Source organism: Phormidium tenue FACHB-1052 (genome assembly GCF_014696675.1).
Lineage (GTDB): Bacteria > Cyanobacteriota > Cyanobacteriia > Phormidesmidales > Phormidesmidaceae > Nodosilinea > Nodosilinea tenuis_A.
Genome location: NZ_JACJQN010000002.1, coordinates 1 through 113,075, shown reverse-complemented (window position 1 = coordinate 113,075; position 113,075 = coordinate 1). Strand labels below are relative to the sequence as shown.

The 113,075-nt window shown below is 55.3% G+C and carries 101 protein-coding genes, 1 tRNA gene and 1 pseudogene (1 of these 103 running past the window's edge); 51 read left to right on the top strand and 52 right to left on the bottom strand.

The genetic code is table 11. The features are described 5' to 3' along the window. Together H6G07_RS04360 and H6G07_RS04355 are read left to right on the top strand one after the other, a co-directional pair. A protein-coding gene (locus tag H6G07_RS04360) for an efflux RND transporter periplasmic adaptor subunit (RefSeq protein WP_073607381.1) crosses the window boundary here: on the top strand, positions 1–1,169 show its 3' portion. The gene continues 130 nt to the left of window position 1, outside the view; only the last 1,169 of its 1,299 coding nucleotides appear in the window; the start codon falls outside the window, past its left edge; the stop codon is at positions 1,167–1,169. A 108-nt stretch (positions 1,170–1,277) separates the two neighbouring features. Continuing rightward, positions 1,278–4,400, top strand: coding sequence for an efflux RND transporter permease subunit (locus tag H6G07_RS04355; protein WP_073607382.1), 3,123 nt, complete (start codon positions 1,278–1,280; stop codon positions 4,398–4,400). 299 nt (positions 4,401–4,699) lie between these two features. On the opposite strand, the gene H6G07_RS04350 is transcribed toward H6G07_RS04355, so the two are convergent. After that, positions 4,700–7,315, bottom strand: a complete 2,616-nt coding sequence (locus H6G07_RS04350) for a DEAD/DEAH box helicase family protein (protein WP_084172909.1) — start codon at positions 7,313–7,315, stop codon at positions 4,700–4,702. A gap of 582 nt (positions 7,316–7,897) precedes the next feature. Between H6G07_RS04350 and H6G07_RS04345 the strand changes: the two genes are divergently transcribed. Beyond that, positions 7,898–9,361, top strand: a complete 1,464-nt coding sequence (locus H6G07_RS04345; protein WP_073607384.1) for a multicopper oxidase family protein — start codon at positions 7,898–7,900, stop codon at positions 9,359–9,361. Positions 9,362–9,475: 114 nt separating this feature from the next. On the opposite strand, the gene H6G07_RS04340 is transcribed toward H6G07_RS04345, so the two are convergent. Next, positions 9,476–10,147 carry a DUF305 domain-containing protein gene (locus tag H6G07_RS04340; RefSeq protein WP_073607385.1) on the bottom strand — a complete coding sequence of 224 codons (672 nt, stop codon included), beginning with the start codon at positions 10,145–10,147 and terminating at the stop codon, positions 9,476–9,478. Positions 10,148–10,359: 212 nt separating this feature from the next. On the opposite strand from H6G07_RS04340, the gene H6G07_RS04335 reads away from it, so the two are divergent. The 10 genes from H6G07_RS04335 (at position 10,360) to H6G07_RS04290 (ending at position 20,400) form a co-directional block, all read left to right on the top strand. Then, positions 10,360–10,728 (top strand): four-helix bundle copper-binding protein, encoded by a 369-nt coding sequence (locus H6G07_RS04335; protein ID WP_073607386.1) that lies wholly within the window; start codon positions 10,360–10,362, stop codon positions 10,726–10,728. A gap of 219 nt (positions 10,729–10,947) precedes the next feature. Continuing rightward, entirely contained in the window at positions 10,948–11,142 is a 195-nt protein-coding gene (locus tag H6G07_RS04330; RefSeq protein ID WP_073607387.1) for a heavy-metal-associated domain-containing protein, read from the top strand. Positions 11,143–11,199: 57 nt separating this feature from the next. Further along, positions 11,200–13,452 (top strand): heavy metal translocating P-type ATPase, encoded by a 2,253-nt coding sequence (locus tag H6G07_RS04325; protein WP_073607388.1) that lies wholly within the window; start codon positions 11,200–11,202, stop codon positions 13,450–13,452. 200 nt (positions 13,453–13,652) lie between these two features. Continuing rightward, positions 13,653–14,621: a cupredoxin domain-containing protein gene (locus H6G07_RS04320; RefSeq protein WP_073607389.1), complete on the top strand. Its 969-nt coding sequence runs from the start codon at positions 13,653–13,655 to the stop codon at positions 14,619–14,621. Between the two features lie 174 nt (positions 14,622–14,795). Then, on the top strand, positions 14,796–15,488 hold the full coding sequence (gene rppA, locus H6G07_RS04315; RefSeq protein ID WP_073607390.1) for a two-component system response regulator RppA: 693 nt from the start codon (positions 14,796–14,798) through the stop codon (positions 15,486–15,488). Then, a complete protein-coding gene (gene rppB / locus H6G07_RS04310) occupies positions 15,457–16,845 on the top strand; it encodes a two-component system sensor histidine kinase RppB (protein ID WP_073607391.1) in 1,389 nt (462 codons plus the stop codon). Before rppA ends, rppB begins: the two co-directional genes overlap by 32 nt. A gap of 317 nt (positions 16,846–17,162) precedes the next feature. After that, positions 17,163–19,190, top strand: a complete 2,028-nt coding sequence (locus H6G07_RS04305; RefSeq protein WP_073607392.1) for a heavy metal translocating P-type ATPase — start codon at positions 17,163–17,165, stop codon at positions 19,188–19,190. A 26-nt stretch (positions 19,191–19,216) separates the two neighbouring features. Continuing rightward, positions 19,217–19,330, top strand: a complete 114-nt coding sequence (locus H6G07_RS26995) for a heavy-metal-associated domain-containing protein (RefSeq protein WP_073607393.1) — start codon at positions 19,217–19,219, stop codon at positions 19,328–19,330. Positions 19,331–19,501: 171 nt separating this feature from the next. Next, positions 19,502–19,738, top strand: coding sequence for a DUF2933 domain-containing protein (locus tag H6G07_RS04295; RefSeq protein ID WP_073607394.1), 237 nt, complete (start codon positions 19,502–19,504; stop codon positions 19,736–19,738). Then, positions 19,735–20,400 carry a methyltransferase family protein gene (locus H6G07_RS04290; RefSeq protein ID WP_073607395.1) on the top strand — a complete coding sequence of 222 codons (666 nt, stop codon included), beginning with the start codon at positions 19,735–19,737 and terminating at the stop codon, positions 20,398–20,400. Before H6G07_RS04295 ends, H6G07_RS04290 begins: the two co-directional genes overlap by 4 nt. A 77-nt stretch (positions 20,401–20,477) precedes the next feature. Here the strand turns inward: H6G07_RS04290 and H6G07_RS04285 are convergent, their stop codons facing one another. From H6G07_RS04285 to H6G07_RS04215, 15 genes and pseudogenes are all read right to left on the bottom strand, one after another. Beyond that, a complete protein-coding gene (locus H6G07_RS04285; RefSeq protein WP_242026627.1) occupies positions 20,478–21,056 on the bottom strand; it encodes a DUF305 domain-containing protein in 579 nt (192 codons plus the stop codon). Between the two features lie 180 nt (positions 21,057–21,236). Beyond that, positions 21,237–21,572, bottom strand: coding sequence for a four-helix bundle copper-binding protein (locus tag H6G07_RS04280; RefSeq protein ID WP_073607396.1), 336 nt, complete (start codon positions 21,570–21,572; stop codon positions 21,237–21,239). 453 nt (positions 21,573–22,025) lie between these two features. Beyond that, positions 22,026–22,727 carry a TVP38/TMEM64 family protein gene (locus tag H6G07_RS04275; RefSeq protein WP_073607397.1) on the bottom strand — a complete coding sequence of 234 codons (702 nt, stop codon included), beginning with the start codon at positions 22,725–22,727 and terminating at the stop codon, positions 22,026–22,028. 151 nt (positions 22,728–22,878) lie between these two features. Beyond that, complete coding sequence (locus tag H6G07_RS04270; RefSeq protein WP_073607398.1) at positions 22,879–23,904, bottom strand: F510_1955 family glycosylhydrolase; 1,026 nt, start codon at positions 23,902–23,904, stop codon at positions 22,879–22,881. Positions 23,905–23,911: 7 nt separating this feature from the next. Next, entirely contained in the window at positions 23,912–24,082 is a 171-nt protein-coding gene (locus tag H6G07_RS04265) for a hypothetical protein (RefSeq protein ID WP_171972962.1), read from the bottom strand. Between the two features lie 127 nt (positions 24,083–24,209). Beyond that, positions 24,210–24,704 carry a hypothetical protein gene (locus H6G07_RS04260; RefSeq protein WP_073607399.1) on the bottom strand — a complete coding sequence of 165 codons (495 nt, stop codon included), beginning with the start codon at positions 24,702–24,704 and terminating at the stop codon, positions 24,210–24,212. A 66-nt stretch (positions 24,705–24,770) separates the two neighbouring features. Then, the gene (locus tag H6G07_RS04255) at positions 24,771–27,905 is read right to left on the bottom strand and encodes an efflux RND transporter permease subunit (RefSeq protein ID WP_073607400.1); all 3,135 of its coding nucleotides are present in this window, start codon (positions 27,903–27,905) and stop codon (positions 24,771–24,773) included. Between the two features lie 101 nt (positions 27,906–28,006). Beyond that, positions 28,007–29,653, bottom strand: coding sequence for an efflux RND transporter periplasmic adaptor subunit (locus H6G07_RS04250; RefSeq protein WP_084172911.1), 1,647 nt, complete (start codon positions 29,651–29,653; stop codon positions 28,007–28,009). Positions 29,654–30,929: 1,276 nt separating this feature from the next. Beyond that, positions 30,930–32,336, bottom strand: coding sequence for a TolC family protein (locus H6G07_RS04245; RefSeq protein WP_073607403.1), 1,407 nt, complete (start codon positions 32,334–32,336; stop codon positions 30,930–30,932). A 48-nt stretch (positions 32,337–32,384) separates the two neighbouring features. Then, complete coding sequence (locus H6G07_RS04240) at positions 32,385–33,113, bottom strand: response regulator transcription factor (protein ID WP_073607404.1); 729 nt, start codon at positions 33,111–33,113, stop codon at positions 32,385–32,387. 506 nt (positions 33,114–33,619) lie between these two features. Further along, entirely contained in the window at positions 33,620–34,204 is a 585-nt protein-coding gene (locus tag H6G07_RS04235; RefSeq protein ID WP_277882046.1) for a DUF305 domain-containing protein, read from the bottom strand. A gap of 151 nt (positions 34,205–34,355) precedes the next feature. Beyond that, positions 34,356–34,817, bottom strand: a complete 462-nt coding sequence (locus H6G07_RS04230) for a putative iron-sulfur cluster-binding metallochaperone (protein WP_073607405.1) — start codon at positions 34,815–34,817, stop codon at positions 34,356–34,358. Between the two features lie 35 nt (positions 34,818–34,852). Then, positions 34,853–34,939 (bottom strand): annotated as a pseudogene (locus tag H6G07_RS26990) (mercury resistance system transport protein MerF); the annotation flags it as partial. A gap of 115 nt (positions 34,940–35,054) precedes the next feature. Then, a complete protein-coding gene (locus H6G07_RS04220) occupies positions 35,055–35,486 on the bottom strand; it encodes a heavy metal-responsive transcriptional regulator (protein ID WP_073607406.1) in 432 nt (143 codons plus the stop codon). A gap of 10 nt (positions 35,487–35,496) precedes the next feature. Next, complete coding sequence (locus H6G07_RS04215) at positions 35,497–35,772, bottom strand: thioredoxin family protein (RefSeq protein ID WP_073607407.1); 276 nt, start codon at positions 35,770–35,772, stop codon at positions 35,497–35,499. Positions 35,773–36,009: 237 nt separating this feature from the next. Here H6G07_RS04215 and H6G07_RS04210 point away from each other — a divergent pair, with 237 nt between their 5' ends. The 6 genes from H6G07_RS04210 (at position 36,010) to H6G07_RS26200 (ending at position 39,409) form a co-directional block, all read left to right on the top strand. After that, on the top strand, positions 36,010–36,306 hold the full coding sequence (locus tag H6G07_RS04210) for a hypothetical protein (RefSeq protein WP_139296940.1): 297 nt from the start codon (positions 36,010–36,012) through the stop codon (positions 36,304–36,306). Positions 36,307–37,276: 970 nt separating this feature from the next. After that, on the top strand, positions 37,277–37,468 hold the full coding sequence (locus H6G07_RS04205) for a hypothetical protein (protein WP_139296942.1): 192 nt from the start codon (positions 37,277–37,279) through the stop codon (positions 37,466–37,468). 108 nt (positions 37,469–37,576) lie between these two features. Continuing rightward, the gene (locus tag H6G07_RS04200; RefSeq protein WP_139296943.1) at positions 37,577–37,819 is read left to right on the top strand and encodes a hypothetical protein; all 243 of its coding nucleotides are present in this window, start codon (positions 37,577–37,579) and stop codon (positions 37,817–37,819) included. 235 nt (positions 37,820–38,054) lie between these two features. Further along, a complete protein-coding gene (locus H6G07_RS04195) occupies positions 38,055–38,417 on the top strand; it encodes a hypothetical protein (protein ID WP_199311907.1) in 363 nt (120 codons plus the stop codon). Then, the gene (locus tag H6G07_RS04190) at positions 38,414–38,725 is read left to right on the top strand and encodes a hypothetical protein (RefSeq protein WP_073607410.1); all 312 of its coding nucleotides are present in this window, start codon (positions 38,414–38,416) and stop codon (positions 38,723–38,725) included. The genes H6G07_RS04195 and H6G07_RS04190 overlap by 4 nt, the downstream gene beginning before the upstream one ends. Positions 38,726–38,845: 120 nt before the next feature. Next, entirely contained in the window at positions 38,846–39,409 is a 564-nt protein-coding gene (locus H6G07_RS26200) for a hypothetical protein (RefSeq protein WP_073607411.1), read from the top strand. Between the two features lie 44 nt (positions 39,410–39,453). On the opposite strand, the gene H6G07_RS04180 is transcribed toward H6G07_RS26200, so the two are convergent. The 8 genes from H6G07_RS04180 to H6G07_RS04145 form a co-directional block, all read right to left on the bottom strand. Continuing rightward, positions 39,454–40,005 (bottom strand): hypothetical protein, encoded by a 552-nt coding sequence (locus H6G07_RS04180; protein ID WP_190740681.1) that lies wholly within the window; start codon positions 40,003–40,005, stop codon positions 39,454–39,456. A gap of 15 nt (positions 40,006–40,020) precedes the next feature. Beyond that, positions 40,021–40,563: a GNAT family N-acetyltransferase gene (locus H6G07_RS04175; protein ID WP_073607496.1), complete on the bottom strand. Its 543-nt coding sequence runs from the start codon at positions 40,561–40,563 to the stop codon at positions 40,021–40,023. A 305-nt stretch (positions 40,564–40,868) separates the two neighbouring features. Continuing rightward, complete coding sequence (locus tag H6G07_RS04170; protein ID WP_073607412.1) at positions 40,869–42,587, bottom strand: sensor domain-containing diguanylate cyclase; 1,719 nt, start codon at positions 42,585–42,587, stop codon at positions 40,869–40,871. 399 nt (positions 42,588–42,986) lie between these two features. Next, positions 42,987–43,436: a YaiI/YqxD family protein gene (locus tag H6G07_RS04165; protein WP_073607413.1), complete on the bottom strand. Its 450-nt coding sequence runs from the start codon at positions 43,434–43,436 to the stop codon at positions 42,987–42,989. 92 nt (positions 43,437–43,528) lie between these two features. After that, complete coding sequence (locus H6G07_RS04160; RefSeq protein WP_073607497.1) at positions 43,529–43,936, bottom strand: DUF4259 domain-containing protein; 408 nt, start codon at positions 43,934–43,936, stop codon at positions 43,529–43,531. A 204-nt stretch (positions 43,937–44,140) separates the two neighbouring features. Further along, positions 44,141–45,013: a DUF8738 domain-containing protein gene (locus tag H6G07_RS04155; RefSeq protein ID WP_073607414.1), complete on the bottom strand. Its 873-nt coding sequence runs from the start codon at positions 45,011–45,013 to the stop codon at positions 44,141–44,143. Between the two features lie 359 nt (positions 45,014–45,372). Then, complete coding sequence (locus H6G07_RS04150) at positions 45,373–46,248, bottom strand: DUF2267 domain-containing protein (protein ID WP_073607415.1); 876 nt, start codon at positions 46,246–46,248, stop codon at positions 45,373–45,375. A 73-nt stretch (positions 46,249–46,321) separates the two neighbouring features. Then, positions 46,322–46,612 carry a hypothetical protein gene (locus tag H6G07_RS04145; protein WP_073607416.1) on the bottom strand — a complete coding sequence of 97 codons (291 nt, stop codon included), beginning with the start codon at positions 46,610–46,612 and terminating at the stop codon, positions 46,322–46,324. A gap of 512 nt (positions 46,613–47,124) precedes the next feature. Between H6G07_RS04145 and H6G07_RS04140 the strand changes: the two genes are divergently transcribed. Beyond that, entirely contained in the window at positions 47,125–51,417 is a 4,293-nt protein-coding gene (locus tag H6G07_RS04140) for a PAS domain-containing protein (RefSeq protein ID WP_171972964.1), read from the top strand. A 5-nt stretch (positions 51,418–51,422) separates the two neighbouring features. On the opposite strand, the gene H6G07_RS04135 is transcribed toward H6G07_RS04140, so the two are convergent. Next, complete coding sequence (locus tag H6G07_RS04135) at positions 51,423–53,069, bottom strand: alpha-amylase family protein (protein WP_073607418.1); 1,647 nt, start codon at positions 53,067–53,069, stop codon at positions 51,423–51,425. A 208-nt stretch (positions 53,070–53,277) separates the two neighbouring features. Then, on the bottom strand, positions 53,278–54,237 hold the full coding sequence (locus tag H6G07_RS04130) for a TIGR03885 family FMN-dependent LLM class oxidoreductase (protein ID WP_073607419.1): 960 nt from the start codon (positions 54,235–54,237) through the stop codon (positions 53,278–53,280). A gap of 481 nt (positions 54,238–54,718) precedes the next feature. Between H6G07_RS04130 and H6G07_RS04125 the strand changes: the two genes are divergently transcribed. From H6G07_RS04125 to H6G07_RS04110, 4 genes are all read left to right on the top strand, one after another. Beyond that, positions 54,719–56,080 (top strand): histidine phosphatase family protein, encoded by a 1,362-nt coding sequence (locus tag H6G07_RS04125; protein WP_073607420.1) that lies wholly within the window; start codon positions 54,719–54,721, stop codon positions 56,078–56,080. Beyond that, entirely contained in the window at positions 56,077–57,360 is a 1,284-nt protein-coding gene (locus tag H6G07_RS04120; RefSeq protein ID WP_073607421.1) for a dihydroorotase, read from the top strand. The genes H6G07_RS04125 and H6G07_RS04120 overlap by 4 nt, the downstream gene beginning before the upstream one ends. 128 nt (positions 57,361–57,488) lie before the next feature. Next, positions 57,489–57,737 carry a DUF4160 domain-containing protein gene (locus H6G07_RS04115; protein ID WP_073607422.1) on the top strand — a complete coding sequence of 83 codons (249 nt, stop codon included), beginning with the start codon at positions 57,489–57,491 and terminating at the stop codon, positions 57,735–57,737. An 18-nt stretch (positions 57,738–57,755) separates the two neighbouring features. Continuing rightward, positions 57,756–58,031 (top strand): DUF2442 domain-containing protein, encoded by a 276-nt coding sequence (locus H6G07_RS04110; protein ID WP_073607423.1) that lies wholly within the window; start codon positions 57,756–57,758, stop codon positions 58,029–58,031. Between the two features lie 128 nt (positions 58,032–58,159). Here H6G07_RS04110 and H6G07_RS04105 read toward each other — a convergent pair whose 3' ends face one another. From H6G07_RS04105 to H6G07_RS04090, 4 genes are all read right to left on the bottom strand, one after another. Beyond that, a complete protein-coding gene (locus H6G07_RS04105; protein WP_073607424.1) occupies positions 58,160–58,390 on the bottom strand; it encodes a hypothetical protein in 231 nt (76 codons plus the stop codon). 334 nt (positions 58,391–58,724) lie between these two features. Next, complete coding sequence (locus H6G07_RS04100) at positions 58,725–60,167, bottom strand: carotenoid oxygenase family protein (RefSeq protein ID WP_073607425.1); 1,443 nt, start codon at positions 60,165–60,167, stop codon at positions 58,725–58,727. A 112-nt stretch (positions 60,168–60,279) separates the two neighbouring features. Beyond that, positions 60,280–61,086 (bottom strand): anti-sigma factor, encoded by an 807-nt coding sequence (locus tag H6G07_RS04095; RefSeq protein WP_073607426.1) that lies wholly within the window; start codon positions 61,084–61,086, stop codon positions 60,280–60,282. A gap of 62 nt (positions 61,087–61,148) precedes the next feature. Further along, a complete protein-coding gene (locus tag H6G07_RS04090; protein ID WP_073607427.1) occupies positions 61,149–61,736 on the bottom strand; it encodes a sigma-70 family RNA polymerase sigma factor in 588 nt (195 codons plus the stop codon). A gap of 197 nt (positions 61,737–61,933) precedes the next feature. On the opposite strand from H6G07_RS04090, the gene H6G07_RS04085 reads away from it, so the two are divergent. Beyond that, complete coding sequence (locus H6G07_RS04085; RefSeq protein WP_084172916.1) at positions 61,934–62,635, top strand: DUF4439 domain-containing protein; 702 nt, start codon at positions 61,934–61,936, stop codon at positions 62,633–62,635. Between the two features lie 120 nt (positions 62,636–62,755). Here the strand turns inward: H6G07_RS04085 and H6G07_RS04080 are convergent, their stop codons facing one another. Beyond that, complete coding sequence (locus H6G07_RS04080) at positions 62,756–66,460, bottom strand: substrate-binding domain-containing protein (RefSeq protein ID WP_073607428.1); 3,705 nt, start codon at positions 66,458–66,460, stop codon at positions 62,756–62,758. Positions 66,461–66,597: 137 nt separating this feature from the next. Here H6G07_RS04080 and H6G07_RS04075 point away from each other — a divergent pair, with 137 nt between their 5' ends. Both H6G07_RS04075 and H6G07_RS04070 read left to right on the top strand, forming a co-directional pair. Next, positions 66,598–66,903: a hypothetical protein gene (locus H6G07_RS04075; RefSeq protein WP_073607429.1), complete on the top strand. Its 306-nt coding sequence runs from the start codon at positions 66,598–66,600 to the stop codon at positions 66,901–66,903. Between the two features lie 174 nt (positions 66,904–67,077). Further along, positions 67,078–67,533, top strand: coding sequence for a hypothetical protein (locus tag H6G07_RS04070; RefSeq protein WP_073607430.1), 456 nt, complete (start codon positions 67,078–67,080; stop codon positions 67,531–67,533). Between the two features lie 65 nt (positions 67,534–67,598). Here H6G07_RS04070 and H6G07_RS04065 read toward each other — a convergent pair whose 3' ends face one another. Together H6G07_RS04065 and H6G07_RS04060 are read right to left on the bottom strand one after the other, a co-directional pair. Next, positions 67,599–69,479: a protein kinase domain-containing protein gene (locus tag H6G07_RS04065; RefSeq protein ID WP_084172918.1), complete on the bottom strand. Its 1,881-nt coding sequence runs from the start codon at positions 69,477–69,479 to the stop codon at positions 67,599–67,601. Positions 69,480–69,495: 16 nt separating this feature from the next. Continuing rightward, positions 69,496–69,744 carry a Ycf34 family protein gene (locus H6G07_RS04060; protein ID WP_073607432.1) on the bottom strand — a complete coding sequence of 83 codons (249 nt, stop codon included), beginning with the start codon at positions 69,742–69,744 and terminating at the stop codon, positions 69,496–69,498. 307 nt (positions 69,745–70,051) lie between these two features. On the opposite strand from H6G07_RS04060, the gene H6G07_RS04055 reads away from it, so the two are divergent. Further along, entirely contained in the window at positions 70,052–71,311 is a 1,260-nt protein-coding gene (locus H6G07_RS04055; RefSeq protein ID WP_073607433.1) for a CCA tRNA nucleotidyltransferase, read from the top strand. A gap of 9 nt (positions 71,312–71,320) precedes the next feature. Here the strand turns inward: H6G07_RS04055 and H6G07_RS04050 are convergent, their stop codons facing one another. Continuing rightward, the gene (locus H6G07_RS04050; RefSeq protein WP_073607434.1) at positions 71,321–71,956 is read right to left on the bottom strand and encodes a hypothetical protein; all 636 of its coding nucleotides are present in this window, start codon (positions 71,954–71,956) and stop codon (positions 71,321–71,323) included. A gap of 391 nt (positions 71,957–72,347) precedes the next feature. On the opposite strand from H6G07_RS04050, the gene queF reads away from it, so the two are divergent. After that, positions 72,348–72,779 (top strand): preQ(1) synthase, encoded by a 432-nt coding sequence (queF, locus tag H6G07_RS04045; protein WP_073607435.1) that lies wholly within the window; start codon positions 72,348–72,350, stop codon positions 72,777–72,779. A gap of 62 nt (positions 72,780–72,841) precedes the next feature. On the opposite strand, the gene H6G07_RS04040 is transcribed toward queF, so the two are convergent. Next, the gene (locus H6G07_RS04040) at positions 72,842–75,073 is read right to left on the bottom strand and encodes a hypothetical protein (RefSeq protein ID WP_073607436.1); all 2,232 of its coding nucleotides are present in this window, start codon (positions 75,071–75,073) and stop codon (positions 72,842–72,844) included. A 319-nt stretch (positions 75,074–75,392) separates the two neighbouring features. Between H6G07_RS04040 and rsfS the strand changes: the two genes are divergently transcribed. The 5 genes from rsfS (at position 75,393) to H6G07_RS04015 (ending at position 79,234) form a co-directional block, all read left to right on the top strand. Further along, positions 75,393–75,833 (top strand): ribosome silencing factor, encoded by a 441-nt coding sequence (rsfS, locus tag H6G07_RS04035; protein WP_073607437.1) that lies wholly within the window; start codon positions 75,393–75,395, stop codon positions 75,831–75,833. A gap of 128 nt (positions 75,834–75,961) precedes the next feature. Further along, positions 75,962–76,450 (top strand): CGLD27 family protein, encoded by a 489-nt coding sequence (locus tag H6G07_RS04030; RefSeq protein ID WP_073607438.1) that lies wholly within the window; start codon positions 75,962–75,964, stop codon positions 76,448–76,450. 49 nt (positions 76,451–76,499) lie between these two features. Further along, the gene (locus H6G07_RS04025; protein ID WP_073607439.1) at positions 76,500–77,462 is read left to right on the top strand and encodes an asparaginase; all 963 of its coding nucleotides are present in this window, start codon (positions 76,500–76,502) and stop codon (positions 77,460–77,462) included. Positions 77,463–77,711: 249 nt separating this feature from the next. Then, positions 77,712–77,788 (top strand) — tRNA-Met (locus H6G07_RS04020). Between the two features lie 117 nt (positions 77,789–77,905). Next, positions 77,906–79,234, top strand: a complete 1,329-nt coding sequence (locus tag H6G07_RS04015) for a four-carbon acid sugar kinase family protein (protein ID WP_073607440.1) — start codon at positions 77,906–77,908, stop codon at positions 79,232–79,234. A gap of 89 nt (positions 79,235–79,323) precedes the next feature. Here the strand turns inward: H6G07_RS04015 and hslO are convergent, their stop codons facing one another. Beyond that, entirely contained in the window at positions 79,324–80,235 is a 912-nt protein-coding gene (hslO, locus tag H6G07_RS04010) for an Hsp33 family molecular chaperone HslO (protein WP_073607441.1), read from the bottom strand. 177 nt (positions 80,236–80,412) lie between these two features. On the opposite strand from hslO, the gene H6G07_RS04005 reads away from it, so the two are divergent. Continuing rightward, on the top strand, positions 80,413–80,799 hold the full coding sequence (locus H6G07_RS04005) for a hypothetical protein (protein ID WP_073607442.1): 387 nt from the start codon (positions 80,413–80,415) through the stop codon (positions 80,797–80,799). A 24-nt stretch (positions 80,800–80,823) separates the two neighbouring features. On the opposite strand, the gene H6G07_RS04000 is transcribed toward H6G07_RS04005, so the two are convergent. Beyond that, a complete protein-coding gene (locus H6G07_RS04000; protein WP_073607443.1) occupies positions 80,824–81,297 on the bottom strand; it encodes an NUDIX hydrolase in 474 nt (157 codons plus the stop codon). 328 nt (positions 81,298–81,625) lie between these two features. Between H6G07_RS04000 and H6G07_RS03995 the strand changes: the two genes are divergently transcribed. Further along, positions 81,626–82,162, top strand: a complete 537-nt coding sequence (locus tag H6G07_RS03995) for a zinc ribbon domain-containing protein (RefSeq protein WP_073607444.1) — start codon at positions 81,626–81,628, stop codon at positions 82,160–82,162. 120 nt (positions 82,163–82,282) lie between these two features. Here the strand turns inward: H6G07_RS03995 and aqpZ are convergent, their stop codons facing one another. Next, positions 82,283–83,050 carry an aquaporin Z gene (aqpZ, locus tag H6G07_RS03990; RefSeq protein WP_073607445.1) on the bottom strand — a complete coding sequence of 256 codons (768 nt, stop codon included), beginning with the start codon at positions 83,048–83,050 and terminating at the stop codon, positions 82,283–82,285. Between the two features lie 296 nt (positions 83,051–83,346). Here aqpZ and glgX point away from each other — a divergent pair, with 296 nt between their 5' ends. After that, positions 83,347–85,494, top strand: coding sequence for a glycogen debranching protein GlgX (gene glgX, locus H6G07_RS03985; RefSeq protein ID WP_338420679.1), 2,148 nt, complete (start codon positions 83,347–83,349; stop codon positions 85,492–85,494). Between the two features lie 4 nt (positions 85,495–85,498). Continuing rightward, on the top strand, positions 85,499–85,861 hold the full coding sequence (locus H6G07_RS03980; protein ID WP_073607447.1) for an MGMT family protein: 363 nt from the start codon (positions 85,499–85,501) through the stop codon (positions 85,859–85,861). Positions 85,862–85,870: 9 nt separating this feature from the next. Here the strand turns inward: H6G07_RS03980 and H6G07_RS03975 are convergent, their stop codons facing one another. The 4 genes from H6G07_RS03975 to psbB form a co-directional block, all read right to left on the bottom strand. Continuing rightward, positions 85,871–86,848, bottom strand: coding sequence for a 30S ribosomal protein S1 (locus H6G07_RS03975; protein WP_073607448.1), 978 nt, complete (start codon positions 86,846–86,848; stop codon positions 85,871–85,873). 222 nt (positions 86,849–87,070) lie between these two features. After that, positions 87,071–87,595, bottom strand: coding sequence for a transcriptional regulator NrdR (gene nrdR, locus H6G07_RS03970; RefSeq protein ID WP_073607449.1), 525 nt, complete (start codon positions 87,593–87,595; stop codon positions 87,071–87,073). 210 nt (positions 87,596–87,805) lie between these two features. Next, positions 87,806–87,904: a photosystem II reaction center protein T gene (locus H6G07_RS03965; protein ID WP_073607450.1), complete on the bottom strand. Its 99-nt coding sequence runs from the start codon at positions 87,902–87,904 to the stop codon at positions 87,806–87,808. Between the two features lie 115 nt (positions 87,905–88,019). Beyond that, complete coding sequence (psbB, locus tag H6G07_RS03960) at positions 88,020–89,552, bottom strand: photosystem II chlorophyll-binding protein CP47 (protein ID WP_073607451.1); 1,533 nt, start codon at positions 89,550–89,552, stop codon at positions 88,020–88,022. Positions 89,553–89,904: 352 nt separating this feature from the next. Here psbB and H6G07_RS03955 point away from each other — a divergent pair, with 352 nt between their 5' ends. From H6G07_RS03955 to H6G07_RS03945, 3 genes are all read left to right on the top strand, one after another. Next, complete coding sequence (locus tag H6G07_RS03955; RefSeq protein WP_073607452.1) at positions 89,905–90,240, top strand: 2Fe-2S iron-sulfur cluster-binding protein; 336 nt, start codon at positions 89,905–89,907, stop codon at positions 90,238–90,240. A 203-nt stretch (positions 90,241–90,443) separates the two neighbouring features. After that, complete coding sequence (gene psbM / locus H6G07_RS03950; RefSeq protein WP_017300174.1) at positions 90,444–90,554, top strand: photosystem II reaction center protein PsbM; 111 nt, start codon at positions 90,444–90,446, stop codon at positions 90,552–90,554. A 182-nt stretch (positions 90,555–90,736) separates the two neighbouring features. Next, positions 90,737–91,513: a proteasome-type protease gene (locus H6G07_RS03945; RefSeq protein WP_073607453.1), complete on the top strand. Its 777-nt coding sequence runs from the start codon at positions 90,737–90,739 to the stop codon at positions 91,511–91,513. A 33-nt stretch (positions 91,514–91,546) separates the two neighbouring features. On the opposite strand, the gene H6G07_RS03940 is transcribed toward H6G07_RS03945, so the two are convergent. Further along, positions 91,547–92,326, bottom strand: coding sequence for a 4'-phosphopantetheinyl transferase family protein (locus tag H6G07_RS03940; protein WP_073607454.1), 780 nt, complete (start codon positions 92,324–92,326; stop codon positions 91,547–91,549). Positions 92,327–92,420: 94 nt separating this feature from the next. Between H6G07_RS03940 and H6G07_RS03935 the strand changes: the two genes are divergently transcribed. Both H6G07_RS03935 and H6G07_RS03930 read left to right on the top strand, forming a co-directional pair. Beyond that, positions 92,421–93,704: an NAD(P)/FAD-dependent oxidoreductase gene (locus H6G07_RS03935; protein WP_139296944.1), complete on the top strand. Its 1,284-nt coding sequence runs from the start codon at positions 92,421–92,423 to the stop codon at positions 93,702–93,704. Between the two features lie 388 nt (positions 93,705–94,092). Beyond that, positions 94,093–95,493 carry an NYN domain-containing protein gene (locus H6G07_RS03930; protein ID WP_171972966.1) on the top strand — a complete coding sequence of 467 codons (1,401 nt, stop codon included), beginning with the start codon at positions 94,093–94,095 and terminating at the stop codon, positions 95,491–95,493. 7 nt (positions 95,494–95,500) lie between these two features. Here the strand turns inward: H6G07_RS03930 and purF are convergent, their stop codons facing one another. The 3 genes from purF to H6G07_RS03915 all read right to left on the bottom strand — a co-directional run bounded on the left by purF (position 95,501) and on the right by H6G07_RS03915 (position 100,361). Continuing rightward, positions 95,501–97,042 carry an amidophosphoribosyltransferase gene (gene purF, locus H6G07_RS03925; RefSeq protein WP_073607456.1) on the bottom strand — a complete coding sequence of 514 codons (1,542 nt, stop codon included), beginning with the start codon at positions 97,040–97,042 and terminating at the stop codon, positions 95,501–95,503. 281 nt (positions 97,043–97,323) lie between these two features. Further along, on the bottom strand, positions 97,324–99,708 hold the full coding sequence (purL, locus tag H6G07_RS03920; protein ID WP_073607457.1) for a phosphoribosylformylglycinamidine synthase subunit PurL: 2,385 nt from the start codon (positions 99,706–99,708) through the stop codon (positions 97,324–97,326). Between the two features lie 98 nt (positions 99,709–99,806). After that, the gene (locus H6G07_RS03915; RefSeq protein ID WP_073607458.1) at positions 99,807–100,361 is read right to left on the bottom strand and encodes a phycobiliprotein lyase; all 555 of its coding nucleotides are present in this window, start codon (positions 100,359–100,361) and stop codon (positions 99,807–99,809) included. Between the two features lie 292 nt (positions 100,362–100,653). Here H6G07_RS03915 and H6G07_RS03910 point away from each other — a divergent pair, with 292 nt between their 5' ends. Next, positions 100,654–101,190: a phycobiliprotein lyase gene (locus H6G07_RS03910; RefSeq protein WP_073607459.1), complete on the top strand. Its 537-nt coding sequence runs from the start codon at positions 100,654–100,656 to the stop codon at positions 101,188–101,190. Positions 101,191–101,273: 83 nt separating this feature from the next. Beyond that, positions 101,274–101,927 (top strand): cyclase family protein, encoded by a 654-nt coding sequence (locus tag H6G07_RS03905; protein WP_073607460.1) that lies wholly within the window; start codon positions 101,274–101,276, stop codon positions 101,925–101,927. A 197-nt stretch (positions 101,928–102,124) separates the two neighbouring features. Here H6G07_RS03905 and H6G07_RS03900 read toward each other — a convergent pair whose 3' ends face one another. Next, positions 102,125–103,135 carry a ligand-binding sensor domain-containing protein gene (locus tag H6G07_RS03900; RefSeq protein WP_073607461.1) on the bottom strand — a complete coding sequence of 337 codons (1,011 nt, stop codon included), beginning with the start codon at positions 103,133–103,135 and terminating at the stop codon, positions 102,125–102,127. A gap of 481 nt (positions 103,136–103,616) precedes the next feature. Between H6G07_RS03900 and H6G07_RS03895 the strand changes: the two genes are divergently transcribed. From H6G07_RS03895 to H6G07_RS03885, 3 genes are all read left to right on the top strand, one after another. Then, positions 103,617–105,047, top strand: a complete 1,431-nt coding sequence (locus H6G07_RS03895) for a form I ribulose bisphosphate carboxylase large subunit (protein WP_026072509.1) — start codon at positions 103,617–103,619, stop codon at positions 105,045–105,047. Between the two features lie 191 nt (positions 105,048–105,238). Further along, complete coding sequence (gene rcbX / locus H6G07_RS03890) at positions 105,239–105,667, top strand: RuBisCO chaperone RbcX (protein WP_073607462.1); 429 nt, start codon at positions 105,239–105,241, stop codon at positions 105,665–105,667. Between the two features lie 78 nt (positions 105,668–105,745). After that, on the top strand, positions 105,746–106,093 hold the full coding sequence (locus H6G07_RS03885) for a ribulose bisphosphate carboxylase small subunit (RefSeq protein WP_073607463.1): 348 nt from the start codon (positions 105,746–105,748) through the stop codon (positions 106,091–106,093). A gap of 328 nt (positions 106,094–106,421) precedes the next feature. Here H6G07_RS03885 and H6G07_RS03880 read toward each other — a convergent pair whose 3' ends face one another. Both H6G07_RS03880 and H6G07_RS03875 read right to left on the bottom strand, forming a co-directional pair. After that, on the bottom strand, positions 106,422–106,913 hold the full coding sequence (locus H6G07_RS03880) for a hypothetical protein (RefSeq protein WP_073607464.1): 492 nt from the start codon (positions 106,911–106,913) through the stop codon (positions 106,422–106,424). Positions 106,914–107,402: 489 nt separating this feature from the next. Further along, on the bottom strand, positions 107,403–108,227 hold the full coding sequence (locus H6G07_RS03875) for a photosystem II manganese-stabilizing polypeptide (protein ID WP_073607465.1): 825 nt from the start codon (positions 108,225–108,227) through the stop codon (positions 107,403–107,405). Positions 108,228–108,612: 385 nt separating this feature from the next. Here H6G07_RS03875 and H6G07_RS03870 point away from each other — a divergent pair, with 385 nt between their 5' ends. The 3 genes from H6G07_RS03870 (at position 108,613) to H6G07_RS03860 (ending at position 111,430) form a co-directional block, all read left to right on the top strand. Further along, complete coding sequence (locus H6G07_RS03870) at positions 108,613–108,981, top strand: hypothetical protein (RefSeq protein WP_199311905.1); 369 nt, start codon at positions 108,613–108,615, stop codon at positions 108,979–108,981. A 302-nt stretch (positions 108,982–109,283) separates the two neighbouring features. Next, a complete protein-coding gene (locus H6G07_RS03865) occupies positions 109,284–110,801 on the top strand; it encodes a glycoside hydrolase family protein (protein ID WP_073607466.1) in 1,518 nt (505 codons plus the stop codon). 17 nt (positions 110,802–110,818) lie between these two features. Next, a complete protein-coding gene (locus H6G07_RS03860) occupies positions 110,819–111,430 on the top strand; it encodes an antibiotic biosynthesis monooxygenase (protein WP_073607467.1) in 612 nt (203 codons plus the stop codon). A 74-nt stretch (positions 111,431–111,504) separates the two neighbouring features. Here the strand turns inward: H6G07_RS03860 and H6G07_RS03855 are convergent, their stop codons facing one another. Both H6G07_RS03855 and H6G07_RS03850 read right to left on the bottom strand, forming a co-directional pair. Then, on the bottom strand, positions 111,505–112,041 hold the full coding sequence (locus H6G07_RS03855; protein WP_073607468.1) for a DUF4334 domain-containing protein: 537 nt from the start codon (positions 112,039–112,041) through the stop codon (positions 111,505–111,507). Positions 112,042–112,066: 25 nt separating this feature from the next. After that, positions 112,067–112,768: a GDSL-type esterase/lipase family protein gene (locus H6G07_RS03850; RefSeq protein ID WP_084172926.1), complete on the bottom strand. Its 702-nt coding sequence runs from the start codon at positions 112,766–112,768 to the stop codon at positions 112,067–112,069. Positions 112,769–113,075 lie beyond the last annotated feature (307 nt).

Genomic DNA, 113,075 nt, shown 5'->3' with positions numbered 1-113,075 from the left:
TGTGGCGCTGGTGGCAAAAGCAGGAGGTGGTACCTGTAGCCCAGGCGCAGCAGCCCCCCATGCCGGTGCAAACCCTGACGGTGCAGGCCGTGAGTCTAGCGGAAACATCGGAGTTTGTGGCCAGTCTGCGATCGCACCAATCCGTTCTCCTGCGGCCTCAGGTGCAGGGGCAGGTGGCGCAAATTCGGGTGCGGTCGGGCGATCGCGTCACCGCTGGCACTGTGCTAATTGAGATCAACCCGCAGCAACAGCAGGCCCTGGTCACTGGAGCTGCCGCTGCGGCAGAATCAGCCCAGGCCAGTATCGCCAATGCCAGAGCTGGCCTGCAAGCCTTAGCAGCGCAGCGGGTGGCCAAACTGACCGAGGTGCAATACGCCCAGCAGGAGTATGACCGCTTTGCCACCCTGGCCGAGGCGGGCGCAGTCTCCCGGCAAATGCGCGATCAGTACGCCCAGCAGCTCGAAGTGGCCCGCGCCCTGCTAAATGCCATGGATGAGCAGATCCGCGCCCAGCAGGCCACTATTGCCCAGGCCGAGCAATCTTGGCAGGCGGCGCAGGCCCAAACCCAGGCTCAGGCATCCCAGCTGGCCTATTTTCAGATCACCGCGCCCTTTACCGGGATGGTGAGCGATATTCCCGTCAAGGTGGGCGAGGTGGTGAGTCCGGGCACAGCCCTGATTGGGCTGGCCAAGAACGACACCCTGGAGGTGAATTTCTCCGTTCCGGCGGAGCGAGCGGCGCTGCTGCAACCCGGTAGCCCTGTAGAACTGGTGGATGGCCAGGGGCAAACCCTGGGCACCAGCCAGGTTGAATTCATTGCCCCCAATGCCGACCCCGCGACGCAACTGGTGCTGGTGAAGGCGTTACTCCCCAACTCTGAAGGCAAGCTGCGGGCCGATCAGTTTGTTCAGGCTCGCATTACCTGGAGCCAGCGCCAGGGTACCCGCGTGCCCGCCAGTGCTGTGACCCATTTGGGCAGTCAATCCTTTGTGTTTGTGGCGGAGTCTGGGCCAGAGGGCACGGTGGCACGACAGCGATCGGTGCAGCTCGGCGAAATAGAAGAGAACCAGTACCAGGTGATCGAGGGGCTACAGCCCGGCGAAGCGGTAATCACCACCGGGGTGCTGATGCTGCGCGACGGTGCACCTGTCAGCCCCATTGAGAATTGATTGATTTTCCAGAGATTAGCAAGTCGTAGGGTGGGCATTGCCCACCACCCTTGAATCTTCCTGCCACCCACCCCCTGAAGGCACTCCACTACACCCAGAGGTGACCCCATGTTTACAGATTTCTTCATCAAAAAGCCCGTGTTTGCCATTGTCTGTGCGCTGGTCACCCTGGTGGTGGGGTTGATCAGCCTGCCATTGCTGCCCATTGAGCAGTATCCCGACATCAGCCCGGTGCAGATTACCGTCACCGCCAACGCCGTCGGGGCCAATGCCCAGGTGGTGGAAGAAACGGTGACCAACGTGCTGGAGCGCCAGATCAACGGCGTGGAGGGGATGCGCTACATCAGCTCCACCAGCAGCAACGACGGCACCAGCACCATTGTCGTCACCTTTCGCCAGGGGTACAACATTGATGTGGCCGCCTCGGATGTGCAGAACCGGGTGTTGCAGGCGGAACCCCAACTGCCGGAGGCGGTGCGCCAAACGGGGGTGCAGGTGTCGAAGCAGTCTAGCTCCATTGTGCTGGCGATGGCGCTCTACAGCGAAGATGATCGCTACGACGACACCTTCATCAGCAACTACGCCGACCTCTATGTGCTCGATGCTCTACGGCGGATTCCTGGTGTGGGTACCCTCGTTCCCTTTGGCGAGCGGCGCTATGCCATGCGCCTCTGGCTCGACCCCAATCGCCTCGCCAGCCGCCAGCTCACTGCCCAGGACGTGATTACAGCGTTGCGCCAGCAGAATGTGCAGCTAGGGGTAGGCAGCATTGGTCAACCGCCCAACCCTGACGGCCAGCTCTACCAGATCGATCTGCAAACCCTGGGACGGCTGAGTAGCCCAGCGGAGTTTGAGGAGGTGGTGCTCAAGGCAGGGGCGGCAGGCGATCTGGTCAAACTGAAGGATGTGGGGCGGGCAGAACTTGGGGCCGAGCGCTACAGCACCTTTGCCCGTTACAGCGGCCATCCGGCGGTGGGGTACCAAATTTTGCAAACCCCCGGCAGCAACTCTCTGGCCATTGCCAAGGCGGTGAAGGCGGAGATGGCGCGGCTGGCGGAACGCTTTCCCCCAGGGCTGATTTACGAGATTCCCTACGACTCGTCGCGGTTTGTGGAGGCGTCGTTTCGAGAAGTGATTATCACGCTGTTGCAGGCGGTGGTGCTGGTGGTGCTGGTGATCTTTGTGTTTCTGCAAGACTGGCGCACCACGGTGATTCCAGCGATCACCATTCCGGTGTCGCTGGTGGGCACCTTCGCCTTTGTCAAACTCTTTGGCTTTTCTCTCAACAGCCTGACGCTGTTTGGCCTGACGCTGGCGACGGGTATGGTGGTGGATGACGCGATTGTGATTGTGGAGGACATCAGCCGCCTGATTCAAAGGGAGGGGCTGTCGCCGATGCAGGCTGCGATCGCATCTATGCGCAACCTGGTGGGCGCGGTGATTGCCACCTCGCTGGTGCTGATGGCGGTATTTGTGCCGGTGGGCTTTTTCCCCGGTACGGCGGGGCAGCTCTACCAGCAGTTTGCGTTGACGATTGCCTTTGCGATCGCACTTTCTACTTTCAATGCCCTCACCCTTACCCCGGCGCTCTCCGCGCTGCTGCTACGGGCACAGCCCCGCCAAACTGGCGCTCTCGGCTGGATCTACCGCCGCATCAACGGCTTTTTGACCGGGCTAGAGCGCAGCTACCACTGGGGGCTGGGTCGGTTGATGCGATGGCAGAGCGCCGTTCTGGTCGGCTTTGTGGGGCTGCTGGTGGCGACGGGATGGCTCTACACCCAGGTACCCCAGGCGTTTCTGCCGGAAGAAGATCAGGGCTATTTCATCAGCATTTTGCAGGGGCCAGATGGCACCTCCCTGAACTATACCGAGCAGGTGGTGGCCCAGGCCGAGCAGCAGTTGCTGGCGGTGCCAGAGCTGGAGGGCACCTTTGCCATGGGCGGGGTGGGCTTTAACGGCAACACCCCCAACCGGGGCATATTGTTTGCGCCGCTCAAATCCTGGCAAGAGCGGCGGCAGCCGGAGCAGTCGGTGACGGGCATTCTCAACCGGGTGCGGCTACCGCTGATGGGCATTCCCCAGGCCCCCGTGATTGCGGTGAACCCGCCCACCATCCCCAGCCTGGGCAGCGTTGGCGGCTTTGTGTTCCAGCTGCAAGATCGCGACAGCAGCACCGCCGACATCCAGGAACTCGATCAAATGAAAGGGGCGATTTTGGCGCAGGCCAACCAAACCCCCGGCTTGCAGGGGGTGTTTAGCCTCTACACGGCTAACGCGCCCCAGCTCCAGGTAGAGGTCAACCGCGATCGCGCCGAAGCGTTGCAGGTGCCTGTGGAAGACATCTTTAGCACCCTGCAAACCTACATGGGCTCCCGCTACGTCAACGACTTCAACGCCTTTGGCCGCACCTATCGGGTTTATGTGCAGGCCGATGCCGCCTTCCGCGCCGAGCCTGACAGCATTGGGCAACTGTATGTGCGATCGCGCCTGAACGAAATGATTCCCCTCAGCGCCTTGGTGACCATTACCCGCACCACTGGCCCGCAGATTATCAACCACTACAACCTGCACCGCTCGATTGAGATCAACGGTTCAGCGGCTCCCGGCACCAGCTCTGGTCAGGCCATGCAGGCGATGGCAAAGCTGGCGACCGAGGTGCTGCCCCCCAACCTGGGCTTTGAGTGGTCGGGCATTTCCCTCGAAGAACTAGAGTCGGGCGGCAAAGCGCCAATCATCTTTGGCCTGGGGATTTTCTTCGTCTTTTTGGTGCTGGCGGCCCAGTACAACAGCTTTGTCGATCCGCTGACGATTATGCTGGCGGTGCCCCTGGCGGTGCTAGGTGCCCTGGTGGCCCAGTCGATGCGCGGGCTGTACAACGACGTGTACTGCCAGGTGGGGCTGGTGATGCTGATTGGTCTGGCCAGCAAAAACGCCATCCTCATTGTGGAATTTGCCAACCAGCTGCGGGACGAAGGGCTATCCCTCACCCAAGCGGCGGTGCAGGCTTCCCAAGAACGGCTGCGCCCGATTTTGATGACGGCGATTTCGACCCTGTTGGGCATTTATCCGCTGATGGTGGCCACGGGGGCAGGCTCAGCCAGTCGCCAATCGTTGGGTACGGCGATCTTTGGCGGCATGCTGGTGGCGACGGTGCTGACGCTGTTTGTGGTGCCGGTACTCTATATTGCGATCGGCCATATGCAGCAGCGCGTGGCTAAGGCATTTCGCTAGGGCAATCTCAGCATGGAAAGACCAATGACTCGCAGAAGGAATACACCGCTAAAACTTTTGCTCCGAGAAACAAGCAATTTCTTATTAGAAAAAGTTTTTTCAACAATCAATTTCTCTGCCGATGCGAAAATTGCCCCAATAAAGCCATGATGTATTGAAGCTTAGAAATTTTTGTAACAATGAAGTTGTGCGGCGGCAGATAATCTCGAACACCCACTGACAACCTCTGTACCGTCCGCACCAACACAGTGTTAGCTATCCGGCACAGACCTGCATTGAACTCCATAGGCAGTCTTATCTCATTGAATTGGTAAGTCTCTCAGTTTTTTACGAAGAAGTCGTTCTTTGACATCTTGCAACGCAACCAATTTTTCTTTGTAGAACTGCAAGCCGATTTCTTGTAAAGTTTCTTCTGTACTCCCGGATGCCGATGCTCGAAGTCGTTCAAGAGCTAATGCAACATCACTGAATAACTTGATAGCATCATCGTGGGATAGGTAAGCAATATCCTCAACGTGAGAAGTTGCCAGGTTGTGGACAGCCGATCGTGGTGAAATAACAATCGTAGAACATGGAACAAAAGCAGGAATCAAGTTATCTGCTCTTACTCGTTGTTCATGAGTACGAGCTTGGCGTATTGTATCAAGCGAAATTCCACCTTCAGGGTTTTCATCAGTTTTAGCTTCAAATACAAAAGCGTGCCAGTTACCAAATACCCAAAGACCATCAGGAGCACCATCATCTGTCCACTGATGACTGCTAGCACCTAGCATTTTACCTAACGTAGCCAAGCCCTTTTCAAAAGATTTAGCATCGTTGTTCTCAATGTCATTCTGAGTTTCAGACACTTTTCTTGCAAATTTACTGCCAATAATTTTCCAATTCTGAAGTAAACTATTGACTTCCAGAAACCACTCCTGTATGGGCAAAGCCTCAACAGCACTATCATCAGATTGTCCTGAAAGCTCAGAACGTAGCTTACTTAGCCAAGTAATGTTTGAAGACGCTCCTGAAGCTTTATCTAAATATGAAATAGCCGTAAGCTTAAAGGTTTCATTGCCAGAATGTTGCCAAGCAAGAAAAGCAGAAGCAGCCGCTTGGTGTAGCCAGAAAGCCCTATACGGTTTGAGGTTTGATCCTCCTTCTAAGGCTGCTAGAATTTTAGCCACTATGCTTAAGGCATCTTCGTGCTGTCCTTTCCATGAAGCATATACATAATCAATCTCATGGGGCATTGCCTGATTGAGATATTCAGTGGTAGGGTCAGGAGTTTTTGTATTAGAATCACGCTTCTTTCGAATATCCTGTTCGGCAGCTTGCCAATCAGGTGAGCGACTTAGAAATAATTGAGCCAGTTCAACAAATTCCTGTGGTGTATGGTCAGTTGAGTTTTCCAAGCCGAATGAGATCTCAGCTTGAAGTTCTGGGTGCATACCCTGAGTAAGAGTTTTAGTGCAACATCTTTGTGTTAGCTTATCTCCCAAAACAAACACCACGGAATAGTCACTCTCATCACGAGTACATCGCCCTAATGCCTGAGTTATTCTAGTTCGGATACGATTATGTAATTGGGAAGAGGCTCCAAGACCAACTCTTAAATAGAATTCTTGTAAACCTGAAGCAGACGGCTCTCCATCCAACACCATGAAGCGGCAGTCCTCTCCTGGTAAATCGATCCCATCGTAGCGAGTTGCCAAGAGAAGAACTGATGGTTCTGAAGCTTTAGTAAAAGCATCTAGGTTCTGCTCAATATCCTCAGACTTGATAATCTCATGCGTCTTTTTTAACTTTGTCTCCCATCCCTCAAGTCTTTTATTATCAGGAACAAGGACGAGGGCACGGTCTACCTGCTTAACCATAGATACTGCTGTATCTGTGGAATCCTTATTTGCGGAAAGATCAGGGAAGAGAATTAGTCTTCTACCTGTACTTCTCTTATGCCACTCTTCAGGTATTGGTAGTCGGGCAATTGCCTTAACTCCAAAAACCCTCTCTATATCTCCATCTTCCCCCAATGTAGCCGACATGTATATCCGCTGTTTGGCGTTTGAAAAAGGTGGATGAGTCTGAGTTGGTGGAATAAGAGGTCGAATTTCAATGCTTTTAGGTGATAGATACAGTGAGCAAGCTTCAAGATGAGATGCAAGAATACTCCATGAATATTTAAGATCATCGTGTCCAGAAACAAATTCTTCTAAGATTTGTCCGATTTGATTTAGACATCCATGCCAAGCTATTGTTGAAAGTAAATCTACTGAGAATTCATCAAATCGGCTACTTCCACCAGTTTCAATCTTGTATGCTATGTAATTTGGCATGACTGGTTCAAGTAATCTGTATAAAGCCATATACAGATCCTTGTGCCTTGAACGCTCAATTGACAGAGTCCAGAGAGCAGAAATATAGTTGTCTGCTGCATGAGCGTCATCACAAATGATCACTTCAGGATCATTGATTCGAGGATTGGTGTTGAATACTCCACTATATGTAGTTACCGCAATCGATTTAGCTTGCTGATATGAATAAAATTGTCCTGGATCATATTTGCTTTGGGAGCCAACTAATAAAGCTGTATTAATTCCATATAAGCGAGCACGTTCATTAACCTGAGCGCAGAGTTGTCTAGTTGGACACAAAAAAACAACTCGCTCATTGAATACCCGACGACGATATTCAGCAATAAGAAGACCAACTAAAGTTTTACCCGTGCCTGTAGGCAACTCAATTGCTAAATCTTTAACCTGAATATATTTCTGATTTGATTTACTGTCTTTCTGATTGCAGTAGTCCTCCAAAATTTTTCCTTGATGGAAATGGAGGAACTTAATGGATGGATCACGATTAAGATCCTGAAACATAGTCACGATAGACTCAGGCTTAGAATCTTCTGAAGTAGAAGTACGGAATTTAACCATTGTCTCCCCTGCAAACAAATGCCCTTGAGTAATCTTTCAACCCAGTTTAGCCACAATGCAATAATTTGGCAGCGGAAGGATGCTTTATTTAATCGCTCTACAAATAGCCTTCTGGCTATGCCTCAACCGATAACTTAGGAGGGCTAACTATGTATTCAACGTCATATCTGACGGATAACACCCCTACACACCGTAGTTGTCCGTCAAACATGCTGCATAATATCCCATTCCCCAGGGCTTAGAAGGCATTTCTGCTGTCTAAACCCTCGTGGTTAGAGTCTTATCCATCAACTGTGTGCTTGATTCTGGAGATACAGGGAGTTATTTGTTAAAAACGCCGGACGTATGCCCTCTACCGAACTTATCCGGCACCTACCGCCCTTTCCCAGCCTCATATCCTTGCTTGAGCTTGCCTCAAACAGGCAAACGAGTTTTTGTTTGTGAACTTATCAACGCCCCCTTGACACTCCAGCGCACTGGAATCTCTAGCATAGAGTCATCAAGCCTTTTACCCCCCTGTCACGCTGCATTGACGGGCATTTCAACCATTCATACCCCTTCCCCAGGGAAAAGGAAAAGACCATGGATCGTCGTCACTTTATCGCCCTCGGAGCCGCTGGCATCGGCAGTGCGGCCACCCTCCACTGGCTCAGGAATCGATCACTAGCTCAGGGGCTTGCTGCCACCACTGCTGCCCCCCTCTATACCAGCCAAAACGGCCTACTAGAGGTAGATTTAACCGCTGCGGTGAGCCCAGTGCAGGTAGGCGATCGCACCGCCAACCTGCTCAGCTACAACGGCCAAAGCCCCGGCCCCCGACTAGAGGCCCGCCCCGGCGATACCGTCCGCATTCGGCTGCACAACCAGCTCGATCAGCCCACCAACTTGCACTACCACGGGCTGCACATCACCCCCCAGGGCACAGGCGATAACGTCTTCCTCAGCGTGGCTCCGGGCGAAGCGTTCACCTACGAATTTACTATTCCTGCCGATCATCCTGCTGGCACCTTTTGGTATCACCCCCATCACCACCACCACGCAGCAGAACAACTCTTTGGGGGCTTGGCGGGTCTATTCGTCATTCGGGGCGACCTGGATGACATTCCTGAGGTGAAAGACGCCCAGGAAGAATTTATCGTCCTCAAAGACTATGAGATTGACCGGGCTGGCAATATCCCTGCGCCTAACCACATGGCGCTAATGATGGGGCGAGAAGGGTCGTTGGTGACGGTGAATGGTCGGGTTAATCCCGGCTTGAACATTCCCCAAGGCGGGTTACTGCGGCTGCGGTTGCTGAATGCGTCGGCCTCCCGCTTCTATCGATTGCAGCTAGAGGGGCACCCGTTCCAGTTGATTGCCACAGATGGCGGGGCGATCGCATCCCCCATCGAACTCCAAGAACTCCTCCTCGCCCCCGGCGAACGAGCAGACGTGCTCATCCAAGGAAAGCGACAACCGGGCGAGTACCGCCTACTCAACCTGCCCTACAACCGGGGCGGCATGGGCATGATGGGCGGCGGCCACGGCATGGGCGGCATGATGCACGGTGGCAGTGCCCTGTCGGGAGACCCTCAACCCTTGGCTACCCTGAATTATCGCGGCTCAGTTGCGGCGTTGCCTCTACCGCAACAGTTGGGCACGGTGGAAACTCTGCCGGAACCGACTGTCACACGCCGCATCGAGCTGTCTATGACCATGGGTGGCGGCATGGGCATGGAGTTTTGGTTTAACGGCAAACCCTACGATGGCCAGCGCATCGACATCGAGGCCCAGCTCGATACCGTGGAAGAGTGGGAACTGGCCAACGTTGACCCTGACCGGATGGATCACCCCTTTCACCTACACGTCAACCCGTTCCAGGTCATCAGCCGCAACGGACAGCCCGAACCCTACCGCGCCTGGAAAGACACGGTTCTAGTGAAGGGCGGCGAAACAGTGCGCATTCGTGTACCCTTCCGCACCTTTGCGGGCAAAACCGTCTTCCACTGCCACATCCTCGACCACGAAGACCTGGGCATGATGGGCAACATTCAAATTTCGGCTTAGTAATCTCTTGCTGGCAAGAAAGTCATCCCCCCAGCGCACCTGTTGGAGGCGGCATTGGGGGGATTTGTATGATGCGCATTCGTCTCGCATCTGGGGTGGGCGATCGCCCTCTTCCTACTGCCCGTACCAGTCTTGCTGCCACTGGGTCATCTGGTCGATCTCGACCTGCTGGCTGGCGATAATGGCTTCCGCCAATTCCTGGATTTCAGGACGACTACTCTTGGCTAGCGCCTCTTGCGCCATCGTCAGAGCTCCCTCATGATGGGGAATCATGGCGTTGATAAAGCGCAGGTCATACTCATCGTCGGCAGTGCCTAGATCCATGTCCATCATCATGGCTGACATCATATCTGCACTCATGGGCATCATGTGACCCATCTCAGCGTGGTACATGACCGGGTCTGCCGGAGCATCGGGATACCAGGCTTGCCGCCACGCCTGCATTTCGGCAATTTCAGTCTCTTGAGCGGCAATGATGTCGCTAGCCAGGGTTTGAATTTCGGGACGGGTGGAGTTCTGTTGGGCATCCTCTGCCATGACCACCGCGCCCTGGTGGTGCATGATCATCGCGTCGATAAAGCGCAGGTCAAAACTCTCATCAGCGGGGCCAAGATCCATCATGCCGTGATCCATCATGCCGCCATCCATCTGGCCCATGCCGCCGTGATCCATCTGGGCGGTTTCGGTGGCTGGCTCAACCGCCGCGTCTCGGGAGTTAGCGCAGGCGGGCAGGCCAACAGCGGCGCTAAGACTGAGCAGGGCGATCGCAGCTAGTTTCAATGTCATCTCAATACCTCAATCATCTGCGCAGTGTGTGTTGTGTTCACTTCGGAAGTGTGCCACGCAAAAATGAAATCAGAATGAAATTCGAGCTGCTGACGGTATGAGATATCTAATTTGGCAATCTCTCTCAATAGCTAGATTCGGCGATTTCTAGTCTCTCTTTAAGTTAGAAAAGACCGAAGTGATCAGGATCTTGAACACTTAGAGAGATAAATATGCCGATTCAAACCCTCAAACTGCACAATGTAAGCGATGAGGTGCAGCAGTGCATTCAGAACTGCCTCGATTGCCACAGCATGTGCCTCAACACCATCACCTACTGCTTAGAGCAGGGTGGTCACCACGCCGAGCCGTCCCACATTCGCCTGATGATGGACTGTGTGGAGAGCTGCCAAACCAGCGCCAACTTTATGCTGCGCGGTTCCGACCTACATGCGCATTTTTGCGGGGCCTGTGCAGAGGTGTGCGATCGCTGCGCTAAGGACTGTGCCAGCATGGGCGACGATGCCCAAATGCAGGCCTGCGCCGAGATGTGCCGCCGCTGTGCAGAAACCTGCCGCCGCATGAGCATGGCAATGGCCTAATCCACGCTGGCTTGGAGCTTGTCAACGTAGCACAGATACAAGCTCATAAAAACTGACAGCTAACGTAATGAGGGGCATAGTCTTTATGCCCCTCATTGTCGTTTCAAGACTTAATAAAAAGAATAATCAACCGCTTCACAAATTGTTTGGCTTACCCCCTTGACTCTCCAGCGCACTGGAAGCTCCAAGATAGACCCATACAGCGTTTAGAGGTTTGTTATGTCTCTTTCATTTACCGTTCCTAACCTGGCCTGTTCCTCCTGTGTCAAGGCTGTCACCCAAGCCATTCAAACAATTGACAGCACCGCCCAGGTCAACGCCGATTCCAAAACCAAGCAGGTCAACGTTACCACCATCGCCACCGAGACCGTCATTAAGCAGGCCATTATCGACGCTGGCTATACCGTTGCCTAGCTCTGCCGTTCAGTCATTGATTCTGACCAGCCATTGATCCCGACAAGGAGGATATCGATGCAAAACCAACTCTTAAAGCTGCGGGGCATGAGCTGTGCCGCCTGTGCCAGCACCATTGAAGACGCCATTCGCAGCGTGCCTGGTGTAGAAGCATGCAGCGTCAACTTTGGTGCAGAACAAGCCGCTGTCACCTACGACCCCCACCAGACCAACCTCACCCACATCCAGGCGGCGGTGGATGATGCGGGATACACCGCCCAACCCCTCAGCGACGACCCACTGACCGCCGAAGACGATGCTGAACGGAGAGAACGAGAGACTGAAAACCGCCAGCTCACCCGCAAGGCTGTGTTTAGCTTGATAATGGGCGGCATTTTAGTGATCGGCTCGCTGCCGATGATGCTGGGCCTACCGATTCCGTTTATTCCCATGTGGCTGCACAACCCCTGGTTTCAGCTGGTGCTGACTACTCCGGTGCTGTTCTGGGCCGGTAATTCCTTTTTTATCAACGCCTGGAAAGCGCTCAAGCGCCACTCGGCAAGCATGGATACCCTGGTGGCGGTGGGCACCGGCACCGCGTTTCTCTATTCGCTGTTTCCCACTATCTATCCCCAGTGGTTCATTGACCAGGGGTTGAACCCAGATGTGTATTTTGAGGCCGCTGCGGTAATTATTGCCCTGATTTTGCTGGGCCGCCTGCTGGAAAATCGTGCCAAGGGTCAGACCTCTGAAGCGATTCGCAAACTGATGGGGTTGCAGGCCAAAACCGCGCGGGTGATTCGCGAGGGCCGAGAGTACGACATTCCCATTGCCGAAGTGGTGCTGGGCGACGTGGTGCTGGTGCGCCCTGGGGAGAAAATTCCGGTCGATGGCGAGATCATCGACGGGGCCTCCACCCTGGATGAGGCCATGGTGACGGGGGAAAGCGTGCCTGTGCAGAAAACCGTCGGCGACGAGGTGATTGGGGCAACGCTAAATAAAACCGGCAGCTTCAAGTTTCGCGCCACCCGCGTCGGCAAAGATACGTTCTTGGCGCAGATCGTCAAGCTGGTGCAGCAGGCCCAGGGGTCAAAAGCGCCGATTCAAAAGCTGGCAGATCAGGTGACGGCGTGGTTTGTACCGGCGGTGATCGCGATCGCCATTCTCACCTTTATCGTCTGGTACAACATCATGGGCAACGTGACGATGGCGCTGATCACCACCGTGGGCGTGCTGATTATTGCCTGCCCCTGTGCTTTAGGATTAGCCACGCCGACCTCAATTATGGTGGGCACGGGCAAAGGGGCTGAGAACGGCATTTTGATTAAAGGGGCCGACAGCCTGGAACTGGCTCACAACATTCAGGCGATCGTGCTCGATAAGACCGGCACTATTACCCAGGGCAAGCCGACCGTGACCGATTACCTGACGGTGAACGGTACCGCGACCGAGCTGCATCTGCTAAAGCTGGCGGGATCTCTCGAACGCAACTCCGAGCATCCCCTGGCCGAAGCGGTGGTTAACTACGCCCAAGCGCAGGGGGTAACGTTGGAAGATCCCAAAGGCTTTGAAGCGGTTGCAGGCAGCGGCGTTCAGGGCACTGTAGCTGGGCAGCGCGTGCAGATTGGCACCCACCGCTGGATGCAGGAATTGGGCATTGCTACCGATCGCCTGCAAACCCAGTGGGACCAGCTAGAATCCCTCGGTCGCACCGTGGTGTGGCTGGCGGTGGATGGCCAAGTCGAAGCGCTGATGGCGATCGCTGATGCCGTCAAACCCTCCTCTGCCGCCGCTATTGCCACCCTGCAACGGATGGGGCTGGAAGTGGTGATGCTGACCGGCGATAACCGCCGCACCGCCGAGGCGATCGCCCGCGAAGTCGGCATTACCCGCGTCTTTGCCGAGGTGCGCCCCGACCAAAAAGCCGCCCAGGTGGAAAATCTGCAACGGGAAGACAAGGTTGTAGCAATGGTGGGCGACGGCATTAACGACGCCCCTGCCCTGGCCCAAGCGGATGTGGGGATGGCGATTGGCACCGGGACCGATGTGGCGATCGCCGCCAGCGATATCACCCTGATCTCCGGCGATCTGCACGGCATTGTCACCGCCATTCAGCTCTCCCGCGCCACCATGGCCAACATTCGCCAAAACCTGTTCTTCGCCTTTATCTACAACGTGGCAGGCATTCCGATCGCGGCGGGCATTCTCTACCCCATCTTTGGCTGGCTGCTCAGCCCGATTATCGCTGGAGCCGCGATGGCCTTTAGCTCCGTGTCGGTGGTCACGAATGCCCTACGGCTACGAAACTTTCGCCCCAAGCTGCAAGGGTGATGGAGTAACGGGGGGATGAGGTGATTGAGTCATCGAGAACACAAAACTCCCTCGCTCCCCTACCCCCCGTCCTTCACCGCTTATAAAAAGGACTCCTCCCATGATCCACTCTTATTCCTTTGCCCTACTCACCGGATTCGGTTTCTTAATGGGCGCACTGTCTGGACTTGTTGTTAACGCCATTGCCTAGGAGCATTCCCATGAAAATAAGACACCTTACCCTCACCAGTTTGGCCAGCTTGGCGATGGTAGTTACCTTCGCCAGCGGCACCTCTGCCCAGGTCAACCATGACACCATGACCGATCACGCTACCGAGCCAACCGGGCAGTTCCAGCGCATTGAGCAACCGCTATGGTCGAGAGCCGCCGTCACCGGGGCAGGCTTGAGCCTGATTGGGCTAGAGCTGTGGTGGTTCTTGCTCAGCAAGCCTAAGTCTCGCAAAGCCACCACTACTGGCGGCGTACAAGAGGTCACCGTCACCGTTGATGGCGGTTACGACCCCAGCCACATTGTGGTGCAGGCGGGGCAGCCGGTGCAGCTCAACTTCTACCGCAAAGACCCCAGCAGCTGCCTCGAAGAGGTGCGCTTCCCCGACTTTCGCATTGCCCAGGCGCTGCCAGTGAACCAGACTACGGCGATCGAGTTCACCCCCACCCAGCCCGGTCGCTACGAGTTTGCCTGCGGCATGAATATGTTTCGTGGCACCGTCGAAGTGGTGGCCGAGGGCGAAGACGCCGTTCCACCTATAACCACAGCCACAGCAGAACCTACGGACCATCAGCACCATCTTTCAGTGGCACCCCCGGCAGTTCCTGTTCCATCGGCAGCGGCAACGGAGGCGGCTCTCACCCCGGAGGGTATTCAAACCGCCACGGTGACGGCGGCGAAGGGCTACCAGCCCAGCCGCATTGTTGTCGAAGCGGGTCGGCCCGTGCGGCTCGACTTCCGGCGAGAGACCCCCAGCGGCTGCTATGCCCAACTGCTGATTCCTGACTTTGGTATTGCGGTGGATCTACCTGAAGGCAAAACTATCCCGGTGGAGTTCACCCCCACTCAACCCGGCGAGTACGAATTTATGTGCGGCATGAAGATGAACTTTGGCACTATTGAGGTGCGCCCTGGGGCAGGCTCTCTGAATGGCAAAACTCCTGTCCATGCTGCTGCCTAGTCTGTGGCAATTGTTAGAGAGCCGGGTTTGGTTAAGCGTCCCTTCACTTAGTGGAGTAGCAATGATGCTGTGATCAATTTCATTGTGGTTTCATTATCAGGTGGTATTTTCTTGAAGCGACGTGGTGCAGCTATTTGCTGCGATTGCGTCTTCCGGTAGCCCGAGCAACTATCAATGCGTATTTTGCTGGTTGAAGATGAGCCAGACCTGGGGCGAGCGATTAAGCGCACGCTGACCCAAGAAGCCTACGTGGTGGACTGGGTGCAGTCTGGGGATGAAGCTCTGACCTATCTAGAGAGCAGCACTGTCACCTACGTGTTGGGAGTCCTAGACTGGATGTTGCCAGGGCTAACGGGGCTGGAGATCTGTCGCTGGCTGCGGGCGCGGCAAAATGCTCTCCCCATTCTCATGCTGACCGCAAATGATCGCATCGAAGATCGCATCGCGGGGCTCGATGCTGGAGCCGACGACTACCTGGTCAAGCCCTTCAGCATGGACGAACTGCTGGCCCGACTGCGGGCCTTGAGACGCCGCCCCGCTGATTTTAGGCCCGCTCAAATTCAAGTTGGGCCACTGCGGCTAGACTGCGATCGCAGAATTGCCCTGCTGCCCAGCGACACCGCCGCTGATCAGGCAATCGAGCTGACCCAAAAAGAATTTCAGCTCCTGCAATATTTAATGGAGCACCCTGACCAGATTCTCACCCAAGAGCAGGTGCTCAACCAACTGTGGGAATTTGGCTCCGAACCGATCAGCAACGTGGTAGCGGCCCAGGTGCGGCTGCTGCGCCGTAAGCTGGGGCAGCATGGCTATGACCACATGATTGAAACCGTCTATGGCATGGGATACCGGTTTAAAGCTGAATAGACTGTTTCGCCGCAGCCGCTGGCAGCTCACTGGCTGGTATACGGGGGTGATGGCCGTCGTGCTGGCAATCAGCGCCCTGGGCATGTATGAGGCGATCGCCCATGCCCATCGGGTAGCCGCCGATCGCGAGCTAAAATCAGTCGCCGAAGCCGTTCACGACAACCTAGAGAAATCGCTCACGGCCAAAGGTCAGATCGAGAGCGGTTCCTCTGACCTGCTGCCCAGCCTTTGCCTCACAGGAGATCCCTGCCTGGCCCCCTTTGAGCACAGCCAGAACCACTATCACCCCGATGACCTGTACTCCGGCAATTACTATATCCGGGTGCTAGGCACTGATGGAACATTAGTTGCGACCGCTGGCGACTACCCCCCAGGACTACCCGGCCCTGATGGGGCTTCCCTTTGGCAAAGCCTGCGCGATGGGTCGGGGCAGCCCTACCGCCAGATTATTTTGCCCCTGTATGCCCTCGACGATCAGCAACTGGTGGGTCGGGTGGTGGTAGGGCGTTCGCTCAATGACTTTGCCGCCTACCTGGCCACGGTTCGTTGGAATATGGCGTTAGGTCTACCGATTGCACTGGCGCTCACGGCGATCGCTGGGTGGTGGCTGGCGGGGGTAGCCCTAGAGCCTGTGCAAATGTCGTACCGCAATATTCAGCAGTTCACTGCCGATGCCGCCCACGAGTTGAGAACCCCCCTCTCTGCCGTTCAGGCCACCACCGAGTCAGTGATTCGACTGCCAGACATCTCCGATGCCGAAGCCCGCGATACCCTCCAGGTGATTGCCCGCCAAAACCATCGCCTCACCCGCTTAGTCAGCGATCTGCTGCTGCTCTCCCGGCTCGATATTCAAACCACAGCGCCTGGCTTTGCCTGCTGCCTGCAAGACGTGCTGAGCGATATTGAGGAGGAAATGGCGGCGCTATCGATCGCTAAGGGCATTTACCTCTGGCTCGATCAGCCTGCGGCCCCGCCTCTGACAGTGATTGGTCACGAAGAGCAGCTTTACCGCCTGGTGCTGAATGTGGTCAGCAATGCCCTACAGCACACCCCTGCCAACGGCAAAGTCACCATCCGCCTCAGAGCCGTGGATAAGCACGCCCTGATTGCCGTAGAAGATACGGGGGTGGGCATTCACCCCGACGATCAGCCTCGAATTTTTGATCGCTTTTACCGCATTGAAAAAGATCGATCGCGCCAGAGCGGCGGAGCGGGGCTGGGTCTGTCGATCGCGCTGGCGATCGCCCAGGCTCATGGGGGCAGCATTCACGTTAAGAGCGCCCTCTCAAAGGGCAGCACCTTTACCATTAAGCTTCCCCTGACCAGTGCGGGCATGCCCCTAGGCCAGCTTCGCTAGGTTAGGCCTCGACCGCATTATTGTGGTGATTTTTCTGCGCTCTCAAGTTAGCCTTCTCTGGCTATTGAGTCGGAGGGATGTTAGGCATCGCCAGGATCTAAAGAAGTAATACTTTTCATCCTGGTTTCATATTCATTCGTCAGGCTATAGCTATACCAAGTTCAGATCGAGATCTGTGGTTTTCCTACAGACAAAGCTTCATTTCTGAGCTGGGCTGAGCTTTGTAAAGGGATTCCATCTTTCTATTCAATAAGGAAAAAGGCCTAGGCACTTCTAATCGATGGCGTATCGCACAATCGAGTATAGAGAGACACAAAATGGCCCACGATCATACGCATCACTCTAAAACACATCATGGCCATGTAGGCCACGGCTCTTCTTCTGTCCATGATAAGCATGCTGGTCATAGCCCTGAGATTTTCCGCAGACGTTTTTTTATCTGCCTGGTGCTGACCCTACCAGTTCTGTATTTTTCGCCTTCTTTTCAGCAGTGGTTTGGCTATCAGGCCATTCGGTTTACTGGCTCTGAATTAGTGAGCCCTCTTTTAAGTGTTGTGATTTATGGCTATGGCGGCTGGGTATTTTTAAAGGGTGCCTGGATTGAGCTACAGAGCAAAATCGGGATGATGACCCTGGTTGCTTTAGCCATTACAGTTGCATTTGTCTACAGTGTGGCTGTTTCTTTTGGGTTAGAGGGTGAGCCATTCTACTGGGAGCTAGCTACCTTAGTCACCATCATGTTGCTAGGCCATTGGATAGAAATGGCTTCGGTGCAAGGGGCTAGCCGCGCCCTAGAGCACCTAGCAAATCTGGTGCCAACAACAGCCCATCGTTTTAGGGCAGGCAAGATCGAGGAGGTTTTAGTCGAGAGTTTGCAGCCTAGCGATACCATTCTCGTCAAACCTGGCGAACAAATCCCGATTGATGGCGAGGTGATTGAAGGAGCCTCTAGCGTTAACGAAGCATTTTTGACTGGCGAGTCTCGTCCTGTCATCAAACAGGTCGGAGATGAAGCTGTAGGTGGCTCTGTCAATGGCGAAGGGGCACTCACCTTAAAAATCATTCGGACAGGCGATCAGACGACACTTAGCCAAATCATGCGTCTGGTAGAAGAGGCACAGTCATCGCGAAGCCGATATCAGGCTCTAGCGGATCAACTGGCCTATTGGCTGACCTTGACTGCGATCGGAGTCGGCGTACTGACCTTTGTCGTTTGGCTGTCGGTAGGCCCATCATTGACCTTTGCGATTAATCGGGCCGTAACCGTACTCGTTATCACCTGTCCCCATGCCTTAGGCTTGGCCATTCCCCTGGTAATTGTGAATGCCACGTCCCTATCGGCAAAGCATGGCATCTTAGTGCGGAACCGTGAAGCGTTTGAACGGGCACGTCAGATTCAGGTAATCGCCTTCGATAAAACGGGTACCTTAACCGAGGGTAAATTTGGGGTTCGCCATATTTTCACAGACGCTGTGGATGAACCAAATGCGCTGGCGATCGCAGCCTCATTAGAAACCTTTTCAGAGCATCCTCTAGGAGCAGCCATTGTGCAGGAAGCAGAAGCCAGGCAACTTGGTTTGCCTGGCGGCACAGACTTTCGAGCTGTGGCTGGCAAAGGGGTCGAGGGTACAGTAAACGGACGTCGCTATCGGGTTGGGCGACCTGAGTGGGCCGAAGAACTGGCGCTATCGGTGGCAGACTCGCTACAGGCCGGGCTAGTGACTATTGAGCAGTGTGGAGAAAGCGCGATCGCGCTGATGGACGACACGCAACTCCTGGCACTGTTTGGGCTAGCCGATAAAGTCCGTGCTCAATCTCTCCAGGCGATCAAGCAGCTACAGTCCATGGGATTGGAGGTCGTCATGATCACGGGCGATGCTGAAGCCGTCGCTAAATCAGTGGCCGATGAGTTGGGCATTGATCGCTACTATGCCCGAGTCTTACCGCAAGATAAGGCATCTCTCATCCGCAAACTGAAATCAGAAAAGCCCGTTGCGTTTGTCGGCGATGGCATCAATGATGCACCAGCAATGCTTGAAGCCAACTTAGCTCTCGCCATTGGGGCTGGCACCAACGTTGCGATTGAATCTGCCGATCTGGTCTTAATCAAGAGCGATCCAATCGATGCAACCTATGCTTTAAAACTGGCCAAAGCAACTTACGGAAAGATGATCCAAAACTTGTTTTGGGCAACCGGCTACAACGTAGTTGGCATTCCTCTGGCAGCTGGAGTCGCTTATCCCTTCGGCATTCTGCTAACCCCAGCCGTAGGGGCAATTTTCATGAGCGTTTCAACTGTCGTAGTGTCTATCAATGCGATGTTGCTGCGCCGGGTCAAACTATAAATGCACTGTTTTTAAGGTGAATATTTATGCAGATTAGCACGCTTAAAATAGAAGGAATGATGTGCAGTGGATGTGGCGAAATTATTGAGAGGGCAGCCGAAAAAATTCCTGGCATTGAAAAATGTACAGTTGAGTTCTAAAAATCAGGCTACGGTTGTTTACGATCCTCAATTAGTGACCCTAGAAACTGTTCAGAGGGCTCTGGAAGGTGCTGGATATAATACCCAGATTGTTGAGAATTCTTCTGTCGCTTAAGTCGATCAATATGCCGAACGACTGAAAAGAAAATTAAGTGAGGCAATAATAAACCTATGACCAACGACTCTTCGACAAGTTTTTGGTGGCGATCTCCTTCTGGCATTGCACTGCTAATATTCTTAGGAATTGCCGCATTTTTTCTGTTCACGGAGCATCTCGCTCACATTATTCCTGTGTTGCCGTGGCTGTTTCTACTAGCCTGCCCCTTAATGCATGTCTTTATGCACGGTGCCCCCGGAGGACATCACGGGCATAGCCATCACAATTCGCCTCAAGAAGATGAAAAATGAATAACGCTCCTGCCTATGGTCTATGGTCTTTGGTGATCATTAATTCTCTAGTGTTCATCATTTTTGCGTTTAGCTTTACAAAGCCGAAAAACGCTCGTGATTGGCGATCGTTTGGGGTATTTTCTGCCTTCATCGTCGCGCTTTTCACCGAAATGTATGGCATTCCTGTCACCGTCTATCTGCTTTCAGGCTGGCTACAGAGCCGCTATCCTAGCTTAGACCCTCTATCCCACGATGCCGGACATCTCTGGTGGACAATTTTAGGACTCGGAGGCAACCCTCACTTTAACCCTGTTCACCTGCTTAGCAATTTAGTAGTTTTGAGCGGGTTCATTCTGTTATCTTCTGCTTGGAGAGTACTCTATGGGGCGCAGCAAAACCATCAGCTCGCGATCACCGGCCCCTACTCAAGGGTACGACATCCTCAATATGGTGCATTTGTCTTGATCATGTCTGGATTCTTGCTGCAATGGCCCACTATTCTCACGCTGCCGATGTTTCCCTTTTTAGTCTGGATGTATGTCCATTTAGCCCATCAAGAAGAGCGTGAAGCCCTGGCAGAATTTGGCGAGGAATATGCCCAGTATGCGGCCAGGGTACCTGCCTTTTTCCCACATTTTGGTGCCGCTGACAGGCAAGGTGAGGACTTCCCACATGTGTAATTACAGGAGTAACCATTATGGAAGGCAACAAAATGGATCGTAAGACATGGCTATCTGGTTCAGTGGGCTTAATCGTTCTATTCGGGAGCTGCTGTGAAGTCTGGCAGCGGTCTTGCTTCTAACTCAGCTTGTGCAGTAACCAAACCGTTGTCTCGAATATCAGAAATTAGCCACTCCATCTCGTTAATCTCTCGGCGCTGAGCCTCAATGATTTCATCGGCCAGTTCGCGCACCCGAAGATCTTGGATCTGGGCTCGCTCGCTGGTCAAGATGGCAATTGAGTGGTGAGGAATCATGCCTTCCATATAATCGACGTCGCTCACCGTAACTTGGCTGCGTACCAGCCATAGCGAAGCGCCAAATAGCACAATGGCACTCACATAGATGGCAATATTAGCACTGCGGCTCTTGTACATGTGCAGCATGTAAGACAGCATAATCACCATCATCGCAGCCCCCATGATCAGCGCCATAAAGACCCTTGTTTCACTAAACCAAGCATGGTCGAGAATTTGATAGGAATGCAGATACATCAAGAAGAACATCACAACGATTGATGTTCCAATCATGGCCAGGAACCGGAGATAACTACCTGACATTTCCTGATTATGGCCAGCATCTGCGTGGTCTTTGGTAATTTCTTTGTTAGTAGTCATGATCTTGCTGTTTGTGTAGAGGTATGTAGAAGTGAAAAAGTAAGGAAACTTCCCATAGAGCTTTCCTAAACCGAAAAGCTCTATCTAAAAGCTAGCCAGCATCCCATGATCTACTTTCATGGGATGCTATGACCTCAGCGGGCTAAGTTGAATTGAATTGAAGGGTTAGTCAACTTCAACTTACGCGGCTACGCTAGCAATCTTGCGATAGGTTTGTGCCGCAGTGCGGCAAGATTCAGCGCACTTTTTGCAGTGATCCATACTGTGCTTTTCGCATTCGCTGGCGCAGGCTTCGCAAATTTCAGCGCAGGCGTTGGCCATCGGCGCGATAAAGTAAGACCCCCGCACCATCAGCGTTGCTAAGGTGCGGCAGCTTTCCCCCGTGTCCAGACACATGCGAGCACACTTCACCATCTCAGGCTTGCCCATACAGGCCTCCGCACAGTGCTCACATTCCACTGCACAGGCCATAGCCTGATCGAAGCTAGACTGATATTTTTCGTGATTGAGGAGCATAAGCGCTCTCCCTAAATTTTTATCAATAGTAAAAACTATAGGTAGAAAAGCCTTCACCTACACCTCTCCAGGGTAGGAAGCTCAATTTCTCTCTGATTGACTAGGGCAATTTCATCCTCATTTCATAAGTTGATGGTAACGAAATGCGTCAATTACTCATTTTTTTGTATTGTCTACATTTTGATGTTTCATAGTTCAGTTATAATATTTCCATAAGAAATGCTAAGTATTGTTTGGCCACCTTGACTTTAGGGTTTGTAGAATGATCCCGCTACAAGACTCGCAGTAAGGTATAAAAGCCCTCTTCCCTATCCAGGCTTACACAGCGATACCAAAGAAGTGATGGATGAAGGCAACTTGTGCAGATACACTATCCCTATCGACCTCTTGAATCTTTTCTTTACTGATTACTGCGTCCTGTCTCTAAATCAGCTGAGATACTACGACAAGCACTTATTCCACATGAATAATGTCTCTCATGTTGAACCAATTGTATCGATGAATACCATACGGTAAGCCAATCAAAAAAGTCAGGAACAAAACAGAAAGAACAATTCCGAACGGTAGACCCACTGTAAAAGTTGAGCCTAGAAAAGTTAGAAGAAAGGTTGATGGAATCATGCCAAGTAGAGTTGTAGTGGCATAAATTGGCAGCGAAAGCCCTGCAATACCGGCACCATAGCTAATTAAATCAAATGATAAGACAGGAAGCAGGCGCGTGATGAAGATTACCCAGCCAAGGTAAACTTCTCCTCGATTTTCAGAAAAGTAGATGAGTTTGCCCGTCAACACACGAACAGCCGATCTCCCTAAGGTGTATCCAATAAAGTACGCCAGCAAGCCACCTAAGAAGCCACCAATGACACTATAAATTCCTGCCCAAATAGGGCCCCAAACCATACCAGCCGCAACCGCCAGGGGAGCACTTGGAATGGGACTAAGGACAACAGATAAAATTAGGATGCCAATGTAAACGAATACTCCCAACCATCCCCAGCTTTGAATAACTTGCTCCAGACCTTGTGCGGAGAATACATCAAAGCCTGGTTGAACCCACACCCAAGCACAAACCAGTAGACACAGCAACAGAATGCTGAAGGCGATCGCATTCTGACGGTTGAGAAATTTCTGCTTCCTTAGTCGCTTAAGTTTCATAAAAGACTAACCAAGACATTGCCCGTTGTGGCATTTTGGTTCACGGGCAATGTGAGCACTATATAACGCCTTCACAGCGGTTTGATCGTGGCTGTCTAGCTTTTGTAGATATCCCTAGTCAGTAAGAGTGATCGTATTGTTTGACTCACGGTTACGAATTCAGTTCATCCCATGTTTTGCCACCGTCTTGTGATTGAAAGACGACATTATTTTCATTGACAGCATAGAGAACTTGGGAATTAGTGGGAGCAGCAGCCATGTATAAAACTATGCCCTCTAATTCATCGCTCCAAGGCTCCCAAGATTGTCCGCCGTCCACGCTACGGTATAATCCAGTATCCGTAGAAGAGATACGGTATCCCAACATAGTCGTTTGATCGCCCTCTGTTTGCAGTGCTAATCCGGCGATTGGAGCAGTGGCTGTACTGGGAATCAGTAACCATGTTTTACCTGCATCCTGACTTTCATATAGCCCCGCTTGTGTTGTTGCTAACACCCGTTCTGGATTAAGAGGATCAACATTGAGGCTAAAGGGCATTGCTTCTAAACCGCTGCCAGACGGTTGTGCCCAGGTTTGCCCCGCATCGTTTGATACAAAAAAGCCTTGCTTTCCAGATGTAGCTAAGCCGTAAATGGTATCAGGGTTGCTAGGTGCGATCGCCATGGCATGAAAATCTACCCCTGGCATGGAAACTTCTTGCCAATCTAACCCTTGATTTTGGCTCACTTGAAAACCCAAGTTACCACCCTCTGGCGGATGACCACTGGCATAAAAGCGGTTTGCATCAGTGGGGTGCGCGATGAACCCCATGTAATCATATTGCTCTTTCACCCAAAACCATTGACCCGTCTCGGATCGCTTCAAAAGACCACTGTGACTGGCAATATAGATAATTTGAGGATTATCAGGGCTAATGGCTAACCCGTGAATGTGATTGTTTGCCTGCCAGCTTTCTGCTGGTTTTAGAGACGCTTCTAAACTAGTAGGTGCTGGTGCGCTATCTGTCTGTTTCGCTGGTGATTGAGGTGCAGCATTGGACAAATTGCCTTCAGTCGGCTGGCTGGTACGTCCAAATAACCAGGCTGTGCCTCCTAAGATCAGAAGAAGTATAGTTGCCGGAACAGCGTAAGCCAGCCATTTTGTAACTTTTCCCTGGCTTGAATTTGGCTGACTCATAACGCCCTTATAATAATTTCCTTATCATCAAAAGCGGACAGGCTTCTAGCAACAGCAGTGGTAATGCACTCAGCGTTAGTTGTAGTGCCCGTACCGCAATGGCAATGCCAACGGCTATCAGTCCGGCTAACACTCTCCAATCAGAACACATGCCAAGAGCATTGACTTTTGTTTTCATCGTGTTGCTCTTGCTTGAGATAAAAACAATTTTATTGTCTTGGCTTGGAATTTAACGTCAGGTCAATTAATTCTTCGCCCCGATGCCAAGCAGATTGCCATCGGGGCGATTGAATACAAGTCTGGGGCTACTTAGCAAAGGTAAAGCGTCCGTTCACCTTCTCCCCACCGATATCAGACAAAATAGCTACGTTATAGTCTCCTGCGGCTGTGACAGGCAGCATAGCCGTGTAATGTGCGCCCTCGGCGTCATAGGTCAGCTCGACAGACTCTTGAGTGCCGTCAGGAGACTGAATTTGCGCCATTACCTTGGCATCGGCGATCGCCTCGTGGGTGTCGCCTTTTTGTAAGAAGAAATCTAGGTGAACCCCGGTCGGCTCATTGGCCGTAACCAACTCTAGGTGGTAGGGACCAGATTCAACCACCTGCCCTCCCTGGGAGGCCTGCATTTGCCCATCACCTTCAGCAGAGGTGTCGGGAGCCACTTGAGTCTCAACAGCCGGTGCTTCGGCAACAGCCTCTGCGGGAGCGCTACTTTGCTCTCCACTGCTGCCACAGGCCCCTAGGGTTAGAGCCAGGCCAAGGGCCATTACGGAAAAGGTCAGGGTTTTCTTAACGGTCATAGCGTTGTTCCTTAAAAAGAGAAAACAGCAGGTTGTCTGGGGGCAGCGCTGAGGCCGCGAATTGGCTTACTGCACCAGGGCAGGATCGCGGGGCTCAGGTTCAAGCTCTGCAGGCGATAGGGGGGGCGTCACCTTGGGAACCAGACGCCGCCCAAACAAAGAATAGAGGGCTGGCAGCACCAGCAACGTCAGCGCCGTCGAGGTGAATAGCCCGCCTAGGACGACCACGGCCAGGGGCTGCAAGATTTCTTTGCCTGCGCCGCTGCCCAGCACCAGGGGCACCATGCCCAGGGCCGAGGTGAGCGCCGTCATTAAAATAGCCACTAGCCGCTCTGAGGAGCCTTCGACAATCACCTCGCGCAGGGGCATGCCTTGGGCCAGCTTGGTGTTGTAGTTATCCACCAGCAGTAGGCCATTGCGGGTAGCGACGCCAAACAGGGTGATAAACCCGACCAGCGACGCCACCGAAACCACACCGCCACCAAGGGCAATGGAGGCAATGCCCCCCACCAGAGCCAGGGGTAGATTGACCATAATCATTACCATCCCCAGCACCGACTTAACCGCAAAATACATCAGGACAGAGATGACGACGATCGCTAGCCCCCCAAATACTAAGAGGTTACGGCTAGCCCGCTGCTCTGACTCAAACTGCCCGCCGTACTGAATGTAGTACCCCGATGGCAGCGCTACAGAGGCGCTGACGCGATCTTGAATGGCATCGACCACCGACCCCAAATCGCGCCCAGCAACGTTGGCCGACACCACAATTAGACGCGAGACATTTTCGCGGTTGATGGTGTTTGGTCCGGTGCCGTAGTCAATACGGGCTACCTGGGCCAGGGGAATTTTTTGGCCCACCGGGGTATCGATCAAGAGATTGCCGATCGCCTCCAGGTTGTTGCGGGCGTCATCTTTGAGCCAAACCAGCAGGTCAAAGAGCTGCTGCTGCTCTAGCACCTGAGACACCACTCGCCCGTTAAGGGCCGTTTCGACCACGCTGGCGATTTGCCCCACGGTGAGGCCGTAGCGGGCCGCAGCGGGCCGATCAAATTGAATCTGCACCTGGCGAATAGGCACCTGGGGCTCCAGTTGCAGATCCACCAGGCCATCAATATCGCGAATGGCGGCTTCCACATCGCTACCAATGGTGCGCAGCTGGTCGAGGTCAGGGCCAAAGATCTTTACGGCGATCGCGCTTCTTACCCCCGAAAGCACCTCATCCATGCGGTGGGTAATAAACCCGCCCACGCTGGGGGCAATGCCGGGAATGCGGGCAAATTCTGCTCGAATGTGCTGGATGGAGGCTTCGCGATCACGCAATCCCTCTTTGCTCAGCTCGATATCTACGTGACCCAAATTGACCCCGCCAGCATCGGAATCCCCCGGTGCCCGCCCCGTCCTCATCTGCACCGTCGCAAAGCGGGGGTCGTCTTTCAGCGCCTCTTGCATCGCCAGACCCGCCTCGTTGGTGGCCGCCAACGACGACCCTGGATACAGCAGCATTGCATTCACCAGAGAGGGCTCCTGAAATTCTGGCAAAAACACCCGTCCCAGACTCGAAAACACCACCATCGACGCCACCAACGACGCCACGGCAATGGCCAGCACCAGCTTGGCGCGGGCCATTACAAACCGCAAAGCCGGTTGATACAGCCGTTGAGATGTCCTGGTAACCCAGGTCTCATCGCTGGGCAGCGGGCGGCGGGCAAGCAAGATGGCGCACAGCGCTGGGGAGAGCGTCATGGCCACCAGAGTAGAAGCCACAATTGACACCAGGTAGGCCACCCCCATGGGTGCAAAAATCCGGCCCTCTACCCCCGTCAAACTAAAGATGGGGGCAAACACCACAGCAATAATTACAGTGGAAAAAATAACGCTCACCCGCACCTCTACAGAGGTGTCATAAACCACCTTAAAGGGATGTTCTGGGCTGCCCGCCAGCTGGTTTTTGCGCAGCCCGCGATAGGCGTTCTCCATATCCACAATCGAGTCATCGACCACTGAGCCAATGGCCACCGCTAACCCGCCTAAGGTCATGGTGTTAATGCCCTGGCCAAAGGCATTGAGAATGATCATGCCCACCAAAATCGAGAGCGGAATGGCGCTCAGCGTAATCACCGCCGTGCGCCAGTTCATCAAAAACAGCAGGATAATGACTGAGACGATGATGATGCCATCTCGCAGGGAACCCAGAACGTTTTCGACCGACGCCTCAATAAAGTTTTCCTGCCGAAAGGTTTCAGTGACGACGACATCCTCAGGTAGAGCCGCTTTTAGCTCCTCCATGGCAGCTTCCACGGCTCGGGTCACCGTAGGAGTGTCGTTCAGCGGTTGCTTGTTGACCACCATTATCACCGCCCGCTGGCCCCCCACGCTACCGTCGCCCCGCTGGAGGGCAGCTCCAATTTGAACATCAGCGACATCTTGCAGCTTGACGGGGCGGCCATCTCGGGCGGCTACCACCGACTCTTGCAGTTGCTCAATCGAGTCGAGTCGTCCTACACCCCGAATAATCAGCTCCTGGTCGGGGGTGTTGAGAAATCCACCTGCGGCATTGACGTTAGCGGCCTCAGTAGCCTCGGCCACCTCTTGCAGCGACACATTAAACGCCACCAGTCGGTCTGGATCTACCAGCACCTGGTACTGCCGCACGTCGCCACCGTAGGCAATCACTTGAGAAATACCGGGCACAGCCAACAGCCGATTTGTGACATCGCGATCCACCAACCGCCGCACCTCCATCAGAGGCGTAGTTTCCGCCGTAAAGGCGTACATCAAAATTGTGCCAATGGGGGACGAAATCGGCGAAATCTGGGGAATGCCGACCCCCTCGGGCAGTTTTTCTTGCACCTGCTGAAGGCGCTCGGTGACCAGCTGCCGGGCCTGATAGACATCGGTACCCCAGCGAAAAATCACCTTGACGACCGAAATACTAACCGCCGAGGATGACCGCACGATTTCTACCCCAGGGGTGCCGTTGACGGCACTCTCAATGGGCAGGGTAATCAGCGCTTCCACCTCTTCGGGGGCTAACCCCGGCGCTTCGGTTTGAATCTCAACCTGGGGGGGCGCAAAATCTGGAAACACGTCCAAAGGCATTTGGGTGAGGTTATAAATACCCAAAAACGTCACCACGATCGCCCCGATGACCACGAGCCACCGCTGGGCGATCGACCACTTCAAAATGTTATCTAGCATCGCTGTTGTTCAAAATTTGGCAGGGTAGGTGGCTCACCATAACCGTCATAGGGTGGGCAATGCCCACCATCTGGAAAGACGCTTTCCAGACATCCTTATAGCTACTTGTGCGAGGGCTCTCCCTCTTCAACCAGGGGAGCAGCAAGGGTTGGCCCAGTGCCGTAGCGAGGATGCCCTTGTGCCGAAGGCGAAACCACCTCGTCGCTGATCGCCAGGGCGTAGGTCGGGCGCTGTCGCCTGGCCCACCAGATTCCGGCGGCAAAGGTTGTCGTAGCAATCGCACCACTGCCCAACCCCATCGCCCACCAAGGAACGCCTGGGGTTGCGACCGCCTCAACGGGTGCGGCAGTTTCCTCTGTTGCCTCAGCACTCCCGCCCCGCAACGACTGGGCATAGAGTTGATTAGCCCGCTGGGTGACCACTTCATCGCCCTCAAACAGACCGCTAAGCACCTCTACCTGATCGCCCGCTGTTCTCCCTAGGGTGACATCAAATGGTTCAAAGGCGTTGCCATTGCGTACAAACACCAGCGTTTGGCCGTTGGCTTCGACCACCGCCGCCCGAGGAATGGCCATCACCGCCGCTGGAGTGCTCTCGGTCAAAACCTCTAGGGCCGCAAACATGCCGGGCTTGAGGGTGCCCTCGACATTGTCTAGCTCAGCCTGCACGGGCACGACCCGAGTTTCGCCATCGACCACCGAACCTACCGTGGTAATTTGGCCCTCAAAGATTTGATCGGGCAGGCTGTCCACGGTGATCCGCACCCGTTGCCCAGGGGATACTTGGGAGAGATCTTTTTCGTAAATATTTGCGGTAGCCAATACCGTGCGGTTATCTACGATAGTCATCAGCACCGCGCCCGCATCTTCTGACGATTGCCCCAGGGTCACGTCGCGATCCGCAATGGTGCCTGCGATCGGCGCTTTGATGGTGATGGTGCCGTCTGGGTTAGCCGTGGCCCCGAGCTGCTGCAACCGAGTTTGGTAGGTCTGTGAGCTGAGCTGAGAGCGGGAGCGAGCAACGTTGAGGGCGGTCTGGGCCTGCGCCACCCCCGTGCGAGCACTGAGAACCTCCAGCTGGCTTTCGGCCTCTGCCAAAGCCTGCTTGGCATCCGCCAAACCCGCTTCAGAGGCCAATAGTTCGCGGCGGGCGATCGCCCCTTCCGCCGCTAGTTCAGAGTCGCGATCGTACTGCTCTTGGGCTACTCGCACATCCGTCCGGGCCGCTTCAATCGCCCTCAGGGCAATCTGCTGCTGTTGCTCGTAAGTCTGCCGGGCGAGCTGCAAATCGGCCTCGGCCTGCTGCACATTTCCCTGGCGCTCAGCGGAGTTTTCCAAGGCGGTCACCCGCAATTCGGCCAATTCCCCACTGGTGATCACTGCTAGCGCCTGGCCCGCTTCCACCTGCTGCCCCGGCTCCACCAGCAGCTTGGTCACCGTACCGCCGACTGGGTTTGTCACCGACACCTGCCGCCCCGGCGAGGCTTCGATTTGCCCTGTTGCCTTCACTCCAAAGGCCAACACCTGGCGCTTTACCGGCTCGATAATTAAACCAATGCGGTCAGCAACCTCTGCATCAACCTCAATGCCTACTGGGTGTGTTCCGGCTCCACCGCCCTGAAACTCATCCCCGTGGCCAGCATGGGCAAAGGCTGCGCCAGCCGGAGCTAGCAACAGCATTAGCAAGGCCAGCCGAGGGAGCAACCGCCCTCTGGCTACAACACACAAGCGATCGGAGATAGCTGTCATAGGCGTGCCCTTGATCCACTCAAATACAGTCTTTAGGAGAAAAATGCCCTCAGTCCCCCAAACATCCCACAGAAAAATGAAATCAGGATGAAATACCCAACACCAATCGGGCAATTTTCAGGTTGCACAAGGGATATTTTTCCAGAATGTAAGCTCAATCTATAAAAAAACGTGCTCAAACGAAGGCTCCATCAAGAAAGAATAGATTTCTTTAATCACCCCAAAAAATGTCTGAAAGGATCAACTTTTGTGAAAATGCAAACGAAAATTGCCCTTTAATTCTTCTAATAAAACGCTCAGCTTTAGCTTAGGTAATTATCAGAAAATGGTTTGATATCCAATCTATAATAAATGGTATAAAGCTTCGCTAACCAAGCGCGAACTTTAGCAGTTCTCATTGAGAAGACAAATGAAAAAATACTTTCTTTCTGTGCTAACTATCGCATTAGCTACAATGTCCTTTGCCCCTGTGGCCAGTGCTTCTGGCCAAACTAGCCTTCGTGGTTTAGCTGCCGAAAAAGGCAGGCCTGTAACTCTCGGTGAACTTATTCAACACAATCGCGATTACAGAGGTTCATAAACTTTTTGACGAGTGCTATCTTTAAAGTGCTATCGCTTACCCAAGATAGCACTCGTCTCAATAGACTCTAAAGCCACCATTGCCAAAAGCCTGGTGGCTTTTTTTTGAGGAGTATAGAGCGGTTCGCTGTGGCTAATTAAATTCAACAAGTACGATGCCATATGGCTTCGCAGTCAGTCAGTAAGTTTCGTTCTAATTTTTCTAATAAAACTTTCATCATTAGCTTAGGTGATTATCAGGAATTATCTCGACAGGAGATTTAATATGGTATAAGTTTCGCCAACAAATAAAAGACGAAACTCATAAGCTCTCATGGAGAATAAGATGAAAAAATACTTCCTTTCTGTACTGACAATCGCAATGGCTTCAATGGTGCTAGCACCTGTGGCAAGCGCCTCAGGACAGACAAGTCTTAATGACCTGTCTGCTGATCTGAACGGGGATGGCACTGTCACCCTTGGTGAGCTTAGGTTTCACAACTCTGAATACAGAGGAAAATAGCCAGTGATCGTCTCTGGAAAAACAGAAAGAGTAACGACTCTTTAGTGTCTTCAGAGGCAGATTCAAGTTACCTTACTCACTCTAAAAACTGCAAAGCCCACCGTAGACTTAGGTTACGATGGGCTTTTTATTGGCTTTAATTCACTTCCTATTTCAGAAAAAGTCTGATCCGGGTAATTGAGCAGATCTTCAAAATTATTCTGGATAAGGTTGCTCAGTTGCTCTTTGTATTGCAGCTAACGACCGATTATAGTCTATAATTGCATTCGCCAAGTTGCCTTCTGCTTCAGCTAAATCTCCTATGGCGCTTAACACATCCAGTTGAGTGCCTACTCCTGCATCAAATCTTAAGTTGGCTAACCTAAGCGCCTCTTGCGCTTGTTCTATGGCTGCATTGGCCGTAGTAATATTTTCCTGATTAGCCGTTAAGTTGAAGTATGCGTCCTCAACCTCCAAGCGAATACTGTTGCGAGTTTGTGAAAACTGAGTTTCTGCAATTTCAGATTCCTTATCTTGCTGAGCCGCCGATGCTGAGGCAGCACCCCCATCAAAGAGTTGCCACTGTAATCTAGCGCCCACGCTGAACCCATCATCCAGTGCCGTTGAATTGCCACTCAAAGCCTGCTGAAGGCCGTAATTGGCAACTAAGCTAAGGTTAGGCCTTACCGCTGCCAGGGCAACTTGTCTCTGGCGTTGGGCAATTGTGCGCTGGGCCAAAACCTGCGATAGCTCAACTCGACTTTGATAAGCCAGTACAATACTCTCCTCTAGGGTCAGCGGCCAGCCTCCAGCAATTTCTACGGGCAAAGTATCAACATTGACTGAAGCTGGTAAATTTAGCCTGCGTGATAGTTGTCTTTGCGCAATTTGTCGTTGGCTTTGAACCTGCGTCAAGTCTTGGCGAGCATTGGCCACCTGTACCTCTGCCCGTAGCACGTCAAACTGAGTGCCCACGCCAGCCCTTTCTCTTAGAATAGTGTCCTGTAGATTGCGCTCCGCTTCATCTAAAAAGGCCTGGCTAATACGAATTTGCTCAACGGTTAGCTGTAAGGCGTAATAATCATTGGCGGTATCGAGCAAAAGTTGCGACCTACGTCGGTTAATGTCTAGTTCAGCGATACGAACTTGCTCTTCGGCTACTTGTATTCTAGCTTGTCTACCTCCCGATAAGCCCAAGTCATAAAGGGCCTCAAGGTCTCCTCTGAGAGTTGTTTGGTTGTCATCCTCTTCGCTATTGCTTAGTAATGTTGATGCCAAACCAACTGTTGGATACAGTTCTGCTCTAGCTTCTCTAAGGGCAAATTGACTGCGTTCTAGCTCTAACAGTGCAATTTGGAGATCTTCGTTATTGCGCAATGCCAACTCAAAAGCTTCTTCTAGAGAGAGAGTTTCTGTCGTTGTAATTTCAACAGCTTCTGGCTGAGTGGGCAGAAATAGCGGATTAGGCTCGGGTGAAAGACCATCAAGTCGTGGGGTATCTTCTTCTGGCTGAGGCAAAGATTGAGCAAGGGTTCTAGATGCAGTCAGGGGAGCAACATCTAACGCAATCACGACGGCCAAACTGGCTAGGGTAGATTTAGAAAGTCGAAAGTTCTGACACATGTTTAGCAACAAAATGAGTACTCTTGGCCGATTAAATCAACGAATAAACTATGCCAAAGCTAAAGTTAAGGAATTTCTAGATCGACCTCTAGCAGCAGTCTTGAGAATGTAGCCAAACCCTCGGATGGTGTGAATTAGCCGTTCTTTTTGACCATCTTCCATCTTTTTTCGTAGAGAGCAAATGTAAAACTGAAGCACGTTGCTCTCATGCCCGAGATCGCAGTCATAGCTCCAAACAGCATCGATAATCTGCGTTTTTTTAAGCGCTTTCTTAGGATTTTCAAGGAAATAAGCTAGTAAATCGAACTCCTTGGCTGTTAGAGTTAATTCATGACCACCTCGATATACCGTCCGGCTGTAGTGGCTGAGTGTTAAATCAGAGAAAACAAGTATTCTCGATGTATCTTCGCTATCGTTTCTCCTTAAAAAGACTTTAATGTGGGCCAAAATTAAATCTAGACTTATAGGTGTGGTGACATAGGCATCAGCCCCGGCCTCCAAAGCAGCAGCTTGCTTTTGAGGAGTAGTGTCTTTATCGATATAAAGAATGGGGACTGGATTGCCTGTAGCCCTCAGCCTTCTACATATATCAATAGCTGTTAAGTCAGAAACAGACGAGCTGACAATTAATGCATCTGGCTCAATTTGACGAACGTTGACAAGGCCACTAAAGCCATCTTCAAAAACACTGACTAGGTAGCTTTCCTGAATCAGCTCTGACTCAATCAAACGAGAAAAGCTAGATTCATTCTCTATAACAAGAATATGTTTGGCCATACAAACCCACCTCACTCTCTAAACTGAAAACACCAGAAAGTAGGGCAAGGCAAAGCTTGTTCTACACACTAGAACATAAGCTCCTTTTAACATCCTTGACACCGGGGCTTTCTTTGTCTTTCAGTGTTTGTCGCTACAGTATGGCAAGTAAAAATGAAATGAGCGTGAAAACCCTAATGAATCCAAAAGATATTTTTGGATTTCTTGCTTGGCCATTAGAATGAGGCGATTGTAAGCGAAACAAGCATTGCAAGCTAGATTAATGCTAAGCGGGTTACCGTAAGAATTCTGCTGTGCCTGACTAAATCAGTCTCTAAATAGTTTTTCCTACTTACAAACACTTCCGGTAAATTAATAGCAGTAAATATCCCCACAAAAACCTCAGAAAAAATCTGAGGCTTGCTAGATTCTATTCGCGAATAAAACTACTGGTTGTACCAGTCTTTTCGCCAATGTTCCATCTGATCAATTTCGATCTGTTGAGACGATACGATATCTTGGGCGAGTTACTGAACTTCTGGTCGGCTGCTTTTTTCTAGAGCGTCTTGGGCCATAGCTAGTGCCCCTTCGTGGTGCGGAATCATGCCGTTAATAAAGCGTAAATCGAACTCATCATCGGCAGTACCTAAGTCGCCACTCATCATCATGGCAGCTTGCATGTCAGATGTCATGGTCATCGAATGCCCCATGGTTGCATGATACATTACGGGCCCTTCGCCCGCGTCCGGGTACCACGCTTGTCGCCACTGCTGCATGCGGTCAATCTCGACCTGCTGGGCAGCAATGATTTCTTCTGCCAACTGCGTTACTTCATCGCGTTGAGAATTTTGCAAAGCCGATTCAGCCATCATGACTGCACCTTGGTGATGCAAAATCATGCCGTCGATAAACCGTAAATCGAACTCCGTGTCACTAGGGCCGAGGTCCATCATCATGGAATGGTCGCCCATGGGTTCATCTCCCATGGGCATAGCGGCAGAGTCCGACTCTCTGGGTGCTGAGGATGACGTGCCGCATGCACTCACGGTTACAGGTAAGGATACTAATCCGCCTACCACTATCCACGAAGCCAGTTTTCTTCTTAGAGTCATCGGATGTCAAACCTTTTTTCCACTATAAAGGCGGTTGCTCGCTTTCAAACGCGTTGACGAGCCCGGCACAACTATCAGTCTTCAGTTTGCCACCCAAAAATGAAATGCGAGTGAAATGGACAGACTTGAGCATCATGACAGGACTTTGTCATTATTTGGAAGACAGTTCACTCGATACGGCTATTGCCGATTGCACATCCGCCAAACAACAGCGCCCCTGGGGATTGTTCACCTCACAGCCGCAGCACTTGGCCTGAATATGGGCGGCAATGTCGTCGGGGGCGTGGCGATTGGCGGGGTCTTGGAGCTGGTGCCGTCGCCAATCAAAGCAGTAGCACACCGGCACCTCGGGGCCAGGATCTTTAGCAAAGACCGGCACCTTGAGGCGATCAATTTCAAAGGTTTGCCCGTCAGCACCAAAGTACACCACGGGGCAATCGGAGCTAGCGCAAAATCGGTAGCTCTGCTGGGCGTTGAGCTGCGCCAGAGCACCTGGCACCAGTAAACTTTTGAGAGTAATCAGCGGCACGGGTTTGCCCTTTGCGCCATTGCGGGGGCAGTGTTGATGGGATTGTACGGCAGTAGTTAATGGGTCAGTACAACAGTCGCTCATCAGTTGTGTTCTAAATGGACGTTTTCTGGATTGATTTACTTCGCACAGCAGCAGCGATGCCGTCGATAGGCCACCACCGTTAGCGCAATCAAAACGCCCAACAGCGGCAGCAAGACAATATCGAGATAGCCGACCTAAGCGGCCAGCCCTAGGGGGCTGAGCAAAATCACCAGCACCGGCGTAAAGCAGCAGAGGGCCACAACTACGGTACCGATTAGGCTGGCGATAAACGTGTTTTTAGGCGTCATGGGATACCTGTTCAATAAAGCCGCAGATAATTCCCTGACAAAGGGTTTCGGTTGGGACAGCAGCATCGTCAGGCAGCTGTGACGCCAGGTCAGCGTGGTAGGTGGCCAATTCCTGGCGGAGGGTTTGCAGCTCGGCAATTTGTTGATCGAGCTGCTGAAGATGGCTGGCCACCATCGCTTTGAGCTGCTGGCAGGGCGCTATGCCCCCGGCGCGCAACGCCATGAGCTGACCAATTTCTGTCAGCGATAGCCCCAGCCGCTTGGCTTTTTGGATAAAGCGCAGTCGCTCCACATCAGCTGTTTCGTAGAGGCGATACTGAGCCCCGCTACGCCGGGGAACTTGCAGCAGCCCCAGCCGCTCGTAGTAACGAATAGTGGAAGCGGGCACGCCCGTGGCCCGACTCAGATCGCGGATTAACATGACGGTAGTTCTATCCCTGCCCTACCCCTGCCGCTGCCAGAGCGTCGCGGGAAATCGGCTGCTGTTGACGACAGCAATCCACCAATGCACCATCGACTACCACAGCGGGCAATCGATGGATGCCGTACTCCTCCAGCTTTTGGCGAGCGGTGGCCGTGATCTGCTCACTGCGCACATCCCACACCTGAACTTGGCAGGCTGTACAGCTCATCTGCTGCACCAGAGCTACGGCTTCGTCGCAGCGAGGACAACCGACTACAAAGATTTCAACTTGTCGCTGAGTCATTTCATTACCTTGAAAGTTGAGTTCACTCTAAACCTTGAACCTGACTTCAAGGTCAAGGGGGGGCTTAAACTCCTATTCGATGTGTCAATTTACAAAACGCCCTTGACTCTCTAAGGACTTTAGGGTTTAGCCTGAGATGGCGGTTAATGCGGTAACTGATGTGAGGCCTCTATTGTGGATCCTTTGGATATAAACCCTTCAGATCCTAGAATCTCAGCAGACTTGGTCCCAGAGGTGTTGGCGCTGGCAACGCGACTACAGGCTGAGCAGCAAAGCAGCTACTCCCTGGAGGAATTAGTTGAGGCAGGAGCTGAGGCTAACATTGAACCGGAGTATATTCGTCAGGCGGCGCAACAGATTCAATCACAGCACATTCGGGCGACATCAGGCCCCGCCAGCTTCTCTTGGCTAGCTAAGGACGGTGCGATGGCGGTGGTAATTGTGGTCGCGCTATTCGGTATGACATTAGTCGGCGGCCCCGCCGGTATAGGCTGCCATGCCAGAATGGACGTGGAAGAAAGCTATCGTCAATAACCCAGAGCTAGCTACAGATCTATCTTTTAGCGACTGCGGTGTCTCAATTATGAAAATACCTCGCTATCCATTTAGCAAACCGATGCTAGCTTAGAGTATGCCCCGACTGCTTCGGCTCTCCATCCCCAGCACCGCTCTACTGGTAGAAGTTTAGCCAGACAACCTAGCCACTACCTTGTTTGAGCGCTATGAGCGCGTTAAACCCTGTGTAAACTGGGTTGCTGGTTGTATTCAGCAGGTATTTGACGTTCGCAAGCAAGGGGAGCCGGTCTGTACTCTGGTTAAAACGCTGATTGACTGTAAAATTGCGACTCTGGAACAGGAAATTCAGCAGGCTACCGCTCGTAAAACCATGCTAGAAACCCACCGCACGAGTTGGGCAACCCGTCCTCTAGACAATCCATCCAACGTTAGAGTTTGCAGCCTGATTGAAGAAGTAAGCCTGACCTCGAATTGTCTAGATGCTATTTGAAAAACTGTCAGATCAAGTCTGATTTATTCTAAATTAAGGCTAACACCGTGAACCGCCATAGTCCCTTGAATTGGCTAAATTCGCCCGAGTTAAATATCGCTATATTCTCTTTTCTGCTGTCTTTCTTTTGGGAAATTCAGCAAATGTGGTTTTATCAAATTCCGGCTGGATATTCCCACTTCGATATAGTCAGAAATTGCACCCTCGCTACAGTCGGAGATGTCGTAATTATATTAATTGCATTTTGGGCCGTCGTAGCTCTATCAAAGTCTCGTCAATGGTTCCGTCACCCAAGCCGTAGCCAAATGAGTGCTTTTATCCTTGTGGGAGTGATCATCACCATTGTTATCGAAGCCTTGGCTACTGGCCCCCTCAATCGGTGGAATTATGCAGAGTCTATGCCAAGAATTCCGATTTTAGGCACTGGGTTAGTGCCATTGTTGATGTGGTTTCTAGTGCCTCCGCTCACCATTTGGTTTGCTAGACGTCAAATTTCATATGGGGCCAGTTAAACACGGACAACCCTATGCCACGGAAATCGAACGGTGGATGTACGCCAATCTTGTGGCAGCCTTCTTTAAAAAATTCGACGAGTTGTGCGACCTCGATGTTGACGATCCGTTTGAGTGTATTGATGTCACCGAGCAGTTTGATGCTCTACCCAGCAAAGCAAAGCTAGCGGCGGCCTAAGAATCGGCTATAGAAATTATGGATCCGTTGTCTTCTCTTGAAGGGCAAAATGCCATTCTTGTCGAAGCGGGGGCAATTCCGTTTTAGTGCATGAAAGGTCTCATTGGCATGGAGATTGAAACCACTCAGGAGGGTGAACTGTTTGAAGCCCTGATTCAATTATGCTGCAGCACTCGGGCGCAGGAAGCGTTAGCCTCTTCAAGTTTGATCATGATGGCAGGCATCGATAAAAGCCTTGCTGGGTTCACTCAATCATTCTTCCCAGTGTACTCCCTGGTCTCTAAAGCCTCCCTCAAAAGCATTTCAACCACGAACGTAAATGATCGCTGCTCTCTGTCTGCGATCGCCTGAATGGCATCCCTCATCGGGTCTGGCAGGTAAATGCTGGTTTGGCGCTTCTGGGTAGTCATAACCGCTCTATCTAGCTCTAAAGCAAGCCTAGGTGAAGCATTGCGATCAAGGGTAATCTACTCTAGATTAGAGTAGATTGAGTTAGTCTGGATAAGCCACATTCGCTAGTCCAAATCGCCTCAGCCTCGGTTGGTGCCCAGGCTCACTGTCACCAGCACCAGGAGGTGCTCTTCCTATGGCTCAACCTTTCCCACATCAGCGATCGCGCCAGTTTCAGATCATCCATGGAGCCTTCGGGTATGCCTTCAACCCTGGCCACTTGCACCTCCCGCCAACGACTGACCTGCCTGCCGCCTTTCCCAAGGTCGAAGCGCCCCGCTTTCACTACGGCGATCGCCTTCGCTGGATTCCCCACGGCAACGCGACCGATTGGGGCTTGGTCATTGGCCGGTTCTACAGCTACGCCCCCCATAGCCGTCGCTGGCAATGGTGCTACCTGATTTGGCTCGATCCTGCTTCCTCTAGTGCCGCCTGGGTCAGGGCCGATATCGCCTGGGAAGACGACCTCGAACCCATCGATGAGAAGCCTGCCCGATGAATCCCCGTCCCCTTTCTCCCCGCGAGCAGCGCCTAATCGAGCGGTACAGCTACTGCCAACTGGGCATGACGCCCCAGCGGTTTTACGCCAAGTGGCAAGTCAGCCAAGAAGACATGGCCGCGATCTGCTCCCGTTCAGTCTCGACGGTGCGGGGCTGGTTTCGCAAAGGTCGCAGCTATCGCCGCCCTACCCCCGTAGACCTGCGCCATCTGGCCCTGATGGATTTTTTGCTCGACAACTTTGACCAGATTCCGGCAGACCTGCGGCAGGCTCTCTGTGCCACTGAGTCCAGAGACGATCACACTTAACCCAAAATTGTCAATATCACCGTGCTCTGTTTTGGCGAATCTCTCCTAGCTAGGGTGGCATCAACTGCACTGAATCGAAGCATCAGGGAGGACAGTCACATGAGCCAAGGGCACCGAATCATGACCGATATCAAACGTATCCGGGCAACGCTGGCAACGCCAGGGCAAGGCTCGTACCGTCTGCAAAAGCTGCCTCGGCAGGCCGTTTGGCTCGTTCACGGTAGAAACAGCAAAACCTACCGGCTGACCTTCCAGCCAGCCCCGATCAACGCCTGGACGCTGCATCCCCCTGATCGAGAGGCCTCTGAGCTGTTGGGCAAGATTGAGCAGGCCTTGAGGCCCAGCGCTGCCAGGATCGAGGAGAGCGGGCAGTCTTACCCAAGAGATGCTGTCAGCGAGCAGGAGGCTAACCGTTTGGAGAGCCAGCACCATTCTTTATCCACTGCCTACGAGGTGACAGCTCCTACGGCCTACAACCAGCTGCTCCATCCCTGGTGCGTTGTTCAACTCCTCCCCCACATGCAGCGGCGCACGGTGGCTCGGTTCCGGCGTCGCAATGATGCTGATGCCCATTTGAAAGCCCTGCGGCGGCTGAGCCCCTCAGCTCAGTACACCGTCATATTTGATCCAGCTCCATCTGTCCCCTGCTTCACTCACGAGGGGCAAGGGGAGGTGTTTGCTTGAGACGATAGAAAAGCACTAGGCCGTTCTCAACCCTATTGAATGGCTTAGGTTGAGATAGTGAGCGTGGGAACCGCCGCTTCTTGCCCCATCTGTAAAATGTCTTTCGCCATTGTTTGAGAGGCAACATGCGCGATCGCCTGCCAGTCCTCTGTAGTGAACATCTGGGTGAGCATAGCGATCGTCTCAGCCCGAATCACCCTCTGCTCGTTGGGTAAAACCTGCTCTCCCTCTGCCAACAGCACCTCAATCCAGGCCGCTTGTTCGGGGGTGAGATGCATCAGATGACCGTATAAGCATTTTTGCGCTTCCATGTAGACAGCCTCTAGACTCCGCCCGAGCTGCCACGACTCTAACCACCCCTTCAGCTCTGGCAACAAGGTGGATAGCACTCTCACATACCACCGCTGACGCTGCAGAGCTTCCGGTGAAGCCTCCTTGAGTAACTCCACATACGGCTGTAGACCCAGACCAGCCTCAACCGCCCCTTCCTCACTGGCGAGATCCGCATCTGCTTCCCGAACCCAAGCCTCGTCATTGAGCAAGTCCATCAGGTTGCCCGTTTTTCTCAATTGCTCAGCCAGGATTGCATCATTCATAAGCGATTGGATGAGTTAGGGCATTAGAGCGGCGTACTCGAAGTATATCAATCCATCTTTGTCCGGGTCAGAGCCGTAGTCCGGCATATTGTAACGTCGATAGAAAGCTTCCGCGCCCGGTAACGCATGTAGACCGACGCGACCACCGTAACCTAACTCCACACTGCGCTGACGGGCAAAGAGTACGAGTGCCCGTCCGACCCCAATTAGATAGGGAGGATCTTCGAGTAACCGGCGATTCCACGGCGCAGAGGCTAAGTATTCGACATAGACCAGAGGAAACCGTTGCGGCAACCAGGAACGGTGCCATTGCGTTTCGAGCAAGATGACGCCTTGAAGGAGCGCCTCAAACTCGATGCCGTAAGCCTCATAGCGATCATCATTGACAGCCAGTCGTAGCTTATAGGCCCAGTCCCAACTGGCGTCAGGCTGCTGTGTCTCCCGCAGAATGCTTTCCCAGATGTCATCGATTTGCCCGACCTGTTCCTGAGTTAACAAACCGATTGTCGCTGTGACAATGTCGTTGGGCGGTTTGGTTAATCGAAGTGGACGGTTCATAGGCATCACATAGGAATGCCCTAAAGCTTATCAACGACTGTTCTCAACACCATCAGATGGGAAGCGAGATAACCGCAGGTCCACACGTCGCTGGCCAATGGTAGAGCAACAGCCTTCTGGACTGTGTAGTAATCAGCAGCCTGGAAACTGGTATAGAATTGGTATAGGCCTGAAACCCCTTGCCTGAAAGCCTTGCATATCAAGGAAATGTGTCAGCTTCCCAAGCTGAATGTCGTCGGTTCGAGTCCGATCACCCGCTTTTTTAGATTTTTTGATAACAACAACTGATATTGGAACAATCGCGATCATTGAGCAAAAGGTGCGCAGACTACCGTATCGCGCCCTTTTGCCTTTGCTTGATACAACGCTTGATCGGCTTGACGGATGATATCCCGAACTGATTGACCAACCTTCGGAATCTGACTAGCAATGCCTAGGCTGATCGTGACGTAGGGATGATCTATTTGCATACACTTATTAGGAATCTGCAAGTTTTTGATGGTTTCTCGAATTTCTTCGGCAATTTTGACTGCTCCCACTCGATCTGTGTCTGGCAAAACTACGGCAAACTCTTCTCCACCATAGCGAGCTAGAACGTCTGAGGAACGCTTGAGGACAAGTTGAGCCGCCCGCGTGATGTCGATCAGGCATTGGTCGCCTGCTAGATGCCCATAGCAATCGTTATAAATTTTAAAGTGGTCGATATCAAATAAAATGAGAGATAGGTATTTCTCAGCTCGCAGCAATCGTTTCCATTCGCTTCTTAAGGACTTATCAAAAAATCGACGGTTCGAAATTTGTGTCAATGAATCGAGATTACTTAACTCTTCTAATTTTTCGTTGGCTTGCTTCAGGGCTTGAAGGGCCTGGTCTAGTTGCTCAGCTTTAGAGTCGGCTTGGGCTAGCAGATCGGCATGACGTAGCGCAACGCTAAATTGAGTTGCCAATTGTTTGATAAAGGTAATTTCGGCTGAGTTCCAGATACGGGGGCGATCGCACTGATGGACGCAGAGCAATCCCCACAGTGTCCCTCCTTTTATGAGGGGTACAACAACTTGGGCTTTAACCTGAAAATCTTCCAGCAGTTCTACATGGCATCGATTTAGTCCAGCCTGGGAGAGATCTGATATGACCTGCATCTGACCCTGTTGATATCGGGCCGCATATTGACTGCCAAAACAGTGATCGCTCACCTTCATTGCGATCGCTGAGTCGTACTCTGGCAATACGTTTTCAGCAACAAACTCCCCGGAGTTGTATTGTGAATCGATGTCAAACTGAAAAATAGCCACTCGATCGGTCTGTAGAGCTTTTCGAACCTCACGGGCTGTCGTTTTAAACAACGTGTTGAGATCGAGCGACTCACGAATATCAGCAATCAGTTTAAACAAAATCTCTTGTTGTTCGTTGAGCAACCGCAAATCTTCAGCCTTGCGTTCGCTTCTTGCCATTAGTTCGGCTTGTTTTACCGCAAAGCCAAGTTGATTCGCGACTTGCGATAAAAACTGAATTTCCTGATGCTGCCATTGATAGGGTTGGGAATGTTGATACGCAGCCAATACCCCCCACAACTTTTGCCCAATAAAAATGGGTGCTGTAGCATAGGCCCGAATGCGGAATTGCTCCAAAACATCTATATGACACTGCGACAGATCGGCAGTGTAGATATCAGAAACTACCAAGCACTCGTTGGCGCGATATCGCCCTCCCTGATGCTCTTTCAGGTATGAATCATTCCAAATCGTATTTTGCCCTAGGGTGCCAAAGTCCCAGCCTGGTTCAGCAAATTCAAAGTCTTCAACAAATTCTCCCCCCCAGTCAGTAAAAAAACGGTAGACGGCAATTCGTTCGACGTGCAGTAGTTTGCAGGTTTCTTTGGTGGTAGTGCGGAAAATAATGTCTACATCTAAGGACGCTCGAATCTTACTAATCACTTGATAAAGTGCTTTTTCTTGGGCATCAATAGTCTCAAGCTGGTGGCGCTTGTTCTGGAGCTGAGCCTCTAGCTGATCGATAGTTGGCATGTTGCCCGCTCGGCAAGCCAAATTAGCAATTAGCTTTGTCAGCGGTTTTAAGAGTGCGCGAAACCTTCTGTAGGGCATACTGTCAAAAATCAGTGCTTCCCAGAGCTATAGAGGATGGATGGCCTATGTTATTAGCAGCACGAGAGATTGCCTACTCTGCGGAGAGCAACGCTACCAAGGAATAATGTATTGCACCTTACATTATCCCTCATACATAATTCTGCCCTTGAGGCGCTCACATGCATCTCTATTAGCTGGATAAAGTTCTGTGTCTTTTGGTTAAGTCTTGTGAGCAGGCCCGTAGTCTTAGGCAGAATAGGCGACCCGCAAGCGCTAACTTTAGCGGCTAACGATTATTTATTAGAACCGTGATTCTTTTAGCGATTGGGCCGTTATTGCCTATTTTTTATGCTTGGTCAAAAAGCGATCGAGTTGGTTAGCAAACGCCGCCGTATCTCGCTGGCTAAATGGGGGAGGGCCTCCGGTTTCTACCCCACCGCTGCGAAGCTCAGTTAAGAAATTTCGCATCGATAGGCGCTCTCGAATGTTGCCGCGATCATAAAATTCGCCCCGGGGGTTGAGGGCATAGGCCCCCTTTTCGATGGCTTCAGCCGCTAGGGGAATGTCGGCGGTGATCACCAGATCACCAGATTGTAAGTGCTGCACAATATAGCTATCGGCGACATCTAAACCCGATCGCACCAGTACGGCATCAATGTAGGGAGACCCTGGAATTTGTAGCTCTTGATTGGCGACCAGGGTGGTTTTCATCTCAACCCGTTTGGCGGCCCGAAACAGGATCTCTTTGATCACATTGGGGCAGGCGTCGGCATCAACCCATATCTGCATAATGTAGGTGCCTGTGATCAATGGTGAGAAAGCTGAAAATACAGATTAATTCAATCCAAACTCTGGCTGCATCAGGTATTTATTCCTCTGATTTATTCACTGATGCGCGATCGCAGATCTTCCACTGATCCCAACCAATCTTCGTAATCGTCGCTGTCTTGCCACAGGTCTACCATCTCCGAGTTTTCGCTCAAAATGCGGTCAATGGCGGCCCGCGCCCGCGCCAGTAGCTCAGGCTCTAGCTGCACAGTGACCCGCTCTACCCACCGATCGATTGGTTCGGTGTAGGCGTTGCGATCGCCCCAGTTGCCGTTGAGCCGGGCAATCACCTCGATGGCGGCCAGGGCGATCGCCGCGTCCGGCGCGTCTAGGTAATCGCTCTCAGCCAGTGCCCCGTCGATCGCCGCTTCCACCAGCGATAGATCGTCAGATTCTGCCAGCTCAAAGGCCCAATCGGCGGCATCGTCATTGCCAAAGGCGTCCACTGACCAAGTTCCCATGTTGCTCTCCCAGTCAGCCACTCACTAACTCATCCGATCATAAAACGAATGCTGAGGTTAATCGCCTGCACCCCAATCTCCCTAGGCTGCGGAGCGGAGGGATAGCGATCGCATCAATGCCGCTCTGGGCTGCGGGGGCAAACCGGCCATCCTTGTGGGTGTAGCACTGTGTCCACAGGGATGGCCGGTCTCGGCTCAGGGCGGTTACTGGGCCTCGGTGGTCAGATCGCTCCAGGCCTGCACCACGGCTTGAAGCGCGGGTGGAGCATCGTCGATAGCCAAATCAATGTAGGTGGTTTCGTAGTGACTGGCCGACAGCTGCACCGTGGGGTAATCGGCAAAGGCCGCATCGGTGATATAGCGCAGGCGATTGAGGTTAGGGAAGCGCTGGTCTGCCAGCACCTGTTCAAAGGCGGCGACTTGTGCTGCTGAGAGTTGCCGTTCTGACACGACTTTGTCGTTCTCTTTCCGCAAAAGTCGGCCATCGGTGAGCAGCACGGTTTCAAATTGGGTGCCGATCAGGCTCCCCGATTCGACTGAGCGAAAGATGTGGGCTTCGGGTTCTGCTTCCGGCTCCGACATCACTGGGGGAATGAAATCGGGAATGAGACCGTTGCGGCTAATGGCGGTGGGGTTTTGCACCAGCTCTCGGCCATCTTGGCGGGCATGGTAGACCCAGCTTTGATCGCCATCGGTGACGACAAGGCGCAGACCCGAAATAGCAATCATGGTGCAAAACTGGTCGGGTTCATAGATGCCCATGCAGCCATCCCAGGTGGCAGGTTCGGCAGCAGCAATGCGCAGGGCAGAAGCGGGGCGATTGACCTCGGCGGCGACGGCTCGCAAGATGCGACGGCTCACCGCTCGGGTTAGCAGGTCTTCGACTGTCACTACTTCCCAGTTGCCTGGGCGCGGCTCTGGATTTGGCTCTAGGGCAGGGCGGGGTTCACTCTGCTCTGGAAAACCACCGGCCCCTGAGCTGGGGTCGATGCAGGCCGCTGCCATGCCTTGGATGGCGATCGTACCTAGGGCCAGTAGCGCGATCAACGTTTTAGTCTGAAGAGGTAAGGGAGCCATAATCTCAACACTGTTTTGCTTTGCTCCATTACCATAGCCAGCCACTCAGAGCTGCGAAGCGTGGTTACAAAATCGGTTACAGGATGGGCGCAAGGGAATCAACGAGTGGGCAACTGTGGGTTGTGGGAAGGGCCGCAACGAGGTGGGCTTGAGCCGCACTGTGTGGCAAAAGAACGAACCTAGACTTTATGGGCTGTAGGCAAAAAAATACCCCTCAGGAGGGGCAGCGACGCGAGTGATGTTTAGAAGGTTAATACGGCTAACCATTGCTAGATGCCGCGCGCTGCCCTGCTGAGGGGATGACTTTTAATATAGTGGTGCGGTCGTTGGGCGATCGCGCACCACTGACGACTATGGTGCTAGGCTGCTTGCCAAATTTCGCGCACTTTACCTTCTGGTAACCACTCGGCCACTGCCTCAATACGTTCCTGGGACAGCTCATCTTTGGTGGCTGAAAAAACGGCGGAGACAACGATTTCCGCATTGACTGTCTTTGGCACGCCTGCTTCGTTATCCACTCGCGTCAAGAACAGCTTCGAGTCGATACCTAGAGGTGCTGGCCCTTTGAGGGGCGGACGAATACGGCTCAAAAAACCGACAATGGGGTTTCTGTCTTTCCAAAGGTCAGACACTTCCATTTGCAAGGCTTTTTCGTCAGTTGGCAGCGCATCGTTGTGCAGTTCAGCCGCCACACGGTCAGCCTCAGCCGTGGTCATCACGTCGCGCATCACCCGAAAAACTGTTTCAGTAATATCGCGAGCGTCGTAGATATCGGGCAAACCACCCTTAACTTTGACCTTTTCTAAAAACGGGGTGTGCTCGTTGAGCAACGGCACCGCTGGCCCTTGATCGAGGTTTTGGGGAGGGTTTTGTTCCATGTCTTCTAACATACGCTGGCCTTTCTCTGTCAACGTAGCTCGCTTAAATTCAATGAGGTGAGGGAGAGGCCCGTCTGCAGCACCATAGGTGTTGGCTATGCGAAAGCCGACCTCGTCTGGGTCAACTACGCTAGGCACGTCTTCCTGGTTGCCATAGGCGTTGCCGCTAAATTCGGCTTTGATATACTGCCTCTGATTTAGATAGTCTAGGTGCCCTAGTAGATCAGACTCAGTTAATCCTAAACCAGTGAAGTCGGTGGAAGAAAAATCAATGTCATCCTGCGGGTTTGCTTGGTTGCACGCGTTGATTTTGTCGAGGATGATAAACACTACATCGTCTCGAATAGAAATTGGCATAATGCCTCCTTAGTGCCTCTTTGATGACGATAAAACTCTGTTGGGCAGCGTTACTGCCTGTGCCGACTGAGCCCTATTCTTCGACATACATGGGGGGTTCAACGGCAAAGTTATCGATGTTGCCAGATTCATCAATGACAAAACCATGGGACGTGGGCAGCGTTCCCTCTTCTTGGGCCGCGTAATCGACGATTTGCTGCCGATTTTTGTCCACATCGACATTGGACGGAATTTTTTCATCGGCGGGGTTGACGTTGGTGGGCTGAGCCGTTTGCACAGCCCACTGATTGCAAGGAGCCCCACGGCCTGGTTCGGCCTCCTTGGGGTTGCCAACGCGGTTAGAACGATTATTTGGGTCGGTCATAGGGGTTAAGTCATGATTAGGGCTGTCGCAGGGCAAAGACCCATCATGATTGGCGGCGATCGCCCGATCTAAACAACTGCGACATTTATAAAGAGATGTTAACGTCGCTGTCGTTAAGCTTAGTACTGTCATTAGGAGCAGATTGTAATTTGGCCCACGTCATCCTTTAGCCAGATTGTGATCTGCGATCGCGCTTAGTTCTGCCCGCTGTATCTGCAAAGCAGCGCTGTCATACCTAGGGCATCACTAGGTATTTACTCCCTTAGATATATTCCTGTTGTCGTAGTAGCGCTATAAGATTCCTTCAGCAATTTGCGCTAATTCGCCCTGCTTTTGAGGTTTACAGCTTTTTTTGGGTTGTGTTTGGCCTGAGAGGCAGCGGTTTTAGGGGCGATCGCCCCCGATAGCGAAGCCAACTCAAGGTTTGCACCATCAGTCTTGCCATGACACCCCCAGAGCGGACAGTTTTATTGGTCAGTAGCTCGCCTGGGCAGGCCGATCGATTGAGGTCTATGGTGCAGCACGAGGCTGCTATCTTTTACCGGGTGGTTGAGGCTCAAAGCGATCGCCAGATTAGCCCAGACCAGCTGCTACAGGTCGATGGTATTGTGCTTGACCTTGACCCCTCAGATGGGGATGGCGTCGACCGGCTTAAGCCGCTGCAACATGTTTGGGAAAAAACTCCACCTATAGTGGTCGTAGGCGAGAATGATTTGAAGGCAGCCGTAGCGACCCTTAAAGCTGGAGCCGCCGACTATTTAGTGCGAGACCAGCTCACCCCAAGGACACTGGGTTTAGCCCTAGAGGCGGCAATTTCTGGTGAGGAGGCTGCGCGCAGCGTCCCATCAGGCTTAACCGATCGCCCCATCACCTCATTCTCCCCACCCCCCTGCGCAGCCCTAGCCGCTGCCCTGCCGCAGATCGTGTGGACGGCTGATCGCACCGGGGCCATCAACTATTGCAATCAGCACTGGTATGAGTACACTGGCCTCAGCGCCACCGAGTCGCCGGGGTTAGCGGGTGCCAACGGCCTGCATCCCCATGAGTATGACCCTATCTTGATCCCGTGGACCAAAGCGATCGCCGCCGGTCAGCCCTTTGCCGTTGAGCACCGCCTGCGTCGCCACGATGACGTTGATCGCTGGGTGATGAACCGGGGGGTGCCAACCCGTGACCTCGACGGGCAGATCGCGGGCTGGGTTGGCACCCTGATCGACATTGATGACCAGAAGCACCTAGAAGAGCGCCTTCAACTCGTTGTTCAAGCGGTGAATGGGCTGGTGTTTGACGTTAGTGAGGTGAGCCTGGACGGGGACGATTGCGTTTACCGCTCTGAGCAACTATTCAATTTAGTTGGGGTGCCTGCTGCCGAAGCACCGCTCACATCGCGGTGGTGGGAAGACCGCATTCACCCCGACGATCGAACGCAACTGCGCCACCGCATGGCGGAACTCTTCGCTAGCTCTAGTCAGCTCTACGAGTCAGACTACCGCATTCGCCACGAAGACGGGCGCTGGGTTGACGTTTGGGAGCGGGGCTGCCTGGTGCGCGACGAACAGGGGCAGGTGGTGCGCGTGGTGGGTTCCACGGTCGATATCAGCCAGCAGCAGGCGGCTTTGCGCGATCGCAACCAGGCCGAACTGCGGCTGCGCAAGGCCCTGATTCAGCTCGAAGCGGCCCTGTCTGCCGGGTCGGTGTACACCTGGTGCTGGAGCATTCGCAAGAATCGGGTGGTGGCCAACCGCAGCTTTGCCCAGCTATTTGGCCTCGACCCTGAGCGCGTTGCTGCCGGGGTGCGCCTGGAGAAATTTATCGCCATCATTCACCCCGACGACCGGGCGCGGGTGGCCGCTGCCATTGACCAGGCGATCGCTACTGGAGAGAGCTGCGCCGCCGAGTTTCGCATCTGCACCCCCCACGGTGACGAGCGCTGGGTGATTGCGCGCGGGCAGGCCGAATATGACAGCGAAGGCCAGGCCGAGGTCTTTGCCGGGGCGCTGGCCGACATTAGCGATCGCAAACGGGTCGAAATTGCCCTAGAGCAAAAAATTCAGGAGGCCGAAGCCAGTCAACGCACCCTCGATGCCTTGATGGCCTACATTCCCGAAGGCATTACCATTGCCGATGCACCCGATGTGCGCATTCGCCAAATCAGCCGCTACGGGCAAGAGCTAACCGGTCGCCCCCTTGGGGAACTGGAGGGTCTGCCCGCCGCCGCCCATCCAGAAACCTGGAAGATTTTTGCCGCCGACGGCAGCCTTGCCACCCCCGAAGCCTTGCCCCTCACCCGCGCGGTTCAACAGGGTGAGGTCGTCACCAATGAGGAATGGCAGCTGCAAACCGCCGCTGGGCAGAGCATTGCGCTGTTGTGCAACGCTGGCCCGATTTACGACCAGGAGGGCAGGATCACGGGGGGCATTATCGCGTGGCGAGACATCACCGAGTTTAAACAGACCGAAATTGCCCTGCAACGCCACCAGGAGCACCTGAATCTGGCAATGGCCGCAGCCCGCATGGGTAGCTGGGACTGGGATATTCAGCTCAATGTGGTACGGTTTTCTGACAATGTCAAGCGCCTATTTGGCCTCGATCCCAATCATGGCGATCACTGCTACGAAGCCATCATGGCCATGGTTTATCCCGACGACTTGCCTCGGGTCGAGCGGGCGCTGCACGACGCGGTCTACAACCAGGCCGAGTACAATATCGAATTACGGGTGATCAGACCCGATGGCACACTGTGCTGGATCTTGAGCCTGGGACGGGTTTTCTATAGCGCTATGGGCATCCCGCTCACTATGACAGGTATCGACATTGACATAACCGAACGCAAGCGCGCTGAAGACGAACGCAAACAGGCCGAGCTGACTCTGCAACAGACCACCGAACGGCTCAATGTTGCTCTCAAGAGTGCGCCAATTAGCCTCTTTAATCAGGATCTTGACCTGCGCTACACCTGGATTTACAACCCCACCCACGATCTGAATAAAGACCAGGTGCTTGGCAAGCGCGACGAAGATTTGGCCTCGCCCGAGACAGCGGCCCGGCTCACTTACCTCAAGCGTCAGGTGATCGCCACCGGCGTCGGCCTGCGCGAGGAGGTCAAGGTGACGGCCAATGGGCAAACTACCTATTACGACCTGACTGTCGACCCCATTTACGACGACCAAAACGCCATTGTCGGCATCACCTGCGCCGCCGTTGACATCAGTGAAAGAATTCAAATCGCCACCGAGCGCCAGCAGGCCGCAATGGCTCTGCAAGAAAGCGAAGACTGCCTGCGCATGGCAATCGAGTCGGCCAATATGGGCATTTGGGACTGGAACCTAATCACCAACCAGCTAATTTGGGACGCAGGCTGTAAAGCCATTTTTGGCCTACCCCCCGAGGCCGACAGCAGCCCCGAACGGTTTTACGAAGGGCTGCACCCCGACGATCGCGATCGCCTAAAACAGGTGATCGCCGAGTCGCTCACCCAGGAAAGTGGCGGCAGCTACGATGTGGAATATCGGGTGATTGGCCTGCAAGATCGGGTAGAACGGTGGGTGCGGGCCAAGGGGCAGACCTACTTTGATCGCGATGGCAACCCCCTGCGCTTTACCGGCACCATCCTCGACATTACTCAGAAAAAACAGGCCGAAGTCGCCCGCGAACAGCTGCTGCGCCAAGAGCAGGCCGCCCGCGAAGCCGCTGAGCGGGCTAACCGCATCAAAGACGAGTTTTTGGCGATTTTGTCCCACGAGCTGAGGTCGCCCCTCAACCCAATTTTGGGTTGGGCCAAGCTGCTGCAAACCAAAAAACTCGACGCGGAAAAAACCGCCCGCGCCCTCGAAACCATTGAGCGCAACGCCAAGTTGCAGACTCAGCTCATTGACGACCTCTTAGACATCGCTAAGATTTTGCGCGGCAAGCTCAAGATCGAACCCGCCTCGGTCGATCCGGTATTTGTGATTGAGGCGGCGATCGAAACCGTGCAGGCCGCAGCCGATGCCAAAGCCATTCGCATCGAGACCGATCTGCCCGACGTTGGGCAGATTCAAGGCGACGGGGCTCGCATTCAGCAGATTGTTTGGAACCTGCTCACCAACGCCATCAAATTTACCCCCGAACAGGGCCAGATCACGATTCAGCTCGCCCAGGTAGACCACTGGGCCCAGCTTAAGGTCACCGACACCGGCCAAGGCATTCGGCCAGAGTTTCTGCCCCATATTTTTGAATCCTTTCGTCAGGCCGATACGTCGATTACCCGGCAGTTTGGGGGGTTGGGTCTGGGGTTGGCGATCGTGCGCTACCTAGCAGAAGCCCACGGCGGCACCATCAGCGCCGACAGCCCCGGCGAGGGCAAAGGGGCGACGTTTACCGTGAGTTTGCCGCTGCTTAGCCACCGCCCCAGCCACCGGGCAATGCCCGTTTTGTCGGGGCAGATCGACCTGACCGGCGTGCGGGTCATCGCCGTGGATGACAATCCTGACGGGCTGGCCTTGCTGACGTTGTTGCTGGGCGAATACGGAGCCGAGGTGATCGGTCTTGAATCGGCTCCTGAGGTGCTTATCAATCTGGCCAGCTTTCAACCCCATGTGTTGGTCAGCGACATCGGCATGCCCGGCATGGATGGCTATGAGCTGCTGCGGCAAATTCGCGCCCTGCCACCCGAGCAGGGGGGGCAGGTACCGGCGATCGCCCTCACCGCCTACGTGCGCGAAGAAGACGCCCAAAAAGCCTTAGACAGCGGCTTTCAACAGCACCTATCTAAGCCCATCGAACCCGACGCGATCGCTCGGGCCGTCGCCCAGTTGGTGTTGTAGTTTCCTTAATCTGACGAATGCCCTACCTGAAACCAGCGGTAGCCATACCCAGGTAGGTGAAGGTCGTAGGCAGGCTCTGAAATCACGTTCTCTGGCTGGTCTTCAAATAGATCAATCAGGCATTTGCCCACGTCATCCTTCAGCACTAGCGTCGCCTTGCAGTCGGACTGACTAAAGTTGTGCACTGCGATCACCGCCTTGCCCTGCCACTCGCAGCGGTGGGCAAAAACGCTGTCGTGGCCCGTATCTAACAGTTGCGGTTGGCCCCAGCCAAACTCTGGGCATTCCTTACGCAGGCGAATCGCTCGCTCCATCCAGTTCAGCAGCGAGTTGGGGTTGCGCTGCTGGGTGTTGACGTTTAGCTGCTTGTAGCTGTAGTCGCCAGTGGAAACTACCGGCAGCACCACCTGGTCAGCGGGTGCTGTAGAAAATCCACCGTTGGGAGCCTTTGACCACTGCATGGGGGTGCGGGCGGGCTTGCGTTCCTCTAGCGACAGGTCATCGCCCATGCCCAGCTCTTCGCCATAGTTGACCACGGGTGTGCCGGGCAGAGTGAAGAGCAGGCTATAGGTGAGCTTGAGCCGTTGCAGATTGCCGTCGAGCAGCGGCGCAAACCGACGACGAATGCCGCGATCGAAGATCCACATGGTGTCGCGATCGGGGGCAAAGGCCGCCGCAATTTCATCCTGCTCCTCGGAGGAGAGTTTGTCTAAACTCAGCTCGTCGTGGTTGCGCACAAAATTGGCCCACTGCCCAACCGGCGGTGACGGGGGCAACTCCTTAAACGCTTGGGCCAGGGGGGCTGCTGATTCTCTAGCGAGGGCTAATACCAGATGTTGGTTGCCCCAAAAGTTAAACAACATCTGCATGCGATCGCCGTCGCCAAAATATTTCGGCAATTTTTCCAAAGACTCATTGGCCTCAGCCAGCAAAATGGCATCCCCCCGCCGCCAAGACAGAAAATCGCGCAGCTCTTCGATATAGACAAAGGGATCTTCGACCTGTTCAAATACGTTGTCAGCCTGGGTCAGCTCAATTAAGAACGGGGCAGCGTCAATGCGAAACCCAGACACCCCCAGCTCCAGCCAAAAGCCCATCATCTTTTTGATTTCGTCTCTGACCTCAGGGTTGGTGATGTTTAAGTCGGCCTGGTGACTGTAAAACCTGTGGGCGTAGTAAGCACCCACCTCAGGCTGATAAGTCCAGGTTGACTTTTGCAAACCCGGAAAAACAATACCTTCATCAATGTCTTCGGGTTCTTTCTTTGACCAAAAATAGTAGTCAAAATATTTTGAGTTTTTGTCTTTAATCGCGGCCTGAAACCAGGGGTGCTGGTCAGAGGTATGGTTGACCACTAAGTCGATCAGAATGCGAATACCCCGTTCGCCAGCGTGGCGGGCAAACTCCACAAAATCGCCCAGCGAACCCAGCCGAGGATCGACGGTGTAGTAGTCCATCACGTCGTAGCCGTTGTCTTTGTTGGGCGATGGGTAAAAGGGCATCAGCCAAACGCAGGTGATTCCCAAGCCAGCTATGTAGTCTAAACGCCGGGTTAGCCCGATAAAATCGCCCACCCCGTCGCCATTACCATCTATGTAGGTTTCTACATCAAGACAGTATAGAACTGCGTTTTTGTACCAAAGATCTAGCATATGAAACCTGGATGGGTATATAAAAAAAGAACGAAGATAGAAGAAGATTTCTGGCAGGCTTGAATGCTGACGCTTTAGACTGTTTTAGTTCAGACTTCACCTGCCATAAAAGTTAGTTCTTGGATGCAATTTTTCTTTTGGTAAGATATGGTCAGAACCAGGTTCGGGGAATCGATCCACCCTGCACAAGATCAATTCCTCGGCTCAGCTATTTGAGAAAAGGCAGTACCTTTTCGCCAAATACCTCAATGAACTGCTGCTGCTCTCGATTGACGTTGTGCAAAGAAATGGTTTCAAAGCCCAGTTCGATATCCTTTTGTAACCAATCAATGTGCTGCTGGGGGTCAGCCGAAACGCGCACGTGCTGGTACATGTCGTCTGGCTTGACGAAGGTGGCAGCGGCGTCAAACTGACTAGGAACTCTAAAATCAGACAGCACTTGGCTTTCAAAAATGTTGGTGCGCCACTGGTCGTAGGCCCCTTGCAGAGCTGTTTCTTGATCGGGGGCGTAGGAGAGCTGCACCTTTAGATTCATCGGCTTGTGCTCACCGCCGCCACGCCGAAAGGCCTCGACTACCTCCCGCAGTTTGTCATGGGGGTGGGAAATGGTGATCAGGCCATCGGCCCAGCTGCCTACCCACTCGGCGGTTTTAGGGGTTATGGCCGCCCCCATAATGCGGGGTGGATTGGTCGGACGGGTATAGAGTTTGGCTTCTTCTACCCGCACCAGGCCGTGGTGGGTCACAGTCTCACCGGCCCAGAGGGCACGCATCACATCGACACATTCTTTGAGTCGGGCATTGCGATCGGCTTTGATCGGCCAGGGCTGGCCAGTAATCGCTTCATTCATCGCCTGGCCACTGCCGAGGGCGACCCAAAAGCGATCGCGAAACATCTCCCCTAGGGTCGCTGCCGCCTGGGCAATGATGGCGGGATGGTAGCGCTGACCAGGGGCACAAACCACGCCAAAGGGTACCGAGGTCGCCTGCATAGCAGCCCCTAGCCAAGTCCAGGCAAAGCCGCTTTCTCCTTGACGCTCGCTCCAGGGATGAAAGTGGTCGGAGCAGGTAACGGCGGTAAAGCCTGCCTGTTCTGCCTGCTGAGCCCAGCCTAGCAACGCGCTGGGGGCAAACTGCTCGTGGGAGGCGTGGTAAGCAAATTTCACCATAGGTTTATCGCTCTGAGCTGGGTTCCACCAGGCCGGTATAACCTGGGATCTATGCCCAACAGTTTTGCAAGAGCGCGGCTATTCAGCATCTACCCAATGCGGTAGTTAAATAATCAAGGGCGGCTGCGGCCATGGGAATGAACTTGGGTAGGGGCAAATGGCATTTGCCCACGCGAGAGACACGGCATATTGATTCATAGCCTCAGTAGATCGACATCAGTTCCGCTGTCCTCGATTTTGCTCTCACCCCAAACCTGGGCAAACACCGTTTGCCCCTACGCAAGCCTCCTATTTGGAATCGAGGTTGTGCGATGCAGATTGGTAGGAGCCTGTATCTAGTGGTGGATGGAGGTGAGATCGCGCCTTCGCCAAACTGCTTACCCTTGGCCGTATACCCAGCCCAGTGCCCCACACGGCTGCGACACGGCTCCCCAACAGGGTAAAATCTGACGTTGGTTGAGCAACTTGAGAGGACAGACCCCTGAAAACCCGCGTAATTATCGTTCGTCACGGGCAGAGCACCTACAATCAGCAAAAGCGTATTCAAGGCCACTGCGACGAGTCAGAGCTAACCCCGGCGGGCGAGGCCCAGGCGCGGCAGGTGGGTCAGGCGCTAGTGGGCATTCCCTTTGATGCGGTGTGGGCCAGTCCTTTTAAGCGCGCCCGCAAAACGGCAGAAATCATCACGGCAGAGCTGAAAACGGCGATCCCCGACCTGGTGGCACCGACGTTTTCAGACAACCTCAAAGAAATCAGCCTGCCGCTGTGGGAAGGTGTGCCCTTTACCGAGGCCGAGGCTCAACATCCTGAAATCTTTGATCAGTGGCGCACTGACCCCGCCAATATGGTGATGGCTGTGCCCCAGCCCGATGGGGCGATCGCAGACTTTTACCCAATTCGCGAGCTGTATCAGCAGGCGGCGCGGTTTTGGCCAGAGCTGTTGGCAGCTTACCAGGGCAAGACTATTCTCATCGTGGCCCACAGCGCCATTAACCGAGCGCTGATTAGCACCGCGATTGGCCTGGGGCCAGAGCGCTTTAACAACCTCAACCAGGCCAACTGCAACATCAGCGTGCTCAACTTTGCCGACGGCTGGGGCAGCCCGGTACAGGTCGAAGCCATGAACCTGACCAGTCACATGGGGGCACCGCTGCCCGAGATGCGGCGCGGCCACAAAGGCCCCCGTATGCTGCTGGTGCGCCACGGCGAAACCGAGTGGAACCGCCAGGGCCGCTTTCAGGGTCAGATCGATGTGCCCCTCAACGACAACGGTCGCGCCCAAGGGGCGAAGGCGGCAGAGTTTCTTAAACCCGTGGCGATCGATGCGGCCTACACCAGCTTTATGGCGCGACCGAAGGAAACGGCGGAAATTATTCTGCAACACCACCCAGGGCTGACGCTACATTCGGTGAACGAGCTGCAAGAGATTAGCCACGGCGAATGGGAAGGGCTCTACGAGTCGGAGATCGAGAGCAACTATCCGGGGATGCTGGAGCAGTGGCAGAGTGCCCCCGAAACCGTGCAAATGCCGGGGGGCGAAAACCTGGAGCAGGTGTGGGTGCGATCGATCGCCGCCTGGAAGGAGATTATCGCAGCCCACAGCGGCGGCGACACCGTGCAGACCATTCTCGTCGTCGCCCACGATGCGGTGAATAAGGCGCTGCTCTGCCACGTGCTGGGCATGGGGCCGGAGTCGTTTTGGCGGTTTAAGCAGGGCAATGGGGCGGTGAGCGTGATCGACTACCCCAACGGCATTGACAGCGCCCCGGTGCTGGTCACCGCCAATATCACTATTCACCTGTCGGGCAGCGTGCTCGATAAAACCGCAGCGGGGGCACTGTGACGGAGATTCAGCTAATTCAGCAGGTGCGGGTGCTGGATGCGGCGACCCAGACGGATCAGGTCGCCGATGTGCTGGTGCAGGATGGTGTGGTGACAGAAATCGCCCCATCCCTGAATGTCATCCCCGCCAGCGCTGAGATGATTCAGGGCCAGGGAAAGGTTTTGCTGCCGGGTCTGGTCGATCTCTACAGCCACTCGGGGGAGCCGGGCCACGAGCCGAGGGAAACCCTGGAGTCGCTGCTGGCGGCAGGGCAGTCGGGCGGCTTTACCCGGCTGGGTATTTTGCCCGATACGGAACCTGCGATCGACCATCCGGCGATGGTGGAAAAACTGCTGGGGCGGCGAGCAACCCTTGCTCAAACCAATCCCTCCTTGCCTCACCTGTATCCTTGGGGTGCGCTGACCCAGGGTGCCCAGGGCCAGCAGATGGTGGAACTAGCGGAGTTGTCTGAGGCGGCGATCGCAGGCTTTGCCGACGGGCGGGCAATTCAGAACCCACTTTTGACCCAGAGACTCTTGCAGTACCTGCGGCCTTTGGGTAAGCCAGTGGCGCTGTGGAGCTGCGATCGCACCCTGCGAGACAGCGGCGTGGCCCGCGAAGGCCCGTTTTCGCTGATCTACGGCCTGGTGGGCGACCCGGTCAGCTCTGAGACCGCCGCCCTGGCCGCGCTGCTAGAATGCGTCGCCGAGGTGGGCACCCCCGTTCACCTGATGCGGATTTCGACCGGGCGTGGGGTCGAACTGGTGCGCCAGGCCAAGGAGCGCAGCCTGCCCATCACCGCCAGCACTACCTGGATGCACCTGCTGTGGAGCGCCAAGGATCTGGGTGGCTACGACCCCAACCTGCGCCTGTTGCCACCGTTGGGCAACCCTGAAGACCAGGCCGCGCTGATTGAGGGAGTGAAGGCGGGGGTGGTGGATGCGATCGCGATCGACCACTCCCCCCACACCTACGAAGACAAAACCGTGGGCTTTCCCTCTGCGCCCCCCGGTGCGATCGGCCTGGAGCTGGCCCTGGGGATTTTGTGGGATACCTTCGTTACCCAAGGCGACTGGTCGCCGCTAACGCTGGTGCAGGCGCTGAGCACAAATCCGGCTGCCTGCTGGGGCCAAACGCCGCCAACCATTCAACCCCAGCAGACTGCCGAAATGATTTTGTTTGACCCCAGCACTACCTGGACGGTTGCGCCCTCAATCCTGTGCTCTTTGTCTGCCAATACTCCCTGGTTAGGAAAAGAGATACCCGGTCGCGTCCTGCGTACTTGGGTATCGCCGCGTTAGCCGCCTATTACTCACGAATGCACTCCCGCCTGTGCGGGAATGGAGAGCTGCGACTGAAAACCTGGTTGCACTAACCAACCATATTATCTTGATAAAATTAAACGACGATATAGTCAGCAAACAGAGCTATGCCAGAGGTCGCGAGGTTCTACGGCATTGTCATTAAGGTGTTTTTTGGCGATCACCCGCCACCACATTTTCATGCCATTTATGGTGAATATGTTGCCCTAGTCAGTATTGAGTCACTCGAAATCATTGAGGGAGATTTGCCTAATCGAGCCCAGAAATTGGTTTTGGAATGGGCAGCGTTATATCAGCGAGATTTGCTACAGATGTGGAATACTCAAGAATTTCAGAAACTCCCTCCACTAAAGTAGATTTCGGTCAATAATTCTATGAAATATCCCAAAATTCTTAAAGCTAGAGCAGTTGATGACTTTACCTTGGTAGTGGAATTTACCAATCAAGAGTCAAAAAAATACGATATCCATCAGCTTTTGAGTATTCCAATGTTTTCCCCGCTGAAACAACCGGCCTTCTTCAAGAGCTTTAAAGTTGCGGCAGGAGGCTACGGAATCGTGTGGAATGAAGAGGTTGACATTAGCGAATATGAGCTTTGGAAAAATGGTGTCGCTCTGGAGAGTGAGGAGTCAATTGGGGAGTGCTTCTAAGTAGAGAATAAATGGGGTGGTGGGCGGTGCCCACCCTACATGAAAGGACGTGGATGACTGTAACAAGCCGTCCACGTCCTCAACAAAACCGCCCTGGAATGGTGTTTGATTGATGTTCTGCCTGGCGTTTAGGCGACATTCACAGTATTAGCGGTGCGGCGAGCCCGCTTTTGGCGGTCAGATTTGCGGCGACCTCCGGCCATTTCGTATTCAGAGCTGTCTTTGCCGTAGCGGACGCCGAAGCCGGAGAGCATGTGGTCAGAAAAATCCATGAGCTTGCGCTCGGCAATCAGCATGTCGTTGTAGGCACCATCGACCATCGACAGCATGCGGTTGTAGGCCATCAGCTTTTCTTGCATGGCCTGAATGTGCGCTTCGGCACTGGTCTGCCAACAGGAGATAAATGGCGGAAAGCCTCTCTAGACAAGCGCTGTCAGGATTTTGGCTCCAATTGGCTCAACCCATTGCCGAATAAAGGTTTTAGGGCTCCATCACCTTTTAAGAGACCAGTACCATGAAGCCTCCTAATGAGGCAACCGATCCATCTCCACCAAAATCTTTAATGAATCGGACAGTCGATAGATCTTGGGAGGATTGCCACAGTCGTCTGCCGCCGCCTATCTTAGTCGTGCGCTATCCAGGCTTGGGCATGAGCGACCACTAACTTTCCAAACGAACTGGCCAGCCATATACTTACTCACTCATCCAGGTGCCGTGAAAACTGTGGGGTACCACCTCCGGCAGCCCTAGCCGACAGATCGGTCCCTTCTCAAGCTCATTCCCTTCATAAACCCACAGTTCGCTGCGGTGCTGGTTGCCGTCGTAGACCACAGTCAGCACCCAGGGCTGCTGAGGGTTCGCCGGGTTCGCAACGACGATCGGTTCTGAGGGATAGCGGCCCTCTCCGGCATCGGCAACAGTGAGACCAGTTCTAGGGTCAAGGCGGGCGATCGCCCCAAACAGTTCATCTACCGGGGTGGGCACCGTGCGATGCACATTCAAATAAGTGGTCGCCGTCTCGTCCTGGCCAAACGCCACCGGAAACTCGCAGTGGCGATCGATCAAGCACTGCTGGTCGAGAATCTTGCCGGTTTTGGGGTCGATGCGGTACTGCCAGAGCTGGGCATCGGCGGGGGTAGAGGTCTGGCCCGAGGCCACCTCTTTGAGATACTGGTTGGTGGCGAAGTCGTTGTAGCGCACCACATCAAACACGATCGAGCCATCAAAATCTAAATAGCTGTGGCCAAAGTGCCACTGGTACCAGGGGTCTGCGTCATTGAGGGCGATCGCCTCCAGACTGTCAGCATCCACCACAATAATCTGGGTGCCCTGCTGGGGCTGCCACTGAAGCGCATCGCTGAAGCTAGACAGGCCAAACAGGGCGGGCAAGGGGCTAAGGCGCACGGGCGATACGCAAAACACCAGGTAGCGATCGGCCAGCACAAAGTCGTGAATCAGCGGAATACCCGAGAGGGGAATCGTGCCAGTTTGCTCTACGACCCCAGCGGCGCTGCAGCGGTAAATCTGAAGAGTGGCATTGCCCCCAGGGATGGTGCCAAAGCTAAAGATCTGGCCAGTGCGGGGGTGGCGTTTGGGGTGGGCCGTAAAGGTGTCGCTGGCCTTGAGGCTCCCCAAATTGTCTAGGCCATCGGTCTCTAGGGTCTCTAGATTCAAGCGGTGAGGTAAGCCCCCTTCCCACAGGGCCAGCAAGCGATCGGGCAGGGCCAGCACCGAGGTATTGGCCGCATTTTTCATTTGAGTCTGCCACCGCTGCCAAATGGAAACGGGCGGCAGAGTGCCATAGCCCCGATAGAGACACTGCTCGGCCTCTTCTTCTTCCATAAACCCGGCAGAGCGCACGTAACGATAGGTGCCCAAAGCGCGATCGCCGTCAAACTTCACCCGCAGCACTGCCCCATCGCCATCAAACCAGTGGCCGACTCGGGTGCCGCCCCGCTCAAACCGGGCTGGGCCGTTGCGGTAGAGGGTGCCCCGCAGCCCATCCGGCAACTGTCCTTCCAGCACAGACAGCGTGGTGACGGCAAATTCTGTTGCAGGCTGGGCGATCGCCCCCGCCCATAGAGCCGTAGTGGATGCAGCGGCGGGTTGCGATCGCGACGGTGCCAAAGGAGCCATAGGTAGAGCGGTAAATATTGCTTGCTCTATTGTGACCCAGGACGCCCCAAAGGGTTGGGCCACTCCCCATCACCCCATCACTCCCCCACCTTCCCCATCACCCTTCCAGTCCCTACCCCTCACTCTGCATCACCAAATTCCCCGCCGGGATCGGTGGATCGTCCGCCCGCTCAGTCGTAATCAACATCTGCACTGGAGCATCGCTACACACAGCATCCGGCAGCGCCCACTGATTTGTGGCTTCAGCGGTGGCTGGGTTAAATTCTCCGCAAAACACGGGGGCGCTGTCGGCCAGCGCCCAGAGACGATAGACTTGCTCCTCACTCAAAGGTGGCAGATCGGTGGTGACGATCAGTGCGGTCTGGTCGGCGGGGTTGACCAGCAGGCGGGCGTTGGCCTGGGGTTCGGCCTCGGTGCCTGCCAGGGTGTAAAGGCGGTTGGCGGGCTGACTAAAGCTGGCTACTACAGCCTCGGTTTGGCGCAGGGCGAGGCGCAGACGCTGGTTTTCTTGCAGGGCAAAGGCCAGGGCCAGGGCGGTGGCGGCCCAGCCCAGCACCAGCCCCAATTGCGCCCATAAAAATCGGCGGGGGGCAGGCGCAGCGTTGGGAAACTGACTCGGAACGAGTGTCTCTCCCGCAATGGTCGGCTCAGGCCCAGCCGCCGCAGGCACGGCGACGGGGACAGCAGCGGCCAGGGCCGCTGCCAGGGTGCGATCGCGCAGGCCCGGCGGCGGTGCTACCGGCGTTGGCCCCAGGGCAAGGCTGCCCCAGGTGGCTTGCAGGGCAGCTAGTTCAGTCGCCACTTCGGGATATTGCTCGAGCCACTGCTCGACCTGGGCCGCTTCTTCAGCGGTGAGGTCGTCGAGCACATACCCCGCCAGCAGCGATCGCCAATTTTCAGGAAGAGGAGGGGAGGTCATCGGTGGGCGGGAGGGTGAGGGGTGGGAGAGTGGATGGGTAGGGAGTAGGGGGTAGGGAGGGCTTAGTTTTGCTGGGGTTGGAGGAGGGTGCGCAGGCGCAGGAGGCCTTGGCGACAGCGAGATTTGATGGTGCCTAGAGGAATGCCGAGCTGGGCAGAGATTTCTGCCTGGGTGAGGCCTTGAAAGTAGGCGATTTCTAGCACTTCGCGCTCGGCGGCGGGGAGCTGGTCGAGGGCGGCGCGCAGGTGCTGGTTCTGCTCGTGCTGGGTGGCGTAGTCAACCGGGCTGGGCGATCGCGCTGAGGCTTCACTAATGCGCTGAAACCGCTGCAAAATTACCGCCCGCCCGCTATTTATCCGCAGGCGATCGAGGGCCCGAGAGCGGGTGTTGGTAGCCAGATAGCTGCCCACGCTGCCCCGGTTGGCGTCGTACTGCCGTCGCTGCCAAAAATTGACGAACACCTCTTGGGTGAGGTCTTCGGCTTCGGCGGGGTTAGACAGCATTTTGAGGGCCAGGGTATAGACCATCGGCGAATAGCGATCGTAGAGGGTGGCGAGGGCGGTGGTATCACCGGCCCACAGACGGGTAACCAGGTCGCGATCGCTCACTGGAGAGGATATCTGGGGGTCGGGGGGCGGCAATGAGGGCATTAACTACACATCAGGAATACGACTCAGACCACCGTTATGGATGGCCAGGGGAGAAACCGATACAGAACGCAATATGGATGGGCCGAACTCAAACATCAATTGGGAACACTGGCCATCCATAGATCAAAGCTAGTCGTATTGTGGCGGGTCTGATAGCAATTACGCTTGCCCACGACATTAGCGCAAAGGATACTGCAATGAATCACGATTTCATGTCTGACGATCTGGCTTCCCCCAAAGCAGGGGTTTCTCGTCGTCGGGTGATGCTGGGCGGCACGATCGCGGGTCTAGTTGGCACCCTCGGCTTCTCTGCCTTAACCAAGAGCGCAGCCCAAGCCGAGAACCATAGTGCGCAGAACCGCATCATGGGGGGAATTCGCAGTAGAGCGGCTGCTAACGACGCGGCCATTCTCAATGGAGCACTCTTCTACGAGCATCAGGCCATTTGGGCCTATGGAGCTGCTGCTGGGGGTCTGAGCGACACCGATGTGGGCAAAGCCGTGCTGGCGATCGCCCTGGCCAACCAGGCCGACCACATGGCCCACCGCGATCTGCTCATCCAGGTTGTGAGCGATCTGGGCGGCACCCCCGTCATGGCCGAAGACAGCTACGACCTGTCGGCCTACCTGGAGCGGGGCGACGGCGGCCTCGACTCGGATGTCAACATCGCCAAGCTGGCTCTGGCCCTCGAAACCGATGCCGCGATCGCCTACGCCGGTGAGGTTGCTCGGCTCAAAACCCCCGAGCTAATCACTGCCGGAGCCTCCATCGCCGCCGCTGAAGCCGCTCACGCCACCACTATTCGCGCCGCCTTCATTTCCTTGGGGGTCGAGATTCCCTTTGTGCCCGCCCCCTTCGTCAGCGCCGACACCCGCGAACAGTGGGTGATCAAGGTGTGAGCCAACTGAGGATGGTATCTGACAGTCTTTCCTGAGATCGTCACCGTCGAGATCGTCAAGTCACTCCTGACCATGGCCCGAGGCCTCGCCTCGGGCTTTTTTGGCGAGTTTTTTTAATGGTCAGGAGGCAGAAATCGCGGCTGCCTCAACCGACTGGGCGATCGCCAGCCAATCGCCAGCCGCACTTAAATAACCCACCTCTACGACATAAATGCGATCCCACTGGGGAATGGGCAGGTACCAGTCTTGGGCAAAGTCGTCGCGGCAGCGCTGCTCTACCACCGCTGGAGGCAGCGGCGCTTGGGTGGCCCGACCGGTGACATCGTAGAGGCGCAGAGTCATGGTTTCGCCGCCGTCGGCTTTGGCCTGGGCGCGGTCGCCCTCATCGATCTGCCACACCGCATAGAACCGTTCTCCCTCCTGGTCAATAGAGAGACGAATCCAGCTAGCGGTAGCGGTGTCGTCAACATTTTCTATCACCGGCTCAGGGCCAGTGGGCACCACCCCAAAGCTATCGGGCGAGCCGGGCGGAATGCTGGCCAACGCCGCCATGATTTCGGGCGGCAGCCCCTCCAGCCCAGATAGACCTTCGCTATTTGACATCTCCGCCGGGGGCGGCACATAGTCGCCCGGCTCTAGGGGCACTGGCGGCGGCACCGCCATAGGAGCGGGCCGCAGGGGCGGCATGGTTGCTGAGGCGGTGGCACTGTTGCCCTCCATTGGCAGCCCTTCGGGTTCGACCTCAGGCATAGCCGTATCTCCTAAATGCACCTGGCTGAGCAGTTCCTCCTCTAGGGTGCTTGGCATTGGCTCCACCGCCATGACATCGGGAGAAATTGGCGCTGGAATATCGCCCCCCGAGACGACTTCAGGGGCAGTGAACCCCAGGTCTGGGGCAGTCGCGCTGGCATCTTCGGCGCGATCGGGCAAATCAGCCGCCTCTGCCGCTAGGTCTGGGGGGACATCAAAGCTGCTGGCGATCGTAGTCCCGGCCATTTCCACATCGGCGGAGGGTAGCCCCTGTACCATCTGCTGTAGCTCCATCGGCACATCGGGGTCGTAGCCGTAGTCCACCGGGGGCGCATACTCAGGCACCACCGTTCCAGACCCAGTGCTGCCCATCCCCGAAGACCCTGGATCGATCGATACCCCGGCTTCAGGTGAAGCACCGTCCACCCCAGGTAGCGCCCAGGTAGAATCGTCGCTACTCAGGGCAGCGGCGCGATCGAGGCAGACTTGTCCCTCACTCTGGCGGCCCATCGCCATGAGCGCTTGCCCCTTGCCCAAATGAGCCGCCACCGCCGTCGGGTCAAGTTCTAAGGCGGTGTCAAAGCAGAAGACCGATTCTTCATAGCGAGCCATGGTATTGAGCAACCGCCCTTTGCCAATCCAGGCATCGATAACACTGGCGTCAAGCCGTAGCGAGGCGTTAAAGCTATCCATGGCGTCGTTGGCCTGCCCCAGCAGCGCTAGGGCAGTTCCCCGTTCGGCCTGGGCCTGGGCCGCAATGGCGTTGATGCCTCCAGATGCTGTCTCGGTAGCGTCAGTCTTGCGGCGCTCCACTTCGGTCGCTTCCACAGCCTGGTTGAAATAGATTAGGGCGTTGTCGTAACGGCCCTCGCGCATCAGGCGGCGGCCCTCGGCTAGATCCCTGCGCGCCTGTTCTAGCTTGCCGGGCGGCTGTGCGTCCGGGTAGTCACCGCTGGGCACAAGTTCGGCTTCGGGGGGCAAAACACCTACCTCGGGCAGGTCTGGGGGAAGCACTGGCCGATCTGCCGGGGGCTGGCTACTTACCTTGGAAAAGTCGATATCTGGGCCAGGGATGAGACCCAACGCTGGGCCGCGATCGCCATCGGCCTCTAGCTCATCCTCATCCCCATCGTCGTGGTCTTTGCCGAACAGTGCTCCTGCAATGCCAATCAGCAGAAACAGGGCCGGAATCACGGCCAGCATCCACCAGGCGCTGGGAGGCAAGTTTTGCAGGCGCTGCCAGAAGTCACCCAAACCAGCCATGGGGCCGCTGGAGTCTCCCGAGTTGGCCCCAGCACTGTCAGACACCAGTTCGCCCTGGTCGTTGCGGAGTTCAACCTGGCGATCGCTCCCGCCCACCACCAGCAGTCCCGCAGGGGTATATCCCAGAGAAGCCGCAGGCTCATCGAGCTGCACTGGTTCCGCTAGTTGCTCACTGCCATCCGGCGACCACAGCTGAAGGGTACCGTCGGCCCCGGTGGTGGCTAGCGTGGTGCCATCGGGACTGTAGGCTACGGCGCTGACTGCATCACTATGGGCTTGAATGGTATTTCCCCTGGGCTGGAGCGTGGCGCGATCCCAGTTGCGCAGGCTGCCGTCGCCGCCCGTGGTCGTTAAGACCTGGCCATCGGGGCTGCTCGTGATGGTGGTCACGCCCTCGGGGTGGGCGTTGGCGGTTTGGCCCGCAGCAGTGCCATCCGCATTCCAAACGCCCAGATTTCCGTCGCGGCTGCCCGTAATCAGCGTTTGCCCACCCACCGGATAGTGGAGCGCCTGCACCGGCCCACCAGGGGCGGCAATGGGCTCACCCACACGGGTACCATCGGCCAGCGACCAGCGCTCTACGGTGCCGTCGGCGCTGCCACTGGCCAGGGTTTGACCGTCAGGGCTGATGGCCAGGGCCAAAATTGGGCCACCCTGCCCTTCGATCGGCTCGCCGAGCGGGTTGCCGCTGCGATCCCACCGGCGCAGGGTGCCATCGGCTCCGCTAGAGACAACGGTTTGGCCATCGGGGCTAACCACTACAACCGATACGGCCCCTCGATGGGCGTCGGCTACTACCGTTTTGGTAAGATTGCCGTCAGCGTCCAGCCATTGCAGCTGACCGTCTTCAGTGCCGCGCACCATGAATTGGCCATCGGGGGCCAGGGCCACGCCGCCGGGCAGTTTATTGGCCCCTACGGTGACATTAGCGCGGGCGGTTTGCTGCGCCTCGGCCACGGCGGACTGGCCTGCGTCGCTGGTGGCAAAGCCCAAAAAAGCCTCGACGGCCACACTGGGCTCACCCTGATAGATGTAGTTGCGCGGTTGAGAATAGGGGTAGCGGGGGTCGTCGGGTAGGGTGCTGTCTAGGCTCACCGGGCGCACGGCGTCTTGCCCTAGCACTTCAGACGCGATCGCATAGCTAATGCCGTCGTTGCCCAGCTCACGCACCACCGTAGCGGTGTCATCCTCCTTGACCTGCACGGCGTTGTCGCCGGTCTCAAAGGGCTGAGCTTGAAAGATTTCGTAGTCGGCCAGGGCCAAACGGGTGGAGCTGGTGGCGGGGCGATCGACAAATCTCAGGGGCACGTTGGGGCCACCTAGCTGCGACCAGTTGGTGATTTCGCCACGAAAAATGGCGGCAAACTCATCAAAGGTCAAATCACCTCGGAACGGGTTGTCGCGCCCCACGATGATGGCAATTTTTTCCCGCGCCACCGGAATTGACGTCAGGCTCGGATCTTCCTCAGCGTCACTAAGCGATCGCCCCAGAGCCGCTAAGTCCACGTCGCCCTCCCGCAGTGCCTGGAGCGCCTGATCGTCACCACTGGTCGCAGCTACCACATCGGTATCGGGGTAGCGAGCCTCAAAGCCTTCGCCTAGGCTCTCGTTGATCTCCACCATCGACGACGACCCCTCAATCGAGAGGGTAGTGCCGGCGGGGACGCTCGGTTGCAGGGTAAAGGTAGGTGTGGGTTTCTGAGTCACCTGAGCCAGCAGCCGAGGCTCAGACCGGAGCGCACTGATCGGCAGCGCAGCCAGGGCGCTGAACAGCGCCAGCATGGCCAGAGACGGCTTAGGAAACTGGTTCATGGCGGTACCCAGAGGTCAGTAAACAATCTGCTAAAGGATACACGCTGGGGCGAGGGTTGGAAGGATTTTTTACTCGACAGAGGAGCAAGGTTGCCCCGTGCAGCGGCTAGAGTAGAGGCATTCTGTTAGGCGTTGCCATGGTCGTTGTTGTCTTTGTTGGGGCGAGTCTGCTGGCCTTTGGCCTGTCGTTCTGGCTGACCCGGTGGCTTCAGCGCCCTCGCCCAGCCGGGGATCAAAAAGCTCCTGCTGGCTTACAGGGGCGATCGCCGCAAAATGGGGCTAGTTCTCCCTCCTGCCAAAACCCGCCCGCCACCGACCTCGATCGCCAGGTGCGCGACCTGCTGGGCCAGGGCAGGCTGATCGATGCCGTCAAGCGCGTCAGAGAGGTCAACGGCTGTAGCCTGAGCGACGCCAAAGCCTACGTTGCGGAGCGGCTGCCCTAGTCGCCTGTCGAGCCTAAATGCTTAGTTTGACTTTTGCATTTTGAACTCCGCGTAGCGGTACTAGATTCAGAGCGAACCCCGCACGAGCGCCGGGACAAACTACCCTTGCCCTCCAGCCAGGGCAAATCGCGATAAGCTGATAAGGGCTTGATTTTGCTTACCAGCAGGCGACCTATGGCACTACGTGGGATCTTCACCGCCCTTTTGATCGCGGGCCTTTGGCTCATTAGCGGAGCCGGTCTAACGGCCCAAGCCCTAACCCCCATTGAGATCAGCGACCTCAGCTATGCCCCCTGCCCCTCCGATTACGCTGAGGGTATGGTGGCCGCAGGCTCAATTCAACAGGCGAAGTGTTTTTTAATCACCGGTAAAGCGATCAACCGTACCGGCAAATCAGTCATTGACGCCGACATTTTTGGCCGCATTTTTGACGCCAACGATAACCCCGTCATGCAAAACCGAGGGCGATTGGGCGGTATTCCAGAGGTTCCCCCCGGCGAGAGCGACTTTGAACTGCGGATTTCCGTAGCTGCCAACCAACCTGAGCCGCTCAAACTCAAGCAGTTCAAAGCATCGGGGTTTAGCGCCACCGTGCGGCAGTTTTCTGAGACCCCCTCAGCGCGACAGTAGCCTCCGACCCGTATCCCAATAAGTTTGGCTGCCTCCAATTTCCGAGGCGAATCCGATCGCCCCAGCTAATCTGCTTCAAAGCACCAAAAGCGAATGGTTTGATCGGCGCTAGTGCTGACCAACATGCGGCTGTCGGGGGTAAAAGCGATCGCTCGCACGCCCCAAGCATGGCGCAGCTGAGTAGTTTGGCTTAGCCCTTGTAGGTTTTTTAGGGTTAGATGACCATCGTCTGCCCCGATCGCCAACCAATCTCCGCTAGGGCTAATCGCCACCGCTGTAATCGGGCCAGAAGCGTTGTGAATTACCAGCCCCTGGTCGGGATGCTCGGCGCTCCAGACCTGCACATGGCCTTCGCGATCGCCGCTGACGATGCGACCATCCTGGGGGTGGCAGGCGAGGGCTGTGATCGGAGCCTTGGGGGCCGTGAGGGTGCGAGTCAGCCGCCCCGAGGGCAATGACCAGAGGCGAATGGTGCGATCGCGCCCCCCACTCACCAGCAGATTCCCCACAGCATCCACCGCCAGCGCCGTCACTTGGTCTTGGTGGTGCACCAGGGTCTTTGGCGCATTCCCCTCAGCCAAAGACCATAGCTGAATGCGCCCGTCGCCGCTGCCCACCGCCAGGGTGTCGTCCGGTGGGGCAATCAGCACTGAGGAAATTTGCCAGCCCGACACCGGCAATCTCTGGCCCGTGTAATCGTCTAAATGCCACCAGATTAGCTGACTGTCTTCGCCGCCGCTGACGAGCGCATCTCCAGCGGCAGTAAACGCCACCGCATTGACCGCGCCGCGATGGCCCACGCCCAGTAGACCCAGCGATCGGCGAAAGGTGTGAATCAATTCTCCATTCGTGCAGTCCCACAGGCGCACAGAGCCGTCGGAACAGGCGGCGGCGATCGCCCGCCCATTCGGACTCATCGCCAGGCCGTTGGCCACAATCCCCGGCAGGCTGAGGGCAAACCGCTGCTCCCAGACCGGGATGGCATTCAGCGACTTGGTTGAAACCTGGGGCGATTTCGATGCTCTGGCATCCAGGGCTAGACCGCTCCAGCGCAGGTCGGCCAGCACCTCCTGGGCAGTGCTATAGCGCTCTTGCAGGCGGCGGCTGACCATGCGATTCAACACGCGCCCCAGGGCTGGGCTGGTGGGTGCCGTCACGTAGGGCTGCCACACCCAGGCATCGTCACTAACAGAATATAGATCGAAGGGATGCAGCCCGGTAAGCAGGTGCAGGCAGGTCACCCCCAGACTGAAAATGTCGCTGGCGTAGACCGCCTTACCTAAAGCCTGCTCAGGAGCGGCGTACCCGGCGCTGCCAATTACCGTGGCGGTGCGCTTGAGCTGTTCGGGGTCTGCGATTCCGGGAGGGAACGCTGCGCGAAGCGCCTTCGCCGCCCCAAAATCCACCAGAGCCAAAAGTTGCGGCGACGGAGGCACAATAATATTGGCGGGTTTAATGTCGCGGTGGATAACGCGGTGGTCATGAATGTAGACCAGCACCGGCAGCAACTCGTAGAGCACTCGCTGTACTAGAGCTTCACCACCCAGGTTGGAGGACTGTTGCATGAGCTGGTCGAGGTTGCGGCCAGGAATATATTCCTGCACCAAAAACTGCCCCTGGGCGTTGTCAATTACATCCAGCAGGGCAGGAATTTGAGGGTGCTGGCCTAGGGTGGCCAGGCCATCGGCCTCGCGGTGAAAGCGATCGCGCCGTTCTCCGCGATCGCTGCCCACTGCCAGGGTCATTTGCTTGAGCACGCAAACGGCTGGCGGATCGGTGCTCTCATCCATCGCCAGGTACGTACGTCCAAATCCGCCCTGGCCAAGCAACTGCTGACAGCGATAGCGATCGGCTATCCGTAGAGGCTGGCCACAGCCTTGGCAGACCCTTGCCGTCTCCTCATTCTTCGGTTGTGGACAGACAGGATTGACGCAAAGGGTGGTCAAAGGATGGTTCTATTCCCTAGGTCGGCACTAGCTCGCCAGGACGCAGTTTAGACCACTTGCCCATTTCCTCCGCAAAGCTCTCGCAGCCAACCACATCAAATTCCTTTTCAACCACATCGCCAACAACGCGAAGATTGGCGTTAACAGTAGGGTTGACGGCCTCAAAGCTGGGGGAATCAGTCAAATGAGGTTGTTCGTGCAGCTCTTCCACCGCATGGTAGGTGGTGCAGCGATCGACGTAGTGGCAGTTTACACAAATGCACATAGCACGCCCCCGGCAGGAACACAGCAAGGTCAAAGCCGACATCTCCAGTCTAGCCAGCCCTCAGCTAAATGGCCGTCATTCTCAAGGCAGTCACGGGCTTTTGCCGTAAAGGGGATGCGTTTTCTGGTAGTCTAGCTCAAGTTTTTTGAATGTCCCGGGCGGCCCAGCCCAGATGTTGCAAAATGAAAACCCAGCTTGGGTTTTCGGCTGTTCTCTGCGGGGCCAAGGTGTCAAGACTAAAAAACCCTGTTGTAATGAAAGAAATGAGGGTTCATTGAATCCAACGCTATCACCCTTCTCCCTTGCAGTGGCTACTGAGAAATCGGCGCTTTCGCCAAAAACCTGGCCCTTCAGCGTGTCGCTACTGCCACAGCAAGCCTACCTGGTAGGGGGAAGTGTCAGAGATGCCCTGCTGCATCGTCAGGCCGACTATCTAGACCTCGATTTTGTGCTGCCTGAGCGGGCGATCGCCACCGCAAAATCCATCGCCCAGCACTACAGCGCTGGCTTTGTGGTGCTCGACACCGAGCATCAGATCGCGCGGGTGGTGTTTCCCCATGCCACCGTTGACTTTGCCCAGCAGGTGGGGCCGACGATTTACTCTGACCTACAGCGGCGCGACTTTACCATTAATGCGATCGCCTACAGCCCCCACAGCGAAACCCTCCTTGACCCCCTCGATGGCTGCGCCGACCTAGCCCGCAAGACCCTCTGCATGGTCGCCGCCGAAAACCTCGAAGACGACCCTCTGCGCCTGCTGCGGGCTTACCGCCAGGCCGCTCAGCTGGGCTTTAGTCTCGATCCCACCACTCAACAAACCATTCGCGGTCTGGCTCCAGCCCTGGGGCGCATGGCCGCCGAACGAGTGCGCGGCGAGCTAGACTGCTTGCTCAGCCAGCCCGAAGGGTCTATCCTGCTGAGTCTGGCTTGGCAGGACGGCCTGCTGCAAACCTGGCTGCCCGAAGTCGATCGTATCCATCTAGACCGCCTAGCTACTATCGATCAGCTAGCCGCCCAGTACCACGAACGCTGGCCCGATTTTTCGTACTTGCTGCACAGCTGGGTTAAAGAACAGACGCCCCCCGGCCTGCACCGTAGCTGGCTTAAGGCGGTCAAGCTCAGTCAGCTGCTGCCCCCCGACCTGGCCAGCGCCGAGACCACCCTAGCAAAACTTAAATACAGCCGTGCCGAGCAGCAGGCGGTGTTAAGCATTCTCAGGGGTTGGCAGTACCTACATCAGCACCAGAGCGACACCCTGCTACCTCCCGGCCAGCAGTATCAGCTATTCAGAACTGCTGGGGCGAGCTTTGGGGGCGTTGCCCTGCTGAGTCTGGCCTACGGCATGCCCGAGGCCTTGATCTTGCCGCTGGTGGAGCGCTATCTCACCCCCAACGACCCCGTTGCCCATCCCCAACCCCTGGTTACAGGCAAAGACCTGGTACAAGGGCTTGCCCTTAAACCAGGTCCTAAAATTGGTGAACTGTTAGAGGCTGTTCATCTGGCCCAGGCTGAGGGGCTAGTGAGCAGCCGCGAAGAAGCCCTGGAGTGGGTCAAGCGGCAGCTCTAGCTCAGACGTTTAGCTACCCGGGGCAGCCTCAGCGGCAGGCTTAGCCGCTTCGTCGTCGTTGGTTTCGGCTTCAGAGGCGTCAACTGCGTCGGGGGTCTTGTCGACGGTTACTTCGGGAGCAACTTCTTCAACGGCGGCCTCGGGGTCAACCTCATCGATGGTGGCTTCGACGTCAGCAGGGTCTTCAGCGTCAGCGGTATCGGTGGTCTCTTCGGCAACCGCTTCTGGGGCAACCGCTTCACCAGTGGTTTCGTCGGTCACCGATTCAGAATCAGCTTCGTCAACGGTGGTTTCTTCAGTCACTGTTTCGGGGTCAGTCTCTTCGGTCAGAATGTCAGGGGTCGCGGCTTCGATCGCAGCTTCCCGCTCGGCATCAAGTTCAGCCTCGATCGCCTCAACATCAACCGTAGGAGCAGCATCAGGGGTGGCGGCTTCGATCCCAGCTTCGCGCTCGGCATCGAGTTCAGCTTCGATGGCTTCGACGTCAACCGTGGGGGCGGCGGCTTCGGTCTCAGGGGCAACGGCTTCAGTGCCTTCGGTTACAGTTTCGGCCTTGGGATCTTCGGCATGGGCAGGCAGGCCTAGGGCAAAGCCAGCGAGGGTGAGGCTACCGGCAGCGAGGGCAAGCTTACGGTAAATCGTCATGATATCTCTCCTGAAAAAGCGTCTTTCAATGCAGATGGGGATTTAGTGCTACAAATGTGCTACAAAAAACTACTCCCAACGCTTGGTGAACTTATCACAGGGTTAGGGGCACAGCCAAAGGTGTTAAGAAAGAAGTATGAAGTTTTGATTAAGCGATTGGAATAACTTTGGTTAAGGCTCCAACCGGGAACTTTTGCCGTAGCCGAGCCATCTAAGGGCGATCGATCGCCGCCAATTTAGTTAAGAAACATTGAAAAAGGCTACATTACCCAAGGAGGCAGTCTACGCCGCAGCCGCATTTTTTTTTGGGAATGCTAAGCGTTGGCAAAGCTGGTCTCAACCGCTCTGTATCAGCCTGAACTGATCCTGTCTACCCCATTTTCTGCTGCCCATGACTATTGCTTCAGCTTCAGCCTCTCAATACGGCGATCGCGCCATTCTCCAAACCAGCGTAGACCCGCTCGAGAAATGGCCGAATCCTTCGGAAAATGTCTATACCATTCACCTAGAGCACCCAGAATTTACGGCGCTATGCCCGCGATCGGGCTACCCGGACTTTGGCACTATTGTGGTGGACTATTGCCCAGGGCCTTGGGTGGTGGAACTCAAGGCGTTTAAGCTCTACATCAACAGCTTTCGCGATCAGCGCATCAGCCATGAGAATGTAGCCAACCAGATTGCCGATCGCCTGTGGAACGAGCTCCAGCCCCAGGGGTTGCGGGTAATTGGCGATTACACCCGTCGCGGCGGAGTCAAGACAGTGATTACGGTCAAAAAGGGTAGCTGTAAGGAATTTGAGCCCTATACTCCGAATGTGCTTTAGAGCCCACCTGGGCCAAAACCAAGATTTTTACGGCTGAATGTTGGGCGGTTATAGAGCAACGATTAGCTTAGACTGCTGAGGTCGTCGAGATCGTCTAACAGGTCGTCAGAAGTTGGTTTTGGCGCAGGCGGATTGAGTAGGGCGTCGAGGTCGAGGCTGTCAGCGTTAAAGTCGGCATCCAGGTTAAATTCATCCTCTTGACCGCTGTCTGCTTCGCCCTCTAATAAGGCACTCAAGCCAAAGTCCCCGTCATCTAACTCAGATGGAGCTGCCTCAGAGGAAAACTCATCCACAGCAAACTCGGAACTGGGTTCTGAGACAGGTTCGTTGAGCAGGGCATTGAGATCGAGACTGTCGGCGTTGAAGTCGGTGTCGAGACCCAGATCATCGGCTTGACTACTATATGTTTCATCTTCAAGCAGACCAGCCATGCCGAAATCGCTTTCATCCGATGCCGGTGCCGCCTCAAAAGCAAACTCATCCACAGCAAATTCGGAGCTGGGTTCTGAGTCAGGTTCGTTAAGTAAGGCATTGAGATCGAGATTGTCGGCGTTAAAGTCGGCGTCTAGATCCGCGTCATTGGCTTGACCACTATATGTTTCGTCTTCGAGCAGACTAGCCATGCCGAAATCGCTTTCATCCGATGCCGGTGCTGCCTCAAAAGCAAACTCATCCACAGCAAATTCGGAGCTGGGTTCTAAGTCAGATTCGTTAAGTAAGGCATTGAGATCGAGATTGTCGGCGTTAAAGTCGGCGTCTAGATCCGGGTCATCGGCTTGACCACTATATGTTTCGTCTTCGAGCAGGCCGAAATCGCTTTCATCTGATGCCGGTGCTGACTCAAGAGCAAACTCATCCACAGCAAACTCAGAACTGGATTCTGAGATAGGTTCGTTGAGGGCATCGAGGTCAAGACTATCAGTGTCAACGTCAGACTCTAGGCCAAAGGCATCAATTTGGCCGCTGTCTGTTTCACTCTCTACGAGGCTAGCCAAGCCAAAGTCTCCTGCTGCTGACCCTGGCGAGGTTGGCTCTGGGGGAACTTCGTCAGCGTCATCAAAATTCAGTTCAGATAGATCTGAGATAGTGTCTGGGTCTGATGTCGTGAAAGCATCTACGTCGAGACTGTCGGTGTCAACGTCAGCCTCTAACCCCCAATCATCAACTTGACCGCTGTCTGTCTCACTCTCTAGCATTGCCGCCAGGGCTGAGTCTTCCTCCTCCACTGTCGGTGAAAGCCCTGCTGAGGAGAACTCGTTCATATCGAGGCTGATCTCACTGTCGGCGATCAGAGCAGCTTCGTCGGCGATCGCAGCTTCCGGCGGCATAGCTTCTTCAAGCATGGCCATGTCTAAAGCAACGGCTGGCTCATCGGCCACAGGGGCAGTTGGCTCTGGGAAAGACGGGACTTGCAGTTGCAGACGGGCTTCGTAGGCCTGCTCAAGCTCTTGGGTGCGCTGGGTCAGCTCATCCTGGTAGTGCTCGATCTTCTCGGCCAGCTTTTGCTCGTATTCGGCTCTGAGGCTTTCCTCTAGCTCTCGCCGCAGATTGAGTTCTAGCTCTGCGGTGGAGGGTTCGATCGCAGCGGGCACCGAGCCGCCAGCCTGGGCCATTTGTAACCGGGCCTCGTAGTCTTGTTCCATTTGGGCCAGACGCTGGTTATACTCGGCCTGAAGCCGGGCTTTGATCTCAGCGACATCCGAGGTATCTACACTGGCTGTGGCTGTCGGCTCTGGCACTAGGGCACTCAGGGCAAGCGCGCTAGGGGCCTGGGGCTGGCGAGTCTGCTCTTGGTCTTGGTAGTGGGCGATCGCCTCTGCCAACCGCTGATCGTAGTCTTGCTGAGCCTGCGATCGCGCCTCTACTAGCTTGTCTTGCAGGTGCTGCTCGTAGGCCTGCTGAATCTTAGTGGCTGCTTCTTTAAGACGGGTCTCGTACTGTTTGCGAATGCGCTGTTCGGTGGTGCTGTCGGCATCCACGGGGGCACTGCCCATTACGCTCTGGCGAGTACGGTACTCAGACTCTAGCTGTCCACGCCGCTCCTCAAGCCGATCCTCATATTGCTCCATTTTCTCGGCGAGATGAGCTTCGTAATCTTTTTGCAGCTGTTGAGTGGCGGTGCGCAGCCGCTGCTCGTGCTCTCTCTCTAGCTCCTCTTGGCGCTTTTGGCTTTGCTGCAAGGCCTCGGTCAGCTCATTCACCCGGCTCTGACGCAGGTAATACCCCACGATAACCGCCAGCAGCAGGCCGGTTAAAGCAGCAACGACGATCTGAACTAGCGTAAGTTGAGGCATGGTGTATCTTCCCCTGTAGAGTTCAAAGACGAGCCGTAGAGTATCCACGCCTGAGGGGCAGAAACCAGCCGCCACCCCGCCTTTGCAGCCACTTTTCAGCCGCTAAATATTGACGATCAATGATATACGCTGCGCCCCGTTTGGGATCTCAAACTTTGCCCCACCTCGGGCAGGGCTGAGACTTTCCATAACAGATTATGACCGTGGAGAGAGCCAGTCTGCGGCCCCCCAGAGTCATCCCCTACAATAGAAGCTACGGTGTATCGGCGCAGTCAATCTGAACCACAGACACCGTAATTGTCCCATTACGTCTTTGCGTATGACCCAGTCTTCCCACCGTCAGCCTGCTGCTACCGATGCCCCTGCGCCGAATCAAACTGAGGACGATGCCCTCAATCTGGCCTACGCCATTGCGGCTGCCGCCGATGAGCGTAAAGCGGGCAACATCACCATTCTCCAGGTGGGAGATGTGTCGTACTTAGCTGATTATTTTGTGGTAGCCACTGGCTTTTCAGCCGTACAGGTGCGCGCTATTACCCGCTCCATTGAGGCCAGTCTCGAAACCGATTACAACCGTCGCCCTTTGCGGGTCGAAGGCCAGGGCGAGGGCAGTTGGATTGTCATGGACTACGGCGAAGTTATTGCCCACATCTTTATGCCCGAGGCCCGAGATTACTACGATCTAGAGGCGTTTTGGGGTCATGCCAACCAAATTTTGTACCAACCCTCAGGCCAGCACTTTAGCCCAGCCCAGTTCTAAAGCTGAGCTAAGATTGGCCTGTTTGCCCTCGCGGTCACTGTCTGCTGGAGCACAAATTCCTAAGCAGCAATTCCTATTGGTAGGCAATTCGTTTAGGCTATAGCTAGATTTGCGTATTGTCGGTGGCCATGACTCAACGATGTCCAGTACCGGCTGAGCAACAGCCCATTAACGAATATCAGGATGTGCGCGAGTCCTGGTTTTACGGCTGGGGTAGCCGAGATTTGGCAGCCTACCTCAAACCCGTCGCTATTCTTTGGTTTGCTGGCTGGGTTGTGGCTGGGCCTATGGCCGCCGCCAGTTTTGACCCAGCCAAGCATCCCCTTTCCTTTGGCCTCAGTGGAGCCTTGGGGGCTCTAGTACTACCTGTGCTGGCCCTCCTTCAGCTCTACGTGGGGTGGGCTCACGTGGGCGGACGACTGCGAGAAACCACCGTGCCCTATGAAGAGTCGGGCTGGTACGACGGTCAGCTCTGGGTGAAGCCCGAAGAGGTTTCAAACCGCGATCGCTTGATCGTCGACTATGAGGTGCAGCCCGTACTCCAGCGCATTCGCCGCACGCTGGGGGTTATGGCGCTGCTGCTTGCCCTGGGGCTGATTGTCTGGCCCCTGGTATAGTGGTCATCGCCGCCCCATTACCCTTGTACACCACCGCAGAGCGTCCCCTATGACCAGCAGTCGGGTTAACCGCCACCAAACTAAAGAGCTAGAAATTCAGCTGCTGCGGGAGGGCATTGTCGAGGCTACTCATCTGGCCCACGTGGCGGTATGCGATAACCGAGGGCGCACCCTATCGGTGGCGGGCAACGGTGAGCTAGGTACCTTTATGCGCTCTGCCCTCAAACCCTTTCAGGCGCTGGCGGTGACCGCAGCCGGCGCGTTAGAGCGCTACAACCTTGGCGATCGCGATCTAGCCATCATGTGCGGCTCTCACCAGGGCACCATCGAGCAGGCACGGCAGGCCTTTCACATTCTCTGGCAGGCCGATCTCGACCCCACCGCCCTGCGCTGTCCTACTCCGGTAGGCAAAAAAAGCCCCCTTGAGCACAACTGCTCGGGCAAGCACGCTGGGATGCTGGCCGTTTGTCAGCAGCGCAACTGGCCCCTAGCCACCTATCTCGATCGCAGCCACCCGGTACAAAAGCTAATTTTGACCCGCATCTCAGAGCTGCTGGGCATGCCTTCGGATGAGTTTATCTGCGCCCACGATGACTGCGGCGCTCCCACATACTTCATGCAGCTGAGCCAGATGGCGTCCTTGTTTGCCATGCTCTCCTCGGGCAATAACCTCGACATGGAGCGCATTGTCCGAGCCATGATTAGCCATCCCGACATGGTGGGCGGCCCCGGCAGCTTTGACACCACGCTAATGAACCTCACCCACGGGGCCTTGGTCAGCAAATCGGGGGCTGAGGGCATTCAGTGCATTGGCCGGGTGGGCGAAGGGTTGGGCCTGTCGATTAAGGTGATCGATGGCGCGAAGCGGGCCAAGTACGCCACCGCGATCTTTACCCTACGGCAACTCGGCTGGATCACCCCCACAGTGGCCGACACCCTGGCCGAGACCTATATGAAAGTAGGCGATTTTACCCGGCTCGATGTCGTCGGCGATCTGCCCATGATGTATTGACCGCAATCAGAACGCATCTGAAAACGGGCTGGCCCTCGACCTGTCGCTCTGGGGTTACTGGGTTTTGGGAGGCGTGCTTAACCAGCACGGCTCTGCTTAAAGGGGCTAGGAATGGATTTTGCTCAGCCGCTCGGTTGGCTCAAAGCACCCTGGGATAAGGAATTTAGACCCATCGCTTGAAAAAAGTTTATGTAAAAAGAAAAATAGATTGTTATCTGAGAACATTTAGCGCTATATTGAATAAGCCGCCGCGGGGTAGAGCAGTCTGGTAGCTCGTCGGGCTCATAACCCGAAGGTCCATGGTTCAAATCCATGCCCCGCCACCAAAACAAAAAATAGGGTTCCTAGGATAACTAGGAACCCTATTTTTTTGGAGCTACCTTGGCCAACGCGTCCCCCATGGGCGATAGTGATTTTTGTTCACCCCGTCGAGGCCAGCACCAATGGCTCAGCCCAAGATTATTGTTTTAGACGACGACCCCACCGGTTCTCAAACGGTGCACAGCTGTCTGCTGCTCATGCAGTGGGACGTAGACACGCTGCGCCAGGGGCTGCGTGATGCCTCACCGATTTTCTTTGTGCTGACCAACACCCGCGCCCTCACTGCCGCCGCCGCTGAGCAGGTGACTCGCGAGGTCTGCCAGAATTTAAAGCAGGCGATCGCCCTTGAAGGCATCCAGGACTATCTCGTGGTCAGCCGCTCCGACTCAACCCTGCGGGGGCACTACCCGGTGGAGACCGATGCGATCGCTCAGGAACTCGGCCCCTTCGACGCCCACTTCTTGGTGCCCGCCTTTTTTGAGGGCGGGCGTATCACCCGTGACAGCGTTCACTACCTCATGGTGGATGGCGTTCCCACTCCTGTCCACGAAACCGAGTTCGCCAAAGATTCGGTATTTGGCTACAGCACCAGCTATCTACCCGCCTACGTCGCCGAAAAAACCTCAGGCCGCATCCCGGCTGCATCCGTAGAATGCTTTACCCTTGAGGATATTCGGACGGGTTCGCTACAACGGCTGATGGGGCTAGAGCACAACGTCTGCTGCGCTGTGGATGGCGAAACCCAGGCTGACCTGAACCAGTTTGCCCAGGATTTGCTCGCGGCGGCGGCCCAGGGTAAAAAATTTCTGTTTCGCAGCGCCGCCAGCATTCTCACCGCCCTGGCCGCCCTGCCTCCCCAACCCATCGACGCCAGTCACATGCGTACCTACGTGCGCGGTGGCCGCCCTGGAGCCATCATCGTCGGCTCCCACGTACAAAAGACCACCCAGCAGCTTGAGCAGCTACTACAGGAACCTGGCGTAACCGGCATTGAAGTAGACGTGGCACAGCTCAGAGACGAGGAGCTAGGCCATCACAAAGCGGTGTTGGCAGATATTTTTGACCAGGTAAACAAAGCCCACAACAGCGGCCAGGTGCCTGTGGTTTACACCAGCCGCCAAGAACTCGCCTTCGACACTGTTCAAGCCCGTCTCGACTTTGGTGTCGAAGTCTCTTCCCTGCTAATGGACGTGGTCAAAGGGTTGCCCGACGATATCGGGTTCCTGATCAGCAAAGGCGGCATCACCTCCAACGACACCCTTAGCACGGGCCTTGCCCTACGCACTGCCCGCCTGCTCGGCCAAATTCTACCTGGTGTCTCCGCCGTGCGCACTCCTGCTGATCATCCTCAATTCCCGAATCTGCCGGTAGTGCTGTTTCCCGGCAACGTGGGTGATGAGGATGCGCTGGCGCTAGCCTATCAGCGATTGATGGGCCAACAAAAAATATGAGAGATGGTGCAATGAGGAAAAGCTAAACCCTGCAGGGATCGATCCGACAACAGAATTCATCACCCCATCTTCCTCATCTCCCCAAGCCCTCAACTCCGCGCCTCCTTACGATCTTCCCGTAGATCCACGATTAGCTGCGCTAGCTGCTCGCTGTTGGTGCGGTAGACCTCATTGCAAAAATGACAGATTGCTTCGGCCCCGTCATCGGTTTCAATCATGTCTTGTAGCTCATCTTCGCCCAACATTTTGAGCGCCCCCAGCATGCGATCGAAGGAACAGGGGCAAGAAAACTGCACCATCTGGGTTTCAGGCAAAATTTCTAGGCCCAGATCACCCACCAGCTCATCAAAGATCTGAGGCAACGTTTTGTTGGCCCGCAGCAGAGGGGTAAAGCCCGTTAGTGCGGCCAGGCGGCTTTCGATCAGGTCCACTATTTCGCTATCTTCGGCGGCGCGGGGCAAAATTTGCAGCAGTAGACCCCCAGCTGCCTCCACCCCATCGGCACCGACAAACACACCTAGGATCAGGGCCGAGGGGGTTTGCTCAGAGCTGACTAGGTAGTGAGTGAGATCGTCGCCAATTTCCCCTGAGACTAACTCAACGGTGCTGGAGTAAGGGTAGCCGTAGCCCATATCGCGCACCACATAGACGTAGCCGTTTCGGCCTACGGCTCCGCCGACATCGAGTTTGCCCTGGGCATTGGGAGGCAGCTCCACAGCAGGGTTATCTACATAGCCACGGGCAGTACCATCCATACCGGCATCCACCAGAATGCCGCCTAGAGGGCCATCTCCCCGCACGCGAATATTTACCCGACCCTGGGGTTGTTTCATACTGGAGGCTAACAGCAGACCCGCTGAAAGGGTACGACCCAGGGCAGCGGTAGCTACGTAGGAAAGATTGTGGCGCTGCCGGGCCACCTCAGTGAGTTTAGTGGTGATGACGCCTACCACCCTTATGCCGCCATCGGCGGCGGTAGCCCGAATCAGTTGATCTACCATGAGCTGCCCCAGTATTCCCTTAATATTGCTTATTAATTATTGTAAGAGGTTTAGGGAGGGCGGGTTTAGGGCAGTTTACCCACCTCTAGGAGAGAACGTGTTTGCCGCAGCGGTGGCCATATCCCATTGGTTTTCTTTTGGCATACTGAGAGGTGTTGTTTGCGGGCCACCACCCCTATGCTAGGCACATTTCAGCACAGCCATCTTCGCATCGAAGTCAATGCCACTCAGGAGCATATTCAGGCCAGCTTGGTGCGGCCCAGTCAGTTTCGCCGATGGCTTTGGCCTCAGCAGTTTAGCCAAGGGTTGCCTGACAAGATCTACAGTGGGCTGAGCTTTAACAGTTACCTTGGCCCGGTTGAAATTCGTCACGATGTCACACAGGTCGACGACCACAGCCTTTACATGGTGCTATGTGGCGGAATTGATGGTTTCCATGAATGGTACTGGGGTGATCAGTGGGTGCAGTCGCGACTGGAGGGAGTGTCGGCTCTGCCTTTAAATCTAGGTCAAAGTTTGGTGATGGCGCGACTGCGGCAGTTTCTGCAGCAGTCTACCCTTTAAAGTCTGCCAAGTATCCAAAAGCACTCACCCTAAAGGTACTTGCCCCAGCACTCGCACTAGCTCGTCTAAAAACTGGCCTTGGGCTTTAATGATGCGTCTTTTGGCTTCTTCTAGGTCAAACCAGGCGGCTTGGTCTACCTCAGGAAACTCCCGCAGCACGCCAGAGTTAGGTGGCCATTCTAGAACGAAGGTATTGCTGTTCAGGTTTGCAGGGTTGAAGTTGCCTTCAAAGGCCCAGGCAAAGACTAGCTTGCCCCCTGCCTGGCGTACCGGCTGTAGGGGGCGAAAGCTGCCGGTCGGGACTTGACCCGTTTCTTCTAAAAATTCGCGTTTGGCGGCTGCAAAGGTGTCTTCTCCAGGGTCGATTTCACCCTTGGGAATTGTCCAGGCTTGCCAGCGGCGATTGGCCCAGTAGGGGCCACCTGAGTGCACCAACAGCACTTCAAGGTGGCAATCCTGGGTTCGATACATGAGTAGCCCTGCGCTTTTTTTAGCCATGGCAGCGATCGCGCCATACCCCAGCCCACCTAGCTAGACTTGGGTATGTCATCCTCAAACGACTATCAGTTACAACCTCAGGCAAGGAACTCATTCGACTATCCGATTGTAGCTGGCGGGTCTAAAAACACTCAGGTTGACCTGCCCGTAGTTTTTCCAAAGTGCCCCAAGGAGATCCTTAAACCAGCTCTAAACCGAGTCGATTAACCAAAAATAGTTTGGAGAAACCGGCTAGAGGTCAGTAGCTTGTCCTAGCATACCTACAGCCTAGGTCCACGGATCAAAACCGCTTTAGTTTCATAACATAATTAGCTTAGCAACGTTAACTATGCCCTATCACTGCGATCTTAGCCCTGGCCAAAAGATATATCTTGACAACCCTGGCCCCAATACGATTGTTACCCTAGCCAGTGCTGAGGCTGGCCAACAGCAGCAGTCCAGCACTCAGGTGCCCACTGGCCCATGGACAGAGGTACCTCAAATCGTCAGGGTTGGCGCTGGGGTGCTCCTACGCTGTGTTACAGCCCAAGGCACATTTTTTTGGCAAATTCAGGGTATGCAGATTGCAGTTGCGCCTGCCACGGCCTGGGCGGCTGACCAGGCTACTCCTATGCAGGCGACCGAGGCTGATTCTCCGATCGCCTCGATACCACCCATGCCTTCCATCCAGCCCATGCCGCCCATGGCCCCCATGCAGATGGGCAACATGGAAATGTCGCTCAACCCCATGACCTTGCGTATGGGTAAAATGACCCTCGGGCCGGATATGCCGACGGTTAACACTCAGAAGTTTTGTACCCAGTGTGGGGCTGCGATCGCGCAGAGCGATCGTTTTTGCGGTAGCTGTGGCCATCAGTTGCCCTAGCCTCTGAACCACAAAAAACTGGGGGAACGCTTCCCCCAATCTGTGTCAACAATTCCAGTGATGAAGTTTAGACTCTAACCCATCAGAGCAAGCTGACAACTTAGGGTTTGGGGTTTCGCGCTAGACGACTGGCTTGACGCTTTCAACCTGAGCCGTTGGCTCTCTATCGACGGAGAAGAACGTGGCATAGAACCACCCCGCCAGCAGCGCCCCCAGAATCGGTGCCACCCAAAATAGCCATAGCTGAGCAAACAGCGGGCCGCCAACAAACAGAGCTGGCCCCGTGCTGCGAGCCGGGTTCACAGAAGTATTGGTCACTGGAATGCTGATCAGGTGAATGAGCGTCAGCGCCAGGCCAATCGCCACAGGGGCTAGGCCCACAGGGGCGCGAAAGTCAGTAGCTCCCAGGATGATCATCAAGAAAAAGAAGGTCATCACCACTTCGCACACGAAGCAGGCCAACAGGCTAAACCCACCGGGTGAGTGATCTCCAAAACCATTAGTAGCCAAAGGATTACCCACGGAGGGGTCAATTGCAAATCCGGCCTGGCCGGTGGCAATGATGTAGATAATGCCAGCCCCGACAATACCCCCTAACACCTGAGCCACAATGTAGGGCAGCAGTTCGCTGCTGGGGAACCGTCCCCCCGCCCACAGCCCAAAGGACACCGCCGGATTGAGATGACACCCTGAGATGTGGCCAATGGCGTAGGCCATGGTCAGCACTGTCAAACCAAAGGCCAGCGAAACACCTAAGAAGCCGATGCCTAGGTTAAAGGCACCGCTGCTATCTAAAAACTGACCGGCTAGCACGGCGCTACCACAGCCGCCCAGTACTAACCACAACGTCCCGAAAAATTCAGCTACACAACGTTTTGTGAGAGGCATTGCTTACCACTCCTATCAATGAGGTTTATCAAGCCGATTAGTATTGTTCGACACAGACTGCCATCGACAACCCAATCTCTCCTGGCAGAGTACCGTAAGACTATAAAAGTTTGATAAGCCCCAGAAATGCCACGCCCCTCTTGCCATTACCACGCCTATTCCCGTAGCCTGTTAACCTGGGATAGGCACGACACATTGGCTCCGCAAAATAGTTTCAATGGGTTTCCTCAGAGAACCATCAGCCTTAGCGTCGTTAAACCTTAGACTCTTTAAGCAACACCGCACTCATCATGGGAATGCAAGTCTGGCCAGGTCGTCCCTATCCCCTGGGTGCCACCTGGGATGGCACAGGCACCAACTTCGCCCTGTTTTCAGAAAATGCGACCGGGGTTGACCTCTGCCTATTCGATGCGGTTAACCAGGAAACCTGCATCCCTTTGACTGAGGTTGATAATTACGTATGGCACGGCTATTTAGTTGGAGTGGGGCCTGGGCAGCGCTATGGCTTTCGGGTGCAGGGGCCCCATCATCCCAAGGCCGGACAGCGATTTAATCCCTATAAGCTGCTCATCGATCCCTACGCTAAGGCCGTAGATGGCGATGTACAGTTTGACCCGGCTATTTTTGGCTATGACCTAGATGCCACCAACGACCTCGAAAATCTCGATTTGTCGTTTTCTGAGGTAGATAGCGCTCCGTTTATGCCCAAGGCTGTGGTGGTTGATCCTAGCTTTGACTGGGAGGGCGATCGCCCCCTTGATATCCCCTGGCATCGCACTATTATTTACGAAGCCCACGTTAAAGGGCTCACCCAGCGCCACCCCGACGTACCAGAAGCGCTGCGGGGTACCTACGCCGGGCTGGCCCACCCAGCGGTGATTGACCACCTCAGCCGCCTGGGAATTACCGCTGTAGAGCTGCTGCCTGTCCACCACTTTCACGCTTATCCAGGGCATCTAGCCGACACCGGGCTGCGCAACTACTGGGGCTATGACTCGCTCAGCTACCTGGCACCCTACGGCGGCTACAGCAGTGCTGGGCAGAACGGCGGCCAGGTCAACGAGTTCAAGCAGATGGTCAAAGCGCTGCACCAGGCCGGTATTGAAGTCATTTTAGACGTGGTCTACAACCACACCGGAGAGGGTAGTCACCTAGGGCCGACCATCAGCCTGCGGGGCATCGACAATGCGGCCTACTATCGCCTCGTCGAAGACGCCCCCCGCTACTACATGGACTTCACTGGCTGCGGCAACTCTCTCAACGTGCGCCATCCGCAAGTGCTCAAGCTGATTATGGATAGCTTGCGCTACTGGGTGTTAGAGATGCACGTCGATGGTTTTCGCTTTGACCTGGCCTCGGCTCTAGCTCGGGAACTGTACGAAGTTGACAGTTTGGCAGCATTCTTCGACATCATTCACCAAGATCCGGTGCTGTCTACCATTAAGCTAATCGCTGAACCCTGGGACTTAGGGGAAGGGGGCTATCAGGTGGGCAACTTTCCGCTGCTGTGGTCAGAGTGGAACGGCAAATACCGCGATTCTATGCGCGACTTTTGGCGCGACCATGACTGCCGCCTCGGCGAGTTTGCCTTTCGAATTACCGGCAGTTCTGACCTCTATAAGGCCAACGGCAAACGTCCCCACGCCAGCGTTAACTTCATCACCTGCCACGACGGGTTTACCCTGCGGGATTTGGTGAGTTACAACGAGAAGCACAACCTGGCCAACCACGAAAACAACCGCGACGGCGAGAGCTATAACCGATCCTGGAACTGCGGGGTCGAGGGCGAAACTGACGACCCAACTATTTTGGCCCTGCGCCACAGGCAGCAGCGCAACTTGCTGGCTACACTGATCCTCTCCCAAGGGGTTCCCATGCTGCTTGGGGGAGATGAAATTGGCCGTACTCAGCAGGGCAACAACAATACCTACTGCCAGGACAGCGAGTTGTCTTGGTTCGATTGGGATTTGAGCCTCCCAGGCCGTGAGCTACTGTCGTTTACTCGCCAGCTGATTCAGCTCCGCCAAACCCACCCGTCCTTTGCCCGCCGCCACTGGTTTCAGGGTCGAGCCATTCACGGCTCTGGGGTTCACGATATCGGCTGGTACAACCCAGACGGCAGCGAAATTACAGACGACCAGTGGTATGGCGGCTCAGCCAAGGCGATTACGGTATTCCTCAACGGCGAAGAGCTGATGGGCTTTGAAGCTCAGGGGCAGCGGCTAGAGGACGACAGCTTCTTGCTGTTTTTTAATGCCCAATCAGATGCTCAAAATTTTTACGTGCCGCCCTTGCTTAGAAACCCGTCTTGGTCGATGGTGATTAACACTGAAAAGCCCGCTGGCTTTGTGAACGATAGGCGGGTTTACAAACCCGGAGAAGCGATCGCCGTGGCCGACTTTTCGCTAGTCGTACTGACCAGCTCCAAACCCACGGCGGGCTAAGGCTATGCTGACCTACGAACGCATCTACGCCGTAGTCCGCCAAATTCCTCGGGGCCGGGTTGCCACCTATGGGCAGGTGGCTGAGCTGGCAGGGCTGGTTGGCAAACCCCGGTTGGTAGGTTACGCCCTTTACCGAGTTGATATGACCACCGACGACGTACCCTGGCAACGGGTAATCAACGCTAAGGGAGAAGTCTCTGAGTCGCCTCTGCGCTGTGGCAGCGACTACATTCAGCGGGCCATGCTAGAGGACGAAGGCATTGAGTTTGACCACCGGGGTCGCGTTGATCTGAGCAGATACAGATGGCGCCCGCCCGATAGTGTCATCGAGCGGGCGCTGGAAGCATTTGGAGAGAGCTTAGACTAGACGAAGGGCCTAGTCCACAGCCACGGCTACTTCCTCTTCTTCATACTGTTCTTCAGGTTCGTCAATTATCTCGCCAGCTTGCTCAGCAGCCTGACGACGCATGGCTTCGCGGTACTTAGCAGCCATTTCCTCAGCCTTGTCGTAGACCAGGTCAGGATTCTTGACCATGTCACCCGGCTCGGGCTCTAGCTGCTTAGTCGAGAGAGAAATTCGGCCTCGCTCAGCATCAAGGTCGATGATCATGACCTTAATTTCGTCGTTGACGTTGAGCACGCTGTGCGGCGTGTCGATGTGATCGTGGGAAATCTCAGAGATGTGCAGCAAACCGCTAACGCCACCGATATCGATAAAGGCACCGTAAGGTTTGAGACCGCGCACTGCGCCCAGCACTACTTCACCCACTTGAAGACCGTTCATCTTGCGCTCAACCAGAGCACGACGATGACTGAGCACAAGCCGGTTGCGCTCCTCGTCAACTTCCAAGAACTTGAGGGGTAGGTCTTCGCCCACCAGATCTTCCTTAGGCTTGCGGGTGCTGATGTGAGAACCGGGGATAAAGCCGCGTAACCCCTCAATGCGCACCAGAGCACCACCTCGGTTGGTAGCAAACACCCCAGAACGGACGGTGGCATCTTCCTGCTGGAGCTGGCGTACCCGCTCCCAGGCGCGCATATACTCAATACGACGAATGGAGAGGGTCAGCTGACCGTCTTCGTTTTCGTCGGTAAGAATAAAGAACTCGCGGGTTTCATTGGAGCGCAACACCTCTTCAGGGTGATCAACCCGGTTGATCGACATCTCCTGAATAGGGAGATAAGCGGCGGTTTTAGCACCGATATCAATCAGGGCGCCCCTGGGCTCAAGGCTAAACACGGTACCAGAAACCGTATCGCCTGGGTTGAAGTGATAGTCGTACTTATCTAAAAGTGCGGCAAAGTCTTCGTGTGTAAACCCGATGTCAGCGTCCTTTACGTCCTGATTGAGCATGCTAGTGTTGTCCTATTATTTCTCCGTAATACTGCGGTTTCCGTGTAGACGTACAAAACAATCAACTCAGATATGTGACAGTCAGCCCCCACGCAACAGCGTGCCGACGTAGACAGCCCGATAAACCCACAGGATTAAAATTATAGCTGAATAAGCGGTGTTGTTATCTACACCGACAGGATTGGTTTGAGTTCGACGTTGAAATTCACTGAGACTACTAGCTTACAAAGATTGGGCAGAAATCACGTAGGTTGAGGACTGGCCGTTTTCCGTATTGCCCCCGGGGCGATCGCCTCGCTCACCTTGAAGCTGGCTCAGGGTTTCGGCAAAATCGCGAATGCCTTGAAACTGACGATAGACCGAGGCAAACCGCACAAAGGCTACCTCATTCATGGCCTGGAGCTTAGCCAACACCATCTCGCCAATTTCGGCGCTGGTCACCTCTCGGCTAGCCCGCTGCTGAAGTTCAGCCTCAATGTCATCGACGATCGCCTCCATTGCCAGAGACGACACCGGGGTTTTTTCGCAGGCCCGCACGATACCTCGCAGCACCTTGGATCGTTCAAATAGCTCTCGGTCAGCGCTGCGTTTGATCACCGTAACGGGCACATACTCAATGCGCTCATAGGTGGTGAATCGTCGCTCGCAGCGCAGGCATTCCCGGCGTCTGCGAATGCTGCGCCCCGCCTCCGCCGATCGCGACTCTAAGACTCGATTGTTCAGATGCTGACAGAACGGGCAATGCATAGACACACTCCCAATGGGAGAAAAAGGACCAGGCCAGAATGCCTTAAGGTCATTGCAACCTGGAAAAATAGAGGCAAGCCTTCCCATGGACGGAAAGGCTTGCCTCTATATTAATTAAATTGTGAGAAAACAATCGAAATGAGTCGAAAGTCCTGTCAAATTTGCGTAAACCTCAAACCATCATCGGTCTAAGTGACTAAGTCGCCGGGATTAGTCCTTAGAAATGCGAGGGGGTTCGCGAAAGGCGATCGCAAAGAACAGGGTACCAATGATGCAGGCAAAAATGAAGATGTAAGCGACAGCTTCCATGGTGAAAAAGGCTCCTATCTCAACCGGGTTATCTTTAGTTTACAGGGATTAGATATAACGTGCCCGACGGATGACGTTCTAAAATCAACCGCCGGGCACCTTAGCTCACGGGAAACTAAACAGTTTCTTCTTTACGAGTGGAGGTATCTCCCACCTTCGCGAAGAAACCCCATTCCACCTGCTCGGGAGACAGATCGGGGTCTACACCCGCAAACACATCGCGGAACAGAGTACGAGACCCGTGCCAGATGTGACCAAAGAAGAACAGCAGCGCAAACACGGCATGACCATAGGTAAACCAACCGCGAGTGCTGGTGCGGAATACCCCGTCAGAGCCGAGGGTTTCGCGATCGAACTCGAAGGGTTCACCCAGCTGCGCCTTGCGGGCGTAGCGCTTCACCAGGGCTGGCTCAGTGATCGTTTGACCACCTAGCTCACCACCATAGAAGGTAGCGGTTACACCAGTCTGTTCAAAGCTGTACTTAGATTCAGCCCGACGGAAGGGAATGTCAGCCCGAACGACGCCATCTTTGTCAACCAACACCACGGGGAAGGTTTCAAAGAAGTTGGGCAGGCGGCGGACAAATAGCTCACGGCCTTCCTTGTCTTTGAAGACAGGGTGACCCAACCAACCCTCAGCGATACCATCGCCCTGGACCATGGGGCCAACCCGGAACAAACCACCCTTAGCAGGGCTGTTGCCAACGTAGTCGTAGAAGGCCAGTTTCTCAGGAATACTGGCGTAGGCCTCATCCAGGGATGACCCGGCATTGACATCGGCTTGAACCCGCCGCTGGATCTCCTGCTTGAAGTAGTCACCATCCCACTGGTAGCGGGTGGGGCCAAACAGTTCGATGGGGGTAGCGGCACTGCCATACCACATGGTGCCTGCCACCACAAAGGCTGCAAAAAACACCGCTGCGATACTGCTGGACAGCACCGTCTCGATGTTACCCATGCGCAGAGCCTTGTAGAGGCGCTGGGGCGGACGCACCGTGAGGTGGAACAGGCCAGCGATAATGCCCACAATCCCTGCGGCAATGTGGTGAGCCACAATACCGCCAGGATTGAAGGGGTTAAAGCCTGCGGAACCCCATTCGGGAGCCACCCCCTGCACATGACCAGTGAGACCATAGGGGTCAGATACCCACATACCAGGTCCCCAGAGACCGGTCAGGTGGAAGGCCCCAAAGCCGAAGCAGAGAAGCCCCGACAGGAACAGGTGAATACCAAACATTTTGGGCAGATCCAGCGCCGGTTCCCCGGTGCGAGGATCGCGGAACAGATCTAGATCCCAATAGACCCAGTGCCAGCAGGCAGCTAAAAATAGCAGGCCTGACAGGACGATGTGAGCTGCAGCCACACCTTCAAAGGACCAGAAGCCAGGGTTGACGGCAGATGCGCCGGTCACACTCCAGCCGCCCCACGACTGGGTTACGCCCAGACGAGACATGAAGGGTAGGACAAACATGCCCTGCCGCCACATGGGGTTGAGTACGGGGTCACTGGGGTCAAAGGTGGACAGTTCAAAGAGAGCCATCGAGCCGGCCCAGCCAGCTACCAGGGCCGTATGCATTAGGTGTACAGCAATCAGTCGCCCGGGATCGTTAACGACGACCGTGTGTACCCGGTACCAGGGTAGTCCCATTGACTACGCTCCTCCTCTAGGTAAAACAATGTTGTTTTGGGATTTGTCTTAAGCATGCCAGTACTGATTAGCCTATCAGAATCAGGCTCTCAGTATTGCTCCAATTGCCCCGTCATCCCGCCATTGCCTGAGGGGGCGATGTCATTGTTGGATGCGGAACCATTTGGTACAGATGAGATGTAACAATGAAATTACTTAACGAAGTGTAACCAGTCCCAAATTCCCTCGCAACCAGCTTGAGCCTTGGCTGGGGGCGATCGCTCAGGGTTGTGGCCTAAAAACACCTCGGCCTAGCGGCCAAAGGCTTGATTTACCGCTGCTAACGACGCAGAACGCTAAGGAGATTCCCTTGATGGCTAATGTTAAGTTTGTTAACGAAGGCACTGAGATTGTCGTTGCCGACGGGGCCAACCTGCGTTTTAAGGCCTTAGAAAACCGCATTGATATCTATACCTTTAGCGGCAAGCTGATGAACTGCGGTGGCTACGGCCAGTGCGGCACCTGCGTTGTCGATGTAGTGGCAGGCGGCGAGAACCTTTCACCCCGCACTCAGGTAGAGGAGCGCAAACTGAAGAAGTGGCCTGCAAGCTGTCGCTTGGCTTGCCAGGCCATGGTGAATGGGCCGGTTTCGGTGGCCACAAAGCCAGATCGCAAGGCCCTAGCTAAAGCTAAAGCCAAGAGCGCCTAGCTTTGATCGTCTGGCATTGGCTGAGGGGCTTTGGCGCAGCGCTGCATTCTCACCGAGTAGAGTGATATTCTGAAAGCGTCGGGTTTTTAGCGCAGCGAGTCTTTGGTGAGTCGAGCTAAAGCAGGTTTGACAAGGATAGAGACGGCTAGCGTTGGAAGCTTGATGCGACGTTGTTGGGTTGAGAGTAGTAGAGGCAAGCACTGATGGAAGTCAATAAGCTTGGTTTTGTAGCCAGCATTCTCTTTGTTCTGGTACCGACGGTTTTTCTGCTAATTCTGTACATCCAAACCTCTAGCAAGCAGACCGGATCGTAAGATCGCGGTCGGTGGCTGTGGTGCCGGGCCGCTGCTGCGCCGGATTAAGAGCCGCAAGTCGGGCTATGGGAATTAGGTGTATTCTTAGGGCGCTGGTTTAGCCGGCGCTTTTTTGCGGTTTATGGACTGAGGCGGCCTGACTCCAGGGGTATGGGGCCGCCATGACGTACCGTTGGAGACCAATGACCTACTGTTTGGGCATTTTGGTGAAGCAGGGGTTGGTGCTGGCCGCCGACTCGCGCACCAATGCTGGGGTTGACTACATTTCGTCGTACCGCAAGCTGTTTGATTTCTCGAAGCCGGGCGATCGCGTCATTTTGCTCTGCACCTCGGGCAACCTGTCGATTACCCAGGCGGTGGTGCATCAGCTCAGTCAAGACATTAAGCATGATCGCGCGCCTAACCTGCACAGCCTGCACAGCCTCTATGACGTAGCTCGTTATCTAGGGGATCAAATTCGCGCCCTGCAAGAGGCCGATCGCGCCTGGCTGGCCCAGGACAAAATTGACTTTAAATGCAGTTTTTTGCTGGGCGGTCAGGTGCAGGGAGAGGTGCCAGAGCTATTTTTGATCTACAGCCAGGGCAACTGCATCAAGGCCACCCCTGAGACACCGTTTTTACAGATTGGCGAGACCAAGTACGGCAAGCCCATCCTCGATCGCACCTTAGGATTTGACGTGCCCCTCGATGCGGTGGCCAAGTGCGCGCTGCTGTCGATTGACTCGACGATGCGATCGAATTTGTCGGTGGGGCCGCCGATTCATATGGCCATGTACCAGACCAACAGCTTTGAGATTCGCCACCGGGCAAAGTTTCAAGCGGGGGATCCCTACCTGATCAAAATGCGTAAGCACTGGGAAGTGGCCCTGCGGGAAGCCGCGCTCAGTATGCCCGATATCTCTTGGAACCACGATGACGCCCCCCTGCCTCCAGGGATCCCTGATCCGGGCGACACCTAGGCAGGAGCGAGGATTGTCGATCTGAGGTTGGCTCTAGTTGGACCAGTCCCCGGCTAGGACGGCAGCAGGAGTCGTTGACCAAAGGCGCAAATGCTCTGACCCTAGGTGGGGAGATTGAACGGCGATCGCACCGATATACCCTGGTTCTAGCTGCCACTGATAGAGCGGCCCTGGATGGTCTAACCCCGGTGCCGTCACCACTTTTACCGACGTCGGCCTTGAGGTTAGCGGAGTCTCTAAGCACAACTCTAGGGCCTGCATAGAGTCGGCTATGCCAATGCCCAGGGATTTTAGGCAGGCCTCCTTACCCGTCCAATAGCGCAAAAAATGATGGTCAGCCTGGGGATGCGATCGGGCCAGCATGGTTTTAGCCTCAGCGGCTGTGAGGTAGCGACGACACAGCCCCGGCAGGCATTTCACCGGGCGCAGGGCTTCGATATCTACACCGATCGCCCTGACATCAGCGGCGGTGCTAATGGCCACGAGCAGTCGTTGCTCACTGTGGGATAGGTTAAATTTTGGTACCACGCCGTCGCTACTGGCGTCGGGGCTGAGTTCTGGCTTGCCCTTGGGCCCGTAGGCAAAAGTAAGTGCGGCGGGTGCTTGGCCGGTGTAGCGGCTCAGTAGATGGCGTAGGCAGCCTCGACTGGCTAGGAACTGACGCTGAACAGCGGGTCGGTGAATGCGCTCTAGCTGAGCCTGTTCCGCAGACGATAAACAGGCTTTGAGGGCCTGCCGAGTTGTCGTCTCAAAGTCGGTAGAGAGCAGCCAGAGGTCAATAGCAGATGAAGCACCCTGGCGAAACTCAGACATAGAGTAGAGATAAGGCGGTGAGAGTAGCAAAGCCAACCTAGCGCTATTGTGCAGTAAGCTGGGCACCCTTGGCACAGCCCCCGGTTCCCTTGCTATGCCATCAAAGCCATTTACTGCCGCCTCAGATGATCCCTCTGCCCCTGACCGAGCCAGGGCGGTAAAAGTCTGCATTTTGGGGGGCGGATTTGGGGGGCTGTATTGCGCCCTATCTTTGCACCAGCGATCGCGGCGATCGCCCCACCCCATCCACATCACCCTAGTCGAGCCGCGCGATCGCTTCAACTTTACCCCGCTGCTCTACGAACTGCTCACCCAGGAACTAGCCCCCTGGGAGATCGCCCCTACCTACCGAGAGTTGCTCAAACACACTGCCGTTGACCTGCGCCAGGACTGGGCCGAACACATTGACCTAGCCCAGCAACGCGTCACCCTGCGCCACGGCGCACCTCTCACCTACGATTACCTGGTAGTGGCGCTGGGTAGCCAAATGCGGCCCCCTGCCACCCCCGGTAGCCAGACCCATAGCCTGCCGTTCAATACCCTACAAGATGCCGAACAGCTAGAGCGGCGGTTAAATGACCTTGAACAATCGCCTCAAGTGCGGGTAGTAGTGGCCGGGGCTGGCCCTAGCGGCGTCGAGCTGGCCTGCAAACTGAGCGATCGCCTCGGTAGCCGGGGCCAGATCACCTTAGTCGATCGGCGGGGCGAAATTTTGCGATCGTACCCCCAGCGCATCCAGCGGGCCGCGGCGCGAGCCCTGGCGAAACGGGGGGTAGAGGTCTATTTAGATGCTGCGATCGAAGCGGTGGATGCCAGCGGATTAACCTTTGGCCACGAGGGGAAAACCCGCCACTGCCAGGCCAACATTACCCTATGGACGGTAGGTACAGTGCCCCATGCTTGGCTGGGGGATGACCTCAAGCTAACTGCGTTTGGCCAGTGCCAGGTGCTACCTACCCTGCAATTGCCCGACTACAACAATGTTTTTGTGCTGGGGGACATGGCCGCCATGCCTGCCCCAGGGCGCGGTTCCCAAAGCGTAAAGCTTGCGGCATCTCAAAAACGGGAACCGATTCAGCATGAATATCCCTTTCTCAATCGCGCTCCCACTACAGCCCAGGCCGCTTACCAGGCAGGCCCTGCGGTCGCCTCTAATGTGCTGGCGCTGATCGCCAATCGTGCTCTCATACCCTTTCGTTACAACCATCTGGGCGACATGCTTACCCTGGGTCAGGGGGAGGCCGTGGTCTGCGGGTTTGGGCTATGCATCACCGGACGCCTAGGAGGTTGGTCGCGCCGCTGGGCCTACTGGCTACGGCTGCCTACCCCCGCCCATCGCTGGCGGGTACTCAAGCACTGGCTGGGTTTTAACGCTTAGACCACCTCAGAAACTGTTGTGGCACAGTTTGTACGGTGAACGGGCAGAGCAATGGAGCTGGAGTCAGCTCTCAAAAAGCTTGTCTTGCCGGTGGTGCCTCACTGCGATCGCTAGGGTAGAGTCGCGGCCCTCCCAGGCAATTAGCGTTCGGCAGAGAATGCAGCAGGCGATCGCCGACTACGTTAGCGTCCCCGCAACCCACCACTGGCAATGTCGAGCCAAAAGGATGACCTAAACCTGAGCATCCGCCATCGTTATGGTTTGAGAAAGGCTGGATTTTCCCATCGTGTAAACTAAGCCATTAAGCGTTTAGGCCCCTGGCATGACTCATTTCCCTGAGCCGCCTAACCCAGAGCACTGTGAGAAAATGGCTCGTTTTCTGCACGCCATGCTTTTAAAAACGCAGCAGCAGCGGGCGGATCTGCTCACGGAGGCCAGTAGAGCTTGGTTGCAGGCGACCTCTACAGAAACGCAAATCACCAGGCTGACGGCGCTGCTGGAGCAACAGCCCGGTCTTTCGGTGCCAACCGTCGAGCGGATTTTGGCAAAGCTGTTTGTCCCGGCCTTTCAGGGGTCTAAGCCCTACGGCCAGATTTTGCAACGGGTGCAGCAGCTAGCGATCGCCGCCGCCACCTCCCCAATCTCCTCCGCTATCCCTAAACAGACCCCAGCTCCCCTGACTCAGGACAAACCCTCCCCCCTTCCCTGGGTTGGGCTGTTGCTGGTGGATGCCGAAAACATGAACCCGCCCGAGGTGTTGGAGGCATTTCTGCAAACCGTGGGTCAATACCCCATTCGTCATCGACTGGCCTTTGGCAACTGGCGCAGGCTAGGTCGCCGCGATCGCGATCTATACCGCCGGGGTTATCAGATGGTGCATGTGCCCTCGGGCAAAAACAGTGCCGACATCAAAATGTCGGTAGACACGTCTCTAGTTACCCTTCAAAACCCGTCGATCCGCGAGGTATTTATCTGCTCGGCGGATACGGATCTGCTGCACCTGGGCTACGCGCTGCTCAACCTGGGGGTCAGTGTCTATTGCGTTAGTCACCGCCACGACGGCTGGTTTGAGTTGCTCAATCTGGCCCAGCAAACCACCGAAAAGGTTTATTTCGGCTCCGGTGAGGGGAATGACCCAGCAACTGAATCAGCCCAGCAGGTGATGAAGGTACCCACCCTCGCTGAAACGGCGCGATCGCTTAAACAGCTGCTAGCTCAAGCCCACCAGGATGATCCTGATCAGCCAATTACTATGGGCCATCTGGGCAAGCTGTTTCGCGATCGCCACCACCTTTCCGCCAGCGAGGCGCTCCAGGCCAACTCGGGCTACAAAACCCTGGGGCAGTTTCTCAAATCCCACAGGGCCTTTGTCCTTTCCCCCTTACCCGACAGCAAGCAGATTGCCGTCACCCTCAAGGCGATCGCGAACAACACATCCCCACCGCCAGAACCCGCAGTCGCGCTCATCGTTCCCCAGTTAGAGGAATCCCTGAAATCCGAGGGGGCAGTAGAGGCCGCAGCTTTGCCACCGCCCATCACCGATGCCCACAGCCTAGAACAAGCTCTGATTACCCTCCTGTGGCGTCTCTCCTCGGGGCAGACAGATAGCCAAATTCAGCTCTCAGTGCTGGCCGCCTACTTTGCCCACGTCTACCAAGAACCCATGAGCGCCGTACTGAAACGCATCGGCGAACCCAAAGGCCTGCCAAAATTTTTGGGCAAATGCCGCTCTTTGAAAGTGCAACAGCAGGGCCAAGATTGGCGCATAACCCTGGCATGCGTCAGCTAGGGCCTCGTTAGGTTGCTACTGGTTCTTTGACCTCAAACTTGAGCTTGGCCCGCTTAAAGGGTTCAGGAATTTCCACCGGATATTTGCCCGTAAAGCAGGCAGAGCAGAAGCTGCCTGGCTCTTGATTCGTCGCGGCCAGCATGCCCTCCCAGCTCAGATAAGCTAGGGAATCTACCTGAATTTGATCGGCAATCTCCTCTAGAGACTTGGTGGCCGCAATTAGCTGATCTTGGTTGTCGGTATCAATGCCATAAAAACAGGGGTGGGTGACCGGCGGCGACGAAATCCGCATATGTACCTCGATCGCACCCGCATCTCGCAGAGCCTGCACAATCTTACGGCTAGTGGTACCTCGCACAATTGAGTCATCCACGATTAAAATTCGCTTGCCCTCCAGCACGTCCTTGAGGGGATTTAGTTTCATGCGAATGCCCACCTCCCGCATCGACTGGGTCGGCTGAATAAAGGTGCGCCCCACATAGCGGTTCTTAATCAGCCCCTCCGCGTAGGGAATCTGAGACTGCTGCGAAAAGCCGATCGCCGCTGGCACCCCAGAGTCGGGTACCGCCATAATCAAATCCACATCGGCAGGAGCTTCTCTGGCTAGCTGATGGCCCAGGCGGCGACGGTAGCTGTAAAGGCTCTCGCCGTTGACAATGCTATCGGGCCGCGAGAAGTAGATCATCTCGAACACGCAGAGCTTGCGCTGGGTCGCCTCTGCCCACTGGCGAGAAATAATGCCATCGGGGGTAATCCACACCAATTCACCCGGCTCAATGTCGCGAACGTAGGTGGCTCCAATGATGTCGAGGGCACAGGTCTCTGAGGCCAGCACATAGTGAGCGGGCTGACCCACCTCAGGAAGGTCATGGCCCAGCACCCCCAGCACCAGGGGGCGAATGCCTTGCTGGTCGCGGGCACCTAAAATGCCGTTGGGCGTGCCAATTACCAGGCTAAAGGCTCCGTAGCAGCGGTTAAAGGCGGTTTCGGCAGCGCTGACCCAGTCGGCCCCATCGTTGACGGCCTCGGCCAGGGCAAAGGCGATCATTTCTGAATCGGTGGTGGTCACCAGGTCATGGTGGCGGTCTAACAGCTCTTCGCGCAGGTCGGCGGCGTTGACCAAATTGCCGTTGTGGGCCAGGGCCAGCTCACCCAGGCGGGTGGGCACCATGGCGGGCTGGGCATTGCACACGTGGCTAGACCCAGTGGTGGAGTAGCGCGTATGGCCCACAGCAATGTGCCCCGACAGGTCTTGCAGAATTTGGTCATCAAATACTTGGGATACCAAACCCATGTGCTTATAGCAGTGGCTGCCAGAGGCGTCGAAGGTGGCGATGCCCGCCGACTCTTGGCCCCGGTGTTGTAGGGCAAAGAGACCAAAATAGGCCAGCCGCGCCACTTCTTCATCGGGGGCATAGAGACCAAAGATGCCGCAGGCTTCTTCGGGCTTGTCAGGGCGATCGGGCAGCGCCTCGGCACGAGTATCCGCAACATGATCCTGGGGTGAATCGTAGGACTCGTCTAGGAAAGATTTAGAAGGGAACGTCATTGGTGGTGCAGGGTGGCTTAGGAACGCAATTGGCAAAGGAGCAATTCTCAACACACTTGGCTGCCGCATTTTGCCCTCAATGCGAGCCCAGCTTCATCATAGGGGCAGGAATTTCGAAGTGGTATTAGAAACTACCGAACTCCCTTGACTTATTTAATAGTCCCTTAACATAGGCTCGATCATAACACCTGCCGCATTCTCCACAGATGGCTCCGCAAACCCGATATAGAAAGGATTATCAGGCTGTATGTAGGGCAATCAAGAAAAGTGCCAAACCTGCCCTAGCTCTCCCCAGCAAGCCGCTGCTCGATCGCAGTGTGCCAGGTAGACGCCAGAGAATTCACCTCATCAGCAATCAGGGGTTGACCATCTCCACTGGCAATGACCAAGGTGTCACCCTGTACGGTGCCTAGCCATTGCCAGTTACCCGCCAGGTGATAACTCAGGTGAGCCTCCCAATCCGCCTGATGCTCGCGGCTCACCGAGACGACAATTCTGGCACCCCCTTCCCCAAACAGCAGCCGATCCCACCGCTGGCCAGACCGATCAGCCGCCAATGGCAGTTGCACCAGGGCTCCAAGCTGCCCGCTAATGCACGATTCTGCTAATACGACGGCCAACCCGCCCTCGGCGCTGTCATGGGCCGATCGCACCCAACCCTGGCCAATACCGTGGCGGCAGGCGGCCTGCACCTTCTTCTCAAGCGCCATATCGATCGCCGGGGGCCGTCCAGTTGCCTGACTGTAGATTGCCGCCAGGTACTCCGAGCCGCCTAGAGTAACTAGGGGATTGCCGTCGGTTGCTGCTGTTTCTGTCTGCTCCACCAATACGCCCAGCAGGTAGATCAAGTCACCCTCTTGCTGCCAGCCCTGGCCACAAGTGCGGCTCAAATCGTCGATTAGCCCCACCATGCCAACCACGGGGGTGGGGTAGATGGGCTGGGGGTTGCCCTGGCTGTCTACGGTTTCGTTGTAGAGCGAGACATTGCCCCCGGTCACGGGGGTCTCAAACTCACGGCAGGCATCGGCTAGGCCCCGGCAGGCGTTGGCCAGTTGCCAGTAGCCAATGGGCTTTTCGGGGCTGCCAAAGTTGAGATTGTCGGTCACCGCCAGGGGCAGGGCACCGACACAGCTAAGATTGCGAGCGGCTTCGGCCACAGCGGCTTTAGCGCCTTCGTAGGGGTTGAGATACACGTAGCGGGCGTTGCAGTCTACGGTGGCGGCCAAACCCCGCGTTACCGCTCCTGGCTGATAGCCGGGTACCGCTTCCTGGGGCCGCAGGCGAATGACGGCGGCATCCCCCTGGCCGGGGTAACGGACGGTGTTGTTTTGCACCTGGTGGTCGTACTGGCGATAGACCCAGGCTTTTGATGCGATCGTGGGCTGACCTAGCAGCCGATGGAGAACTCCCGTCCAGGTCGTTTCGCCCAAACTAGGGAGCACTATTCCTGCAGCAGAGCAGGGCGGCAAACTGTCTTCACTCCAGGCCCAGGCTTTTTGAGCATAGTCGGGCGGTTCGCTCAGCAAGTCGTGATGGTAGATGGGGGTATTTTCTGACAGAGCTAGGGCGGGAATTTCGGCAGCGACATCCCCCTGGAACAGAATTCGCACAATGGGATCGGCAATGACTGTGCCAGCCACAACGGCATGGAGACCCCAGCGCTCAAAGATTTCGATCACCTCAGCTTCGCGGCCTTTGGCGACCACAAACAGCATGCGCTCCTGGGATTCTGACAGCAGATACTCGTAGGGCACCATGCCGGTTTCCCGCACGGGGATGAGGTCGAGATCTAGCTCAATGCCTACGCCCCCCTTGGCCGCCATCTCGGCGGTGGAACAGGTGAGACCCGCTGCCCCCATGTCTTGGGCGGCGACGATCGCTCCCGTCTTAAACGCCTCTAAACAAGCTTCTACCAAGGATTTTTCAAGAAAAGGGTCGCCCACCTGCACGGCAGGACGATTTTGCTCAGACTCATCCGTCAGTTCGGCACTGGCGAAGCTGGCCCCGCCCATGCCGTCGCGCCCGGTGGTTGAACCGACGTACACCACCGGGTTACCCAGGCCCGCCGCCCCAGATTTGACGATGTCGTCGGTTTCCATGATGCCGATCGCCATCGCATTCACCAGCGGGTTGCCGTTGTAGGCGGCGTCAAAATACACCTCACCGCCCACCGTAGGTACCCCAAAGCAATTGCCGTAGTGGGCAATGCCCGACACCACCCCCTGGCACAGGCGGCGAGTGCGGCTGTCTGCCAGATCGCCAAACCGCAGGGAGTTAAGCACGGCGATCGGGCGCGCCCCCATGGTAAAAATATCGCGCAGAATGCCGCCGACCCCGGTAGCGGCCCCCTGGAACGGCTCTACGGCGGAAGGATGGTTGTGGGATTCGATCTTAAAGGCTACCCGCAGCCCATCGCCCGCGTCGATGACGCCCGCGTTTTCCCCTGGCCCCACCAGCACCCGTGGCCCCTCGGTGGGGAACTGCTTGAGTAGCGGGCGAGAGTTTTTGTAGCAGCAGTGCTCTGACCACATCACCCCAAACATGCCCAGTTCGGCGCGGTTGGGGTGGCGACCCAACCGCTGCACAATGTCGTCGTACTCCTCGGGCTTGATGCCCTCAGAGGCGATTTCGGCGGGGCTAAAAGGGGCGGTAGAAAAGGCTGTCATGCTGGCAGGGGGAAATTGCCTCCCGATCTTAGCCCTAAGTTGTCTCTTGAAGGGCGAAAGGGTTCACAATCCAGGGCAAGCGCATGCTCTCTGACCCCCTACTCCACCTTTTGCTCCACGCCAAACCCGACCAGCGCCAAGGTATCCATGGCCTCTCCCTCAGCGGGGCGGTGGTAGTTGAGAATGCGGCGAATGCGTGTGTTGGGGTTGACTAGCAGAATGGAATCGACGGAGACCACGCGGGTGTAGGGGGTGGTCATGAGTAACTCGCGGTTGCTCTGGTCGTAGGTGAAGGTGGAGATGATCGGGCGGTCTTCTTCGTAGGCGCGATCGCGCAAATAGTCTCCCGCTAGCACAGTCCCCGTTTGCTGCTTGGGCACAAATAGGGCGCGCAGCTCCTGGGAAACCTCTTCGCCTTTGTCGGAGACGGTGTGGAAGGCGAGCTGAAAGCCGGGCATCTGGTCGATATTCTCAATCGGGTCGTAGCCGTTGTCGGCCAGCACCTTGCGGCGCAGCTCAGGAGTGATGGCATCGACACGAAAGTCGGTATGCGATCGCTCGATCTCTTGCTGGGCAATGTAGTGATAGGTGCGCTCGATCGACCATTGACCAATGCAGCAGTCGAAGAAGTAAGTTATGTCGGCTAAATCCATTGCGTTAGCCCTCAGGGATGCGCGTACCTACTAACGGTAACAGGGTTTGTGAGGTGCTCATCAACCGTTCACAGGCCTACCGATGAAACGCTTTGGACTTAAGTATTAATGCTTACAGAATCTCCTGCAAGACTGCGTAGGATCATCCACAGGTCTGGCTAAAATCACCCACTTGGGTCATTGTCGGACGCTTGCCTGCCGATTATGATAAAAACTAAAGTTAAGAAGTCTAACAATCCTGATTTATGGATTGACTTTTTCTGCTCTATGCCCTTTCTCTGGATGGTCGACTATGCCCCTCTCCGCTGATGTTGCCCGCCTTTTAGCTGAACCTTTAGTGCAGGCCTTTTTTCAAGAAACCGCCGGAGACTGGCGATCGGAGCGGCGCTACTACACCCTCAAAAGCGGCGAAACCCAGGAAGTAGTGAGCCAAATCACGATTGAGTTTCTAGAGGCAGGTGCCGATCAGCTCTTGGAACTGGCTAGCTTGCACCAGCTCGATCCTCAAAAGCCATTGATTTGCGGCACCACCGTCACTTGGGAAAGCGAGTACGTGGGCACCGGCAAAAAGCCCGTAGCGGGCAACACTATCTTTGGGGTGCGGGGGACGACGTTGTATCGCGATCGCGGTTTTGCCACCTCTAAACCCGTCACCGCCCAGTATCATTTCACCGACAGCCGTACCTTGGTGCTCAAAACCCAGTACAACGACTCCTCGTTTGAAGAAGAACTGCGGCTGATTGGCCAGCGCTACCGCACCCGCCAAACGGTCATTTCCCGCGCTGGAGAACAGATTATGATTGGGCAATACCTAGAAACTCGCCTTTGAAGCCAATTTTGGGGCCTAGAGGCTGTTAGGTAAGGGCTCTCTCGGTTTAGCATTCTGGTATAGCCGTTGCCAAAGAAAAGAGAATGCTGATCGATCTGAGCCATACCGTAGAGCACGGCATGATTACCTACGAAGGTATTCCTGGCCCCATCATTTGCGATTTTCTCAGCCGGGAAGCCTCGCAGGCCCACTACGCCAAAGGCACCACTTTCCACATTGGCAAAATCGAAATGGCGGCCAACACCGGCACGTACATTGATTCGCCCTTTCATCGCTACGCTAACGGCAAAGATTTATCGGAACTGCCTCTAGAATCTATCGCAGACATCGACGGGCTGTTGTTCCGGGCTGACCCAACGCAACGGGCGATTGGTCCAGAGTTGTTCGCAGGGGCAGCGGTTCAGGGCAAAGCTGTGCTCGTACATACCGGGTGGTCTCAGCACTGGCGGACAGCTCAGTATTTCAAGGGGCATCCCTTTTTAACCGCAGCGGCGGCAGAATGGCTCCAAGGTGCTGGCGCTCGACTGGTAGGCATTGACTCGCTCAATATTGACGACACTAGCGATGGCCATCGCCCTGTGCATTCAATCTTGCTAGGTGCAGATATTCCCATCGTTGAGCATATGTGCAACCTTGAAAGTCTTCCCGACTCAGGCTTTAAGCTCCACGCTGTGCCCGTTAAGGTCCAGAGCTTTGGCACGTTTCCCGTGCGTGTCTACGCGGTTACTCAATCCTAAATTGGCTGGTCGCCCTAAAGTTGCGTCAAACTCAGTCGAATTTAACCCGATTTTCTTAACTTGAGCTTGAACCGTGAACTGTGGAACGCTGGAACTAGCCATAGCGCCATACCTCAGACACAGTGGCCTGGTCAAAACGGCTTTTGGTAAGTGAGCGATTTGTCAGGGCGCAGCAGGATATGGAGGCTTCAGACTTCTTAACGGGTTTGGACGACGGTAGGGCTCACTAAGCCCCAGTGAGGGGTACCGTCGCCTGTGGTCAGGCTGACCCAGCCCAGCCCTTCGCTGGTGCCTACCCAGATCTTGTTGCCTGTATTGGTCGATAGCGACAGGATCCGCCCTGAGGGCAGGGATGGTACCTGTCCCAGCAATTCACCGCTGTCGGGTTTGACTTTAAACAGGCCTGTAGTGGTACCTACCCAAACATTTCCGGCTTGATCAAACTCGACCGTCTGCACGTTTTTGTCGCGCATTGTCCCTACCGATCGCACCAGTTCAGACCGCACCGGGTCTACGACTAGAAGACTACTGGCCGTGCCGACCCACAAATTCCCCTCGGGGCCGAGGGTGAGCGACTGCACCGCGCCGCCAGGTAGATCACCGACTTCGCGAACGGGGAAAGCATTCGCTGTGTTGATCTGCACCAGGCCGCTGAGGGTGCCGACCCAGAGGTTGTTGTTGCCGTCGAGGGCAAGGGCATTGGCGCTGACCCCCGGCAGTTCCTGTACGGTGGTCATCAGCAGGCCGCGATCGGGGCTGATCATTACTAGGCCGCGATCGGTGCCAGCCCAAAGAAAGCCACGGCTGTCTACCAACAGCGACAACACTCGGTTGGAGGGCAAGGTGAAGTTTTGGGCAGTAATCACATTAGTGCGCGGGTCAACCCGCACCAGGCCATCAAAGGTGCCCACCCAGATGCGCCCGACCCGGTCTTGGGCTAAAGATTCTAGGGTGCGGCTCGGCATTCTCACCCGTTGCAGTACTTGCCCCGTTTCAGGGTTAATGCGAGACAGCCCTGCCCAGGAGCCCACCCAGAGGTCGCCGGTAAAGTCGGGCTGGAGGGCGGTGACGCGGTAGTCGGCGGTGATGGGGGTTTGGGCGAGAAGGGGTGTTGGTTCTAGGCTGGTTGCAGGGTGAAGGTTAGGGGGTAGGGAGTAAAGACTCCCTGGTGGCAGGATTAGCGACGATAGAACCAGCAGGCTTAACATAATCTCTCCCCACGGTTTGCGGTGGCGTGCAATAGCCCCTAATGAATGACCCATCAAGGGTTTGGGCACCTCAAGCGTTACAGTATATCGACAATTTCAGGGAGCGGAGTCTCTGGATGGATTTTGTCAGCCAGCACTGTTGGGGCATAGAAGCAGGCCTGCTTCAAGGAACTTGAGAAACCCACACCTTGGTTCACTTTGATTCATAGTTTTTAGTTATGAATGTATACAGATCTTCCAAAATTAAACTTATCCGATCGCTGATAGTATGCTAACCATACGGTAATTAAAAATACTAAAAGCACTCAAAGGGCAGCCGTCTTGAGGGGTGCTTTAGTATTTCTACTCGTCTCAAATTTGCGTGGGCTGACCGGGGCTTAGGCTGAGCAAAGGGCTTCCTTAACTGAGGAAGCTTATTTGTGTGTGGCTGGGCTGTAAAGGTTCGCTTGAGGGATTTCATTAGATTCACAGGAAGGGAGACATGTCTTACTCTCAGACAACGACTCAATCAAAAGCTGGCTACAGCGCCGGGGTTAAGGACTACAAACTGACCTACTACACTCCGGACTACACGCCCAAGGATACCGACATCCTGGCGGCATTCCGGATGACCCCCCAGCCCGGCGTGCCGCCCGAAGAGTGCGCCGCTGCTGTGGCCGCTGAATCTTCCACTGGTACCTGGACCACGGTGTGGACCGACCTGCTGACCGACATGGATCGGTACAAGGGTCGCTGCTACGACATCGAGCCCGTACCCGGCGAAGACAACCAGTACATCTGCTACGTAGCCTACCCCCTCGACCTGTTTGAGGAAGGCTCAGTCACCAACCTGCTGACCTCCCTGGTGGGCAACGTGTTTGGTTTCAAAGCCCTGCGCGCCCTGCGTCTCGAAGACCTGCGCATTCCTGTGGCCTATCTGAAGACCTTCCAGGGGCCTCCCCACGGGATTCAGGTAGAGCGCGATCGCCTCAACAAGTACGGTCGTCCCCTGCTGGGCTGCACCATCAAGCCCAAGCTCGGTCTGTCGGCTAAAAACTATGGCCGCGCTGTGTACGAGTGCCTGCGCGGTGGTCTCGACTTCACCAAGGATGACGAGAACATCAACTCTCAGCCCTTCCAGCGGTGGCGCGATCGCTTCCTGTTTGTGGCTGACGCCATTCACAAGTCCCAGGCTGAAACCGGCGAGATCAAGGGTCACTACCTGAACGTCACCGCCGCCACCTGCGAAGAGATGATCAAGCGGGCCGAGTACGCCAAAGAACTCGACATGCCCATCATCATGCACGACTTCTTGACCGGTGGTTTTACCGCCAATACCAGCCTGGCTCACTGGTGCCGCGATAACGGTGTGCTGCTGCACATTCACCGCGCCATGCACGCCGTAATTGACCGCCAGAAGAACCACGGTATCCACTTCCGCGTGCTGGCCAAGTGTCTGCGTATGTCCGGTGGTGACCACATCCACACCGGTACCGTTGTGGGCAAACTGGAGGGCGATCGCGCCGGCACTCTGGGCTTCGTTGACCTGCTGCGCGAAAACTACATCGAGCAAGACAAGTCTCGCGGTATCTACTTCACCCAAGACTGGGCTTCCATGGGCGGCGTCATGGCCGTAGCCTCCGGTGGTATCCACGTATGGCACATGCCTGCGCTGGTGGAAATCTTCGGCGACGACTCCGTGCTGCAGTTTGGTGGTGGTACTCTGGGCCACCCCTGGGGTAACGCGCCTGGTGCAACCGCTAACCGCGTGGCCCTCGAAGCTTGCGTTCAGGCCCGTAACGAAGGCCGCGACCTGGCCCGCGAAGGTGGCGACATCATCCGCGAAGCCTGCAAGTGGTCTCCCGAACTGGCTGCCGCCTGCGAACTGTGGAAGGAAATTAAGTTCGAGTTCGACACCGTTGACACCATCTAAGTGCCTGGCGGGTGCTGCGGTACCCGCTAAGGGACGGTTTAGGGCGTGTTGGTCAGTCCACCGATTTGCAGGGCTCCAAAATACTTGGGGAATGCTGCACAAGTTACCGAATCTTCAACCCATTCGGGCTTAGATCAGGGCTACCAACCGCCCCACTGGCGGGGTCTATGTCAATCGTTCGAGAGACACCGATGGACCTTAAGCAAACGGCTAAAGACACCGCTAAGGTGCTCACTAGCTACCTGACGTTTCAGGCTGTAAAAACGGTGCTGAATCAGCTAAAGGAAACCAACCCCGCCCGCGCCTATTGGCTCAACGGCTTCTCGACCAAAGAGGCGCTTCAGGATGGTGAAGCCTACCTGAGTGCCTTGCTGGAAGAGAGTGCAGACCTGGCGATTCGAGTGATGACCGTGCGGCAGCACATTGCAGAGGGTATCTGCGAGTTCTTGCCCGAGATGGTGGTCATTAGCATTCAGCAGGCCAATATGGAACACCGCCGCCAGCATTTAGAACGCATCACTCAGCTCGGAGATGCTGAACACACCGTAGATTCAAAATTTGTTGAGGATACTGATGTCCCGCAAGAGTCTACGGCTGACGCTGACCCCTCCCCTGAGTAGGCGATTCACCTCAACTCTGTTGCTTTTTCATTTACACGGCGTCAGCCGATCGCACCCTAGTTAACCCAGCGAGGAACCATGAAAACTCTGCCCAAAGAGCGTCGTTTTGAAACGATGTCCTACCTGCCCCCTCTGACAGATGCTCAGATCGAGCGGCAAATTGCCTACATTCTCAAGCAGGGCTATTTCCCCGCCATTGAGTTCAACGAAGCCTCGAACCCCGAGGAGTACTACTGGACTATGTGGAAGCTGCCCCTGTTCAACGCCACTTCTACCCAAGAAGTGCTCAGCGAAGTGCAGGCCTGCCGCTCTGAGTACTCCAACTGCTACATTCGCGTAGTGGGCTTTGACAACGTCAAGCAGTGCCAAATCGCTAGCTTCATCGTGCACAAGCCCGGTGCTACCAGCAGCGGCTACCGCTACTAGAGTCTGACCTGTAAGGGGTTAGACAACGAGACAAAAGGCGGAGAGGAAACCCTCTCCGCCTTTTGTGTTTTTGGAAGCAAGTCGAATAATTACTGGCCCGCTTCAATGATCTGGTTAGCTGTCAGCTACAAACGTGCAGCTCGTAGCGCCCGGTTTCTGGCAGCCAGGTCAAAAGCTCCTGCAAGCTCATGTTCTGAGATAACGCCTGAACCACTGGGTTGCCCCCTCTAAGCATCGGTTAATGATGCATGCGATCGCAAGAGGCCAGAGCAAATCCTCCTCAGCGATTGCCTGGCCCTTAGCCTAATTCTACAAGCTGGCTCTGGCCCTAGTGGCGGCTACAGGTGGCCAGCAGTTGCTGATCTAGCTCAGAGAGGGTGGCGATCGCATATAGGCCCTCTAGCTCAGTTACCCCAGCCCCGCCGCTGCTGCTGGCGATGCTCGTGTCGGCCACCATCGCTACCGAATAGCTCGATTCGCTCTGGTCGTAGGCATCGGTAATCACCAGATCAAGGGCACCATTGCCCACCGTGCCGCGCACACAGTCAAAGGACGACGAGGGCTGATAGAGAGCCCCATTCAGGCGACCTTCCTGCGCTTCAAACACAAAGTAGACGGCTCCTACCGTGTCGGCAACCGGCGACTCGCCGTAGAGATAGGTGCCGTTGGGAATGCCGGGGGTGCTGCCCGACGCGGCACCGGCCATGGCCGAGAGCGCGACCACGGCGGCGGCAGCGGTGGCTAAACGATGCAGGCTGGTCTGGACGCGATCGCCCCCAGTGAGGAGTTCGGTTTGGGTAGAAAGAGTGGGGGCAGCCATAACGGGGGAATTTCAAGCGACATAAGTAATATCCCTCGAAAGGCCGATGCCCATGGTGATAGCCCCCCTTCCCCCAGGTGACGTTAGTAAGGTGAGGCTGTGATCTAGATCAGTCTTAGTTGCTATCGTCCAACGCCTGACGCACCAATCGCCGCAAATCGCCTAATCTTGGGTCTGTTTTGACTTGCTAGCACTTGTGATAGAGAGGGTACGCCTTGGCTAAACTGCGGTTCTCGACCCAACCAAACTAGCTTTTAAGGTACCCGCCCTAATGGCACCGAGCTCGCTCTAGGAGTAGAAACGGCTTGTCCTGAGCCCATCACTGTTTAGCAATCCCTTCAGCAATCCAGTGGGTAACTCTATGGGGTGCTGTACCATGCCTCGACCGTGCATTGAGAAGGTATGGCGACAAAACAAGGCAATAAAAAAGGAAGGAGTTATGCTCCTTCCTCAGCTTTGAAATTGTTAGGGGTTTAGCTTAAGACAAGCTTAGACTTCTTCAAGGCGAGCGTAGAAAACGCCTTGTACCTTGATGTCTACCGGCTCAGCGGTGCCCATGTCGGTATCAGAGGGTTGCTCTGCTTCAAAGGTGCCGCCAATCTCGCCAGTGGCGCTGTCGATCTTAGACACCCGCAGGGACATGTGCCCCCGACCGACGTCAAAGGATTTTACATTTTCCTTTTCATACTCTTCGCTGTCGCCGCTGCCGGGTAGCGCTACGGCGCTATCATAGCCAGTGGCCAGACCGCGGCCCTTGGGGTCGAGGAAGTTAGAGGTGCGGTAGGAGGGCACTGAATAGTCACCCTCAAAGTCGATGGAGCTGTTTAGAGCGTTTTGCCCCGGCTGGGACTTAGCGGTCAGACCCTTGACGGTAAACAGGAAGGGCTCTTGCTGGCCACCGGGAAGCTGAACGGTAATGGCCTGGAAATCCATGCCGCCGGTCTCAGAGAACAGCAGACTACCGTCAGAATCTACGGTCAGATCGCCGCGCACCTGGTCTAGGCTCGAGGTGTAGCGTGTTAACACCTTGCCGGGCACATAGGTCGCCTCTTGGCGCTTGGAGGCTTCTTCCTTGACAAAGTAGGCCGTGGGCTCAATGCACATGCCTACGAGTTCATAGGTTTTGCCACTTTCGAGGGCAATGCTGCCTCGGGTCATTTCTGAAAGCTGGGGGCACTTGTTGGCCAGGCCAGTGTTACGAATTTGGTCATAGGTTAGCGGCACACTACTGGTGGCACTGGGCGCTTCGCTACAGGCTGTCAGTACACTCAGGCAGATGGCCAAGAACGCAACTAAGAGGGCGCGATACCTCATGGTCTACCTCAAAATTTAGTATGTAAAAGGCGCTGTCAAACTACTCAAATAATGCGACAGCCGTCGGCTCTGGGCTGCTACGGCGCTGGCCAGATAGCCCTGGCGCGAAACCATGACAAAGCAACTCAAGTTTGCTCGCTAGCCCGGCAACAACGCTGGGCCTGCCCTCAGCCAGTAAAGCCTCAAGTAAGCATTCTACATGGCTCTGGGACTCTTTCCTAGAATATCGGGTCGGTACTGTCGAGGTGCTGGTATCTTGGGGTAAACCCAGTTGGGCTAAGGGTTTCAGAGTTAAGGCTATCTCAGAGCTTTAACCATGCTGATGCTGGTTTTGACGACCCAACCGCTAACGTTAAGCTATCTAACAAAATCTTTCGCTAAAGCCATGACTGATTACCCGCCCGGCGATCGCAGCGACAGTTTGCCCCACGATCTGAGCCAGCTGTCTGACCTTATCGATCAGGCGGCTCTGGAGCGCAAAGGCAACAGTACCGATCTGCTGGCCCTGCTGCGGCTCCTAGAGCAGTGCCACCGCGACATCTGCGAAACTCTCTTCTATGAGGCGCTACCCGACAACCGCCAACACCTCTACGCCCTGCTAAGGGATATCGAAGTCAATGGTGGCTGGCCCTACATTCAGCGGATGAAGCTTAAGGCACTGTTGGTCAACCTGCCCGATTTCGATTTTGATACCCTCTTCCCCTCGACGGCGCTGCCCCTGGAGGAAGATCGGTTTCCGGGGGAAGAAAAGTAAACAGCTGTTGCCTGAGCAAGGAGGCGATGAAGTGTTGTTGGCGGGAGGACGTTTAGTCCGACAAGGAACCTTTTGCTCAGTCAACTAATCTAGTGTCTCTGTCTGGGCTGCCTACCATAACTAGTGGTAAGCTGAGCCAATTTCGGTATTAGGCCTGGCTTGGGATGTTCAAAGGATCCTTGCCTAAACTGACTACTCCCCAAGCCACTTTGTGGTTTAAACGCTACTTTAGCTTTCGGCACAACTCCTTCTTCATCGCACCTATGGCCAGTCATTCCTTTACAGCTAGGCTCCGTAGTTCGATGCAGCGGTTGACTAAACCACTGCTGGTGCCGAGCTTGGCCCTAGCCGCTGGACTGGCCAGTTTGGGATTGCTGCCGGGTAGCAGCATGGAGCGAGCGCTGGCGCTCAATGCTTACTGCCAAGTCACCCAAGAGGTCGCCCTGGCCAAAGAAAATTTGCGCAAAGCTGCTCTGGAGGGCGATAGCACAGCCCAGCAGCAGTATCAGGCCATGGTGCGCCAGCACACCGAGGATCTGCGCCAGTGCCGCAGTCGCACTTGGCCCCAGCGCCAGGCGGTGTGGGTGCGCCTTTACCCCTGCGATCTGCAACCCGGCATTCTCGATGCGCTGTTCGATCGCATCGTCAATCTGGGCTACAACGAGGTCTACGTGGAGGCCTTCTACGGTGGTCAAGTGCTGCTGCCCCAGGGCGACAACCCCACCGTGTGGCCGTCGGTGGTGCAGGCCCCTGGCTATGAGCGCCGCGACTTGCTGGCCGAATCGATCGCAACCGGTCGCCAGCGAGGGCTGCGGGTCGATGCCTGGGTGTTTGCCCTCAACTTTGGCTATTCCTATGGGTTGCGCAGCGATCGCGAGCAGGTACTGGCCCTCAACGGTCGCGGTCAAACCACCTACACTTATGCCAAAGCTGGAGACTCTAGCAACCCTGACGAGGTCTTTGTCGATCCCTACAATGCTCAAGCCCAGGCCGACTATAGCCGCTTGATGGGGGCTATCCTGCGGCGACAGCCCGACGGCGTACTGTTTGACTATGTGCGCTATCCCCGGGGTGTCGGCGCTAACTCAGTGGCCGACAGCGTTGATGACCTGTGGATCTACGGTCAGGCTTCGCGCGATGCACTGTTTCGTCGGGCGGTGAACCAGCAGGGGCAGGAGCTAATCCGCCGCTACATCAGCCGGGGCCACCTGGTCGATCGCGACATTCAAGAGGTGCGCGACCTCTACCCCAATGAGGCAGAGCCGCTGTGGCAAAGCCGCACCCCATCCCCACCGCTGCAAGTGGGCCAGCAGCCACCTACCCCGGCCAGTCTGCGCCCCCAACTAAATGCCGAACTGTGGCAGCTCAGCGTGGCCCACGCGGTGCAAGGGGTGGTCGATTTTGTGAAAGTGGCCGGAGAACAGGTGCAGCGCAGCGGTATTGAAGCCGGAGCGGTGTTTTTCCCGGAGGGGAATCAGACGGTGGGTACCGGCGGCTATGACTCACGGCTGCAATATTGGGAGCGCTTTCCCACCTGGATGACCTGGCACCCGATGGCCTACGCAGTGTGCGGCAATACGGGCTGTATTTTAGACGGCATCCGCCGGGTGCAGACGATGATACCCAGCGGCACCTCCCCCACAGTGACCCCGGCACTGGCCGGAATTTGGGGACAGGCGACCTACAACCGCCCGGCGCTCGAAACTCAGATGGAAGCTCTGCGGCGATCGAGTCCTGAAATTACCTCAGTGAGCCACTTTGCCTACTCCTGGCAAGACCCTGAGTTCGATCGCGTGAGAAAATTCTGTTCGCTCCAGTAAACCACCTGCCGCGATCTATGGAAGAGCCTCAGCCACAATCTGGCCCAGTTACTCTGGTGATCTCCGAAGTGGTTGAACCCAGCAAAGTTGATGACTACGAAGCTTGGACCAAAGGGATCAACCGCGATGCGAGGCAGTTTGAGGGCTTTTTAGGGGTTGAAATCATTCGCCCCCGCGACCACGCTCATCCCGAGTATGTGGTGATTGTCAAGTTCGAGAGCTACGATCGCCTGCGTCGCTGGTTGATATCGCCTACCTACCGCGCCTGGATGGATCAATCCTACGGGCTGATTGCAGCGCGATCGCAACAGCAGCTCTCCAGCGGTCTAGAACTATGGTTTACGCTGCCCCAGGCGCGACTGGGCATGACATCACCGCTGCCCTCACCGCCTTACTACAAGCAAGTGGTGCTGGGTGTTTTGGCCGTCTACCCGCTCATTTTGCTGGCCAATCGACTGCTGGGGCCGCTGCTAGGGAGGCTGCCGCCACTGCTGGGCCTGTTCATTTCAGTGATTTTTGTCTCCGCTTTGCTCACCTACCCTGTCATGCCGTGGCTCAGTAAGGGTCTAGCGTTTTGGCTTTACCCAACGGGCTCGAAGGTAAAGGTTAGGGCAAAAGAACGAAGGTAGACGGGCAAACGTGGCAAAAGAATGGCTCATTTTATCAACCAATTTTTGCAACTTCAACGCCTTAATCCGATCTTTTACTCCCGCCTCAACACAAAAAAGAACGGATATTTCATGCCCTTGAGATCCATCAGGCCTAGTAACGTATGGTCATCCACCCTGCGAAAGATGTCGTTGATCGGTAGGCTGTCGTAAATCATCGTTGCCGTTTTTTTGCCCCGATAGGTGGTTGAGCGAAGGCGCGCACTAGATTGCTCGGTAGAAAACAAAAAAAGGCTGGCCTGAAAGAGCGATCCTACAGCCTCGAATTTTGGAATGGGTAGGCGATCGAGCCAGCCAATAACCGGCAATATCCAAAGCGGGTTGATGCTAGCTGTGTTGCCATCCATAGTATCAAAAACCAGTGGATGAACATGTTCCGGGGTTTCAAAGCGCTTGCCGTGCCAATGATAGGCCTCTAGAACCCCATCTAAAGGATGATTGGTGGGAAAACCAAAACCTTGCCAAGATCCGATCATATCGTTGACATCGACCGTGTCGAGGTTGTCGAAAATATTTAAAGCTTCAGCAGTACTGACTTTGCCAAAGGCGAGAGCTTCAGAAAATGTAGTCATAAAACCGGGTTTCAATCATGAAAAGTTACTGATTCTGCCCCTGGCCGGATAGATTTTCGGGCAGAATAGCAGCGTCTAGAAGTGGCTGTAACCCTTCAGCAACGCGTTCTGCCAAAATTTCATGCCCTGCCTGATTGGGATGAATCTCGTCGTATAAATAGCGTGGATCATTTAACCCTTCTAGTACCCCAGGGATGAGATGGGCATGGGTATCCTTTGCCACGCGTTGATACAGCCCTTTGTAGCTGCCATTAAATGGGCTAACATCCATACCCAGAATCACCACAATAGCTCCGGCCTGCTGAAGGCGGGTCACGATTTGCCGCAGGTTTTCTTCAGTTTGGGCAGGGGGCACTTGTCTGAGATAGTCGTTGCCGCCTAGCCCAACTATGACCAACCAAGGGTCGGCTTCTATGACATCTTGCTGTAACCGATTTAGCGCTGCTTCCGTGGTGTCGCCACTTCTGCCCCGGTTGATAATCGGTAGGTCTAAGGTCTGACTAAGTAGGTTTGGGTACGCGGCCCCAAGGCCAACCCCCGCCCCTGCCGTAATGCTATCGCCTAGCGCAATGATCTGCGCTCCGCTACCCTGGCGCAGGTTGTTGACATCTTCGCCCAGCGTTTTGATGGTCTCATTGGGAGCGTTTCGATCGGGTTGGTCATTAGTGGAGAGCTTGGGGCCATTACATGCTGTCAAAAGCAGCAGACCACTAAAGCTTAGACTCATTAACCTGGCCTTAAATGTCTTCATCAAGAACGCTTAAGTTGTTCTAAGTACACTACGATACCTTTGCGAAAAGTAGGTTTAGACACGATCGCCTTCAATAGGTTATTTTTTATTTCAGTATTTCAGGCCACATTGACGTTGTTGCTTGCCGCAGGATCAATCTTGGTAAAGAAATCAAGCTACAGATAGCTGTTAGCCTATACTTTGGGCGCATCCCAGTTATGCGATGAGCAATAATGCTTAGGCTTGCCTAGGGCTATGAGCGCTAAGCTTTGAGTAGTTCAGCCTAGGACCCTCATTTCCATGG

What these genes read in the sequence shown, in the direction of transcription:
- H6G07_RS04030 (WP_073607438.1), top strand. Translation starts at nt 75,962, where the DNA reads ATGACTCAACGATGTCCAGTACCGGCTGAGCAACAGCCCATTAACGAA.
- H6G07_RS04325 (WP_073607388.1), top strand. Translation starts at nt 11,200, where the DNA reads ATGCAAAACCAACTCTTAAAGCTGCGGGGCATGAGCTGTGCCGCCTGT.
- H6G07_RS04295 (WP_073607394.1), top strand. Translation starts at nt 19,502, where the DNA reads ATGACCAACGACTCTTCGACAAGTTTTTGGTGGCGATCTCCTTCTGGC.
- H6G07_RS04340 (WP_073607385.1), bottom strand. Translation starts at nt 10,147, where the DNA reads ATGACATTGAAACTAGCTGCGATCGCCCTGCTCAGTCTTAGCGCCGCT.
- H6G07_RS04115 (WP_073607422.1), top strand. Translation starts at nt 57,489, where the DNA reads ATGCCAGAGGTCGCGAGGTTCTACGGCATTGTCATTAAGGTGTTTTTT.
- H6G07_RS04285 (WP_242026627.1), bottom strand. Translation starts at nt 21,056, where the DNA reads ATGACTACTAACAAAGAAATTACCAAAGACCACGCAGATGCTGGCCAT.
- H6G07_RS03910 (WP_073607459.1), top strand. Translation starts at nt 100,654, where the DNA reads ATGCCCCTCTCCGCTGATGTTGCCCGCCTTTTAGCTGAACCTTTAGTG.
- H6G07_RS04025 (WP_073607439.1), top strand. Translation starts at nt 76,500, where the DNA reads ATGACCAGCAGTCGGGTTAACCGCCACCAAACTAAAGAGCTAGAAATT.
- H6G07_RS04255 (WP_073607400.1), bottom strand. Translation starts at nt 27,905, where the DNA reads ATGCTAGATAACATTTTGAAGTGGTCGATCGCCCAGCGGTGGCTCGTG.
- H6G07_RS04350 (WP_084172909.1), bottom strand. Translation starts at nt 7,315, where the DNA reads ATGGTTAAATTCCGTACTTCTACTTCAGAAGATTCTAAGCCTGAGTCT.
- aqpZ (WP_073607445.1), bottom strand. Translation starts at nt 83,050, where the DNA reads ATGCCTCTCACAAAACGTTGTGTAGCTGAATTTTTCGGGACGTTGTGG.
- H6G07_RS26995 (WP_073607393.1), top strand. Translation starts at nt 19,217, where the DNA reads ATGCAGATTAGCACGCTTAAAATAGAAGGAATGATGTGCAGTGGATGT.
- H6G07_RS03870 (WP_199311905.1), top strand. Translation starts at nt 108,613, where the DNA reads ATGACTGATTACCCGCCCGGCGATCGCAGCGACAGTTTGCCCCACGAT.
- H6G07_RS04050 (WP_073607434.1), bottom strand. Translation starts at nt 71,956, where the DNA reads ATGACGATTTACCGTAAGCTTGCCCTCGCTGCCGGTAGCCTCACCCTC.
- H6G07_RS03885 (WP_073607463.1), top strand. Translation starts at nt 105,746, where the DNA reads ATGAAAACTCTGCCCAAAGAGCGTCGTTTTGAAACGATGTCCTACCTG.
- H6G07_RS04260 (WP_073607399.1), bottom strand. Translation starts at nt 24,704, where the DNA reads ATGACCGTTAAGAAAACCCTGACCTTTTCCGTAATGGCCCTTGGCCTG.
- rppA (WP_073607390.1), top strand. Translation starts at nt 14,796, where the DNA reads ATGCGTATTTTGCTGGTTGAAGATGAGCCAGACCTGGGGCGAGCGATT.
- H6G07_RS04070 (WP_073607430.1), top strand. Translation starts at nt 67,078, where the DNA reads ATGGCACTACGTGGGATCTTCACCGCCCTTTTGATCGCGGGCCTTTGG.
- H6G07_RS04060 (WP_073607432.1), bottom strand. Translation starts at nt 69,744, where the DNA reads ATGTGCATTTGTGTAAACTGCCACTACGTCGATCGCTGCACCACCTAC.
- queF (WP_073607435.1), top strand. Translation starts at nt 72,348, where the DNA reads ATGACTATTGCTTCAGCTTCAGCCTCTCAATACGGCGATCGCGCCATT.
- rcbX (WP_073607462.1), top strand. Translation starts at nt 105,239, where the DNA reads ATGGACCTTAAGCAAACGGCTAAAGACACCGCTAAGGTGCTCACTAGC.
- H6G07_RS04105 (WP_073607424.1), bottom strand. Translation starts at nt 58,390, where the DNA reads ATGCAAGAAAAGCTGATGGCCTACAACCGCATGCTGTCGATGGTCGAT.
- H6G07_RS04090 (WP_073607427.1), bottom strand. Translation starts at nt 61,736, where the DNA reads ATGCCCTCATTGCCGCCCCCCGACCCCCAGATATCCTCTCCAGTGAGC.
- H6G07_RS04170 (WP_073607412.1), bottom strand. Translation starts at nt 42,587, where the DNA reads ATGCCAACTATCGATCAGCTAGAGGCTCAGCTCCAGAACAAGCGCCAC.
- H6G07_RS04250 (WP_084172911.1), bottom strand. Translation starts at nt 29,653, where the DNA reads ATGACAGCTATCTCCGATCGCTTGTGTGTTGTAGCCAGAGGGCGGTTG.
- H6G07_RS03955 (WP_073607452.1), top strand. Translation starts at nt 89,905, where the DNA reads ATGGCTAATGTTAAGTTTGTTAACGAAGGCACTGAGATTGTCGTTGCC.
- H6G07_RS03965 (WP_073607450.1), bottom strand. Translation starts at nt 87,904, where the DNA reads ATGGAAGCTGTCGCTTACATCTTCATTTTTGCCTGCATCATTGGTACC.
- H6G07_RS04200 (WP_139296943.1), top strand. Translation starts at nt 37,577, where the DNA reads ATGGAGATTGAAACCACTCAGGAGGGTGAACTGTTTGAAGCCCTGATT.
- H6G07_RS03855 (WP_073607468.1), bottom strand. Translation starts at nt 112,041, where the DNA reads ATGACTACATTTTCTGAAGCTCTCGCCTTTGGCAAAGTCAGTACTGCT.
- nrdR (WP_073607449.1), bottom strand. Translation starts at nt 87,595, where the DNA reads ATGCATTGCCCGTTCTGTCAGCATCTGAACAATCGAGTCTTAGAGTCG.
- H6G07_RS04040 (WP_073607436.1), bottom strand. Translation starts at nt 75,073, where the DNA reads ATGCCTCAACTTACGCTAGTTCAGATCGTCGTTGCTGCTTTAACCGGC.
- H6G07_RS03900 (WP_073607461.1), bottom strand. Translation starts at nt 103,135, where the DNA reads ATGTTAAGCCTGCTGGTTCTATCGTCGCTAATCCTGCCACCAGGGAGT.
- H6G07_RS26200 (WP_073607411.1), top strand. Translation starts at nt 38,846, where the DNA reads ATGACCGATATCAAACGTATCCGGGCAACGCTGGCAACGCCAGGGCAA.
- H6G07_RS04000 (WP_073607443.1), bottom strand. Translation starts at nt 81,297, where the DNA reads ATGGCTAAAAAAAGCGCAGGGCTACTCATGTATCGAACCCAGGATTGC.
- purF (WP_073607456.1), bottom strand. Translation starts at nt 97,042, where the DNA reads ATGACGTTCCCTTCTAAATCTTTCCTAGACGAGTCCTACGATTCACCC.
- H6G07_RS04220 (WP_073607406.1), bottom strand. Translation starts at nt 35,486, where the DNA reads ATGTTAATCCGCGATCTGAGTCGGGCCACGGGCGTGCCCGCTTCCACT.
- H6G07_RS04230 (WP_073607405.1), bottom strand. Translation starts at nt 34,817, where the DNA reads ATGAGCGACTGTTGTACTGACCCATTAACTACTGCCGTACAATCCCAT.
- H6G07_RS04145 (WP_073607416.1), bottom strand. Translation starts at nt 46,612, where the DNA reads ATGACCGACCCAAATAATCGTTCTAACCGCGTTGGCAACCCCAAGGAG.
- H6G07_RS04005 (WP_073607442.1), top strand. Translation starts at nt 80,413, where the DNA reads ATGCTAGGCACATTTCAGCACAGCCATCTTCGCATCGAAGTCAATGCC.
- H6G07_RS04215 (WP_073607407.1), bottom strand. Translation starts at nt 35,772, where the DNA reads ATGACTCAGCGACAAGTTGAAATCTTTGTAGTCGGTTGTCCTCGCTGC.
- H6G07_RS04245 (WP_073607403.1), bottom strand. Translation starts at nt 32,336, where the DNA reads ATGTGTCAGAACTTTCGACTTTCTAAATCTACCCTAGCCAGTTTGGCC.
- H6G07_RS03860 (WP_073607467.1), top strand. Translation starts at nt 110,819, where the DNA reads ATGGAAGAGCCTCAGCCACAATCTGGCCCAGTTACTCTGGTGATCTCC.
- H6G07_RS04345 (WP_073607384.1), top strand. Translation starts at nt 7,898, where the DNA reads ATGGATCGTCGTCACTTTATCGCCCTCGGAGCCGCTGGCATCGGCAGT.
- H6G07_RS03980 (WP_073607447.1), top strand. Translation starts at nt 85,499, where the DNA reads ATGCTGACCTACGAACGCATCTACGCCGTAGTCCGCCAAATTCCTCGG.
- H6G07_RS04175 (WP_073607496.1), bottom strand. Translation starts at nt 40,563, where the DNA reads ATGAACCGTCCACTTCGATTAACCAAACCGCCCAACGACATTGTCACA.
- H6G07_RS04085 (WP_084172916.1), top strand. Translation starts at nt 61,934, where the DNA reads ATGAATCACGATTTCATGTCTGACGATCTGGCTTCCCCCAAAGCAGGG.
- H6G07_RS04205 (WP_139296942.1), top strand. Translation starts at nt 37,277, where the DNA reads ATGGGGCCAGTTAAACACGGACAACCCTATGCCACGGAAATCGAACGG.
- H6G07_RS04240 (WP_073607404.1), bottom strand. Translation starts at nt 33,113, where the DNA reads ATGGCCAAACATATTCTTGTTATAGAGAATGAATCTAGCTTTTCTCGT.
- H6G07_RS04355 (WP_073607382.1), top strand. Translation starts at nt 1,278, where the DNA reads ATGTTTACAGATTTCTTCATCAAAAAGCCCGTGTTTGCCATTGTCTGT.
- H6G07_RS04275 (WP_073607397.1), bottom strand. Translation starts at nt 22,727, where the DNA reads ATGAAACTTAAGCGACTAAGGAAGCAGAAATTTCTCAACCGTCAGAAT.
- H6G07_RS04265 (WP_171972962.1), bottom strand. Translation starts at nt 24,082, where the DNA reads ATGAAAACAAAAGTCAATGCTCTTGGCATGTGTTCTGATTGGAGAGTG.
- H6G07_RS04150 (WP_073607415.1), bottom strand. Translation starts at nt 46,248, where the DNA reads ATGCCAATTTCTATTCGAGACGATGTAGTGTTTATCATCCTCGACAAA.
- glgX (WP_338420679.1), top strand. Translation starts at nt 83,347, where the DNA reads ATGCAAGTCTGGCCAGGTCGTCCCTATCCCCTGGGTGCCACCTGGGAT.
- H6G07_RS04180 (WP_190740681.1), bottom strand. Translation starts at nt 40,005, where the DNA reads ATGAATGATGCAATCCTGGCTGAGCAATTGAGAAAAACGGGCAACCTG.
- H6G07_RS04290 (WP_073607395.1), top strand. Translation starts at nt 19,735, where the DNA reads ATGAATAACGCTCCTGCCTATGGTCTATGGTCTTTGGTGATCATTAAT.
- H6G07_RS03850 (WP_084172926.1), bottom strand. Translation starts at nt 112,768, where the DNA reads ATGAGTCTAAGCTTTAGTGGTCTGCTGCTTTTGACAGCATGTAATGGC.
- purL (WP_073607457.1), bottom strand. Translation starts at nt 99,708, where the DNA reads ATGACAGCCTTTTCTACCGCCCCTTTTAGCCCCGCCGAAATCGCCTCT.
- H6G07_RS03995 (WP_073607444.1), top strand. Translation starts at nt 81,626, where the DNA reads ATGCCCTATCACTGCGATCTTAGCCCTGGCCAAAAGATATATCTTGAC.
- H6G07_RS04110 (WP_073607423.1), top strand. Translation starts at nt 57,756, where the DNA reads ATGAAATATCCCAAAATTCTTAAAGCTAGAGCAGTTGATGACTTTACC.
- H6G07_RS04165 (WP_073607413.1), bottom strand. Translation starts at nt 43,436, where the DNA reads ATGCAGATATGGGTTGATGCCGACGCCTGCCCCAATGTGATCAAAGAG.
- H6G07_RS04155 (WP_073607414.1), bottom strand. Translation starts at nt 45,013, where the DNA reads ATGGCTCCCTTACCTCTTCAGACTAAAACGTTGATCGCGCTACTGGCC.
- H6G07_RS04330 (WP_073607387.1), top strand. Translation starts at nt 10,948, where the DNA reads ATGTCTCTTTCATTTACCGTTCCTAACCTGGCCTGTTCCTCCTGTGTC.
- H6G07_RS03975 (WP_073607448.1), bottom strand. Translation starts at nt 86,848, where the DNA reads ATGCTCAATCAGGACGTAAAGGACGCTGACATCGGGTTTACACACGAA.
- H6G07_RS04280 (WP_073607396.1), bottom strand. Translation starts at nt 21,572, where the DNA reads ATGCTCCTCAATCACGAAAAATATCAGTCTAGCTTCGATCAGGCTATG.
- H6G07_RS04075 (WP_073607429.1), top strand. Translation starts at nt 66,598, where the DNA reads ATGGTCGTTGTTGTCTTTGTTGGGGCGAGTCTGCTGGCCTTTGGCCTG.
- H6G07_RS03875 (WP_073607465.1), bottom strand. Translation starts at nt 108,227, where the DNA reads ATGAGGTATCGCGCCCTCTTAGTTGCGTTCTTGGCCATCTGCCTGAGT.
- H6G07_RS03935 (WP_139296944.1), top strand. Translation starts at nt 92,421, where the DNA reads ATGCCATCAAAGCCATTTACTGCCGCCTCAGATGATCCCTCTGCCCCT.
- H6G07_RS04195 (WP_199311907.1), top strand. Translation starts at nt 38,055, where the DNA reads ATGGCTCAACCTTTCCCACATCAGCGATCGCGCCAGTTTCAGATCATC.
- H6G07_RS03930 (WP_171972966.1), top strand. Translation starts at nt 94,093, where the DNA reads ATGCTTTTAAAAACGCAGCAGCAGCGGGCGGATCTGCTCACGGAGGCC.
- H6G07_RS04080 (WP_073607428.1), bottom strand. Translation starts at nt 66,460, where the DNA reads ATGAACCAGTTTCCTAAGCCGTCTCTGGCCATGCTGGCGCTGTTCAGC.
- H6G07_RS04190 (WP_073607410.1), top strand. Translation starts at nt 38,414, where the DNA reads ATGAATCCCCGTCCCCTTTCTCCCCGCGAGCAGCGCCTAATCGAGCGG.
- H6G07_RS04160 (WP_073607497.1), bottom strand. Translation starts at nt 43,936, where the DNA reads ATGGGAACTTGGTCAGTGGACGCCTTTGGCAATGACGATGCCGCCGAT.
- H6G07_RS04100 (WP_073607425.1), bottom strand. Translation starts at nt 60,167, where the DNA reads ATGGCTCCTTTGGCACCGTCGCGATCGCAACCCGCCGCTGCATCCACT.
- hslO (WP_073607441.1), bottom strand. Translation starts at nt 80,235, where the DNA reads ATGGTAGATCAACTGATTCGGGCTACCGCCGCCGATGGCGGCATAAGG.
- psbM (WP_017300174.1), top strand. Translation starts at nt 90,444, where the DNA reads ATGGAAGTCAATAAGCTTGGTTTTGTAGCCAGCATTCTCTTTGTTCTG.
- H6G07_RS03895 (WP_026072509.1), top strand. Translation starts at nt 103,617, where the DNA reads ATGTCTTACTCTCAGACAACGACTCAATCAAAAGCTGGCTACAGCGCC.
- H6G07_RS03945 (WP_073607453.1), top strand. Translation starts at nt 90,737, where the DNA reads ATGACCTACTGTTTGGGCATTTTGGTGAAGCAGGGGTTGGTGCTGGCC.
- H6G07_RS04335 (WP_073607386.1), top strand. Translation starts at nt 10,360, where the DNA reads ATGCCGATTCAAACCCTCAAACTGCACAATGTAAGCGATGAGGTGCAG.
- H6G07_RS04305 (WP_073607392.1), top strand. Translation starts at nt 17,163, where the DNA reads ATGGCCCACGATCATACGCATCACTCTAAAACACATCATGGCCATGTA.
- H6G07_RS03865 (WP_073607466.1), top strand. Translation starts at nt 109,284, where the DNA reads ATGCAGCGGTTGACTAAACCACTGCTGGTGCCGAGCTTGGCCCTAGCC.
- H6G07_RS03905 (WP_073607460.1), top strand. Translation starts at nt 101,274, where the DNA reads ATGCTGATCGATCTGAGCCATACCGTAGAGCACGGCATGATTACCTAC.
- rppB (WP_073607391.1), top strand. Translation starts at nt 15,457, where the DNA reads ATGGCATGGGATACCGGTTTAAAGCTGAATAGACTGTTTCGCCGCAGC.
- H6G07_RS04270 (WP_073607398.1), bottom strand. Translation starts at nt 23,904, where the DNA reads ATGAGTCAGCCAAATTCAAGCCAGGGAAAAGTTACAAAATGGCTGGCT.
- H6G07_RS04095 (WP_073607426.1), bottom strand. Translation starts at nt 61,086, where the DNA reads ATGACCTCCCCTCCTCTTCCTGAAAATTGGCGATCGCTGCTGGCGGGG.
- H6G07_RS04320 (WP_073607389.1), top strand. Translation starts at nt 13,653, where the DNA reads ATGAAAATAAGACACCTTACCCTCACCAGTTTGGCCAGCTTGGCGATG.
- H6G07_RS04015 (WP_073607440.1), top strand. Translation starts at nt 77,906, where the DNA reads ATGGCTCAGCCCAAGATTATTGTTTTAGACGACGACCCCACCGGTTCT.
- rsfS (WP_073607437.1), top strand. Translation starts at nt 75,393, where the DNA reads ATGACCCAGTCTTCCCACCGTCAGCCTGCTGCTACCGATGCCCCTGCG.
- H6G07_RS04135 (WP_073607418.1), bottom strand. Translation starts at nt 53,069, where the DNA reads ATGCTAGATCTTTGGTACAAAAACGCAGTTCTATACTGTCTTGATGTA.
- H6G07_RS04140 (WP_171972964.1), top strand. Translation starts at nt 47,125, where the DNA reads ATGGTGCAGCACGAGGCTGCTATCTTTTACCGGGTGGTTGAGGCTCAA.
- psbB (WP_073607451.1), bottom strand. Translation starts at nt 89,552, where the DNA reads ATGGGACTACCCTGGTACCGGGTACACACGGTCGTCGTTAACGATCCC.
- H6G07_RS03915 (WP_073607458.1), bottom strand. Translation starts at nt 100,361, where the DNA reads ATGGATTTAGCCGACATAACTTACTTCTTCGACTGCTGCATTGGTCAA.
- H6G07_RS03940 (WP_073607454.1), bottom strand. Translation starts at nt 92,326, where the DNA reads ATGTCTGAGTTTCGCCAGGGTGCTTCATCTGCTATTGACCTCTGGCTG.
- H6G07_RS04130 (WP_073607419.1), bottom strand. Translation starts at nt 54,237, where the DNA reads ATGGTGAAATTTGCTTACCACGCCTCCCACGAGCAGTTTGCCCCCAGC.
- H6G07_RS04235 (WP_277882046.1), bottom strand. Translation starts at nt 34,204, where the DNA reads ATGACTCTAAGAAGAAAACTGGCTTCGTGGATAGTGGTAGGCGGATTA.
- H6G07_RS03880 (WP_073607464.1), bottom strand. Translation starts at nt 106,913, where the DNA reads ATGGCTGCCCCCACTCTTTCTACCCAAACCGAACTCCTCACTGGGGGC.